The organism is Paenibacillus sp. DMB5, from assembly GCF_001517085.1.
Lineage (GTDB): Bacteria > Bacillota > Bacilli > Paenibacillales > Paenibacillaceae > Paenibacillus_AQ.
The window spans coordinates 1-114856 of record NZ_LRAC01000174.1; the positions used below are offsets into that span (position 1 = coordinate 1).

Below are 114856 nucleotides of genomic sequence, written 5' to 3' on the forward strand. Positions count from 1 at the left end.
GCCCTTGCTTGGAATGAAATCTCCGGTGAGCAATAACGGCAAAGATCTTTCGGTCTTGCAGACCGCGGCAAATCGGCGTTGTTAAATAACCTGAATCTAGTGCAATGGCCTCCACTTCAAATCCAAAACGTTCCTGCTGGCGGTCCAGACGCGACAAATACGGCACGGAATCATGGACATTTCCGGGCGTGACATGGACATCCGTAATGAGATTGTATTTCAGATCTACCGTCCGGTGGTCCAGATAAAAAAAGCCTTCCGGTTTACCGTCGCGGATCATGTATCCGCTGTCGGGGTCGGTCTTGCTCACTTTAATTTCTTTTTCTTCTTTCACTTCCTCTCTAGGTTTTAAGGCTTTTTTCCATGGTTCTTCCGGTCTGCCTCTACGGCAGCGTTGAGCTCATCCACATAATCTTTGGTGTTTTGCAGTACCTGTTGTTTCGTGTACTGGTGTTTATTCGCATTCGCTTTAACGTGAGTAGAATCTGAGACAAGAACCCGTCCCCCCACCATCCTGTGCGAAATGGCCTGAAGCACAATCTCATCGAAAATATCTTGAAAAATGTTCGTATCTTTAAATCGGGTTCGCCGATTCCAACTAATCGTGGAGTGATCTGGAACCTTGTCGGTTAACCCCAGTCCAAGAAACCAACGGTAAGCTAAGTTTGTTTGGACCTCACGTTCTAACTGACGTTCGGAACGAATGCCGTAGAAGTACCCTAGGAAAATCATCTTGAACAGCACGACTGGATCAATTGCAGGGCGCCCGTTATCCGAGCAGTACAGGGGTCTAACCTTCTCATCAATAAACGAAAAATCTATATATTTATCCACCTTGCGAAGCAGTGGTCTTGGGGAACCAAATCTTCAATGGAAACAAATTCGAAAGCTTGTTGTTTTTCTCGATTGGAACGCAGCATCTTTGACACACCATCCGTTCTATAAATAGTTACCTATATTATACAACATTAACGCGGTGTCGTGTGAAACCAAGATCACATAAAGAAGGCTGTCGAGACTTTCTCGACAGCCTGGAAATGCGCTAAGCGCATTTCTTATGCAAGACTCTTCAGTTCTTCAGTCAGATAACGGAACGCCGCTTTATCTCCGGCCGCCAGCGCCGTGTCGATCTCCCGGTACAAGATGTCGGTACGACGCTTTCGCAGCGCTTCATCCCACACCATTTCTGCCGCAAGTCCTAGCATCACTTCATAGGTAGCCTTCATTTTGTCCATTCGATACACCTCCGCTGTTTAGAAGATTCCATATTCTTTTGCTTTGACTACATAACTTTCACTGGTCTGTTTCATCCGGAGCAGATCCTGCTCCGTAAGCTCGCGGACGATTTTTGCAGGAGAACCAAGACACAATGTATACGGCGGGATTTTTTTGTTTTCGGTTACAATTGAACCGGCTCCTATTAAAGCATATTCACCAATTTCAGCTCCGTTCAAAACAATTGCACCCATACCGATTAATGTGCCTTTGCCTATCCTGCAGCCGTGGATGATGGCGGAATGTCCGACCGATATCCCGTCCTCCAGGATCAGCGGCAAGCCATTGCCGACATGTCCTACAGCCCCGTCCTGAATGTTACAGCGTTCCCCGATCACTACCGGAGCAAGATCTCCCCGGAGCACTGCATTGAACCAGATGCTTGAATGCTGCCCTACCGTCACATCGCCTACCAGCTTGGCGCCTTCCGCCACGTATACAGATTCGTCAGTCCGCGGTATGTAATTCCCGTAAGCAATCCGCATATTCCTCCCCCTTACTTAGGCAGCCGCCTTGGAGTGGCCGCTTCCATTCCCCATGGGGTCATCATAATGACCGGGCCGTCCGGAGTCTCCCCCAGCCGGATCATCCCCAGATGAAGCATCATCCTTAGAACACGCTGTTCCAGAATGGAGGCCGCATCGTCATAGTAGAACGGTTTGATCAGCCAGCCTATTCCTTCCGTCAAGGAAGAGATGCTTACCCACTCTCCGGCGCTCTTACTAATCCAGTATACGATTGATGGAAGATTGGGAACAGCACCTTTATAGAGTTTTAACCAAAAGAAGAATATCTGCATCAGCCTTTCGGTTTTTCCTTCGGCGAGCAGTGTCTCTCCGGCAGCTGTCAGCTTCAAACGGAAGCCCTCTTCAGAAATATAACGGCGGTGTCTGGCATAATCATACAAAAGGGCCATTCTGGGCGGATAGTGCTCGCACGCTCTGCCGTAACCGAATCTCCACCCGCCTTTGCCAAGCAGCGGCTCGGGTATCTGGAGCGCATTCATCAGCCCCTGCTGATAACGTTTATAGAGTGCGCCCTCCTGGTTCAGCTCGGGCTCATTCTCTTTCACATAACGCATAAACAGCAGCAGATCGCCAGCCAGTAAATCCCCTTCGGACCGGTACACGCCAGGCTCACTGGCGTACACTACTTTTTCCCTGATATAACTGCCCATTTGTTCCAGGAAACGGCGTTTCAAATCCTCCGGAACCTGAAACAGATACTTGCTCTGCTGTGAGGTACCGCTGAACAGCCAGCCTCCATTTTTGAAACGGCTGACCATTTCACGATATCCGCCGTCTTTGCCGTCCGGAATATCAAAGGTTGCCTGTTTCGCTGCGGCCAGCAGATCCTCGAGACTAAAGTGGCTGCGTTCATCAAAAAGCAGTGTGTTCAGAAACCGCAATTCCTCCGGTTTACAGCTCCGGATATGAGAATCCATGAAATCCCGGCTTCCAAGCAGGATGAGAAGACTCTGGATCAAATCATGTTTCGAGTTTCGTTTGCAATCGCACTGGTAGCGTCCCGCTATCGCGGTAAGCTGGCCAATGTCCGCGTATGTGAGCATATCCGCCAGATTCATCATTCATCGCCTCACTGTTTTACTACCATTATGGGAAATACAGCCCTTTTTATTCCTTTTTTCTCAAAAAAAATAACCCGAAAGCTCGGGTTATCGCTGATTCTGTAAAATATGGCGTGTACAATTATACAAAAGCGCATTCCATTCCTGTTCGCTTTTCTCAATAATGGTCAGGGACAGATTGCCGAGACGTTCTGTGTACTTGTCTTTGTATAACGCTACATAGAGCTGGGCGAGAAATCCGCCATGGGAGATGACCAGTATATTACTGTCAGGGTAGCGGGCGGTAATATCCTCCATAAATGCAAGCCCCCGCAGCTGCAGCTGCTCATCGGTTTCCTGTCCTAGCTCAAGCAGATTCCAGTCCTTGCCCCATTTGGCCTCCCGCTCCAGCGCTGTCATCCCTTCCACCTGTCCGTAAGCACGTTCCCGGATTCGCTCATCCGGCTCGATCAGAGGGATACCCAGCTTCCCGGCAATGATCTTCCCCGTCTCTTCTGCCCGGGACAGACCGCTTGTTATGCAGAAATCCCAGCTGTAGGGTTCATTCAGCAGCCGCTCACCCAGCATTTCAGCCTGCCTCCGGCCTTCATCATTGAGCGGAATATCACTTTGTCCCTGTATTTTGCCTGCTGCATTCCAATCCGTCAGTCCATGGCGTATCAAGCCGACCAGCATCGCCTATCACCCTTCCATCCAGTATGTTTGCTTAATAATGTATCATGAATGCAAACAAATGTCTTCTTTTTGAAGTATTATGAACGTTTTTGAAGGGGTTTCAGTGCCGAAATCAACAAAAAGGTCCGCTTTACCCGGGGTAAAGGGACCTTGTCATTGTCTGCGGTAACGGTTCAGCCTTGTCAGCAGAAAGATCGACAGCGCTACGCCCAGCATGGATAATACCATCCAGTATTGCGGATGCGTCGGCCCCATGCTCACTACAAGCGGCTCAATAATTCCTCCTCCGGATTCCGTAGCAGGATAGGAAGAAGACCATTCCAGCGTAAGTCCGGCTACACCTGAATCAATAATGCCGCTCTGTGCCGAGCTTGTATTGGCGGGTGTTTTGAACATGGTGAAATATAAGAAGCTCGATAAAAACACGGCCAGAAAGCAGGCGATCCACAGGCTCAGCCTGCGGCGGAAAACAGCAGTATTGCCGGCAGTTTTCCCGTCCCCCGGCATCAGCCACGGGCTCTCCAGATAAATCCGTTCCATAACCTTCTGATTGACAGCCTCGGCGCGTTCAGCGCTGATCTCCAGCCTCAGGTCGTGCATAAGCTCGTTGCTCTCCTGCCAAATAGCCCATTCAGCGGCACAGTATGAACAACCCGCGATATGTCTTTCAAGCTCAATCCGCTTAGGATCAGTGGGGGGAGCATCCCACAACAGCGGAATGAAATCCTGCGCTTCCCTGCAGTTCATAGGCCTTACACCCTCTCAGCCTGCTCTTCCAGTTCAGGCTCATAAAAATAGGATTCGAGTTGGAGCTTCACACTGCTCCTTGCACGAAACAACAGTGATTTCACGGAGCTGACACTCTGATCCAAAATGACGGCAATTTCCTGATAGTCCATCTGATCATATTCACGCAGAATCAGCGCGGAGCGCTGCTTCTCCGGGAGATTATTGATTGCTTCACGGACCAGATTCATCCGTTCCTTGCGCAGTGCAGCCTGTTCAGGTGCCACCTCCGCCGGTGCTACAGGTGTATAGCCGCTCTCTTCGAGCGAGACATTTCCCGCGCGGTTCTTGCGCAGCTCACTGAGCACTGTGTTGCGGGCGATCGTGTACAGCCATGTTGAGAACGAAGCATCCACTTCACGGAAGGAATGCAGGCTCCGGAATGCTTTGTAGAATGTCTCCGAGCAGAGATCCTCTGCAATGAGCTCCATATGCGAATTCTTGAGCATATGATATACAAAAGCCAGTATCTTTCGCTGGTATCTCCGCATCAGTTCCGAATATAATTCTGTGTTTCCTTGCTTGATTAACTGGATCAACTGGGAATCCGTCATGGTGAGTTTAGCCCTCCTCGCCCTTGCACGATTAACCCGTCAGGTCCGTAACTGTATATACCGGCCTGGGGTAAAAAAGTTGCGGTGAATCCTCCAAATTTGCAATTCCGTAAATCCTAAAGTTAAAATCGGTAAGTTTAACTAAATAACGCAATACTTCCTATGTATATTCAGCTTTCCGGCAAATAAGAAATGCTGTATGTAAATACAGAAATAAAATTGCACATTCAAATATTTCCAAATGCAATCTATAAACATACTTAACCAGTATAGCATACATTCTATCAGGATGAAATTAGTAGACTTTTGTAAACCTATTCTTTACCATATGGCAGGAAAAGTCGAAATCCGGAGAAGCCGCTGGACTCAAATTAGTTTTAAAGAAAGTGTTGACAAAATGTAAACGGATACATATAATAAAAGTACAGTATGGTTTCTCTCCACTCCTATCCAAACACTGTACGATTCCAATATCCATTGTGAATTGTAGCCGCTTACTTTGTAAGCGGTTCTTTTTTTTGTTAAAAACCTTTTTTCCTCTGCCACCAGGCGGCTTCTGAAGCTCTTCAGGCTACAATCAAAAACAGCGCGTACCGGCTTAACCGGCACGCGCTGTTTCTCGTAGACAGCTTCTGTCTCCTGCACTTAAATGATCCTGGCAGCAGCAGTGCTGCTGTCTATACATATACTGTGTAATCTTTGTGCTGCAGAAGCACCTTGGCCCGCTCCATATCGTTCTCCTGGCGGAACGACAGTCGCATGATCCCGGGCACATCCTCACGGCTCTCAATAATCTGGACGTTGCTGAGGTTAATCCCCTGATCCCCGAGTTCAGTGGCGATGCGGCCGATAATCCCCGGATGATCGGGAACATCAATGTGCAAATCGAACAGCGGGGCAATCATACCCTTGCGTCGTTCCGGCAGCTGGCTGCGGAAGCCTCCCGCTTCATGGAAGGCCTCCTCGATGCCGGCGCCGTCCGAGCGCTCCAGCATCTGAATAAAGGAGGAAACCTCCTCATTCCAGTCCTTCAGAAGCCGCAGCATCACTGAACGGTTATTCAGCAGAATGTCGCGCCAGATAATCGGATCACTGGAGGCAATCCGGGTAATATCCCGGAATCCCCCTGCAGCCAGTGTACTGTAAAGCGAATCCTCTGAATCATAGGCATGAATCTGATTCACAAGAGCAACAGCGATAATATGCGGCAAATGGCTGATGGCCCCGACAATTTCATCATGGCGTTCCGGATCAAGCCGGACGATCTGTGCTCTCGTATGTAATAACAGGGATTTCAGTGCCTCATAGGCTTCCTCCGGCACTCCGGGCGGCGGCGTCAGCACATAGTAGGCATTCTCGAACAGCAGGGAAGAAGCGGCTTCCACACCGGAACGTTCCGAGCCGGCCATCGGATGGCCGCCAATGAAATGGACGCCGGGAATATCGAGGGAAACTGCACAGGCTGCAATGCTGGCCTTGGTGCTGCCGACATCCGTAATGATGCATCCCGGCTTGAGCGGAAGCTTGCTCAGCTGCTGCAGGTACTCCTCCAGCATGCCGACGGGCACGCACAGGAAGATATAATCGGCGTCAAGCGCCGCTTCCTCAACAGACAGAGTAGCATGATCCACTACTCCCCTGCTGACATATTTCACCGCAGATTCAGGACGGTGGGCATGGCCGACGACGGTCAGGCCCTCCTTGCCTTTAAAGCAAAGGGCCAGTGAGCCTCCGATCAGACCGACACCGAAGATTGCTATTTTTGTCGTCATATCTTTGTACTACCTGCCTTCTGTTATTTCGTCTTGTACTGAATCTGTTTAAGCCCGTACTTCCTGTTCAGACAGCGTCTGTTCCAGTGCACTGATAAAAGCCTTGTTCTGTTCCGCTGAACCCACAGTAACACGGATATAAGTCGGGTACAGACGGTGTCCGGCCCGGACAATAATGCCGAGACGCAGCAGGGCCTCAAATACCTCTACAGCAGGCTTGCGTACATCAACCATGATGAAGTTACCGTTAGCCGGGAAGGAATGAAGGCCCAGACGCCGGAATTCCTCCTGCAGCTGTGCAATCCCTTCACTGTTAAGCCGGCGGCATTCAGCCACATAGTCCTGATCAGCCAGAGCTGCCAGGGCTCCAGCCTGAGCCAGTCGGGAAGTGTTGAACGGCTCACGCACCTTATTGATCAGATTGATGATCTGCGGGCTGGCAACACCGTACCCGATACGCAGGGCGGCCAGACCATAAATCTTGGAGAAGGTCCGCAGAACCACCAGATTCGGATACTGCTCCAGCAGCTTGATCCCATCTGTATAGGACTCGTCTGTCACATATTCAAAGTAAGCCTCATCCAGCACCACCATTACTCCAGCCGGTACTGCATCCAGGAATTTAACCAGTGCGTTGTGCGGGACAATTGTTCCGGTAGGGTTATTCGGGTTGCAGATCCAGATGACCTTGGTTTTGTCAGTGACGCGGGCAAGCATGCCGTCAAGATCGTGGGTTCCGTCTGCCAGCGGTACTTCAATGGTAACAGCACCTTCAATGTCCGCATTGCTCTTGTATACAGAGAAGGTCTGATCAGCCATGATGGTCTCATCGCCGGGCAGGAAGAAAGCACGGCAGATTAGAGCAATAATCTCGTCCGAACCGCAGCCAAAAATGATATTATCGCTCTGCACGCCCAGATGTCCGGCCAGCGCAGCAGTCAGGTCAGCTGCTGAGCCGTCGGGATACAGGAACAGATTGTCGAGATCCGCGATAATGGCCGCTTTTGCACTCGGCGAAGCACCATACGGATTTTCATTGGAAGCGAGCTTGATAACCTCTTCCAGGCCAAGCTCTTTTTTAACCTCATCAATAGGTTTTCCCGGCTTGTAGACAGGGAGGTTAACGATATTCGGTTTCGGATTCATCTGTAGTCCTCACTCTCCATGAATAGTAACAGCCTGCTTCAGGCAGGCTTGACTGTTATGGTCTTAATTGTGACACAAATTCACGAATTTGCAACAGCCCGTCACTGCGGGTGGCCGGGTTTTCCAGGAGCGGTATAACCTCTTCCACCTTGCGGACAATCGCGCTGCCCACAACGACACCGTCACATATTTGTGCAAAGCGGGCCACCTGCTCGCCGGTTGAAATTCCGAAGCCTACGGCTACCGGCAGATCCGTTGCTCGGCGGACCGAAGCAATAAAGTCGTCTACACCACTGTGAAAAGATGACCGTTCCCCTGTCACACCCAGCGAGGATACGCAATATACAAAGCCGCTGGCGCCGGAAACGATCCGTTCGATCCGCTCACTGGAGGTCGGGGCAACCAGCGGAATGAGATTCACGCCTGCTTCACGGCTGCGGCGGCGCATCTCCTCCGACTCTTCTACAGGCAGGTCGGGAATGATCAGCCCGCTGATCTCATGTGTATCCAGCTCGGCAAAAAACGTATCCAGGCCCATCTGCAGCACCGGATTATAGTAGGTGAACAGGATGAACGGCAGCTTGCTGCCGTTCTGCCGGGCCTTCAGCGCGGTTTCCATACAGGTGCGGAGGTGAACCTTGCCGCGCAGCGCTCTGGATGAAGCCCGCTGTATGACTGGTCCGTCTGCCAGCGGATCGGAATAGGGAACTCCAAGCTCCAGCACATCCGCTCCCGCAGCCTCGAGCTCGGAGATAATATCCAGCGTAGTTTCAAGATCGGGATCGCCAACGGTAAGAAAAGGGATCAGGGCCGTTCTGCCTTCCTCTTTAAGCTTCCGGAAAGTCAGATCCATCCGGTTAGTCGTTTCAGTGGTCATTATAAATCCGCCCCTTCCGTATAAGCCATGATGGATTCCACGTCTTTGTCCCCGCGCCCGGAGAGGCAAATCACCACAATATCCTCCTTGCTGAGTCCGGGGGCAATTTTGGCCACATGGGCGATGGCATGCGCCGATTCCAGAGCAGGAATAATCCCTTCGGTTACGCATAACAGTTTGAGGGCGTCGAGCGCTTCCTTATCGGTAACGGGAACATACTTGGCCCGTTCGATGTCCTTAAGATAGGAATGCTCCGGGCCAACCCCGGGATAATCCAGACCGGCCGATATGGAATGGGCTTCAGTCACCTGGCCGTATTCATCCTGCAGCAGGTAGCTCATGGAGCCTTGGAATACCCCGTGCGTTCCTTTGCTCATGGTTGCCGCGTGGAAAGGGGTATCGACGCCTTTGCCGGCAGCCTCCACACCGATCATTCCTACACTTTCGTCTTCCATGAACGGGTAGAACATGCCGATGGCATTGCTGCCGCCGCCGACAGCGGCAACCAGCAGATCCGGCAAACGGCCTTCTGCCTCCAGAATCTGGCGCCGTGTCTCGTCGCCGATAATCCGCTGGAAATTGCGGACCATCATCGGGTAAGGATGAGGGCCGACAGCCGAGCCCAGAATATAGAACGTATCCTCAACATTGCTGACCCAGTAGCGCAGCGCTTCATTGCCGGCATCTTTGAGGGTCCGGGAACCGGAAGTCACCGGGATGACCTCGGCGCCAAGCAGCTTCATGCGGAACACATTAAGCGCCTGGCGGCGGGTGTCCTCTTCTCCCATGAACACTTTGCATTCCATGCCCAGCAGCGCCGCTACCGTTGCGGTAGCCACCCCGTGCTGGCCGGCGCCTGTTTCGGCGATAACCTTGGTTTTGCCCATTCTTTTGGCCAGAATCCCTTGCCCGATCGCATTGTTGATCTTATGGGCTCCGGTATGGTTAAGATCCTCACGCTTCAGATAGATCTTGGCCCCGCCAAGCTGTTTGGTGAGCCGCTCTGCATAGTACAGTGGCGTTTCACGCCCGGAATACTGTTTCAGCAGGCACTCTATTTCTTCCTGAAAAGCCGGGTCCGCCGAAAATTTGGCATAGGACTCCTCCAGCTCAATCAGTGCATTCATCAAGGTTTCAGGAACGAAGCGGCCTCCAAAAGAACCAAAACGCCCGTATTTGTCCGGTACTTGTATCATGATTGCTTCACCCTTTCCACGAAAGAAGTCATTTTGGCAATATCCTTTACCCCGCTGCTCTCTACTCCGCTGGAGACATCCACCCCATCAGGACTGTAATCTCTCAGTAATTCACCAACGTTATCCGGATGAAGTCCTCCTGCTACAAATAAAGGCAGTCCATGCCTTGCCGCAGCCTGCCGGAAGAACGGAATCCTGGACCAGTCAAAGGTACGGCCTGAACCGCCGCTGCCCTGCGGATCGTATGTATCCAGCAGCAGTGCGTCTACTGTCCCTGCATAGCTGTCCACCATGCTCTCGCCTTCAGTGCCTTCCGCTTGTCCGCTGCCGGCCACCGAAAGCGCCTTCCACACCTTAGCCTGGGGAAAAGCCAGCTTGACCTCCCTGCAGTAATCAGGACTTTCCTGCCCGTGCAGCTGAATCACATTCAGCGGAACAACGGCCAGAAGCTCCTGCAACTCCTTCAGTTCAGGATTCACAAAGACTCCGGCCGCGCCGGGAGCTTTGCCCGTTTCCCAGTTGGACAGTTCGGCAGCCAGCAGGGCTGCCTGTTCAGCAGTGACTCTGCGGCGGCTGGGCGCAAATACAAAGCCGATATAGTCGAGCGGCAATCGCTTCATAGATTTTAGCACTTCAACGTCCTGAAGTCCACAGATTTTTACCAGCGCTTCAGCCATGCAGGGCACGATCCTTTCCTGCAGAGACCGGTCCGAGCAGCCCGTGTACTGCTTCTTCTACGTTATCCTGACGCATCAGGTACTCTCCGACAAGCACACCGGCGGCACCGCTTGAGCTCAAATAATCAATATCTGCTGGACCGGCGATTCCGCTCTCACTGATTACAGGCACCTCTTGCGGCACAAGAGCCGCCAGCTCGGCTGTTGTCTCCAGCCGGGTCTCAAATGTGCGCAGGTTGCGGTTATTGATGCCGAGCAGCACATGGGGATTATTGATTTTACCGGTACTGATTACCAGCTCCAGCTCGCTTTGGTCATGAACCTCAATCAGTACATCCAGGCCGAGAGAAGCTGCCAGGTCAGTAAAGGAAGCCAATTGTTCTGAAGTGAGAATCGCCGCAATCAGCAGGATGGCATCCGCCCCCAGTATCCGCGCTTCGTAAATCTGCAGCTCGTCAATGATAAAATCCTTGCGCAGCAGCGGCAGACTCACCGCATCTCTTACCTGCTGCAGAAATGTATTGCTGCCCTGGAAATAGTCCCGGTCAGTCAGAACCGAAAGGCAATCGGCGCCCCCTGCCTCGTAGCCACGGGCTATAGCGGAAGGATCGAAATCCGCACGGATCAGCCCTTTTGACGGCGATGCCTTCTTAACCTCTGCAATCAGCCCCATCTCCCTGTTCCGGCGCTTTACCAGTGCATCTCTGAATCCCCTGGTAGCGGGCAGACCCGCTATGACCTCTTCAGCTATTGCTACAGAGAAGCTTGTGCCCAGGGCTTCAACCTCTTTTACTTTGGTGGCAACAATTTTATCAAGATACATAGTCAAGCTCCTTTGTCATGGCTTTCAGCTGCTCCAGCTTGAGCAGTGCTTTGCCGGAATCAATCATCTGACGGGCCTGCGCCACACCTTCATTCAGACTCTCTGCCAGTCCGGCAACATAAATACAGGCACCGGCATTAGCAAGGACAATATCACGGTATGGGGTAATCGCTCCTTGCAGTACATCCGTAATAATGGCGGCGTTCTCGGCTGCATCCCCTCCCAGCACAGCCTCCAGCGGATGGCGGCTCAGGCCGAGTTCTTCCGGCGTAATCTCATAAGTAGTGACAATTCCGTTCTTCAATTCAGACACCTGTGTAGGCGCCGAGATGCTGATTTCATCCAGGCCATCCAGACTGCTCACAATCATGGCCCGCTTGGAGCCCAGCTCCTTCAATACGTTAGCGACGATATCGGTCTTATTCCGGTCATAGATGCCCATCAGCTGCCGGTCGGCTCCCGCCGGATTGGTCAGCGGGCCCAGCATATTGAAGACGGTCCGAACACCAAGCTCACGGCGCGGAGCAGCGGCGTGCTTCATGGACGGGTGATAGATCTGTGCAAACAGGAAGCAGATTCCGATACTGTCCAGGCAGCGGCGGGCCTGCTCAGCATTCAGGTGAATGTTCACACCAAGCGCTTCCAGCACATCTGCACTGCCTGCTCTGCCGGAAGCGGAGCGGTTGCCATGCTTGGCGACGCGTACAGATGCAGCTGAGGAGATGATAGCAGAAGCGGTAGAGATATTAAATTTATGGATGCCTGAGCCTCCGGTACCGCAGGTATCCAGCAGCCTGGTGCGTTCTGTGAGCACCGGGGTTCCGAATCCGCGCATCGCCTCGGCAAAGCCGGTAATCTCTTCGACCGTCTCGCCCTTGATCCGCAGCGCGGTCAACAGGGCACCGATCTGTGCCGCTGAGGCGGTCCCGTTCATGATCGTTCCCATTATTTCACGGGCCTGCGCCCGGCTGAGGTTTTTTCCTTCGATTAATCCCGCAATTCCTGATTGTATTAACTGGCTTGCTTCCATAATGATCTTCCTCCTAAAAGTTTTATGGAGCATTCTCTGCTCGGCTCTTCTATTCTCACTGTTTCTCAGCTTACGGGGTATATTCGTACATGTAATCCTGATTGATTACCTGCGGCTCTCTGATCTCTGCCGGAAACATGGCTTCTGCCATCCGGATCGCCTTAAGCATCGCCTTTGCTTTGTTGAGGGTCTCCTCATATTCCTTCTCCGGCACCGAATCCCAGACGATTCCCGCCCCTGCCTGTACGTAGGCCCGGCCTTTGCGGAAGATAATCGTACGGATCGTAATACAGGAATCCATATTCCCGGAGAAGCCCAGGTACCCGATGGCCCCTGCATATGCTCCTCGGGCTTCCCGCTCCAGCTCGGAAATAATCTCCATCGCCCGCAGCTTGGGTGCACCGGAGACGGTTCCTGCCGGCAGGCAGGACAGGAAAGCATCGAAGAAATCCTTGTTGTCATCCAGCATTCCCGTCACGTTGGATACCATGTGCATCACATGGGAGTATTTCTCTATCTCCATAAAGGAATCGCATTTGACTGTGCCAAACTTCGATACCCGGCCAAGATCATTGCGGCCCAGGTCCACCAGCATCAGATGCTCTGCCCGTTCCTTTTCATCTTCCAGCAGCTCCTGGGCCAGTGCCCGGTCCTCTGCCTCGTCCGCTCCCCGCGGCCGGGTTCCGGCAATCGGCCGGGTTGCCACCCGGCTGCCGTCCACCTTCACCAGCGCCTCCGGAGAGGTGCCGACGATAATCTCCTCATCCATCTTGAGGTAGTACATATACGGCGAAGGGTTCAGCGTACGGAGCATCCGGTACACATGCAGCGGAGATACCTCAGTCTCAATATGCAGCCGCTGCGACAGCACTACCTGAAAAATATCCCCCGCCCGGATGTACTCTTTGGCCTGCTCCACATTGGCAATGTACTGCTCTTTGGTCAGGTTGGAATGAATCTGGCCCAGCTCAATATCCTCGGGTATACTGCGGCGGTTGACGTTTTCCTTGGGTCCTTCCTTCTGCAGCTCTTCAGCAAAGTCTTCCAGCTTGCCGTTCAGGGCTTCGTAGGCAGCCCGGATATCCGAATCCGTATCGCCGTCCTTAATGTGCAGGTTTCCTATAAGCAGGATCTGCTGCTTCACATGGTCAAACACTATGATGCGGTCGCAGAACATAAACCGGATATCATCCGTCCCGAGGTCATCTACCGCATGCGGGGACAGCTTCTCATAATATTGCAGCAGGTCGTATCCGAAGAATCCGATTGCCCCGCCGGTAAAAGGAGGCATCCCGTCCAGCTTGGGGCTGCGGTAGGAGCGGAGCAGCGCTTTAAGCTCTTCAATCGGTTTTCCGGTGAGCCTTCTCTGCTCCTCGCCTACTTTGACGTGGATGACGTTCTTTTTTCCCGAGATGGTCAGAAACGGATCACTGCCGATAAAAGAATGACGGGCCCACTGGATTCCGCCCTCTACACTTTCCAGCAGAAAGGCATGGGATTCACCGGCAAACCGCTGAAACAGCCGGATCGGCGTCTCCATATCAGCCAGCAGTCTTTTTACTACAGGAATCAGGTTATACTCCCGCGACAGCTTCACCACTTCTTCGATGCCAGGGTACGTCATTTGGAATACCTCCTTGGAATGGTCAAATCTATAATCCCGAATACAAAAAACCTCTACCGGAGTAGAGGTTGTGTAGGCAAGTATATGAAAAAGCGCACTGGACCAGGCATCATTTCTCCGAATTAGACAACATCGCCCTGAAAAGGATATACGGGTAGCGCAAATACTGCCACGATACACATCCATGGGGACATATGTAAAATAAACGGAATGCCTCAGATCTAACATCCTGCACTCATCTCAACTATACTCAACTAAGCTCAAACTAAACTCATCTTCTCTCGGCTAACTACACTATACATGATGACGGTGTTCATTGACAACCCGCAGCAGCAAATTATTTACTTGCTCTGTGAGAGATCAGGGCGAAGCTTCTTTGCTTCATTAAGGTAGACGTGGCGGATATCCCGCTGAGATTTGTCCGTATTGACCTGCACCATCAGACGGATACACTTCGGCAGGCCGCCCTTAACCGGGATTTCGACGGAGCACATAAGCGGCACCAGCTCCCAGCCTTCGATCTCGCGGATGGCCCGTGCCGGAAATGTAGCATCCAGATCACCGGTCACAGTAATCCATACGCTGCAGATATCTTCAGCAATAACATCATTGCGCTCAACAATTTCCCGGAGCAGGACTACAGTTTCACGTAAAATTTCATTTTCCTCATTATGGACAACGGTTGTTGCGCCGCGGATTCCCCGGTTTACCATGGGCTCCCCTCCTTCTTAAGCTGTGCGATAACCTCGCGCACGGCACTCTGCTGCACATCATTAACGATGCTCACAGCACCGATTGAATCAGGCACGATAAACGTCATTTTGCCTTCCTTGAACTTCTTGTCATGCATCATCGCTTCCATCAGCGCATCCTCGCTGTATTCCGCCGGCAGTCTTACCGGCAATGACAGCGCGGACAGCATGGATACGGTATCCTCGTAAATGCTGCGGTCCTTGCCCAGCTTAGCCGCCAGCAGCGCTGATCCGGCCATGCCGATTGCAATCGCTTCTCCATGCAGGAACACACCATAGCCGCCTACTGCTTCAATGGCATGGCCGATCGTATGCCCCAGGTTTAGAATGGCTCTCAGGCCATTCTCACGTTCGTCGGTACCGACACCCGGGCCTTGATCGCACATCCGCGCTCCAGCGCATAACCCAGTGCCTCGGCATCCAGAGCCAGCAAATCTGAAGCGTGCTCGCGGCACCAGTAGGCAAAGTCCTTATCGAGAATAAGGCCATGCTTCACCACTTCAGCCAGCCCGGATGACACCTCGCGGGGCGGAAGCGTACGCAGTGTGTCGAGATCATACAGGACCATAGACGGCTGATAAAAAGCTCCGATCATGTTCTTGGCCAGCGGATGGTTAACGGCTACCTTGCCGCCTACGCTGCTGTCATGAGCCAGAATAGTCGTCGGAATCTGGACGAACCCGATTCCCCGCATATAGGTAGCGGCAACATAACCCGCAAGATCGCCGACCACACCCCCACCAAGCGCCAGAACCGCAGAGCTGCGGTCCAGTCCGGCCCGGATGGCCGTTGTAATCACTTCTTCGTATACCGCCAGTGACTTGGATGCTTCACCGGACGGGATTACATGACTGACGACTGTATAGCCCTGTCCGCGCAGTGAGGCTTCGACCACATCCAGATAACGCGGGGCCACCTCACTGTCACTGACCACCAGCAACGGGCTGCGCAGCGGATACCCTGCATCCTGGCAGCGCGCACCGATTGTCTCCAGCAGTCCGCTGCCGATCAGGATCGGATAGGAGCGCTCGCCCAAATCCACCGTAATGCTGCGCATATCAGTAGCTCTCCAGCTGGGCCAGGTAATTGTTGTAGTTGGCTCTGATCTCCTCAAGCGAATCCCCGCCGAACTTGTCGAGGAAGGCTTTGGCAAGCTCCCAGGCTACAACATTCTCCAGCACGACACAGGCCGCTGGAACCGCACATGCATCTGAACGCTCTACCTGAGCCGTGAACGGCTCCTTGGTGTCGATGTCCACGCTTTGCAGCGGTTTGTACAGCGTCGGAATCGGCTTCATTACGCCGCGCACGACAACAGGCATTCCGTTGGTCATGCCGCCTTCAAAGCCGCCCAGCCGGTTGCTGGCCCGGTAGTATCCGCGGGACGGATCGTACATGATCTCATCATGCACCTGCGAGCCGCGCAGAACGCCGCTTCGAAGCCGATGCCGATTTCCACGCCCTTGAACGCGTTGATCGACATAACCGCTCCGGCAATTGCCGCATCCAGCTTGCGGTCATACTGCACATAGCTGCCGAGGCCGATAGGCAGGCCTTCCACGACACATTCCACAATTCCGCCGATGGAGTCGCCTTCCTCCTTGATCTTGTCTATGTACGCTTCCATCTTCAGCTCAGTCTCTTTATCTACAACTCTTACAGAAGATTCTTCCGTCTTGGCAATGAGCTCATCAATAGGCAGATCGTTTGCCGGCGCTTCAATCTCACCGATCCGGATCACCTGTCCGGCAATCTTGACACCGAACTCCGCCAGCAGCTGGCGGGCAACAGCACCTACCGCTACTCTTGCTGCCGTCTCGCGGGCGCTGGAGCGCTCCAGCACATTACGCAGATCTGTATGGTTATACTTGAGTCCGCCGTTTAGGTCTGCATGCCCCGGACGAGGACGGTTCACGCGCCGCTTCTCCTCGTCACTGCCGGGAATCGGCTCAATATTCATAATATTCTTCCAGTGTGTCCAGTCCTTGTTCTCCACTACAAGGGCTACCGGGGCACCTGTTGTATACCCGTGGCGTACTCCGCCGACGATCTGGGCCGTATCCTTCTCGATCTGCATCCGGCGTCCGCGGCCGTAGCCCTTCTGTCTGCGGTGCAGCTGAAAATTAAGCTCTTCGAAATCAAGTGTCAGATTGCTTGGCAATCCCTCGATAATGGCTGTAAGCTGGGGGCCGTGCGTTTCCCCCGCTGTTAAGTAGCGTAAACTCATGACGCGTTCCCCTTTCACACTTTTAAACTGTAAACCGCTAAAATATTAAAACTCTTGCCTCATTATAGTATAGCCTACACGCTTTGACAAGAAAGGATAAGCTCGGTCGGACGGCAGCCTTATACAAAATACCCCCGCAAAGCGGAGCCTGTGCATTGGTGCTGACTCAAGTACTTTGCGGGGGCGCTTTCATTTCAAAGAACAGCGCCGCCCGGCTCTTTCGAGCTCAGGCGGCGCTGCGGCACATCACGGTTCAGAGCTTCCACGTCTAGCTTCCGATCCTTTGCTGCGCCTCGGGAATGCTTTGCTTGCCTTCCTCCTGCCTGAGCAGGCTCTGCAGCTGCAGCTCTTCGACGCCAAGAATTTGCCCGCACTCGCGGACGGTCAGAAACCCGCGTCTGTACGCGGCAATGACCTTGCTTTTGTCCATGTGGATTAACGACCTTTCGCATAGCATACGGTACCTACTTTTCATTATCACTGAAAAGAGAATAAAGTATACCCGCTCCGGGCAGAACACCCTCTGGCGTGCGCAACCTGTTATTTTTTACGGTAAAAGAAGGTCTCCGTCGATTCAAACCCGTATTGGGCCGGGGTGAAAATCTGCTCTGTGCTGCCTACGAACAGATACCCGCCGGGACGCAGGCTAGCCGAGAATTTGTGATACAGCTTGTTCTTTGCCTCTTCTGTGAAATAGATCATCACATTGCGGCAGATTATCAGATCAAAACCGTCATCAAATTTGTCGAGCAGCAGATTCTGCTTGCGGAATTCGATATTTTTCTTGAGCGTTTCACTAACCTTGAACACTGGACCCTCCGGTGTGAAATAGCGGGCTGCAACATCCTTGGGCACATCCTTCAGGGAACGCTCCAGATAGAGGCCCTGCTTTGCTTTGGATAATGCCCCGTCATCAATATCCGTTGCAAGAATGCCGGTCTGGGTCAGCAGATTCTTGTCCGACAGGATCATAGCCAGTGTGTAAGGCTCTTCCCCGGTTGAACAGGCGGCACTCCACAGCTTCAGCCGGCGGCCGGAGCGCTGGAGCTCGGGCAGAATAACATCCCGCAGCACCTCCCAGCGGTTCGGGTTGCGCCAGAATTCAGATACATTGATCGTCATCCGGTCCAGAAATTCATAGAATAAAGCCTTATCCTTCATCATTGCGGCAAAAAAATCAGTAAAGGTATGATATCCGTTCTTCATCCGCAGTGTTGTCAGACGGCGCTTCATCTGCGCTTCCTTGTATTGGGCAAGGTCTATTCCTGTGCTTTGCTTGACGTTATGAATAAAGCCGGTATAATCCGGGTCTTGCGCTGTTGTTGTCTCTTCACGATCAGCCATCATTCATCCCTGCCTCCTACCGAAATTTACATCCAGACCGCGATGTCTTTATTGTAGTCAGCCAGTTCATCAGGAGCGAAGAAATTGGCGATTTCGCGTGCTGCGCTTTCCGGAGAATCCGAACCGTGAATCAGGTTAAGCGGAGTGTGGCTGGCAAAATCACCGCGGATCGTTCCCGGCAATGCTTCGCCTACTTTGGTTTTGCCGATCAGCAGCCGGGACAGAGCAACCACGTCATCGCCTTCCCACACCATTGCGAACACAGGACCGGAAGTAATAAAGCCTACAAGCTCCGGGAAAAAGTCCTTACCCTCGTGTTCTGCATAGTGCTTCTTGGCCTGTTCTTCCGTAACCTTAATCAGCTTGGCGGCAACCAGCTTAAATCCCTTATCCTCCAGACGGGCTACAATACGTCCGATTAATCCGCGCTGAACACCATCCGGTTTGATCATCAGATACGTCTTTTCCATAGAGCCACTCTCCAATTTCGCTTTTTATTTTCTGATATTATCAGAAAGCATGCCATCTGTGAACGCTTAATATTCGGCTCTCCGGCAGTTAATATGCCCGTCCGGTTACAAAATAGGCAATATCGCGCAGATTGCGTCTGGTCTTGTTGACGGGAAGCTGCTCCAGTGCGGCCAGCGCCTTGTCGATATAACGTGACGCCAGCTCCTCTGCCCGGTGAATACCGTCACCGGATAGAATCAGATCAATGGCACGGCCGACTCCGGCCTGTCCGCTGCGGATCAGCGCAAGCTCGTCCAGCAGCGGTGTACGCAGCCGGCTGTCTTCCAGACTGTAAATAACCGGCAGCGTAATATTTCCCTGCCGCATATCACTGCCGGGAGGCTTGCCGATCTGTTTCTCGGTTCCAGACAGATCCAGCAGATCATCCCGGATCTGGAAGGCCATCCCGACATTGTATCCGTAATTATAGAGCAGGCGGGCCGTCTCCGGCTCCGCGTCGGCAGCCAATGCCCCAAGCTCACAGCTGATCGCTATCAGGAGCGCTGTTTTGCGGCGGATGCGCCGCAGATAATGGCGGACACTTTGTCCGCTGTTGAAGAAATCGCGGATCTGCTCCATTTCTCCGATCGACATCTCCACCATCGCCTTGGACAGAATCTGGTGAATCCGCGGATTCTGGAGCTCCGAAGCAATAACCAGCGCCTTGGCATAAATGTAATCACCGGTGTACATGGCGATCTTGTCGCCCCACTTGGCCTTGACGGTAAGCTCTCCGCGGCGCAGCTCGGCATCATCGATTACATCGTCGTGAACCAGCGAAGAGCTATGTATCAGTTCAAGCGGAATCGCCACACGCTTAAGCTTCTCGAGATCATATTGCCCGAACTTGCCGCCCATCAGTACAAAGACAGGGCGCAGCCGTTTGCCGCCGGCCTTCAGCAGATGAAGCGAGGTTTCCGCCAGCAGTTCATCATCGCCCTGTACGCTGCGGTACAGCTCTTTTTCTATCTGGTCCATGTCCTTACTCAGCATTCCGAAAATTTGCATTCGCTTCATTCTTTCACCCGTGTCAGCAGATTGCGGCTCCATAACTCCATCTTCACTTCCTGCGGCAGCAGGCCCATCTCATAGGCATAGCGGAAATAGAGGTTCAGACCTTCCTGCTGCCTTTCCCCAAAATCATAACATAAATTACTGAAATAGCCGTCCCAGTATTCAGCAGTGCCGCCAATACGCGAACAGGCTTCCCGGATAATTGGTGCACGATTGCGCACACCGCGCTGTTTGCTGTCCACAAAAGCTGCGGCAATCTCGGCAATAGCCTCCGGCTTGTCCTTTGCCGCTCCGCGGTTAACGGCCCAGACGGCAAAGGTCATGCTGTGTCCCGTCCAGTCCTTCCATACCTGCCCAAGGTCAGTAACCACATAACCCTGGTCCTGCCAGGCCGCCTTGATCGCATGGTCGCCAATCAGGAGGCAGGCGTCCGCCTGATCCATCATGCTGTCCAGGTCAGGCTCAGCCGTAATGTACTCCGGTTTGCCGCCGATGGCTTTTTCCATCAAAATCTTCAGCAGATTCACTGAGGTGGCAGATGTATTCGTGACGGCAATCCGGCCGTTCCCTATTTGCTCTGCCGGAACTCTGGAGAACAGCAGAATCGACTTGACCGGCCCGTCAGCACTGACCGACAGATCCGGCAGCAGCAGCAGCCGGTCGCTCGCTTCTGCATAGGCGAAGGAGGATAATGCCCCGACTTGGATAGTCCCTCTGGACATCCCCTGATTAAGAATGGCAGGTACTTCACTCACCATCTCTGCCGGATGCTTCAGGGCAGAGGGGTTAAAATTGTGAAATACCGGCCATGAGTTGGTGTAGCTGATTTTACCGATTACCGTATGCTGCTGGTCCTTCATTCATCTTCCCCCCATCTGCGGAATAGGCTGTGTTCAATGCCGAAGCTGTCGAGAACCTTGCCGACCATGAAGTCCACCAGGTCATCCATAGTGCTCGGACCGAAGTAGAATGCCGGCATCGCCGGAATAAGCTTCACTCCTAGCCGGGACAGTTTCAGCATGTTCTCAAGATGAATGGCATGCAGCGGGGTTTCACGCGGCACCAGCACCAGAGGGCGCCCTTCCTTCAGCATCACATCAGCGGCCCGTGTCATCAGATTATCCGAGCTTCCATGTGCTACAGCAGACAGTGTTCCCATGGAGCAAGGCATAATAACCATCCCCTCCGTCCGGAAGGAGCCGCTTGCTATGGAGGCGCCGATATCAGCAATCGGGTGATAAAGCAGAGAACCGGGATGGCCCCTGAACTGTCCGTTCAAAAAGCCTTCCCGGTCTGTGACGTTAAAACCCAGCTCCTCCTTGAACACCCGCCAGCCCGCATTGCTGACCACAAGATGGACAGTGTATCCCAGCGACAACAGGGTTTCTGTCAGACGAACACCGTAAATCCCGCCGCTTGCCCCGGTAATGCCAACTACGAAATGTTTAGGTTTCGGCCGGGTCATCTGAACTGCACCACCAGGTCAATCAGAGTGAAGGAAAATACCACGATGCTGAGCACGCCGTTCATTGTGAAGAAAGCCGTCTGAAGGCGGCTTAAATCGCTTGGCGACACGATATGATGCTCATAGAACAGGATAATATAAGCAATAATCATGCCCGCCACATACCACCAGCTCAGGTCTGCCATAAAGAGCAGCGAAATGAATCCGATTCCGGTTAAAATGTGGAACGCCTTGGCAATAAACAGCGCACGGGCAACTCCAAAGCGGACTGGGATTGAATAAAGGCCTTCCCGCTCATCAAATTCGACATCCTGGCAGGAATAGATAATATCAAAGCCGGCTGTCCAGAAAACAATCGTGAAATAAAAGATCATCGCCGTCCAGTCCACATTCCCTGTAACCGCTACCCAGCCGCCCAGCGGAGCGAGTGCAATCGTCAGCCCGAGAATGAGATGGCAGGCCCAGGTAAACCGTTTGGTGAAGGAGTAGAACACAAGCAGAAAAACGGCTACCGGCAGAAGCTTGGCCGACAGGGGATTCAGCTTGAATGCAGCCCAGAATAATAAGAAGAAGGAAATGAATATAAATACCGATACTTCTCCGACCTTGAGCAGGCCGGCGGGGATGGCTCTCCCGGCTGTCCGGGGATTCTTCGCATCACTGATCCGGTCAATCAGCCGGTTCAGACCCATGGCTGCACTCCGTGCACCGAACATGGCGACGACAATCCAGCCGATCTGCGGCCATGACGGCAATTCGCCGAACATGACAACCGATCCCAGCAGTGCGCCCATAAAGGCGAAAGGCAAAGCAAAAACAGTGTGCTCAAACTTGATCATTTGCAGAAAAACGCCGACTTTTTTAAACATTACAGTTCTCCTTGAACCCAATATGTAGTGCTGCGATGCCTCCGGTCAAGGGGAAGGATTCCACTTTCGTCAGTCCGGTTTCACGGAAAATCACCGCGAGCTGCTCTCTGTCCGGGAAGAGGGCCAGTGATTCGGGTAGCCATTTGTATTGTTCGTACCGCTTGGCAAACAATTTGCCGAGAAGCGGAAGAACCTTTTCGAAATAAAAATAATAAATGCCCTTGAATGGCTGCTTCATCGGCTTGGACAGCTCCAGGCAGACGACCATTCCCCCGGGTTTCACCACACGCTTCATTTCGTTCAGCACTTGAACGAGATCAGGCACATTGCGAAGCCCGAAGCCTATCGTTGCGTAGTCAAAGGAATTGTCCCCGAACGGCAGGTCCATCGCATTGCCCTGTATTAGCGAAATACGGTCCTGAAGGCCCTGTGCCTCAACCTTGCCGCGTCCCACTTCCAGCATACCTGCACTGAAATCCAGGCCCACTACAGAGCCGGTCTGGCTTGCTTCAGCCAGCGCGATGCTCCAGTCACAGGTACCGCAGCACAAATCCACTGCGGAATCCCCGCGTTTCATCGCCATCTTGCGCATTGTGAATTTGCGCCAGGCCTTGTGGCGGCGGAAGCTCAGGATATCATTCATCAGATCATATTTACCGGCAATGCTCTCAAACACTGAATGTACAAATTGCTCTTTCGGCTGTGCCTTTGTTTCTCCCAGAGCGGATGTCTTCTCTATAGTCATTCTTTACCCCTCCACGGCTGCTTGTCCGGAAATTTTCATCTGCAGGAGGAAGCGGTCCAGAGCAGTGTTAAGCCCACTTACCAGATGCTCGTCCTTAATACCCTGTAGAAGTCCTTGAATGGACTGAATCGACTGGTGCAGCTTGTCGGTCAGCAGGGTATCGCATTTATATTTCATTTTGAGCTTTTTCCAGTCCTTCAGGTCCAGCTGCTGCTCCCGGAGCAGTGTTGTTTCTTCCTCGGCAGCACTTTCGAGTATCTTCCAGTAGCAATAACCATCCCGTGCCGCCGCCGGATCATTGCCTCGCCGCAGCTCGGAGCATATGGTTTCAGAGTGGCTGAATTCGGCCAGCAGCTTCTCCCACAGGCCGGCAAGGCTCTCTTCAATATGCGGTGTAAAAGAAAGGAACAGCCGCATATTGAGCTGTACCGAATGCCGCAGGTATTGTTCTGAGGAGAGCAGCCGCTCCTTCATTTTGCTGTACAGCCGGGCTTTCATCACGTTAAAATCGGCGATGGCCGAGCTAAGGCTGCCCACCATTCCGATTTGGCCGCTCTTGGCCAGCAGATGGTAGAACCAGCTGCTGAAATAGTCGCCGGCCAGCACCTTGAGCTGCCGGGAACGCATGACATCCCCGCCCGGGTCATCACTCACGTGCTCAATGCTCTCATGCGTGTCGAGAGCAAGCTGAACCAGACCTGTAACCAGCGTATACAGCTCCTTACTGCGGTCTTCACCCGCATTTCCGTAACTCAGAAAAATATATAACAAATGACTGCGACCATCTGAAAAAGGCGGCAGTTCCGTATGCCGCTGAATCATGTCGTAGTCGGTGTATGGTTTAGCTAATTGCGGTATGCGGTACGGTTTCATTTCAGCCTCCGAAGCCATTGACGTTATTACAATATCTTTGTTCACAATCTTGTCTATTATATCACATGTTTTTTTGTCACGCACATGGCACGTTCTAGTTTCTTTTACCCACATCAGGGATAAATGAACTGCTTGCGCCACAGCTCACTTTCACTAATACGGAAGCCCTCCTTCAGAACATCCGGCAAAGGGCGGTTGCCAGTATTCTGCAGCAGCTCCTGAAGCGGAGTGACCATTCCGTGCGGCGGATATCCCCCGCAAGCAGCAGACGGCGGCTGTCCAGCCATTTATCCTCGGCAACAATCCGCAGCAGCAGCTGATTTACGTTGTCCGTCTCCCGGAATGCAAAAGAAACCGCCAGTGCCATGTTCCGGTACAGCTCCTCCGGCTCGTGATCATTACCGGTTACCTTGAGATCAAGCGATAAAACCCCGTTTTTCCAGCCGGCGCTTCCGATCTCCAGACTGAAGGGCAGGCTGCTTAGCGTATCTACGATATTCTCGTCTGCAAGTATGGTTCCATCCCCGCCAAGCGTCTCCACCGCATGCTGCGGCAGGACAGCTTCAAGGGTAGCCATCTGCGGCAGAATTACAGCAGAGGCAGCGGTCATCAGCAACACCATTCCGATCAGCCAGCCCCGGTTCATAGCCTGCCCCCTTATCCATCGTTTCCGCCAGGCCGTGACAATATACGAACATGCCGGCTTGCCTATATCTAGTTATATTTTGAAAAAAAGCAGGCTATGCCTGCTTTTCAGCTTTCACTTTCCAGTTGTCCGTGCTTGCTCCAGATTTCTGCCTTGCCGCGGATTTTCATCGCTGAGGTATGATCGGTGAACTGGGCGATGAGCACCTCGCCCTTGTCGAGCTTTTCGGTGTGGTGAAAGCGAGTATCATGCCCCCGGGTAAGTCCGATGACCTGAACGCCGTTCTCCTTGGCTTTGACCACAATGTACTCGCTGCCTGCAGGTGCCGGACTTACGCCGTTGTTCTTCTCAGTCATGGTTGATCCCCCTAAAAATGTTGTGAGCCTGCTTCATGAACAGCTTTATACAAAGCTGACGTTGGAAGCATGTGCTTGGTTTAGACTTTGGAAAAACAAATGCCGCCTAAAAGGCGGCATCGTTATGACTCGGAAAGAATATAGGATCGATATGTAGAAATCTCTATTTGATTCCGTCTTTGAGCGCTTTACCTGGTTTGAAAGCAGGTACTTTGCTGGAAGGAATTTCGATTTCTTCACCAGTCTGCGGGTTGCGGCCTTTGCGTGCGGAACGTTCGCGCACTTCAAAGTTTCCGAAGCCAACCAGCTGCACTTTGTCACCGCTCTGCAGAGCATTAGTGATTGCTTCGAAAACGGCGTCTACCGCTTTAGTAGCATCCTTCTTGGGAAGTTCAGTTGCTTCTGTAACCACGTTGATCAAATCTGATTTATTCATGTCTTCTCACCTCCCTGAGTAAATTTCCGGTATCATACACTGTTTCCGTTTCAACGCAAAATATACGTGATAATCCCGTTAATTACTAGATACGGGCGCCTCTCTTCCTAGAAGCGCAACAAACTTATAGTAATACAGCCCACCCATAATTTCAAGGCGTTACTCAAAAAAGGAGCAGAAAGTAGCATTTCAATAGGCCCGTTACACTGAAATGATAGGCTAATAATGTTAGATTCTTCTACGAGAGTACAAAAAAGAGAGCGGAATGTCTCCGCTCTCTTTACTGCCGGCTGTCTTACCAGCCCGGCTGCTTTATAAAATGATGGCAATCAGTCCGCCAGAGCCCTCGTTGATGATCCGTCCAAGCGTTTCCTGCAGCTTGTAGCGGGCATTGTCCGGCATCATGGCGATCTTGCCCTGAATGCCTTCACGGACAATGGAATGCAGCGAGCGGCCGAAAATGTCGGATTCCCATATTTTGATCGGGTCGTTCTCGAAGTCCTGCATCAGGTAGCGCACCAGCTCTTCGCTCTGCTTCTCGGTACCGATGATCGGTGAGAACTCCGACTCCACATCGACACGGATCATATGAATGGACGGCGCTGTCGCTTTCAGCCGGACCCCGAAGCGTGAGCCCTGGCGGATCAGCTCCGGCTCATCAAGGGCCATTTCAGCCAGCGAAGGGGCGGCGATGCCGTATCCGGTCGTTTTGACCATCTCCAGTGCCTCTGAGAAGCGGTCATATTCACGTTTGGCATGTGAGAAATCCTGCATCAGCTGCAGAAGATGATCCTTGCCGCGGATCTCCACGCCAACCACTTCCATGAGCACCTGATCATACAGCTCTTCCGGTGCATAAAGGTCAATTTCCGCCACGCCCTGGCCCATATTCATGCCGCTGAGGCCTGCACGGTCGATAAAGTCATATTCAGTAAACTGGGCTACCAGACGGTCCACATCCCGAAGGCGGCGGATGTCTTTTACCGTATCACGGACAGAGTTTTCATAGGCGCTGCGCAGCCAGTGGTTCTCGCCAAGCACCATTACCCAGCTCGGAAGATTGACGTTGACCTCATGGACCGGGAACTCATAGAGTACTTCCCGCAGCACACCGGTCACATCATCCTCCGACATATTGGCGGCGCTGAGCGTCATTACCGGAATATCATATTTGGCAGCCAGCTCACCGCGGAGCTGCTGGGCCTCTTCACTGCGCGGACGGGTGGAGTTGATCACAAGCACAAACGGCTTGCCGACCTCCTTCAGCTCTGCGATTACACGCTCTTCCGAGTCAATGTACGAGTGCCGCGGGATTTCGGCGATTGTGCCGTCCGTGGTCACGACTACACCCAGTGTGGAATGCTCCTGAATGACCTTGCGTGTGCCGATTTCCGCCGCTTCCTGGAAAGGAATCGGTTCCTCAAACCACGGGGTGGAAATCATGCGCGGCCCGTTTTCATCCTCATAGCCCTTGGCTCCCTCAACAGCGTAGCCTACACAGTCGACCAGCCTTACATTTACTTCAAGGCCTTCCGCAACCTTGATCTGCACCGCGTTGTTCGGTACAAATTTCGGCTCGGTTGTCATGATTGTTTTGCCGGCTGCGCTCTGAGGCAGTTCATCCACAGCTCTTACCCGGTCTGCTTCGCTCGTAATGTTCGGCAGAACAATCGTCTCCATGAAGCGCTTGATGAATGTCGATTTTCCCGTGCGAACCGCGCCGACGACGCCAAGATAAATGTCTCCGCCGGTACGCTCGGCAATGTCCTTGAAAATATCCACTTTTTCCAAAAGAGATCCCCTCCTCATATTACTCCGAAGAAAAAATGCCTGAAGAGCATCGACTTCGCGTTCCGCCGGTAAACGGACCCTTGCAGGACATCCACCGGACTTTGGCATTGCCCGCCAGGGAGCCTAGCCTGCCTAAGCGGAACATTCTTGCCCCGCGCTAAACTCCGAATGCTCGGACATGCATTTGGACTAGTATCATCATATGTATCCGGAACGGATTTATGACCCGCAGCTGCGCATTTTATGCAGGAATTTCACACGCGGCAGCAATTGCGCACAGAAAGGGCGTCACGATGCCCGGAAACCTTCTCATCCAGCATATGAACGTAAAATGGCGGATAGAACCTCTCTGAAGCTTTCTCAGCCCCTTAAAAAATGGAAAGCCCCCTTGGTTAAGGGGGCCTTGCGAGCATTACTATGGAGTACGCGGTGGCTGCGGAACCGGCTTGCCGCCGATCCACAGATAGGGGAGGGATTTCACGGGCACATAGTAGGAAGCTGCCTCAAGCGCAGTCCGCAGGTCCTGATCTGCCTCCGGAGCGTTTCCGGCCTGCCCGATTACAGTCATTATATCGGCCGAGTAATCCACATACACCTTGCCCTCCACGTCCATGATGAATTCCAGCGGCTCGCCCGAATACACGCTGTTTAGTGTGACCGCTGACGTCCCTGCCAGCCTGTGATCGACAGCGTAGACTCCCGGATAATACTCCTCACCTGCCGGAAGACTTCCGCCGTGAGCAGACTTGTAGCGGTTGACCTGGCGCTGGACATCATTTACCTTCTGCACGGTAACCAGATCCATCAGCTTTACAACAGGTGCCGTCTCCTCATCGAGAATCAGAAAATAAGCATTCCCTCCCTGCTCAAATGCAGCCTGTGGGATTTCATCCAAATCCCCCTGCGAGTGCAGCTTCTCCAGATCAACCACAAATTTCTCATAACGCGGTGTGTCCGCATCACTGTTCAGAATCGGCAGCAGCCCTTCCCTCTGCTGATACTCCTCCACAGCTGCCTGTACGCGCCGGACACTCTCTCTGCTGCCGCCTCCAGGCTCCTGCTGTTCTTCGGGATACATGCAGCCTGCCAGGACACACAGCAGCAGCAGCGGCCGCGCCAGCTTCAGGATAGAGGAACCTATACTGCCCAGCCCCATGTTATTATCCATATCCATCGCCTCCCCGCCAGCTCAATAGGTGTGATGACTCGTATATTTAGTGCATAATCTAATCACCGTTAACAGTTGTGTCCTACCACAGCTCGTCCATTTCACCGCGCCGTGCAGCTTCCAGCCGGCGCCGCACTGCGGCCTTGAGCGGATCCTCAGGTACAGTAACACTGAGATCCTGCTGTACAGCAGTCTGGCAGGACAGCCGTACGCCCTGCTCCAGCAGGCTGCCCAGCTTGCGTCTCTCTGCCTCATCCGGAGGCCGTACCGCATCCGTGCTTTCCGGGCCGATTGTTACCTTGCACATCAGGCAGGCTGCCTTGCCGCCGCAGCGTGTCGGCAGTACAACGCCGGCTTTGCGTGCTGCCTCCAGCAGTGTCGTACCTTGCTTGACTACAGACCTGCGTTCATCCGGCTGAAAAGTAACCGTAATTCCTCTTTGCGATTTCATCGTGCAGTTTCCTTCCTGAATTCTGTTTCCGGCGGCTGCCCCAGCAGTCTGTTAAGCTCTGCCCGGCAGACGGGGGCGAGCCCGTTCTGCTCAACCAGCTGCTCAAGCAGCGAAGCATGCTGCTGCAGGCTGCTAAGCATCCTGCCGGCAATATTCCGGCAGCGTTCGGTTCTCCCGCGCAGCATATTGTATAGCAGCTCATGTGCCAGCGGCATCAGCCGGATCAGACTGCTGCCGCAGATCCCGCTGACAGGAGCATGACCTAGCAGCGAATGTAAATCCACGGTGTATCCAAAGGGCGGATTGCCGATCCGGAATCCGCAGACCAGCTCCACCTTCATTTCCCCCACTATATAACGGCTGCGTCTTGAGTAGCAATTGCCGCTGTAATCTTCCACGGGCCCGTTGTCCGCCGAATAGCAGCTGAGTGCCTCGTGAAGCGGTGCTGCATCCTCCAGATCAGCGTACAGATCAATATCGGCAGGCGGTCTGCTTAATGAAACATTATGCAGCATCAGACCACAGCTCCCTCCCAGCAGCCAGACCGGCGGCTTCTCCATCCAGCTTAAATCCAGTGCTTCTGCAACCTTTTTTAATGCTGTCTCCAGTATGTATGACATTCCCGTCCCTGCCATCAGTGCACGCCCCATTCCTGAGAAATCGTAAACGATAATCCAGAAATACATCTGACTGAGCCTGTTTGTAAATGCTTACATAATTGATGCCGCTCCGCTGAGCAGACCGATCAGCATGATGACAAAAGCAATGACCGATAATACCGCTCTGAGCAGACCCTTTGTCCTGCTGCGGGCAAATGTGATCAGAAATACGGATACGCCCATAATCAGTATCGCTATCAGCGACAACCACATCTTAGTCATAGGGTCCATAATTACTCTGCCTCCTGCCAGTTATATTGAATTGCAAATATTATAGCATGAACCATAGGCCGCGAAACCAATAAAGTGTAATCTGCAGCAAAAAAGAGCAAAAAAACCGGAATCTGCTAGATACCGGCTTCTTTGCTCCTTGAGTGACCCAAAGAGGCGAGCTATTTTTTCATCAGCATTTTCATTAAAGACTCCATTGTGCCGGAATTCGTACCGCCTTTTTTGACAGCATTTACGATCTCCTGCACAGTAGCCTCAGTGACCGGCACTTTAGCCATCGCTGACACCTGCTTTATCAACTGGCGGAGCTGGGCTTCATTCTGCGTGGTTCCCGGCTTCACCGTGCTCGCGAGCTTTTTGATTGCGCCTGGTGTGATGTTCTTCCCCGTCTTTTTGTTGATGGCATTCAGGGCATCCTTGGAAAAATCTTTGTTCACTCTTCTTCCCTCCTCCGTCAATCCCCACTACAACATATGAGAATATCCGGCAAAAGGTGAACAGTACTCAGGAATGCCACTGCTCCCAGGTTTCCTGTGAGATAGCTTCCATTTCAGTTTTGCGGTCACGGCCCATCAGGGCCTCCACTGCACTACGCGGGGTTCTGCCTTTAAACAGAACGTGGTAGATCTGGTCGGTAATCGGCATCTGCACGCCTAAACGGACAGAAATCGCATACGCAGCTTCCGTTGTACGAATCCCTTCCACAACCATCCCCATGGAATCCAGTACTTCGGCCAGCGGCTTGCCCTGTCCCAGCATCGACCCGGCACGCCAATTACGGCTGTGCTGGCTTGTTGCCGTAACAACAAGGTCGCCGAGTCCGGCCAGTCCGGAAAAGGTCAGCGGATTGGCGCCAAGCTCGACCCCTACCCGGGCAATCTCAGCAAGTCCGCGGGTAAGCAGCGCAGCCTTGGCATTGTCACCGAAGCCCAGACCATCAGACAGTCCTGCACCGAGAGCGATGATATTCTTCAGCGCTCCAGCCAGCTCGACACCGAGCTGATCGCGGTTGGTATATACGCGGAAATCGTTATTGATGAATAGTCCCTGTGCAGTAACTGCACGTGCTTCATCTGCAGAAGCAACCACCACGGTTGTCGGACAGAGGCGGACGACCTCTTCAGCATGGCTCGGCCCGGAGAGGACAACTATCTCTCCCTCCTTACAGCCCAGCTCCTCGGAAATAACCGTGGACATCCGTTTCATGGTTTCCGTCTCGAAGCCTTTGGTCGCATGGATGCAGAGCATATCATCCTTCCAGAAAGCCCTTAGGCTGCGCGCCACCTGGCGCATGCCGGAGGAAGGCGAGACAATCACCACTGCTTTGGAGCCGGAAACAGCCTGTTCCATATCCGTAGTGGCAATGATATTCTCAGGCAGTCGTATACCCGGCAGAAAGTGCTCGTTTGTATGGTGTTCGTTGATCTCGGCAGCTTGTTCGGGCCTCCGTGTCCATAGATAAACTTCCTTGTGGTTAGCCGCCAGCACAGAGGCCAGCGCAGTTCCCCAGCTGCCTGCGACCAGCACGGTTACTTTATCAGACAACACGATTCCCCTCCTTGGTCTTGGAGCCGATTTTGTTCTCTCTTCCCTGTGTCAGCTTCACGATATTGCTGCGGTGCCGCCAGAAGGCAAAGACTGCGATAATCAGACTGCCCCAAAGCTCCGGTGCCGTAAATTCAGCAAACAGCAGAAATACCGGAGTCAGCGCCACAAAAATAAGGGAGCCGAGTGATACATAACGGGTCAAGACAATAGACACAATGGCAATAACGCCCGCTGCCAGCGCAGGCCAGAAGAACAGTGTCGCCATGACGCCGATCGCCGTAGCAACCCCCTTGCCCCCGCGGAAATGGAAATACACCGGCCAGTTGTGACCGATAATGGCTGCAATTCCGCAGCGACCGCGACCCAGCTTCCCCAGCCGCCGGCCCATGTCCCCAGCCAGACAGCGGCAATGCCCTTCAGCACGTCCAGAATCAGCACCAGAATCGCCGGTCCTTTTCCAAGCACTCGCAGCGTATTTGTCGCCCCGGCGTTACCGCTGCCATATTGGCGGATATCAATCCCTTTAAGCAGCCGGGCAAGCAATACGCTGAAGCTGACAGAGCCAAGCAAATAGCTTACTACGATAACCAGAAGTTCAAACGCCACTACTCTTCTCCCCTAACTTTCGTTATCAGATTTACGCCGCGTAAAGAGGCGGATCGGTGTGCCTTCAAAATTGAACGCTGCGCGGATCTTGTTCTCCAGATAACGCTCGTAGGAGAAGTGCATCAGCGACGGGTCATTTACAAACACCACAATCGTCGGCGGCTTCACGGCAACCTGGGTTACGTAGTTAATGCGCAGACGGCGTCCTTTATCGGTAGGCGGCGGGTTAATGGCCACGGCATCGGATACAACATCGTTAACCAGGTGGGTTGTAATCCGCAGGGCATGCTGCTGCGCAACATGCTGTACTACCGGCAGGAGCTTCTGCAGGCGCTGTTTTGTTAATGCCGACAGGAATACAACCGGAGCATAGGTCATGAACAGGAAGTGATCACGGATTGTATTTTCAAAATGCTGCATGGTCTTGTCGTCCTTTTCCACGACGTCCCACTTGTTTACGACAAAGATAGAGGCTTTGCCTGCATCATGGGCATAACCGGCAATATGCTTATCCTGGTCGATGATGCCTTCCTGGCCGTTAATAACAACCAGAACAACATCAGCCCGCTCTATAGCCCGCATGGCGCGCATAACGCTGTATTTCTCAGTGCTCTCGTAAACCTTTCCGCGCTTGCGCATACCCGCTGTATCAATCAGGACATACTTCTGGCCATCCCGTTCAAAAGGAGTATCTATCGCATCGCGTGTAGTTCCGGCTACATCACTGACAATAACACGTTCTTCACCCAGAATGGCGTTGACCAGCGAGGACTTGCCTACGTTAGGCCGTCCGATCAGCGCAACACGGATGACATCATCGTCGTATTCTTCATCAACCTTATCAGGAAGCTTCTCCACAACCGCATCCAGCAAATCGCCGACACCTGTACCGTGGCTGCCGGAAATACCGATCGGATCGCCGATACCCAGACTATAAAATTCATAGATATCTTCTGCACGCTTCATGTTATCCACTTTATTGATCGCAAGTACGATCGGCTTGCCGGACCGGAACAGAATCTGCGCTACCTCTTCATCCGCATTTGTCAGGCCGCTTTTGGCCTCACACATGAAAATAATGACATCCGCTTCCTCGATAGCCAGCTCCGCCTGGACGCGGATCGATCTCAGGATGAAATCCTCACCGTCCACTTCAATCCCTCCGGTATCAATGACACTGAAGGATTTGCCGTTCCAATCAGAAATACCGTAAATCCGGTCCCGGGTAATTCCCGGTTTATCTTCTACAATGGCCAGTTTATCACCTATCAGCCGGTTAAAAATCGTCGACTTTCCGACGTTAGGCCGGCCTACAATGGCCACAACGGGTCTTGCCATATTCCATTCCTCCTGTCTTCCTTACGTTTCTCATCATAGCAAAAAACATTACAATTGGCTAACTCCATACAAACACAATCGGCGAACCCTCAGGATGAGGGCTCGCCGATTACTTTACCCGGTATGACACCACATATAAGAGCACATAAGTCACCTTATGCAGCATTCTTATACTGCTGTGCAAAGCTTAATTTAAGGGATTAGTTATTGCCCTTGAATTTGTCCAGCTTGTCGCCGAAACGCTCAGCCAGTGTGAAGCTGAGACCTTCGTTGCTGAGCGAAACGTTAGGATTGTTCAGAACTTCTTTTGGAGCTCTGTCCTGTCTCTCTCTGCGTTCAGGTTTAGCCGTAGGAGCCGGAGCTTCTTCGGTTTCCTTGATGCTGAGGCTGACGCGCTTCTCGGATGGATTGAAGTCCAGAACCTTAACCTGAACCTCTTGTCCTTCCTTGAGCACTTCGTGCGGAGTGCCGATGTGCTTGTGGGAAATTTGTGAGATGTGCACAAGGCCTTCTACGCCTGGAAGCAGCTCAACAAATGCGCCGAAGTTAACAAGGCGCTTAACTTCGCCTGTTACTACATCACCAATATTGATTTTGCCTGCAGCGGAATCCCAAGGACCTGGAGCAGCAGCTTTGATACTAAGGCTGATTTTGCCTTTTTCCGGATCAACTTTAAGTACTTTAACAGTAACTTTGTCGCCTTCGGATACAACATCGGACGGCTTCTCAACGTGGTTCCAAGCGATCTCGGATACGTGAACCAGACCGTCAACGCCGCCCACATCAACAAATGCGCCGAACTGGGTCAGACGTTGCACTGTACCTTCGATGATCTGTCCTTCAGTCAGTTCGGACATGATCTTCTGTTTGTTAGCTTCGAATTCTTCTTCCAGCACTTCCTTCGCGGAAAGAATAACCTTGCTGTTCTCACGGTCCAGTTCCTTCACTTTTACGCGGAGGGTACGGCCCTTGTAGTCGCTGAAATCTTCTACGAAGTGGCGTTCAACCATGGAAGCCGGGATAAATCCGCGTGCGCCGACATCAGCTACGAGACCGCCTTTAACAACGTCAGCCACTGTAACTTCGAAGGCTTCTTGGGAAGCAAAGTACTTCTCAAGATCTTCCCAGGATTTTTCGCTGTCAATGGCACGTTTGGAGAGCACAAGGCTTTCCTTATTGTCGTTGACGCTTACTACTTTGCATTCCACTTCCTGTCCAACTTCAACTGCTGCTGCAGCGTTGTCCAGCTGTACGGAAGAAAGTTCGCGAATCGGAATCACACCGTCGTATTTATATCCAATGCTTACATAAGCTTGGTTATCTTCGATTTTGACGATTGTTCCTTTCACGGTATCGCCTTTTTTCACAGAAATGATTTCCAAACCTTCTTGGCTAGTCACTTCTTCTTCGTTGCTGGCAACAGGTGCAGCGGTTTCCACAGCTTCTGTCGCTTCCACGGCTTCGTTGTTCTCAACATTAGCCGCAGCTTCCTGATTTTTAATTTCTTCAGACATGTGATTACCCTCCTCGATTCAAAACCCCATTTATTTAAACCCGCGTAAGAGCAGGGTTCAAAACAATCACTACTTGTATAACATTTACAGTATTACGATAGTATGTTCCAAAAAATAGCGGTTATGCCGTTATTCCTCAGTAACTGTAAACACCTTAAATTCACGGACCTACCTCGCGCTAGGCTTGCCGGTCCGGATCATCTCATGAATCCGTCCCATTATAACATCGGTGACTTCTTCCAGAGAATCACTGCCCGCTCCGTCAAAAGCGCTCAGATCAATGGGCTCCCCGTAAATAACGGTCATCCGGCGGAACGGTTTGTAGGAACCGATGATAGCGGCCGGTACAACTGCTGCCCCGCTGCGGAGCGCAAAGCTTGCTGCGCCCTTCTTCGCCACACCGGTATCAGAGTTGCGCGTTCCTTCCGGAAAGATGCCCATCACATGTCCGCCGCGAAGCGTATTAAGAGCCGTTTTAATGGATTCTTTGCTTACGCCGCCACGTTTGACAGGAAAAGCGCCAAGCTTCCCGATAAGCCAGCCCAGTACGGGAACTGCGAATAGTTCGGCCTTGGCCATATACTTGACCTGACGTTTCAGCTTGATCCCGATCGTCATCGGATCGAGCAGGCTGATGTGGTTCGCGCAGAGCAGTACCCCGCCCTCCTTTGGCACATTTTCTCTTCCCACAATTTTTAGCGGGAACAGTATGGCATAAATCAAGCGAAGCAATCCACGGCAAATTACATAAATCATGAATGATTTCTCTCCCCGTCAACATGAGATCTGCAGTGGGAGACAATGGCTTCCACGGCTTGATTGATATCCATAAAGGTCGTGTCCAGAAGAATAGCATCCTCCGCACGGCGCAGCGGTGATATTTCCCGCCCTTCATCAAGACGGTCACGTGCTGCAATATCGTGTTCAAGCTGCTCTAGAGTCACTGTTTCCGTGTCCTTCAGCTCTTTGTAACGCCGGAGAGCCCGCTCCTCCACGCTTGCCGTCATGAAAATCTTCACTTCGGCATCCGGCAGTACGGTCGTACCAATGTCGCGGCCGTCCATGACCACTCCCTTGCGGAGCGCCATCTGACGCTGCAGATGACTAAGCCTGTCACGTACCTCTTCAAGCTTAGAGTACTGCGACACCTGGCCGCTGACCTGCAGACTGCGGATGTGCGGGGTTACGTCTTCCCCATTGATCAGCACCTTCTGTACATCTTCCTCCGGAATGAGCTCAATGATCATATCCCGGACAATCCGGTTTACTTGGTGCTCATCTTCAGGCGGAATGCCTTCACGGAGCATATACCAGGTAATTGCACGGTACATGGCACCCGTATCAACATAAATGTAAGAAAGCTTGCGTGCTACCAATCGGGCAACAGTGCTCTTGCCTGCCCCGGCAGGTCCGTCGATGGCGACGTTAATTCTGTCGTAAGTATGTGTACCCTGCCTGTCCAACGGGGCATTCCTCCTCAAACACTCTTTCAGCCGAGAATCCGGCTGGCTGCAAATTCCCGAGGAACCTGCTGATCTTATCAAGAAAAAAGCAGGCATTGCCTGCGACTTATAAAATTATACCACAGTTTGGAACACAGTGCAAAACCGCATAAGGGGCTAAACGTGTAAAATTATACGAAAAAATGGTCAGCGGTTGCGGAAATCGAACTGCCGTTCGAAGCAAAAGCGGATAATTTTTTGCCGCTCAGCATCGGAAATCGACGAGAACTTCAGCATGACGAGATTACGTTTGTTGTCCAGCTGCTTCATCCGCACAATCTCTCCTTCAAAATAGGCATGCTCAATACTGCCGTTCCGGTAAGGCAGCAGCATCCAGCAGTTAAGCTTGTCCGCAACTGCAAATTTGACCTTGCCGTCGCTGAGAAAAGAAGTCCCCCCTCCGCCGACATCATCGGTACGGACAAGAATCCGGCTGCCAAGCGCGTCCTTGACGGCCAGTTCAAGCTCTGCGGTAACCCGCAGGAAGCTGCGGCGCTGGATTTTGAAGATATGTTCTGCTTCCGGCTTGCGGATTCTGATCATCCGGATCACATCCTCTTTAAAGCCGATTACATGGGTATTGAAATAGTTTTTGATCCCGCCCTCAGTCAGAAAATAAACGGAAAGCTCATCTCCCATAAACAGTTTTTTAAGCCGGGCTTTGCCGATCTGCATGGGAATTTCAATCAGAATCGCATCATCCTCGATGTCCGCAATCCTGGACCTGTATTCAATCTCAGCCTCAGCCGCATCGCTCGAAGCTACCTGTATGTAAAGATGTTCATTAATTTTGGGATACAATCCGGTCACCGCCACAGAGTTAGTAATTAATCACATTACCGATTATAGCATGGCCTTTTGACACCGGGTTAGTAAAAGTTGCTGAGAACCCGGCCAAATTTGTAACCGCAAAAAAAGAGGAGCGCTCCCGGCGGAAGCCTCCTCCTTCAGATTATATTAGCTTTGTTTATCCTGGGCCCCTGAGGAGGTTCTTACCTCCTCCACCGCTTCTTCATTTCCGTCAGCGGCATTGAGGTAAATCCGGTACTGTGAACCGTTGATTTTGCCTCCGAACTCATAGGTCAGCAGTTCGGTTGCATCCTCATTCTCAATCCAGGCCAGCCGGTGATACAGCTCCTTGAATTCCGGATTAAGATGCGTCCTGGCCTGTTCGAGGGATAAGCCCGGTTTGGGAATATCCCTCTTCTCTTGATGCTCCTTCGCATAATCGCTGGCCTGAAAGCCTGTAGGCTCCCCTGTATCCAGCCCGGTACGGACTGTGATTTTTTCCGGATAAATGAGCACCCCGTCCTGGCTGCTTACAAAGGTCAGATTTCCCAGATTATCATACCGGTCCGCGCTGACCGCCGTCATGCCGGGAAATCCTTTTTTCTCAAGGAATTCCGCTCCTTTAACCGCCGCCTGCTCCAGTGAGACCCTCGCCTCCCCAACCTCACGGTTGTCGTTGTAGCTTACCAGCAACCCGCCTTCTTTGGTGAAATTCATGGTGACCGGCTGCTGGTGATCCTGGCTGGTCACCGTTGCAGTATACGAAGCCCATTCAGTATCCTTCCCGTTTTCTCGGATGTCCACCTTTGCGTTAGCTCCGGCTCCGGCGAGTTTCACCGCCTTGGCTCTGATATCCTCGGCAGTGACCGGCTTGCCGCCGATCTTTTTCACAGACCGTTTATCATAGATACTCGCAACAGATGGCCCCCAATCCAGCTCAGGGTATGCCGCGACCCGCTTATCCACAGTCTTGAACCCGTCGATAATCGTGTTGTCCTCGGCTTTCTCCTCGGTAGCCAGCGCAGTTTCCACATCCATCCACCGCAGCTTTTTACCGATAACCTTCTCCTGCACCTCCTGAAGATCCTTAGAGATCTCACCGGAGTTTTTGTAGAGTGCCATCAGATTCGCCATTTCCCCTTCGGTTAACGGCTCCTTGGTAAAATCACGTACGGCAGCCTTATAGGAAAAATTGGAGATTTTGGACAGGAACTCCTCGGTTTCACTGAACGGCAGCAGTGTAAGCGGCAGCTGGTTGATTTCATTCTGCGCTTCACTGGTCAGCCGCCATACATTAACCAGGCCTTTGCGGTGCATCCCGTTAGATGCAGAATTCACGGCAAGGGTATTCCCGAGCTCACCATGAAGACGTTCCACGTGATAGGACAAATCATGAAAAGCACGCTGGTACTGGTTCTCCGCTTTAATCAGAATCGAGTTTTTCTCCTGGTTCTCCTGATACCCCCAGACCAGCGCTCCAACCAGCAGCAGCGCGGTAAGCGGGAACATTATGGCACTTAATCTTTTGTACATTGGGCTGCAAGACTCCTTTCAGTAGCTTATTGCCGTTAGTTTGACAATAACTGAGAAGAGTTATGCACCGATGCAGTAAGCAAAAAAAGAGATTACTTCCAGAGCAGCGCCCGGGTCAGGTACGCTCTTCAATATCAAAGCCGCTGCTGCTGCTGCACAGGCATTGCTTGAAACCGGTCTGGACGATCCCCTGCTCTTTGCTGCCTCTCAATATGTAAGATTCGCCACACTGTCTGCATACAATCCGTACTTTTACACGCAAAAAAAGACACCTCTCTCCTCTCTGGAATCCCTTAATACGGAACTTTCCTGTAGATTTAAGTGTGTCCATCTCTTTTAAAGGTTAACCTCTTCCTCACGCTTCAGAAAACGGAACGGTGAACGGCTGTTGGCCAGCGCCACCTTCCCCATGCCTCCATACCACAATACGGCCATCAAAGGCACAATGAACCAGATCCAGTAGTTGGACATAGTGGCGAGGATAAAATCGTATATTCCGTGCCATAGCCAGGGCAGCAGTAAGGACACCAGCAGTATCCCTCTTGGCTTCTTTCCCTTGGTGAACTTAGCCCGGCCCATATGATAGCCCATAATGACTCCGAACATCGCATGACCCGAGACCGGAAGCAGTGCCCTGATAAACATGGAGCCGAGCGTAGCATGGCTGTACCAGGCATACATTACATTCTCAATTGTTGCAAAGCCGAGCGAAATCGCTACAGCATATAGTATTCCATCATAAGGCTCGTCAAATTCGGTATGATTGTAAATCATATGGTACAGCACAAACCACTTCAGGCACTCTTCGACTCCGGCAGATATCAGAAAAGAATCCACATACGCTCCGCCTCCAAGCCCGAGCACCATGCCCCGCTGAATAATCATGACCGGGAAAACAATCAGCAGTCCCAGCAAAAATACCTTTATGACCATATGGAGCGGTTCCTGGTCGTACTTGTCTTTCAGATAGAAAAAAGTCAGCAGCGCAAGTCCTGGTGCAACTGCCGACGTAATGACCGATAACAAGAGCACCAAACTTCCTCCCCCGAAACTTTCTCTACCGTAAAACTTTTTACAAAAGGGGCCCGGCTGATGCCAAGGCCCGCTCTCCTCTTATTCCTGGCGTTTAAAATGTGTGCACAACAGCTCAATAGCGTTCTCAGCCATTACTGTCTTTCCATATTCGTCCAGCACAGCTTCTGTCACCGGGGATGAATCACCGAACTCGGACAATACGGCAACCAGTCCCGTGAGCACAGATTCTTCATATTCCTTCGGATCGAAGTAGAGGTACCATTTATCATTATAAGAATACAGTTTTCCCTGGGAAGTAATATTGCCGATGAGTACATGAGCCGCTTCGACCAGAATCTCAAAATCGCGGAATGCATACACAATGGAGTCGCTTTGTTCTAATGTAACTTCCATTTCGTAAATCTCTTCAGGCATTTCTTCTTCCCCGGCTCCACCGTATTGATGGTGATCATATTTTCCCCGGGTCACAATAACGACCATACCTTGCGCGGGCAATGCGAACACTTCAACGGCAAGCGGACCGGTAGCGTCAAAGCCAAGCTCACTGTACGCCTGGTCCATCATTTCCGTAAAAAGGTCATGCACCTTGGGAACTTCCTGCCACATATCTTCCTTCTGGATGCCCCGCTCGCTCAGGTCGTCAAAAGTGAGGAAAATCCGTATCTTATCTTGACCTAATCGCTCTATTCTCATGACAGGATCCTCCTTTTGCAAGCTCATTTAATATTAATGTATGATGAGTCCCGAGTAATGAGCCAAAAATGGTTACTATGTAAGTATGTTATCATTTTGGCGCACTAAATGCACGTAAATAAATATATTTAATCATTCATTACCACTATGCCCCCATTTTGAACAAAAAAAGAATCATTCTGCGGATGGAATCATCCCCAAAATGATTCTGTACTGCTGCCTTGCGGTTACAAACCGGGTATGACTGTATGCGTGTCCTTCAGAATCTGCTCCACTTCATGTTTTACATCGGGATTTGTACGGATGAAATCCTTCAGCATGTTCAGGTTGGACTCCCTCGACTTCAGCGATGTATCGTCTTTGTGTCCGGCCTGAGAAGAAGTCTTGTGTTCCGTTTTGTCTGCTTTGTCATGTGAGCCGTCAGCAGCCGTGCTGCCGAACCCGGTCAACGCCATGCCCACAATTTTGTCACGCGCTTTTTCCCCTGCACCCTGAAGCTGGCCGCCGGACTGCATGAGCGAGGACATCATGGCGCTGCGTTTTCTGGACATAATCATACTTGCGGCTGCTCCAAGCACAACTCCGCACAGAAATGACGAAGTATTCATATCTCTAACCTCCTTGTATGGTAAAATCATGCTTAGTGTTCGCGGAAAGATTCCCGCTCATACAGCCAAACAACAAGAAAGCGAGATGAAAAAAGTGGGTAAAGCAATCTCAGCCCTGCTGCTGGCAACCCTTTTGCTGTCGGCCTGCAGCGGCAACAACAACGAAGACCTTGCACAGGGCAGTACTGCGACAGCTCCGGCTGCAACTGCAGAAGTCTCAGCCGCACCGCCGGAAGATGCCGCAGGCACCATAGCTCCAAGCGCATCCTCCAGTCCGGCACCAGGTAATGGCACGGAAGCAACCATAGCCCCGGCAGCTTCAGCTGCTCCGGGAACCAGTACAGCCACTTCCCCAAGCAGTGAGCCGGCGGCTGCCGAAATTCCGCTGCTGTACCATATGAACAAAAATTACGATATTGTCCCCAATGAGGAAGGTACGGACAAAAAGGTAGTCCTGCTTACGTTTGATGACGGCCCTAAGGAAGCGGAGATGATCAATGCCCTCATGGATACACTGGACAAGCATCAGGCCAAGGCGATCTTTTTTGTTAACGGCTATAGGGTAAAAGAGCATCCCGAGCTGCTGAAGCTGCTGCATGAACGCGGAGGTATTATCGGTAATCACAGCTGGGATCATATCGTGCTGAAGGATAAAAGTTACGCAGAAGTGAAAAAGCAGATCGGGGATGTCCAGACCATCGTCAAGGAAATAACCGGAGAAGCTCCGGCTTTCTTCCGTCCGCCGCATGGTGCCGGCGGAGATGTCGGCAAGCAGGTAGCCGCCGAGAACGGAATGCTGTACATGACCTGGTCTGTCGGATCACTCGACTGGGAGATGAAGGAGAAGGATGCGGCAAAGACCGAAACACTGGTCAAAAACGTTACGGATCAGCTGCATTCCGGCAGCAATATCCTTATGCACGAGCTCCCCTGGACAACCCAGGCGCTCGACACACTTCTGACTACGCTTGAAGGCAAAGGCTACAGCTTTGTTGATCCGCGCAGCATCGAGCTCAAGCAGCGCTAAGCACAAAGCACTTACCCGATTCCAAAAAAAGGGACCCCAGGCACTATTGCCGGGGGCCCCTTTTTTGCGTTTACAATAATACCATACATAAAAAAACAAAAACGACGCCAACAGGCTGTCAGGTTCAGGCCTTCCCCCTGTCCTCACCTTGGCGCAATGTTAGCACATGAATCTCCGCCGGACTCCGCCAGCGCAAGGGAAGATGCGCAGTGCCGAAGCCCCGGCTGATCAGCAGCTTGGCTTGGGCTCCGCTGCCGTCTTTTCTTGGAATGCTGAACTTGCCGGCATTGTATGTACGGTAGAACGGATCGGCATGCATCTGCAGGCCGAACGGAAGCACAACCTGGCCTCCATGGGTATGGCCGGCAAGAATCAGGTCTGCCGGAACGGAATCCTGACTGGACAGCCACAGCGGGTCATGCACGAGAATGATCCGGAAGTAAGCAGCTTCCCGGGAAGGTACCGCCGGTAAAGGGGCATACCCCTTTTTGCCCCCCTGCCGCGGGAAGTCGACTCCGGTCAGCAGCAGCTTGCCGCCTTGATGCTCAATTAAGACATTCTCGTCCATGAGCAGCCTTGCTCCGCTGGCCCGGATGATATTATCAGCAAGATTAGTCTTTGCCTTGTAATCATGGTTACCATGAACCGCATATACCGGAGCAAGCGATGCGGCAAGCTTCATATTATCTGCAAGCCTGGTCAGCGGATTGCCCTTCTCCGTTATATCACCGCCTAGAAAGACGGCTTCCACCTTTCCGGCCAGCGGTGCAAGAAGGGCTTCGGGAAGCCGCCGGCGATGGATATCGGTAATAAACAGAATCCGGTAGCCATCAAATTCCGGCGGCAGGCCGGCAAGGAATATTTCCTCGGCAATAATGTTCCGCCCGAAAGCCGAAAAAACCATAATGGCGCCTATAATGCCCAGTCCAAGCAGAAGGGCAGCGGCGGCACCAATAATCCATGCGGCTACCATAAGGTTCTCAGCTCTGGTGCGCCCTCGACTCCCCACCAGACAAGGAATGCGAGCAGCAGGATGAACAGGGCACTCAGCGTGTTGACAAATATTTTGCTCCACCGGACACGCTGTGAAGGATAGCTCTGAGAGCGGGAGGGGGTCTCCGCTTCTTCCTCGGCGGCTGTCCTATGCTGCTTTTCCTCCTTCTCAGCGCCTCTTGCCGCATATCTTGCTTTTCTGGAGAGTCCTGCCGACGGCTTAGTTACCTGTCCGGAGTGTGCTTCAGTCGATGTCTGGACTGCTTTTGTTTTACTGTTAACACCGGCTGGAGGCCGGCTTTTGCGCTCAGCGGACTTGCGGCGGGATTTAACCCGGCTTAATTCCTCGTTCATGACTCCCTCCTGTAGCGGATGACCAGGCCCGAAAACAAGTCGATCAGAAAATGGCAAAGAATCGGCGCCCACAATGTTCCTGTGTGAATGTAAATATAACCAAGCCCGTAGCTGCTGAGGAATACCCACCCGGTCGGAATCCAGTGGCGGAGATAGCGGACGTGAATAACCGCAAATAAAATGCTGGTCCAGTAAGGGCCGAAAGCGTGCTGAATGGCACCGCGGAACAGCAGCTCCTCGCACACCGCAACCATCGCCGCAATGATAATAATATGCCAGAACGGGCGACGGCCGAACAGGAGCTCATTTATGCCTCCGTCATCCATGCTGTCCTGAGGTACAATATGTGTTAACAAAAAATCCACAACCAGCATAATGCCAGCCAGACCAAGGCCCCAAAGCAAAAATTGTGCGCTGTCAGGAAAATTTAATATGTCAATGGGATTTCTTTTCTGCAATAATATCCATATCAGACCGATAAATAAAGTAAGGCCCTGTGTTATATAGAGATTTAGCAGAAGCAGCTTGTCTGTCAGCTGCTGCGGGTCAGCCTTTTTGATCTTGATGTTGCCTAATTTGAATTTTTTCATCGTAACCTGCCTGTTCTAATTTGTTTTTACATAAGATAATTTCCCCAGAAGAAGGAGCACTAAATTATGAATAGCCGTAACTCCCGCACTCAAATGTTATACACACTGGGCTTTCTATTTTTCCTGATCTGCGCATTTGCCGCATTTTTTACGGGAGTGAAGGTTGGGGCTGACAAGACTGAGGCGAAATATGCCCACCTGACCGATGCTGAAGGGGCTTTGGAGGAATTCTCCGGGTCGTACCAGCAGCAGGATCTTGTTGCTTTCTATCATAACGTATTTTTGCCTTACCGGGAATTCAAGCGGAATTGGAATAACGAAGTGGATAATCTGGCACGCAGCACAGATGCCCGCACGAACGCGGCAACGCTGAAGAATCTAAGCCTCCTGGCTGACAAGCAATACGACAAGGTCAGTAAGGATTCCCTGTTTACCAGTTCACCGCTGCTGTCACAATCCCAGCTCAATATTCTTAAAAGCCTGACGCTCTTCTCACAGGCTTCGAGCAAGGTGACCGCAGGCACCTCCGGTTCTGAAACCGCCAAGGCGCTGAAGAATGATAATTTTACGGCAAGTGCCATCAAATTCGGGCTGCTGGGGCAAAAGGACTTCTATGATTCCATGCTTAAATGGGGTTCCAAAACCAGCAGCAGCATACCTGCAGAGACAGGGACGATTAAGACGCTCTCCTTTGTGGCCTGGAAAAAGATGCCACTGTTGCTCAAGAATTCGACTGTCGCGAATATCATGCTGAACCGCAAAATCTACGGTGCCTACGATCCGCAGGATATTACAGCCAAGATTGATGATATGATCTATTCCGGCACTGCCAGCTCACTCAGCCTGAAGGATGTCCAGTCCTCCATCACGCTGCTTATCTCTACTGGAGCTGTGCAGGAGCAGGACTTCATGAAGTGGCGCGAGCAGTATTACGGGAAAGAAGTTATGCCGCAGCTTCCGTTCTTTTATGAGTAGAGCCAGCTATTGCATCATAACGAAAAATAATGCTTACTTCAAGGCAGTCCAGGCAGAATAAGCCTATTGACACAGCTGGCATCACCATGTTACATTATGAAAAATTAATCAAGCAAAACCGATGAAGGAACAAAGATTCTGAATGTCTACAGAGAGCCGGTGGGTGGTGCAAACCGGTGGCGGACAGTGTTCTTTAGCGCTCCCGAGATATTGTATCGAACGAATAGTAGATGCAATCGGATCATCTCCGTTATCAGTGTGGCCTTTTCGGCCAATGAGGCTGCTTCCTTAACAGTTGCAGTGAATTAGGGTGGTACCACGACAACTCTCGTCCCTTACTACGGCAGTAGTATGGGGTTGGGAGTTTTTTTGTTACCCGGATTCATTACAATTGGTCTAAAAGGCCCATATCCTGCATTACACGTACAGCTGTATCCTTTCTCTTTTATGCGACAGCGCGTTGCCCCGTTATTTCGGCAATGTTTGCCAGTCTGTTTGACCGCTTCCGGTACTGCGGGTGCCTTTCGAGGGCATCCTTAGGCATATTAAGCTTTTTAACTTTTAAGGGGGATAAGAAACCATGTTTAAAGTATTAGTGTCGGATCCGATCAGCGATTTGGGTATTCAGCAATTGATGGACGCAAGCGATGTAGTTGTGGATAAGAAAACAGGACTGAGCGAAGACGAACTGATTGCCATCATCGGCGAATATGACGGCCTGCTTGTCCGCAGCCAGACAACGGTTACTGAGAAAATAATCGCTGCCGGCACCAACCTGAAAGTTATAGGCCGTGCCGGAGTCGGAGTTGACAACATCAAGCTGGAGGCGGCTACGCAGCGCGGTGTCGTAGTTATTAATGCTCCGGACGGAAACACCATCACTACCTGTGAGCATGCCTTTGCCATGATGATGGCGCTGGCCCGCCACATTCCGCAGGCTTACGCCAAAACCATCAACGGTGTGTGGGACCGTAAAACGTTCCTTGGCGTTGAGCTGCGCGGCAAGACACTCGGTGTACTCGGCATGGGCCGGATCGGCAGCGAGGTAGCCAAGCGCGCCAAAGCATTCGGTATGAGCATTCTTGCCTATGACCCGTTCCTGACAGCTGACCGTGCTGAGAAGCTGGAAGTGAAGCTGGCTTCGGTGGATGACATCGTGCGAGGAGCCGACTTCATTACTGTACACACACCGTTGACACCTGAAACACGCCACATGATCTCCCGCCCGCAGTTCGAAGTTATGAAAAAGGGCATGCGCATCGTTAACTGTGCCCGCGGCGGTGTTATTGATGAAATGGCGCTGGTTGAAGCGATCGACAGCGGCATCGTTGCCGGAGCAGCCTTTGACGTATTCGAGAAGGAGCCGCCGCAGGCTGACCACCCGTTCCTGTCGCATCCGAAGATCATTGTCACTCCGCATCTCGGTGCCTCGACCGTTGAAGCCCAGGAGAACGTCGCAATTGACGTATCGGAGCAGGTTCTTCATATCCTACGCAACGAGCCGTTCATCAACGCCGTCAACATCCCGCCGGTTGCTCCAAGCGTAATGAACAAGCTTCAGCCGTACTTCACGCTCGGCGAGAAGCTGGGAAGCTTCGCAACACAGCTTACCCACGGTGCAATCAGTGAAATCAACGTTGAGTATGCCGGAGACCTCTCCGATGTGGATACTCAGCCGCTGACCCGCTATATCGTCAAAGGTGTGCTGTCCCGCCACTTCGCAGGCGATGTAAATATCGTCAACTCGATGCACCTGGCCAAAACCCGTGACGTGAACGTTGTCGTGACGAAATCACCTAAGACCAAGGGCTTCACGAACCTGATTACCGTTACACTGAAGGCAGATCCGGATGAAGTGCGTCTGGTAGCCGGTACGCTGCTGCAGGGCTACGGTGAACGTATCGTCCAGGTGAACAACTTCCCGGTTGATATTGCGCCGGAAGGTAACCAGATTCTCATCTCCCACAACGATAAGCCGGGGATCATCGGTCTCGTCGGAACCTTGCTCGGTGAAAATGACGTCAACATCGCGTCCATGCAGGTAGGCCGTAAAATTGTCGGCGGAGCAGCGATCATGCTGCTTACTGTGGATAAAGCGGTGCCTCAGGATGTGCTGGTGAAGCTTGCCGGACTTCCGGAAATCAATACTGCGGAAGAAGTTATTCTGCTGTAGAAACAGCTCCTGTAAATAAATAATGCCCGTCCGGAACGCGCTCATGGCAGCGCTGCTCCGGACGGGCATTTTCCATTCAATTGGGTGCTTCCGATGTTAAACCATCCGGAAGACAGGTACTTTGCGCCCGTCCGAATCTGTGAAGCCGTACTTCTCTGCAAGCGCCCCGACCTGCTGCGGGATTCCCGATAGGGCCAGCTTCCCGCCATCCTGCGCCAGCGCAGCTGCCGCCCGGCCGATATACGCCGTAGATTCAGTATCCTTAAGCGCCTCCACCTCCTGCCAGTGCTCTTCATCCGTACCGAACTCTGCCAATACAAGCTCGGTCCGCATCCATCCCGGTGACAGCGGTATAACCGCAATCCCGTCTGCAGCAAGCTCTACGGACAAACCGTAAGCCATACGGTTCAGCGCATTTTTGGCCAGGTCATAATAGAAATTCCCCGTATATTTATCCCTGTCCCAGAATGTCGTATGGATAATCAGCCCGCCGCTGTCCTTAGTCTTGCGCATCAGCGGAACCGCATAATAATTTGTCATCAGCTGCGCCCTGACTCCTGCTTCAAACATATTGTCCCAGTGCGCCGGCGGCTGCTCCCAGAACGGTTCCAGGCCAATCGGCAGTGTATTTCCGCCCCAGACATTATTAACCAGGATATCAAGTCTGCCTTTTTCCTCGGCAATCTGCCGGATTGCCTTCTCCGTCTCCTGATCATTTGTATGGTCGCAGCGGATTGCGGCGGCTTCACCGCCGGTCTCCAGAATCTCTTGGCAGACCGTATCTAATGTCCCCTTAACTTGTCCGGCCTGCTGTGGTCCCGTGCTTCTGCCGGTGATATAAACAAATGCTCCCGCGCGGCCAGCTCGATGGCAATCCCCCTCCCCGCCCCTCTGCTGCCTCCGGTAACCAGTGCCACTTTTCCTTGCAGTGTCATCTTGAATCCTGCTCCTCTCCGGTTATCGTTCATAATATGCACTTCCCTGCTGTCTTTAATCATTATAACCGGTATATATGACACCAATTGACATATATAAATGATACACTTGTAATAAACTATACAATATGTATCAAAGTTAAGGAGAGGAGAACAAAATGAGGGCAGACCGTTTATTATCCATACTGCTTCTGATGCAGGCCCGCGGCAAGATAAGCACACGAGAGCTGGCCGAGCTGCTTGAGGTTTCCGAAAGGACTGTTATGCGTGACATGGAGGCGCTTAGTGCATCAGGTATTCCAGTCATAGCTGAAAGAGGCCGGGACGGCGGCTGGATGCTGCCCCAAGGCTACAGAACCACGCTAACAGGCATGAAGCCCCGGGAGATCGGCTCGCTGCTTCTGACGGCGGACACCGCTGTCCTGGAGGCGCTGGGGATTCAGGAGGACTTTTCTTCTGCAGTCCGTAAGCTGGAAGCAGCTGCAGCAGCCAAGCCGCAGGATTCTCCGCTCCAGCTTCTGACTCAGCGCATCCATATTGACGGTGCAGGCTGGCACCCTTCCGGCGAAGCTTACCCTTACCTCCCCCTGCTGCAGGAAGCGGTATGGACAGACCACAAGGTATTAATGGTCTACAGTAATAACGCCGAGCACAAAGAGCGGCTGATCGCCCCCCTTGGACTGGTAGCCAAGCGGGGCGTCTGGTATGTCGCTGCAGAATCCGGCGGTGAAATGCGAACCTACAGAGTCTCGCGGATCATGAGGGCCGAAATAACCAATGAAACCTTTACCCGCCCGCCGGGGTTTGATTTGGCAAGCTATTGGGAGCATTCCACAGCTTCATTTAAGGCAGCACTGCCCCGTTATCCTGTCTCCCTGCTGCTCAGCAGCTCGGGACTGCATTCGCTTCAACAGGAGCGGTACACAACCATTCTATCCACCCGGCAATCGGCCAGAGAAGACTGGCTGGAGGCTCAGGCGGAGTTCCATACCCTAGAATCTGCCTGTAAAATCATATTGTCTTTGGGACAGGAGGCTGTGGTAACCGAGCCGCAGGAGCTGGTAATCAGCCTGAGGACCGCTTTGCGGGAAACTTCTGCTTTATATGAAGAAATGGCCCGTTATTCCACTTCTGCCGGAAACGGGATTTGATGTTTTATGTCAGTTTTTACAATAGACTGTTCCCCCGTCAATCACCTATACTATACCAATACACACCATTTTTTTTAGGGGGAACATTATTATGGATTGGATGACCAAGCTTCCGTTAAAACAGAGAATTGTAGCCGGCTGTTATCTTGTCGCCGCATTGTTCGCTGTTCCGGTATTGATTACGATGGTAGTTATGGGCAAACTCATTCTCGGCATCATTCTCATTGCAGCGCTTGCAGGTCTGACTTATCCCCTTGCGCGCTTCATCGAGAGAACGCTTACATCTTCTTTTGACGAGTTCTCCAATGTCACCCACACCATTGCCAAAGGCGATTTTACAAGCCGGGCTGATGAGAGCGGATCAATGGGTGAGGTCAGCCGCTCCTTCAACATCATGATCGACAAGCTCAAGAAAATTTTGACCGAAGCCTCACAAATTACCCGGCACGTTATGGATGCCAGCAGAGGGATCGAAGACAAAAACCACAGCCTCAAAATAGTAATGGCCCAGGTTGCCTCCTCCTCAAATGAACTTGCTGTCGGTGCCAATGAAATCTCTGCAGATATCGCGGACATGACAGAATCGATTAAAGATATTGAGACAAAGGTAGCCAATTATACACATTCCACCAAAGAAATGAATAAACGCTCTATACATACGCTTGAACTGGTAGAACAAGGACGGCTGTCGGTAGATACCCAGGCTGAAGGCATGCGCAAAAATATCGAGGCTACGGGCAAGGTTGCCGGTACCATTGAGGCCCTCTCACAGAACGCCCGCGGGATTTCCTTGATTGCCAAGTCCATTACTGAGATCGCCGAGCAGACTAACCTTCTGTCGCTGAATGCTTCAATTGAGGCAGCACGCGCTGGTGAGCACGGCCGCGGTTTTGCCGTTGTGGCCCAGGAGGTTCGTAAGCTTGCCGAAGAATCCACCGCTTCTACCAAAGAAGTATTCAGCCTGATCCGCAGCATTGAATCCGATATCAAGCAGGCCGTAGAGAATATCGCCATCAATGAAGAGGTTGTACAGGTTCAGAATGAGCTGATCGTAGAGACAGCCCACATTTTCTCGCAGATTGTACAGAGCGTGCAATACATAACTGAGCAGATTGCTTCCTTCTCCCAGGAAAGTGACCTGATGCTGGAAAGCGCACTTAAAATATCCAGCGCCATCGAAAACATATCCGCAATTACCCAGCAGACCGCAGCCGGCACCGAGGAAGTATCTGCTGCAATGAATGAACAGATCAACGCCCTGCAATCCGTCGCCGATGAAACCGACAAAATGACGCAAGCTGTATTCCAGCTGCAAAAAACCATTCATATTTTCAAATTCTAAATATTTGGTTCTCAGGCCCTAAGGCTGCCGCTCACACAGAGCGGCAGTTTTTTTGGGATGTGCTCTCAGGTTTCACCAAATCGTTCTGCAATTCGTCAAATTTCGAATCTTTCTGCATTATTGTATTGACAATGATAGAGTTAAAAATATATTGTAAAAGTAAAATTAACCAATGAAATATTATCCATTGGACCTAACTTTATATGGCAAAATTCTCCGAAAGGAAATGACGCAAAGCCATGGATCTACAGTCTCAGTTTCTGGGACCAGGATAGCCAGGTTGCAGCCGGGACGTAAGCACCATTACGTTCTGATCGGCTATACTTGCAACTGGCCTGTGCTCATTTGAGTACAGGTATTCTATTGTCACTAGAGTCGCTAGAAAAATACACAACGGATAGGGTGGAGCATTTGAAAACAGTCGCAGATTATATGGCGGAGGCACTTCGCAGCCTCGGCGTAACACATTCCTTTGGTATTATCGGCAAATCTATTTGTCCTATAGCTCTTAAGATGGTTGATTACGGTATCGAATTTATTCCGGGCAGACATGAGTCCAGCTCCGGCTTTGAAGCCGCCGGCTATGCACTCAAAACCGGAGGTCTCGGAGTCGCCTTCGGAACCTCGGGTCCCGGAGGAACGAATCTGCTTACTGCTGCAGCACATGCCAAGGCTAACAATCTTCCTGTCCTCTTTATTACAGGGCATCAGTCAATTAAAGAGCTCGGAATTCCGCAGTGCCAGGATTCCTCTTCTTATCTGGCTGATCTGGCAGATATGTTCAGACCCGCTACTCTGTTTAGCAAGCTGGTAGAGCGCGGTGATCATTTCAGCACGATTTTCAATCATGCTATTTCTATTGCCCTCAGCGGCAAACGCGGTCCGGTGCATCTGTGCATTCCTTTTGATGTCCAGACAGAAATGCTGGAAGAATGCCGTATTGTTATACCTGAACGCGAGCCGCTAGTCAGCATCGGCAATTTTGAGCGCGTAATTGCCGCAATCAACGAATCATCGCGTCCGCTCATTATTGCCGGCAAAGGCGTCAACCGTTCCGGCACCCACCAGGAGCTGGTGCAGCTGGCTGAAACCTTCAACATCCCTGTCGTTACCTCACCGGGAGGCAAAGGAGCCATCGCCTGGGATCATCCGCTGTATCACGGTCCGGTCGGTGTGGGCGGCTGCAAGCACGGGGATGATCTGTTGAACAGCAGCGATCTGTATATCGTGCTCGGCTCACGCCTGAGTGATATGACAATCTGCAATCTCAAGGCGGAGAATCACCCTGCAATGCTGATCCAGTTTGATTCCGACCCTACCTTCGTCGGCAAAATCCTGAATTCACCAACCATTTCTGTCAGCGGGGATCTTCGTGACAACCTCAGCTACTATCTGGAGAATATCGACAGGGATACTGTGGTCAGACACGAGATTACTGTTGATGCCAATTACCGCGACGAATTGCCTGATCTGCCTAAACTTTCGATCGCTTCGGTCTTGAGCACTTTAAGCGATCAGATTCCTTATAACAGCTCGGTCTTTGTAGATGACGGCAGCCACGGCTTCCATGCCGTAAAATGGTATAACGTCAAGAAGCCGGGAAGCTTTATCTTTGATGCCTACTTCGCCTGCATGGGCAATTCCATCGGCATGTCGATCGGAGCCAAGGCTGCCGCTCCCGACGAAACCGTGTTCTGCATCACCGGGGACGGCTGCTTCATGATGCTAGGAGCAGAGATTAACACTGCTGTGTGCAAGGAACTCCCGGTTATTTTTATTGTAGTTAATAACATGCAGCTGGATATGGCCCTCAAAGGTATGGAAAAGACGACCGGCAGAATTGACGGCACTCTCTTCGAGGTTCCGATGGATGCGGCGAAATTCGGTGAATCTCTCGGAGCTGTAGGCTATAAGTGCGAAACGGCTGAACAATTTGCTGCGGCTATAGATGCAGCGGTAGCTTCCAACAAGGTAGCAGTGATTGAACTGCTCACCGACCGTGACGAAATGCCTCCGACAGCGCACCGTGTATTGAATCTTTAATTAACATCATTCAGGGGGTTTTTACGTGGAAAGTTCAGTGAACAGCGGACTTAAGCATTTTACGAATTTGTCCGGAGATTATGGCAATAAGCAGCTGGCGCCGATTAAAGAGCATTTTCCGGAGCTGGCTGAGTATATTATGGGCAACGCATATGGCGATATTTTTCAGCGGACCACGATCGGTGCCGACTGGAAAGAAATTGCTGTCATCTCTGCCCTGATCACGATGGGCCAGTATGAACAGCTGGGCGTACATTATGTAATGGCACTGCGTGTCGGCATGACAGTCGATCAGATCAAAGGCATCCTGCTGCATCTGGTACCGGCAATCGGCGCTCCGCGGGTAATATCCGCCTTCAACGTGCTGCTCGCAACCTTGGAAGAAATCAAGTAACTTTAGAACCGGCAGTCTGAATGTATATCTTTTGATTTGGGGGCTGGAAGGAATGGGCAGGTTTGTTCTGAAAGCAGATTCCGTGAGTAAGATTGTTCATATGCAACTGGAAGGCACCTTCTCCAATGAGGATGGCCTCAAAACAATGCAGGCTTACCAGCAGACAGTCAATCCCATCACAGCTTCAGAATATTCCCTGCAAATTGACTGCCGCAAGCTGAATGTCACAGCACCGGATGTGGTGCCTCTGCTGGAAAGCTGCTTCATTATGTATAAATCGGATGGCTTTCAGCAGGTGACTTTGGCGCTCGAAAACAACCCGCTGCTCAAGATGCAGCTCTCCCGGCTTGGCCGTAAAGCGGGTCTTGAGAATATGCTGATTGTTCCTTCTTTTCAAGAATAACAATTACTGTTCAATCCAAAAAAGCAACCTGCGGACAAGGTTTTCCTTGCTGCAGGTTGCTTTTTTCCTGTTGTATTTATGCGGTATTGAAGCCCGGTCCTGTGTTAATGCCGTGACTCATGCTTCTCCCAGCCCATACTCCGCTCTACGGCGTCCTGCCATACACTATAACGGCGTTCCCGCTCTTCTCTGTCCATTTGGGGCATGAAATCCCGTTCCGCTTTATTAAAGCTCTCGAGCTGCTCTCTAGACCAGACTCCTGAGGTCAATCCGGCCAGTAAAGCAGCGCCAAGCGCCGTTGTCTCCGCGTAAGTTGTACGGGTCACTGTGCTGCCGAGAATATCTGCCTGGAACTGCATCAGCAGATTGTTGCGGACGGCTCCGCCATCCACACGCAGACCGGTCAGCGGCATGCCGGCATCCTTCTCCATAGCACCAATGACATCACGGGACTGGAACGCCAGCGCTTCCAGTGTTGCCCGGACCAGGTGCCCCGCCGTTGTCCCCCGGGTCAGTCCGAAGACGGCTCCGCGCGCATACATATCCCAGTACGGAGCGCCCAGCCCGGTGAATGCCGGCACGACAACCACCCCTTCACTGTCCTCTACTTCAGCTGCCCGCTGCTCAGAGTCAGCCGGACCTTCGATCAGGCCAAGCCCTTCGTGCAGCCACTGCACCGCTGCCCCGGCCACAAACACACTGCCTTCAAGTGCATAATACAGCTCGTCCCCCATTCCCCAGGCTACCGTTGTCAGGAGTCCGTGGTTGGAGACAACAGCTTCCGTCCCTGTGTTCATAAGGATGAAGCAGCCTGTCCCGTACGTATTTTTGGCACTGCCTGCCTCAAGGCAAGTGTGTCCGAACAGCGCCGCCTGCTGGTCGCCGAGTACCGAGCGGATCGGAATCTCTGCACCGAACCACCCCGCATCCGCTATACCGAATTCACCGCCGGACATTCGGATCTCCGGGAGGATGGAGCGCGGAATACGCAGCTCTTGTAAAAGCTGGTCGTCCCATCTTCGTTCATGCAGGTTGAACAGCATCGTCCGGGAGGCGTTGGTCACGTCTGTAGCGTGCACAGCGCCGCCTGTGAGCTTCCAGATGAGCCAGCTGTCAATCGTCCCTGCCAGCAGTTCCCCGCGCTCTGCACGCTCTCTTGCGCCCTGCACATGATCAAGAATCCAGGCCAGCTTGGTTGCAGAGAAGTAGGCATCCACAACCAGCCCCGTTTTGTCTGCAATCTCCCGGTCCAGCCCCTGCCGCTTGATCTCCTCACATTGCTGTGCAGTCCGCCGGTCCTGCCAGACAATTGCCGGATATATCGGCTCGCCTGTAGTCCGGTCCCAGATCAGTGCTGTTTCACGCTGGTTGGTAATGCCGATAGCTGTAATGTCCGCCGCAGCTATCCCGCTGGCCTGAATCGCATCTCTTGCTGCAGCCAGCTGGCTCTCCCAGATTTGCTCCGGATCATGCTCTACCCAACCGGGCCGGGGAAAGGACTGCTTAATTTCATATTGCCCTTGGGCAACCATGCCGGCCTCCAGATTAAATAGTATAGCCCGGGAGCTCGTAGTCCCTTGATCCAATGATAAAATCATGAATAATGCCTCCTAAAGTGACGGGTATATGGTGTTCCACGATGAACAAGATTAAAGGAGTCCTTTCAACAAAAAGCACCTCTGCAATCAGAGGCGCTGTCAGTCTAAGTCCGGATTTACTGTTTTTCGACAGGAAGCCGTAGCGTAAAAGTCGTGCCTTCGCCAAGCTTACTGGCGGCAAAAATCTGTCCGTGGTGTGATTCGACGATATTTTTGACAATGGCAAGCCCAAGTCCGGTACCGCCCGATTCCCCGCGCACACGGGCCTTGTCTGCCTTGTAGAAACGTTCAAAGATAAACGGAAGGTCATCCGGATGAATCCCGGCGCCCTGATCACGGATCGCAATCTCAATATAACGGCGGCCTTCAAGCACAACAGAGGCGGTCAGAATCGAGATTTGTTTGTCGGCAGGCGTATGCCGGAAAGCATTGTCCAGAAGATTTGTGAGAACCTGCTCCAGCTTATCCATGTCAGCAGACTTCAGCACCAGCGGTCCTTCGGGTCTATGCAGATCCAGAATAATATCGCGTTCCTTGGCCCGTACCGAGAATTTACGGTAGATCCGGTCAAGCAGCTCACCCATATCAACCTGTCCCATCATCATGTCCGTATGTCCTGCTTCCATCCGTGCCAGATCAAGCAGATCCTTAACCAGCCGGCCCATCCGCAGAGATTCATCATGAATCACCTGCACCAGCTCATTTCTCTCCTCCGGGGAGGAAGCCATGCCATCAAGCAGAGCTTCACTGTAGCCCTGCATCATGGAGAGCGGCGTACGGATCTCATGCGATACATTAGCCACAAAGTCACGGCGCATCTTCTCCAGCCGCACTTCCTCAGTCACATCCCGCAGCACGGCTACCGCACCCCGGATATGATCTTCCGAATAGAGCGGAGCCATATGAACGGACCATACGCCCTGGCGGACATGCACATTGGCACGCTGATCTCCGCCCTGGCTGAGCGTATCCTTAAATAAAGGACGCAGCGGAAGCGGAACTGCGCTGAAAGCCGCAAGTTTCGACTCCTGCCCGGCATCGCTCTCCTCCTGATGCTCCAGGTTCAAATCGCTCCAGGTTTCCAGCAGCTTCTGACCATGGGGGTTGGTAAGGATGACGTGCCCCTCATTATCAAAGGTAATCACAGGGTCAGTCATGCTGCGAAGCACACTGGACAAGTGCCCTTTCTCATGATTCAGGCTGCGGATATTCTCTTCCAGCTCTGCAGCCATATGATTAAACGAGGTCGCCAGCTGGCCGATCTCATCACTGGTACGGAGATTCAGCCTGGTGCCGTATTGCCCGCGGCGGATATTATTAGCCGCTTCAATGACCTGCTGCATCGGCTGTGTAATTTTGGTGAACAGGAACAACGCAAAAAACGTTGTCAATGAAAACCCGATCATGCAGGCATACATAAATAAACGTTTGATCGCCCCGGAATTGGCGAAGTTGCTGTCGATGTAAGGGAGCAGAAACAGCCCTACTGTAATGAGTACAACAGCAACAAGGCAGATGATCGTAGCCCACAGCTTGCCGACCAAGCTTCTCCAGAAGCTCACCTATTTGGGTACCTCAAGCTTATAGCCAACTCCCCATACTGTGGTGATCATAGCTGCCGATTCCGGTGATACCTTATTCAGTTTCTCGCGGAGTCTTTTCACATGCGTATCCACGGTACGTAAATCTCCGAAAAATTCATAATTCCACACATCCTTGAGCAGTTCCTCACGGGAGAATACCTTGTCCGGTGATATCGCCAGATAATGAAGCAGTTCATATTCCTTGGGGGTCAGACTGACTTCCTGGCCGCCTGCCGTAACACGGTGGGCATCATGCTCAATAATCAGATGAGGAAACACAATATTGTTGCTGGAGTTACTCTCTTTGGATAAAAAGGCCGTTGCCGAAGAACGGCGCATAATCGCCTTGACCCGGTAAATGACCTCGCGCGGGCTGAACGGCTTAACCACATAGTCATCAGCTCCCATTTCGAAGCCCTGTACACGGTTGATTTCTTCACCCTTGGCGGTCAGCATCAGAACGGGAGTAGATTTGACGCCTCTGAGCCTTGTCAGTACCTCGATCCCGTCGATTCCCGGCAGCATCACATCCAGCAGGATCAGACCGTAATCATTGGCTGTAGCTTTGCGCAGAGCCATTTCGCCGTCTTCCGCTTCGTCGATTTCATAGCCTTCTTTTTCAAGATACATTTTCAGCAGGCGGCGAATGCGCTCCTCGTCATCCACCACCAGAATTCTATTCAGATGCTCAGCCATTAACAACAACCCCTCCATCAAATACAGTTGAACATTACCCTAGTACACATCACGCCCGAGGCATGGAATTTACATTCATGGGATTTACATTACTATAACGCAAAATAACACCGGATAAACGAATAATCAAAACATGCAGTTGTCTCAGATTCCTGTGACGAGGCTGCAGTTGTCCTGCTCCTAGCCCGTCTTAGTCCGTTCCCGCATAGGAATGAAGTCCGGCAATAATCAGATTTACACCTACCAGGGTGAACATCACAACCAGAAACCCGAGCACGGCCAGCCACGCAGATCTGCGCCCCTGCCAGCCGCGGGCCAGCCGCAAATGCAGATAAGCACTGTAGAACAGCCAGGTTACCAGCGCCCAGACCTCCTTAGGGTCCCAGCCCCAGAACCGGCCCCAGGCAATCTGTGCCCAGATCATGGCAAAGATCAGCGCCCCCAGCGTAAAAATCGGAAAGCCGATAGCAATGGCCCTGTACGTAATCTCATCGAGGTCATTCTCGTCAATTCCGTCCATCACCGGATGAATTGCCTTACCCAGCGGCTTGCGGATAATCAGCCGGAGAATGCCATAAAGGATCAGGCCGGATAAAAGCGACCAGATTACGGTATTGAATTTGCGCCCGGCATTTACACCATTCATCCAGGAAGGAGCTTCAAACAACGGCTCCTTGATGCCAAGAAAAGGCTGGAAATGCTCTGTTCCGCTCTGGTATGGTGCCACAATCGGCGGCATTTTATAGCTCACTTTCTCTATTGTACTATCTCCCTGCCCGGCGCTGTCAATCGTTACATCGCTGCGGACAAAAACAGATTCGTACCCGGCTCCGCGGAAGGCGAAGACACTCCCGAGAAATCCAATTATAACAATGATTGAGAAGAGAGTAAATTCAACCAGCCGCTGCTGCTTGCGGTCACTGCGTTCAGTACTGTCAAAATTCACGGTGCGCAGCAAATACATCAGACCTGCCGCAAAGCCGACAGCGAAGAAGGATTCCCCCAACGCCGCAAGTGTAACATGGATATTCAGGTAAATCGATTTCAATGAAGGAATCAGCGGCTGCACTTCCTGCGGAAAGACCGCTGCATAAGCCATCACTATTATAGAGACCGGAACCGCAAACACCCCGAGGATGATTTTGCGGTAGATGGCAAAAATGACAGTGAACGCTACCATAATCATCATCGATAAAAAAGTCATGAATTCATACATATTGCTGACCGGAATGTGGCCTGAGCCCATCCAGCGGGTGATGAAATAAGCGAGATGGCAAATAAGTCCGAGAGATGAGGCGATAAAAGCGATTTTGCCAAAGCGGGCGGTATGCTCCTCCGGCTTGCGGCCCGACCAGCGGCGGCCCATAATGGCGATCGTATACAGCATAAACGCACCGCTGTATAAAAAGAAGGCAACAATAAACACATCACTGCTGAAATCGAGCAGGCTCATGCCAGACCTCCCCCGTTGTCCAATGATTTTTCATCGACTATCAGGTCTCCCTTATGCAGAATGGCAACGATCTCACGGCGGAAGCCGAACCAGTTCTTGTTGGTATGCCCGCCAAGCACCAGTTCCCCGTCCTCTACACGCAGCCAGATGCGTCTGTGCTGCCAGTAAAAACCGAGTATAAGCCCCAGCATAACAATCCCTGCCCCGACCCATACAAACGGCATTGCCCGGTCTATCCGGATATTGAGATAAGAGGTCGATGCCGCAAAGTCAACATCGCTCATGTCCTGCACCTCAAGCTCCAGAAAACGCCCGCTGCCGCCCAGCCTGTCATTGATCGCCTGCTGCTGGAACTGCTCCTTATCTACCTGTTTGGGAAAATAAAAATACTGCTGGCCTTCTTCCGGCAGCCCCGGACCCGTAATCAGAAACAGGAATGCAGGCGCGTTCGGATAAGGCGATTTGGATACCGGCCGGCCCTCATCATTAAGGCCGAAATCCATATACTTCTCTTTCAGGGAGAGGGTGTACGGCCCTGACTGGAACGTACGTTCCGGATTCTTCATATCAAGCTTGAGTTTGCTGTAGCCTTCTCCGGTGGCTGTATTTACCAGCACCGGCTGCACCGAGCGCAGCACAGGAGTTAGGTCGTAATCAAACTGATACGCTTTCAATCCTTTGTAGCTTAATGGAGAATTTACTCTGATATCGTGGCTGGCGACCTCCGAAAGCTGAGGTTCCCTGGACGGGTCCGTGCAGTCAGCTGTACACTCATAGAGCACCGCCTTGGTCTCATAGAGCTTGGGCAGCACCTTTTTGCCGCGGAACTCCTCGGGCATTTCCTCATCACTGTAAAACTCCACTGTAAACTGCTCATTCTTCAGATAATACGTTGTATCCGGAATCCGCGTGGCCTCACCCTGCTGAAAAGCAAGATGCTGATCCATATTGAGTCCCGGCAATCCACGCGCCAGCACGGCAAGCAAAAATATAATCAGGCCAATATGTATTACATAAGGTCCCCAGCGGCTGAAACGGTGCTTCTCGGCCAGCAAAGCCGCCCCGTCCGTCTTGACACGGTAGCCCTTCTTCTTCAGCGGCTCTATCAGTCCTGCTACCCAGGCTTCGGGTTCAGCCGTCAGCGGTGTTACCAGAACAGCTTTCTGGCGGGTCAGAAACTGACGGTGCTTGCGAACCTTTTGGCGGGTAAGCGCCTTATATAGCGGAAGCACACGGTCCAGGCTGCAAATCACGAGCGAAGCGCCGATCATCACAAGCAGGGTCACAAACCACCAGGATTCATAGGTGTGCGAAAGGCCGAGTCTATAATATATATTCCCGGCTCTTCCGTACGTTTCTTTGTAGTAGGTAGAAGCATCAATGTTAAGAAAAGTGCTCTCCTGCGGGAAAATGGTCCCCAGCATGGAGCCAAGCAGTGTCAGTACAATCAGATAGATTGCTATTTTGACAGATGAAAAAAAGTTCCATACCCGGTCAATCAGACCCGGATTGACGCGCTGCGAGCGGCGGGCAACACCGTCGTAGCGCATCTCCAGATTACCCTCAGCTCCCAGCTCCTTCTCATCCAAAGGCTTGCCGCAGGCCTCGCACAGCACAGTTCCAACCGGGTTCTGATGGCCGCATTCACATTTGGTATTGCTGACCAGAGGTTCCTTTGAGGTCATGGGTCCACCAGCTTCCCGATTTGCGCCTCAAGCGAGTCCAGATCCAGCTGCCCGATGTGAATGCTGTCTACTTTTCCCTTTCCGTCAATGAAAAAGGTGGTCGGCAGAGGGGAAACGCCATAGCTGCGTACCGCATCACGTCCGGTATCCATAATAACAGGGAAATTGATGTCAACCAGCTTAACGAAATTCTCCACAGTCATTTGATCTTCCCCGACATTGACGCCGACAACAACTACCCCTTCATCCTTCCACTTCTCATACTGGGCCTGAAGAGCGGGCATTTCCTTCACGCAGGGACCGCACCAGGAGCCCCAGAAGTTCAGCACGACCGGCTGCCCCTTGTACTCGTCCAGCGTATGGGTCAGGCCGTCAAGCCCCAGCAGCTCAAAGGAGGGTGCTTTACTGCCTTCATGCGGTTTTCCGTCTCCGCCGAACACCGAAGTGCCGATTGCATAGCCTCCAAGCAAAAGTATCAGAACCAGAATTACGATTTGAATCGGCTTTCTCGCTTTGCCCACACGCGAAGCCCCCTTCTGTGACGCAATTCATACTTTAGTTGTCAGGTGTGAACATCCTATGAACATTATACCGAATATTGTCACAGTTTTAGGAGAGGAAATTGTGAACGTTATGTGTCTTTACGGGTCTGGTTCGTTTTGAGTGCCCCGGCCTTGGCAATCTGCTGCAGATGGTTAATTTCATCCTTGGTCAGATGGCGGTAGGAGCCGCGTTTGAGATTCTGCAGCAGAATGTCCCCGAAGGAAATCCGCTTGAGCCGGATAACCGGATGCGAGATCGCTTCAAACATCCGGCGGACCTGACGGTTACGGCCTTCATGGATGGTAATGCTGATCACCGATTCCTTGTTCTCCTCATCGACATCCTTATATTCCACTTCAGCCGGTGCGGTCATGCCGTCCTCCAGCTTGATGCCGGCCTTCAGCTTGTCCAGCGCCGTGCCGTGCGGTACACCCTTGACCGTGGCCAGATACGTCTTAGGGACATGGTGCTTCGGATGGGTCAGCAGATTCGCAAACTCCCCATCATTCGTCAGCAGCAGAAGCCCTTCTGTGTCATAGTCCAAGCGGCCCACCGGGTATACCCGCTCCTTGATCCCCTTCAAATAATCCGTTACTACCTTGCGGCCCTTGTCATCGGATGCGCTTGTAATGACACCCTTGGGCTTGTTGAACATAATGTAGATTTTATTTTCGCCCCGGATCAGTTTTCCGGCCACCTTAATAATATCCTGTTCGGGGTCCACTTTCGTGCCAAGCGTAGTTACGAGCTCCCCGTTGACCTCCACTTTACCGGCCAAAATCAATTCTTCACACTTGCGTCTGGACGCAACACCTGCTTGCGCCAAAATTTTCTGTAATCTTTCCATTTTCGACTACTCACCTCAGGTTAATGATAACCATCAGCGGGATAAATCACAAGTTCATTCCATGGAAAAAATGCTCCCGGACATGAATTATTATGAGGCTCGATTATGAGCGGCGAAATATGATAGCGTGAAGCCAGCTCCAGAATGAGCCTGCCTGCGGCAAACAGCTGCTCCCGGCGGCCCGGAAGCTGCGGAATTCCCTTTTCCTTCCCGTAATCCCCTTCCAGACAAATGTGGATATAATCCGGGTCCGTCAACAGCGGAGCGGCGTAAATTCCGCCGTCCGTCCCTACCCAAAAATCAAACCCCTTGCCGTTTATCGACGGACAGCGGGAATGATGCAGAATAAATCCTTTATATTCCAACGCATGCCGGCCTCCCTCCGTATTGCTGAAATAGCATATGATTGGGGGGAGGGCGGGGTGACGGGTTGGTTTCCTTAAAATCTTGCTGATGGGGGGGCGGATGGGCTGCAGCCGTAACTGCGGGAAGTTTTGGACTTCCGGCCGCTGTTGTCTGCAGATTTCCTGATTTAAACCGCTGTTCGCGGTAGAAATCTGCAGACTGACTATGCTTCCGTAGCGAGCTTTTCTCCGAAAAGCTTTCAGGCGGACGCTACGCTCCTACAGTTCCAAAATTCCCTCCGTTACTCCCGCCCATCCGCTGCGCTTGAAGGCAAAAACAAACCCTCACCCCGCTGAGGGTGAGGGTAGCATGAGGGCAAGCGGCTTGGCAGCGCTTGCCGGAACCGCGCCGGCAGGGTTAAAGCGCCTCTGCCTGTGAATTTACAAGATATAACAATAGCAAATTCCAAAGATTCGGCAGAGTGGCCTGCAAGTCCATGCGGTGATCACTACCTAATCCGCACGAATTGATAGAAGAAAGCATTTCCCATACCTAAGTGCAGATAAGACAACTAATTTACTCTTTTTTAGACAAATCCAGCATTTAGGTGTAAAAAGCACACTTAGATCATCGCAAAAGCATCATTTTAGCCAAAACAGGGGGAATTAGATGTCTTTTTTCCAACTAGGTCTGGCAACTGGGTGAGAACGCATAATGTAAGTGGTTTAATTCCAACTAATTGACGAGGACTGCCGGTGCCACCGTTTATGCAAGCACTCACTAATTACTAAACTCCAAGTTACAATAACTCACTCTCCGGCGCCTCACGGCTGCTATTTCCCCGTGATTTCCGCAGTAAAGCAGCTCACACCAAAAACTGGTGCCCGATTACCCGCAAATGCAGGTATCGGAACACCAGTATTTCATCCGACTGTGACAAGGTAAGCGGGATGAGCCGGCGGCATTCAGCCAGCCCTACTCCTGAACCTCTCCCAGCCCTTCCTTAACCATAACATCCTGCAGCGCGCTCAGTGCTTCCTCAGCCTGGCCGCCTTCGGCAATCAGGCTCAGCGTATCGCCGGGCTCCAGGCCGAGCGACAACACGCCGAGAATGGATTTGAGGGTAACCTTCTTTCCGCCGCTTTCGGCGAACACCTCGGTATCTTTAAACTTGGTAGCTGTGTTGACCAGCGCGGTGGCCGGGCGGGCGTGGATGCCGTCTTCGTCTACGATTTTGAATGTCTTTTGCATAACAGCTTCACTCACTTTCTTCTATTGGAATAGTTTAGGCCTGCACAGTGTAGAGCAGCTCCTGCTCCTTCACTGTGGAACGGCCTGCAGGCTTGATAGAGCTGTACTCGGCAATATTGGTAATGATTACCGGTGTAATGGTGCTGTAGCCCGCTTTTTCAATTTCGGCACGGTCGAATTCCATCAGCAGATCACCAACGGATACTTTAGTGCCGGCTGTCACTTTTGGCGAGAAATGCAGGCCTTTCAGCTTCACGTATCGATACCGATGTGAATCAGCATTTCAGCGCCGTTGTCGCTGACCAGACCAATTGCATGTCCGCTCTTCGACAGTGAGAACACAGTGCCGTTTACAGGAGATACTACCCGTCCTTCGGACGGCTGAATCGCAAAGCCCTTACCCATGATTTCTTCGGAGAACGCCGGATCATTCACTTCGCTGAGCGGTTTAACTTCACCGGTAATCGGACTGTAGATGTCTTCGGTAACCTTTGTAGCAGCTTCAGCTTCCAGCGCATCAGCAATCACAGCTGAGTTCGAAGAAGCATTTGCATCAGCCGTTGCAGCCGGAACCGCTGCTGCTGCAGCTTCAGGCTCATCTTCAAAGCCCAGAATATAAGTTACAATTGCAGCAACAGCAATACCGATGGCAAACCCGATGATGGAGTAGACAAAGGTCTCGCCGATAACCATCGGAATCCCGGACAAACCAGCCAGACCGCCGATCACATAAGCTTTTACTTTGAACAGACTCAGGAACGCTCCACCCACTGCTCCGCCGATCAAAGCGCCGATAAACGGCTTTTTGAACCGCATGTTAACCCCGTACATTGCAGGCTCCGTAATACCCATCAGTGCGGTTACACTTGTCGAGAGGGCCAAAGGTTTCAGCTTGCTGTTTTTCGTTTTCAGGAACACACCGAAGGTTGCACCGGCCTGGGCAAAGTTGGCAACCATCATAATCGGAATGATGTAGTCATAACCAAGGCTGGCAATGGAAGCAATCATGATCGGAATAAGCGCATAGTGCATACCTGTAATAATCAGCAGGGACATTGTACCGCCCAGCAGGAGACCGGCGAACAATCCGGTATTGTTAAACAGCCAGGAAATTCCGTCGGTAAGGCCGTTACCGATGATTACGCCAATCGGGCCAACAGCAATCAGGGTCAGAGGTACAATTACGAGCAGTGTAACGGTTGGAACAATAATCAGCTTGAGTGAAGCGTGTGTAACTTTATCTACTGCTTTTTCAACATAGGAAGCCAGCCATACCGCTATGATGATCGGGATAACCGATGAGGAATAAGTTGCTGCAACAACAGGCAGGCTGGCAAAAGTAACCGGCTCACCTGAGCCCAGCAGCGTCGTTATCGTCGGATGCAGGATAGCAGCACCGATTGCTGCGCCAATATACATATTGCTGCCCAGCTTGCGGGCGGCACTTACCGCCAGAATGATCGGCAGGAAGTAGAAGGCGCCGTCACCGATCGCCGAAAGAATGACATAGGTAGAACTGGTGGTACCCATCCATCCCGCCGCTACCAGCAGGGCAATGATCCCTTTGATCATACCTGCGCCGGTAATTGCCGGCAGGATCGGAGTGAAGCTTCCGGAGATGAAATCGAGAATGCTGCTCAGCACATTCTTTTTCTTCTTGGGTCCCGCATCAGCTGCGGCCGCACCGGACCGCCCTTCCGGGGCTCCCTTCATGTTCTTGACAAGCTCGTTATATACGACCGGCACATCGTTACCGATGATAACCTGGAACTGCCCCCCGTTAATCATTACACCCATAACACCAGGTGTTTTCTGCAGGGCGGCTTTATCCGCTTTATTGTTGTCATTAAGGTTAAAGCGCAGGCGGGTCATGCAGTGTGTAACCTGTTCAATATTCTCTTCTCCGCCCACCAGCTTCAATATGTCTTTAGAAAGTGCTGTTTTATCCATATCTATGTGCTCCTTCAATTCCGAGTTTTTTGGAACAAAAAAACCTAAACACCCATAGTATCGCGATTAGGCCGCACATACTATTCAGCGTTTAGGTTTTGCCTGCTTAGAGTAACAATCCCGTCTTGCTCTTATTCGGTTGTTTCATCGTTTCTGACAATCCGCTCAATGTGAATCGTCATGTACAAAATTTCTTCCTTGGACAAATTCCGCTTATAAATCTTGCGGGTGTAATCCGCAATCTTCTCTGCACAGGCGTAGGCTTCCGGATATTGAACGCGGACCAGATCGTGCAGTGTATGATCCCTGTCCCGGTCGTCAACTGGTGAGCCCTGAACCACCCGCTGGGCAAAAAACTTCAGATGCGTCAGAAAGCGGTAATAGCTGAGCGACTCCTCGTCGAGCTCGATCAAAAAGCTGCGTCTCACGATATTCGAGATGTCCTTCACGATATTCGTGATGCTGACCGTTTCACGCATTTCTCCGTTCAGCTGGGCGTTGACCAGATGCATTGCGATGAAAGCGCACTCGTCTTCAGGCAGCAATACGCCAAGCCGGTCTTCGATAATCTGCAGCGCCTTGAGGCCGATCGAGAATTCCTTGCGGTACATCCTCTTGATCTCCCACAGCAGCGCATTCTTCAGCTGAAGCCCCTGACGGTGCCGGTCGATGGCGAAATGGATATGGTCCGTAAGCGAGATGTACACACTATCGTGCAGCTTCTCACCCAGCACCGTCTCCGCATAGCGGATCACTTCATCAGAGCATTCAACATATTCAATCGGAATGTCCGACAGCAGCGTCATAAGCTTTTGTGAGACCTCTTTGTTATCCAGTGAGAATACCTTTTCAATCTTGTCCTCATCAATAGCGTCGCCGGTATGCTTCTTAAAGGCAATTCCCCGGCCCATGATAACCAGCTCATTCTGGCTGGCATCAAGTACGGTCACGACATTATTGTTGAGCACCTTCTCAATTTTCATTCCATCACCTTACGCCGTCAGAGTAGTAAAAAGGCAAAACCAAAACAGGCACTTAATACTCAATGCCAGCTTCTGGTTTTGCTGAAAGTTCAGTAACAATCCAGTTTTAGTTTTCCCGTAAATGCATATTATCACATTGCCGGCAGATTGACAACATTATTATGAAAACGTTTTATAACACTTCACCATTCGATTCAATCACCTGTTTGTACCAGTCAAAAGAATCCTTTTTGCTGCGTGCGAGTGTCCCCTTGCCCTCATCATCCAGATCGACATAAATGAAGCCGTAACGCTTGGACATTTCCGAAGTGGACATGCTCACCAGGTCAATCGGACCCCAGGCTGTATAGCCCATCAGCTCAACGCCGTCCTTGACAGCTTCTTTCATCTGGATAATGTGCTGCTTCAGGTAGTCGATCCGGTAACTATCATGAATAGAGCCGTCAGCTTCAACATGGTCGATAGCGCCCAGCCCGTTCTCAACAATGAAGAGCGGTTTCCGGTAACGGTCATACAGCGTGTTGAGTGTGATGCGCAATCCTACAGGATCAATTTGCCAGCCCCAGTCGGAAGCTTCGAGATAAGGGTTTTTGACGCCGCCGACCAGGTTGCCTCCGGTCACATCACCTTCCGGTCCGGCTGTTACAGTAAGTGTCATGTAATAGCTGAAGGAGATGAAATCAACAGTGTGCGCTGCAATGATCTCGTCATCCCCAGGCTTACGAGCGATCACGATATTATTTTCGGCAAAATAACGGTTCATGTAGTTCGGATATTCACCGCGGGCATGCACATCGGTAAAGAACAGGTTCATCTGGCTTTCGAGCTGGCTCTTACGGACATCTTCAGGGTTACAGGTATGCGGGTAGGATTCAAGACGGGCCAGCATGCAGCCGATCTGTGCACCCGGAATGATCTCATGACCCAGCTTTGTCACCCGCGCACTTGCCACAAATTGATGATGCAGCGCCTGATAGATGGTCTGCAGCTTGTGCTCAACCTTGTCGGACAGGATGCCGCCGCCGGTGTAAGGGCTCATTGTCATCACATTAATTTCGTTAAACGTCAGCCAGTATTTCACCTTGTTCCGGTAGCGGGTGAACACGGTCTCGGCGTATTTTACATAATGTCCAATCACTTCACGGCTTGCCCATCCGTTATATTTCAGGGTCAGACCAAGCGGAGTCTCATAATGGGACAGCGTTACCAGCGGCTCAATACCATATTTAAGCAGTTCATCAAACACATTGTCGTAGAACTGCAAGCCAGCTTCGTTCGGCTCGGCATCATCACCGTTCGGGAAAATCCGCGCCCAGTTGATCGACATGCGGAATACTTTGAAGCCCATTTCGGCGAACAGGGCAATATCCTCTTTATAACGGTGGTAGAAGTCCACTCCTTCACGTTTAGGGAAACGCTCGCTGAGGTCACCGGCCAGAATTTCGGCAATGCGCTCAGAGGAAATCTCCATCGAGTGGTCGCCTTTGCGTAGCGCCTTCGGCACATGGGCAATCATATCGGCGGTGGACAAGCCTTTGCCGTCCAAGTCAAAACCGCCCTCAAGCTGGTTGGCTGCCGTAGCGCCGCCCCACAAAAAATTGTCCGGGAATCCTGTCTTTGCTGTAGCCATGAACATAACCTCTTTCTGTTATTTTATAGGTATGATGCCCGGAAACAAGAAAAACCTAAACCGTTAGTAAAGAAATTGCCACCTCCAAATAGAGAAGACAAATGCTTTACCATCAGTTTAGGTTTTGCCTGGCCCGGCCAGTAACAATCCATTAAACGATGAATTTAAGGATTATATAATTACGTTAATCCTAACACAGCAATTCCTGAATTTCAAATCCTCATTTTCAACAAGCCCAGCTCCGGCTTAGCCGAAGACCAATAAACATACGGCAATGGCGGCAATGAAGCCGACGAGGTCGGAGAACAGGCCTACCTTGAGCGCATAACGTCCGTTACGGATTCCCACAGCGCCAAAATAGACTGTCAGCACATACAGTGTGGTGTCTGTGCTCCCCTGAATCGTCGATGCAATCATACCGATCAGGGAATCGGGCCCGTGGACACGGATCAGATCGGTTGTATAGGCCAGCGAGCCGGTGCCGGTCAGTGGACGCAGCAGGCCCAGCGGCAGCACCTCCGGCGGGACGCCGAGGCCTTCCAGCGCCGGGGCAATGAAGCCCATAAGGAAATCCAGCGCCCCGGAGGCACGGAACACGCTGATGGCAACAAGCATGCCAACCAGATGTGGAATGATGGCGATTGCCGTGCCGAAGCCGTCTTTGGCTCCTTCTACAAAGGATTCGTACACCGGTACCTTGCGTGTAAAAGCATATAGCGGGATAAAGGTGATCATGACCGGAATCGCCCAGGCCGAGATGAGGCTGATTAGGTGTAACAAGCTAGGCTCACCCTTTCATCGAGGTATGCGGGACAGCGGGACCTCCGGCGGCGTGATCCCCTGGCCTGACTGCCGGGGGCTTTGGCGGCCTGCGCAGCAGGGTTAGCCGGCGGAACAGCCTGTCCGCGCCAATCGCAGCAAGAGTGGCTACAGCAGTTGCCGCCAGCGTCGTGCCGACAATGCCGGCCGGGTCGGCTGAGCCGTAATTAAGCCGGATCGCAATCAGCGTAGCCGGAATGAGCGTAATGCTCGCGGTGTTCAGCGCAAGCAGTGTGCACATGGCCGGAGTCGCTGTCTCCTTGTCAGGATTCAGCGTCTGCAGCTCCTGCATCGCCTTGATGCCCATTGGCGTTGCCGCATTGCCCAAGCCAAGCAGATTTGCGCTCATATTGGACAGAATATAGCCGATCGCCGGATGGCCCTTGGGCACATCCGGGAACAGGAAGCCGACTACCGGGCCGAGCAGCCGGGCTATTTTGCGAAGCAGGCCCGCATCCTCGGCCACCCGCATCATCCCCATCCAGAATACCAGTACGCTAATCAGGCCAAAGCTTACAGTGACCCCGTTTTTGGCTCCGTCAAAGACGGCGGCAGTAAAAGCATCCATCCGGCCGTTCACGGCTGCAAACACAAAGCCGATCACGATCATCCCCAGCCAGATCCCGTTAATCATCCCGGTCCCTCCTCCTACCCGGCTCTCTTCCCCGGTGCTCTTATTATCTTCCCATCTGCAGCAGCGCCCGCAGAGCGCTTCCCAGCGCCTGAAGCCAGTTGTCTGCCGGATATGCGGCAGTTCCCGCCGGACTGTAACGTTTCATATACATGGATTCCTCCGGAGGGAGCGGTCCGGCTCATAGACCGGTACCCGGCCAATCTCCTTGCCTCCGAGCTGCAGCACCACAGCGCCCTTCAGGCCGAAGCTGCTGCCCCGGACTATCTTCTCCCCTGCGGCGGCCGGCTCCTCGTTCAGAACCAGCTTGGTCGTTATTCTGGCCTCCTCGCCCTGACCAAGCGGGTAGGCAAATTTGCGGGACGTAACAAAGCTGTACCCGCTGATGCCCTCCCCTCGTTCAATTAAGGTTTTGAGCGGATAATGATTGAATCCGAAATTAAGCAGCGCGGCATGATCATTCCAGTCATTGCCGTCATTCAGCGTCACCGCTACCAGCTGCTGGCCGCCGCGGGTAGCGGAGCTGACCAGGCAGCGCAGCGCTTTTTTGGTATATCCGGTCTTAACCCCGTCCGCACCTTCGTACAGGCGTAGCATTTTATTTTTATTGGCCCATTTGTAGTCCCACTTCTCATACGGATTATCAGCCGTCTTCTCCTGTGTCCCCACAATTTCCTTGAATACAGGATTATGCAGCGCATAGGCGGTCAGTACAGCCAGATCGTTGGCACTGGAATAATGCCCTTCTGCATCCAGCCCGTGCGGATTGGCGAAATGGGTATTCTTCAGCCCCAGCTCTTCCGCTTTGGCATTCATCAGATAGACGAACCCCTGCTCAGACCCGCCGACATGCTCGGCGATTGCTGTTGCCGCATCATTTCCCGAGCGCAGCATCAGCCCGTACAGCATATCCTCCAGCAGCATCTCTTCGCCCTGCTTTAAATACAGTGAGGAGCCTTCCTTGGCAAAGGCGTTTTTGCCCACCTTCACTTTGGAAGCCAGATCCCCGCTTTCTATCGCCACGATCGCCGTCATGATTTTGGTCAGACTGGCAATCAGCATCGGCTCATCCCCCCGGCTGCTGTACAGGAGCCTTCCGGATTCCACATCAATGAGTGCCGCCGCCCTGGCATGGGTTGAAACAGAAGCGTTTTCCGCAGATACCGGATTCACCGGGACAAGCACTGCGAGCAGCAGGCACATTATCAGAATTAACGACGGCTTCACAGTAATTACAGTTAATGGTTTCATGTTCATCCTCCGGTTTTGATCAGTTCACCTGTCCTTATCCTCCTGCCTGTACAAGTGTATGCTGAACGCCGGGCAGGTATGTCCTCCCCGGGAAAGCAAAATAACCCCGAAAAGCGGGGTGCGCTGTCTTGACCTGCAGGCTGGCTCAGGTTCTTACCAGGGCCTCCGTAACACAACAATTTTCTTACTCCAAAAAAGGACACCGCCCTAAACAGGCGGTGTCCCTGATATGCAGCTTCTCATTCCATACGGGCACATTCCGTTATAAGCCTCTAATGGGCCGATGAACTCGGATGCGTGGTTTCTGTTTTAACAGTTGTCGTTTTTACTTCCGGTGTCCCTACAATTTCTGCTCCGACCGGCGTCCCGTTGTTGTTCTGGAACATATTCTGGATTTTGTCGATCAGGTTGGGAGCGGAGTCAATAATCTTCTCGAACAGGTGAGTCTGGTTATCCAGCGGCACAATATGTACCCCTTCTCTGCCTACCACGAGAAAAGCGATCGGACGGATCGATACCCCGCCCCCGCTGCCTCCCCCGAAAGGAAGCATTTTTACGCTGCTGCCGCTAGCGTTGACGCCCGGACCGTCATCCTCTACCCGGAAATCGCTGCCCCCTGCGGCAAACCCGAAGGCCACTTTACTGATCGGCAGAATGACACTGCCATCCGGGGTCTCCACCGGATCTCCGACAATCGTATTTACATCCACCATGCCCTTGATATTTTCCATTGCCGTCTGCATTAGTCCTTGGATCGGATGGTCGCTCATGTTGATATCCTCCTTTGGCTTATAAAGACTTCTCAAGTCTTTCACAGGTGATATCATCCCCCATGTGCAGCATTTGTATGTAAGATGTTTCTTAGAATAGGCTTGTCCAGCCGGTATTAGCCCCCGCGTTTAAGCAGACGTATCCAGCGGGACAGCCCGCCCTCCACCTTGGCAATACGCCGCAGCAGCTGCAATCCTGAATAGAGGACATAGGCAACATTTAATTTTCCGGTGCAGACAGCCTCTGTAGCAAAACACATCTCATCCCGGAACACCGGGACAACGAACATCCGCGGACTGCGCTGCAGTCTTACCATCTGCGACAGCCAGCCGACAAGGCCCCATTTCAGTCCGGACAGTACGCCCGTTGCTGTGGCAGTATAGGCGGCATCGCCCAGCGAGAAATCTGTCGACCAGTCGAACCGGGTGATGCGGACATGGGATAATAGCGCCTTCATCCATGTTTTTAGCCCCTGAGTCGCCTTAAGCACTTCTTTCAGCTCCTCTTTCCAGACCCGCAGCTTCTCTTTGTCGATTTGCTCTTCGGAATCCGATTCCTGACGCACTGGCTTGATTCCGCTCTCCTCGAGCTTTACCTTCACGCCGCGCGCAATTCCCTCATAGACCAGTTTAGGCAGCTCAAAATGGAACTTAACCAGTCCGAACAGCGCTTTGATATCGAATTCCACACGGTCATCCTTGCCGATTCTGTTTAAACGGAAGTGAAAATGAATAGAGGAAGACAGCACCAGTACAATTGCCAGCAGCAGCAGGGCTAAGGGTATAACAAGCCATAAAGTCACGGTTTTACCTCCAAGCAGCCTTTTTGTAGAATCCTTGGGTTAGTATGGCAAAGTGGACTGGAAAACATTCGGACAGACGCAAATAGCGAAAAAAATAAGCGGGCGGGCCTTAAAATTCACTTAATCGTAGCCCTGCACGCAGCACAAACATAAAAAACCGCTGCCCCATAAGGGACAACGGCTGTGAGAACTGAAGTATAGGAGCCTTATTGTTCAACATCCACATCATCAAATGACATCTGGCTGTCCAGCTTGTTGAACAAAAGCTGGGTTTCCTCTTCCAGACTGTCGGAAGTATCAAAACTCGACGGCTCCGGCAGCTCCTTCAGGCTGGCCAGCCCGAAGCTGTCCAGGAATGATTTGGTCGTTCCGTACAGAATAGGCCGGCCTACGGCCTCAGCCCGTCCAACCTCATGAATCAGATCCTTGTTGTTCAGCGTATGAATCGCCCGCTCCGACTTTACGCCGCGGATCTCTTCGATTTCCACCCGGGTAATCGGCTGGCGGTAGGCCACAATCGCCAGTGTCTCAAGTGCGGCCTGTGACAGGGAGGACCGTGCCGGCGAGTAAGCCAGGCGCTCGAAATACGGGGCGTGATCCGGCAGGGTAGCCAGCCGGTAATTTCCGGCAATCTGCACAACCTGCAGTCCCCGCTCCTGGGATACATACTCCTCTTTCAGTTCCTCCAGTGCCCGGGTCGCGAGATCCGGACGCTGCTCGGTAATTTCGGCAATTTGCCGGACGGACAGCCCCTCATCCCCGGACAGAAATAGCAGGCCCTCAATAATTGATTTCAGCGTTTTGTAATCCACTGAAGTCCTCTCCTCCTCTCCACTCCATTACAATGTCATCAAACAGCTTCTCCTGATAGCAGAAGATCGCCTTCATCTTCATCAGCTCAAGAATCGCCAGGAAGGTAGTAACAATCTCATGCCGGTCCATGCTCTCATGCAAAAGCGCCGAAAACCGCAGTCGGCCGCCCATTCCCTTGCGCATCAGCGCCTCCGAAACATCACGGATCCGGTCCTTCACTGAAATTTCATCACGGGTAATCCGCTGATAAGACGTTCTTCTCGCCGCTTTGCTGAGCGCCTTGCGGAAAGCGGCGATCAGATCAGAGGTATGCAGTCCCTTGAGCGTATGATCAAGCTGGGCCGGCACAAAGGGACCCAGATCCTCCGGCTCCTTCGTAAAGATGAGGCTGCGTTCGCTTTCCATATCCATGAGCTGCACGGCAATGCTTTTGATTTTGCGGTATTCGATCAGCCGCTCCACCAGCTCTGCACGCGGGTCATACCCGTCGTCCTCGTAATATTCGAAATCTTCAATCTCGATCACCGGCGGCTTGGGCAGCAGCAGCTTGCTCTTGATCGACAGCAGCGTTGCCGCCATGACGAGGAATTCGCTCGTAATATCCAGCTCAAGCTCCTGCATGCTGTGCAGGTATTCCATATACTGCTCGGTGATCTCGCTGACCGGAATGTCCTGGATGTCGATTTCCGCCTTGTCAATTAAGTGTAAGAGCAGATCGAGCGGACCTTCGAACGTCTCCAGCTTGTACAATACAGTCACGCGATTTCCCCCTGCAAAAAAAGTAAAGTGCAGCGCCGCTAAAAGGACGCTACACAAGTAGAAAGATTTCTTATAGTCCATGCTTTCTTCTTATACATATAAATAAGCACGAATCCGGTTAATCCGTCAAGAGGGGAGAGCTTATTCCGCTTACTTAAACAGCTTGTTGAGGTTGGCCATCTCGATTGCGGAGGTAGCTGCGTCCCAGCCTTTGTTGCCCGCTTTGGTTCCGGAGCGCTCAATTGCCTGTTCGATATTCTCGGTAGTCACCACGCCGAAGATCGTCGGAACGCCTGTCTTGAGGTTAATGGCTGCCACACCCTTGGCAACCTCGTTGCACACATAGTCATAATGTGTCGTGGAACCGCGGATCACTGTACCCAGAGCGATTACCGCATCGTATTTGCCGCTTTCGGCCATTTTCTGGCAGATGAGCGGAATTTCAAATACGCCGGGAACCCAGGCCACATCTACCTCATCATCAGCAACCCCGTGGCGTTTGAATGCATCAAGTGCGCCGGACAGCAGCTTGCTCGTAATAAATTCATTGAAACGTCCTACCACTACACCGTAACGCAATCCTTCAGATACTAAATGTCCTTCAAAATAATTCGGCATTGTTCTTCATCAACCCTTCATTTGTAAGTTGGTTTTTTATGGTATTGTTAAGCTTTGGAATCTTCATTCTGTTCAATATTGTCAAAAGACAGCAGATGGCCGAGCTTAGCCTGTTTGGTATGCAGATAGCCTGTATTGTCTTTGTTCTCCGGCATCTGGATCGGCACACGTTCTACGACCTCAAGGCCGTAGCCCTCAAGCCCCTTGATCTTGCGCGGATTGTTGGTCAACAGCCGGATCTGGCGGACTCCAAGATCCTTGAGGATCTGCGCGCCAATGCCGTAATCCCGCAGATCGGCCGGGAAGCCCAGCTTAAGGTTGGCATCAACGGTATCCAGTCCTTCTTCCTGCAGCTTATAGGCACGAAGCTTGTTGATCAGCCCGATGCCTCTGCCCTCCTGGCGCATATAGAGCAGCACGCCACGTCCCGCTTCTTCAATCTGGCGCAGCGCCGCTTCAAATTGAGGGCCGCAGTCGCAGCGGTGCGAATGGAAGACATCGCCCGTCAGACATTCGGAGTGTACGCGCACCAGCACAGGCTCATCACCGGAAATATCACCTTTGACCAGAGCGACATGCTCCTTGTCATCCACTTCGTTCGTATAGGCAATGGTCTGGAACGTGCCGAAATCCGTCGGCAGGTTTACGGACACTTCACGGGTGACCAGCTGTTCCTTCTCATTGCGGTAATGGATCAGATCCTGGATGCTGATCAGCTTGAGATCATGCTTCTTCGCAATGTCCACAAGATCGGGCAGACGGGCCATCGTTCCGTCCGCCTTGACCACTTCACAGATAACGCCCGCCGGGTAAGATCCGCACATGCGGGCCAGATCAACAGCAGCCTCGGTATGGCCTGAACGGCGCAGTACACCGCCCTTTTTGGCAATCAGCGGGAACATATGGCCGGGTTTGCGGAAATCTGCCGGCTTCGCATCCGGATCCATCAGGGCTTTAATTGTCAGGGAACGCTCGCCCGCGGAAATTCCGGTGGTCGTACTGACATGGTCAACCGATACGGTGAAGGCAGTGCCGTGGTTATCTGTGTTGTGGGTAACCATCGGCTGCAGATCTAGCTCCTCCGCACGCTCCGCCGTGATCGGTACACAGACGAGACCGCGGCCTTCCGTAATCATAAAATTAATAACCTCGGGCGTGGCCCGTTCAGCCAGGGCAACGAAATCCCCCTCATTCTCACGGTCCTCGTCATCGACCACGATGATAACCTTTCCGCGCATCAGATCATAGATGGCGTCTTCAATCCGGTTCAAAACACTGTCTTGCATGCCGTTCTCGCTCATAGTCCTGTCCTCCTGTCAGCTCTACGCAGCAATACCTGCCGCTGTAAAGCAGAATAGTCTGAAGATAAGAAAGTAAATACTTTGCTTATCCTTATCATTCCGCAGAGCCGGACACCGCCCGGTTTAGGACGGCGCAGCCGCTTCTGCTTGTTATACAAACCCGTTCGCCGCCAGAAAATCACGGCTGATCCGGGAGCTGCTCTCTTCTTCCCCACTGCCGGCTCCTCTATAATGCAGAAGATGATCGACATATTTGCCCAGCACATCACACTCGATATTGATGCTGTCGCCCGGGCGCTTATGGTTCAGCACTGTTTCACCGAGCGTATGGGGAATGATTGATACGGTGAAGGCCGAGGATGAGGTGCTTACTACAGTCAGACTGATACCGTCAAGCGTAATGGAGCCTTTGGGGATGATGTATTTAAACAACGATCCCTTGTCCGGCGTAATTTCGAACACGACTGCGTTCTGGTCACGCTTGACGCTGCGGATTTCACCTGTACCATCCACATGCCCCTGGACGATATGCCCGCCGAAACGGCCGCCGGCCGCCATCGCCCGCTCCAGATTCATCCGGCTCCCGCTGCGCAGCTCCCTGAGGTTACTGTTGCGGTAGGTTTGAGGCATGACATCCACGGTAAAAGAATGCTCGCTAATCGATGTCGCCGTCAGGCAGACGCCATTCACAGCCACACTGTCGCCGATTTTCAGATCACTCATGATCTGCGAGGCGCCGATATTAAGCACCATCATCTCCCCGCCGCTGCTGACACCGCGCAGTATGCCGATCTCCTCAATCAATCCGGTGAACATGTGATCCCCTCCTGAAAGATTACTTCTGTAACACTAGATTTATCTGTAATACTTCCTGCCAAAACATCCGCCTGTACTAGCGGACCGGTGTACCGCTGATACAGACATTATCCCCGAGGACCTCAACTTCCAATCCCTCAAGTGTGATTGCTTCTTTCATCAGTGCCACACCCGGAAAATCAAAGGTTCCCGGAGCTTCGGCTCCGCCGCCGACAATCTTCGGTGCATAGAACAGAACCACCCGGTCAACCAGCCCGCTCTGCAGCATCGAGCCGTTCAGCGTTCCTCCGCCTTCGAGCAGAATGGAGCCGATCTCCATCTCGCCAAGCGTGATCATCGCCGCCTTGAGGTCCACCCGCGGCCCGTCGCCGCAGGTTATTACCGATATGCCCGCTGCTTCCAGCGCCGCTTTTTTAGCGGGATCGGCTGCCGTTGTCGTCACGATAATCGTCGGCGCCTGGCCGTCCGTGACGACGTTAGCGTCCAGCGGAGTCCGCAGGCCGGAGTCAATGACGATGCGCACCGGATGAAGCCCGGGAACCTCAAGCCGTGTAGTCAGCGAAGGATTGTCTGCAATTACCGTGCCCACACCCACCATAATCCCCTGATGGCGGTGCCGCAGCGTATGTACAATTTCCCGTGCCTGTCCGTTCGATATCCATTTGCTGTCACCGGTCCTTGTAGCAAGTTTACCGTCCAGCGTGCTTGCGCTCTTCAGGGTTACAAACGGCTGCTTCGTCAAAATATACTTGATGAACCGTTCATTGAGCCTCAGGGCGCGGCTTCTCAGCAGTCCGACCTCGACATCGATTCCCGCTTCACGCAGCATCTCAAAGCCCCGTCCCGCCACCTGCGGATTAGGGTCTTCACAGGCAACGACGACCCGCGCAACCCCTTCGTCGATCAGCCGCTGGCTGCAGGGCGGCGTCTTGCCGTAATGGCTGCACGGCTCCAGCGTGACATAGGCGGTGCTCCCCTGCGCCTTTCCCGCAGCCATGTTAAGCGCATGCACCTCAGCATGGCCTGTGCCGCGCTGCAGATGTGTACCCAGGCCGATCACAGCACCGTCCTTTACGACAACACAGCCGACAACCGGGTTAATGCCGGTCTGTCCCTGCGCTCTTTCCGCCATATCAAGCGCAAGCGACATATAAAACTCGTCATTCATAATATTCATGATCTGCCTCCAATCTCTGCTAATGGCCTTCAGGCCTGAATAAACAAAAAACCCGTCCTCAATCTCCAGGTGGAGTTCAAGACGGGATATACGAGAGTTTACCGGCAATTCAAATAAAATGATGCGTAAATAAGCCCCTTCACCAGTGATTGTGAAAGTTCGCACATATTATTAGGGAATACACCAGTGCGCCTGCCCGTTCAGTGGCAGTACGCTATTCTCTCCTTCTTCCATCCAGACTATACTGTCGGTCCCGGATTTGCACCGGGTCCACCGTCCGTACCAAAGGATACGACGCGGGTAGCGGACTAAGCACGCGCAGGCTGTAACAGCCAATACACAGTGACATCACCGCCGGTAGGGAATTACACCCTGCCCTGAAGGATCAAACCAGTATGAAATTAGTATCATCGAATACTGCACGTCATTAACAATGACTAAAATAAAGTTAGCACTATACGGTCAAAAAAGCAAGCAGATCGTGCATACCTACAGCCAGGCAATGCTGCCCGGCATAGCCTAAAACCATAGCTTGTACGCCATCTAAAAGTCTATGCTTCCCCTTGCTTGTTAGCTTTCAGCAAATCGCGGATTTCTGTCAGCAGGGCAATTTCCGGATCAGGTGCAGGGGTCTCTACAACCTCAACTTTTACAGTTTCCTTCTGCTTGAACCGGTTGGCCACCTTGACTACCATGAAAATTGAGAACGAAATAATAAAGAAATCCACCACGCTCTGCAGGAATATCCCGTATTTCACCTCGGCATCAAGGTAGGTAAAAGTGAGCTTTTCAAGGTCAATACCGCCGCTGAGCAAGCCTGCAAGGGGCATAATAATGTCGGCTACCAGCGAGGATACAATTTTGCCGAAGGCGCCCCGATGACTACCGCAACTGCCAAATCCAGCACATTTCCCTTGATCGCAAAGCTTTTAAATTCCTTCCACATTCCATTTCCCCCGATAATTTGATTTTAGTTATTATAGCATTAAAAAAGCAAAGCCGGGAACTTCCGGTTCTGCTTCTTTTGCGCTGCAGCCATAACTGGGCCTATACTACTGCCGGTGCAGCTCATGGTAAGTCTCCCGGATGAACGTGCAAAATACGGAAGAAGGATAGTTCTGTACACGCTCATAAGCAATCTCTGACTGCTGGCGTGCTTCCTCCAGCTTCCCGGCTCTGGCATAGATTCTGGCTTTATAGGCATAGGAAGTGAATACGGCCGCGCGGTCCAGCGGATGGTGGACATCATCGGTAAGGGTAACTTTGGATAACAGCTCCAGCGCCTCCTCATCCCGCCCCAGATAATACAGGGCTGTTCCCGCTGCCAGGCTGCGGCTGGATAAATACCTGTCCCCTTCTGCCTGAAACTGTTCTCCAATCCTCAGAGCATCCTCGTACCGCTGCTCCGCATTCGCCTGCCTCATCTGGGCCAGCTTCAGCAGCTGTACGGACAATCTGTCCTCTGACAGCTCAACATACAGCCGCGATTTCTCCAGGTAATGTCCCGCTTCCTCCAGGCTTCCGGCCATGAGGGCAAGATTGGATAACACACGGTAAAAATGGTCTGTCAAATAATATACGCCTTCTTCACGTGACAGTGCAATGGCATCCAGTGCCGCTTTCCGGCTCCCGCTGTAATCTCCCAGGGCGGATAGAGTAACGCTCTCTGCGTAATGGAGGTCCAGCTCGAACAGAAAATTGTTGCCGACTTTTTTGCTCATATATTCTTTCCTGACACGCAAAATAAGCGCAAGACTCTCTTGATACCTGCCTTGTGTAAACAGCAGCGCGTAGGTCAGATACTGGACTTTAGCGCTCTCCACAAATAATCCGAACCGTTCGTAGATCTCAGTAGCCCTTGCGACCGCCTCTTCCCCTCCTGCACTCCCTGTATAATAGCAGGCAGCCACATAGAACTCCATCAGCCGGGCGGCATCGACCGTCACCGGGAGCTTTGCATCCAGCAGCGGCTTTACTCTGGAGACAACCGCTTTATAGTTTTTCTGCTTGAACTGGACTTCAATATCGCGTACCAGCCGGGCCAGCTCAGCACCCTGATCATCCTCCAGGAAGTAACCGGCGTCTACTCCAAGACGCTCAGCCAGAATCTGCAGGCTGCGCATAGAGGGCATGGCACGGCCGTTCTCGATCTGGCTGAGCATGCTTTTGGTCATCGCTTCTCCGGCCAGCTCGCTCTGTGTAAGCCCTTTGGATTGGCGTAATGCTTTTATTTTATCCCCGATTGTCTGTTTAGTTGTCATCTGTTTAGCCATCCTTATGTCTGTCTTTCTACCAGTATAACTTAATTTCCCGGTAAGAAAAAATAAAGTTTAATAAAATTTAACTTTATATTGCAATTACATGCTAGCACACATACAATATGTTTAATATAATTTAACTTTCGTTTTTAAGGAGTGCTGTTTATGGTAAAGGAAAAAAGCTTTTGGGCTGCTCCAGGCAACCGGAATATGCTGCTGTTCTTTACAGCCAAGCTCGCTTCAATTCTCGGCTCCGGTATGTACACTTTTGTAGTGGGGCTGTATATCCTGAAGCTCACAGGCTCCGGGAGCAGCTTCGCCGTTACGATGGTCTGCGGAATGCTGCCGCGGATTGTACTCGCCCCCTTTGCCGGCGTGATGGCGGACCGGATGAACCGCCGCCGGCTGCTGATTTACTCAGACCTCGGCGCCGTATTAACGCTGCTGCTGGCTTATCTGACAGTCTCGCTGAACGGAGTCACACTGCCGCCTGTTTACGTGACCCTCGTTCTGCTCTCAGTCTGTTCTACCTTTTACGGCATTGCCGTCTCCTCTTCCCTGCTCCAGCTTGTAGAGGCAGATTCTCTCCAGCGTGCCGGATCGCTCAATCAGATCGCCGGCTCCATTGGCGGCCTGCTCGCACCTGTTCTGGGCGGCATGCTGTATGCCACCGTTCAGCTGGAGCTGTTCCTGCTGCTTAATGCTGCAGGCTTTGCGGTCTCTACCCTCATGAGCTTCGGCCTCAAGTTCAAACCGGCGGCAAACTCAGATGCTTCCGCTCACGCGCACAAGCCATTGCCGGATAAGTCTGCCGGCCGCACTGTGCTGACTGAGTTCCGCAGCAGTCTGGCCGGCGGAATATCCTACGTCTTTAAAAAGCCCGTCATCCGCTCCGTTATGATTATCGTCTTCTGGGTCAATTTCTTCGTCGTTTCCCTGAATGTAGTCCTGCCTTATGCCGTTGTTCAGACGCTATCCCTCAGCTCCGGACAATATGGCACCATTAATGCGATGCTCGCCGCAGGCATGCTGGCGATGTCGCTGCTGCTGACCGTCCGCCGCCAGAGCAGCAGTCCGACCAGTTCATTGATCCGCGGCCTGCTTATGCTCGGACTGCTGTTCCTTGCGCTGGCCTTGCCGCTGATCGTTGATTTAAGCCGTACCGGGACTTTTATCTATCTGATGGCCATGCTGTTTATGGTCGGCTCCACCGTAATGAATATCAATATACCGGTGCAGGTGTATCTTCAGAAGACGGTTGAGTCTGCCTATCTCGGAAGAGTATTTGCCGTCGTGGAGACAGCCTCCGGGGCGATCGCTCCGGCAGGAATGATCCTCTACGGGGTGCTTGTAGACTCGGTTCCTCCCTCCATCCTGCTCGGAGTTTCCGGCTTGTCAATCCTGCTGGTCACTTGGCTCGGCTCCAGAAGCCTGAAACGCGGCATCGGACAGGAAGTAACGCAGCAGCGGGAAAGCGCGGTGCAGCTTCCTACCTGAGGCTACATCATGAATGCCGCCGGAAACAATAAAAAAGCCTGCGGCATATATCGCCGCAGGCTTTCTGCTGTAGCTGACCATGGGATCAGCACATTTGAATTACTCCTGATTACGTCTGCCTCTGAACACCCGGTTCAGCACAATACCTGCCGCAATCAAGCCAAGCCCTGCCAGATAGATCGGGAGCGGACTGCTCTCGCCGGTCTGCGGCAGCTGGCCGTCAACCCCGGAATCCGTTACAGTCCCTTTTGGAATATTGTCATCATCGATATCGATATCCGGAGTATCCGTATCAGGACTGCCGCTGTCAGGGTCACCCCCGCCAAGCGGAATCTCATCGTCAACCGGAATTTCTACGGTTCCTCCACCAGGGGATTCCGGTGAAACTGACGGCCCCGGTGTTGCTGCCGGAGGAGTAATTGCCGGACCGCCCGGAATCTCATCATCTACAATAATTACACCCGGAACTTCAGTACCCGGCGGCGGCGTACCCGGTGTTCCTCCAGGAATTGCCGGTGAAGGAGCAGGAGAAGGTGTTACTCCTGGTCCAGGTGATGTCGTAGCGGTAGGTGCCGCTGACTCTGTAGGTACCGGTGATACCGTTGGTACCGGTGATGCTGTCGGCGCCGGTGATCCGGTTGCAGCCGGGGTTTCCGTTGGTACAGCCGTCGGTGATGGCGTTACCGTCGGAGTTGGTGTAGCTGTCGGCTGTACGGCAGTATTGTATACGGTCAGGTTAATCCCTGCCACCGAGCTTATGCTCACCGGATATTCTCTTGTATCCAGCACATAGCCGCTCGGCGCCGCTGTCTCAATCAGAATATAGCTGCCCAGCCAGATGTTATTGAACACTGCGCTGCCTGCCGCGTCCGTAGTGCGTGTGTTAACCAATACGCGCTCAGTCCCGTTAAGACGGTAGAGTTCAAAGGTCGCGCCTGCCAGCACTTTACCGGTGTTCTGGGCGTCCAGCTTGCTGACGGTCAGTGTTCCCCGCTCCCCGCTGCCTGTGCCCGAGCCGCTGGATACACCGACAATGACCTCTGTCGTTGTATTCTTTTCAACATTAACAACATTATTTCCGGTAAATTTCGCGGTGTTGGTCAGCTTATCGCCTGTCTTCGCTGCAATCAGCGACTGGTACTCCAGGATATAAGCCCTGTCAATGTCACGGGCAAAGCTTAGTTCAAAGCTCTGTCTGCCATTGTCATCGGCCAGTACCTGCAGGGTGTAGTCCACACCTTTTACCAATGCCGTGCTGCTCTTCGTAATATCGCCGTTTGCAGCAGCTATTCCTTCATAAAGACGGAAAGAATCCGGCAGTAAAATCTGATTAATACTTGGCGTATCAATAATCTTGGCATCCTTAACATGGGACTGGCTGCGGTTCACCGCAAGGGTCCAGTCGATCTTTTCCCCGTTCTGGAGCCCGCTCTTCAGGACATATTCCCCGCCGTGCGGAATTGATACCGATGCGGTCAGATCCCTGGATACCTTTTTCTCACCGTCCAGCAGATTCGCCGTGTTGACTACAGTGCTGCCGATAAGCTGGCCGGCCAGAGTAGTCTTAAAGACAACGGCATACGCTTCGCTGATGCTTTTAGCGAAAATGATTCTAAGCTTACCATCGTTACCTGCGTAGTAGGTGTAGGCGCTGCTGCCCAGTTCGGCACCCAGCGTATAATCTCCCTTGGCATCCACATTCAGCTTATAAACCTTCAGTGAATCCGGGATCAGTCTCTGCCCGGCGGTCAGCACATCGGATACAACAGGAAGCTTTACCTCTTTGGCGGTATAATTGACGCCTACCGTCCAGGTCAGCTCCTTGCTGGAAGCATTATACACTCCGGTTTTGAAACCGTTGTTCTTCCACTCACTGCGGGGAATAAACCTACCGTCCGCACTTGTACTCTGCTTAATACCTTCAATATCTGTCCAATCAATCTTGGCTGTGTTAATAAAATCGTCGGTGTTTCCGTTCAGCCAGTCATTGCTGAAATAGGTAGTGTAGCTGATGGTGTAGGACCCGTTAATCGGGCTTTTGAATTTAATTTTGAAGCCGGCATTAGGCAATACCGGTGTAGCGTATTCCAGCGTATATGCTGATTGATCAAGTACTGTATTGCTGCTGTTCCGTACAACGATTGTTTCCGGGATCAGCTTTTGGCCGCCCTGAGGAAAGAGGTCTGTAACCACAACATCCTTCATCGGATGGTTATCGCCGTTCAGTGTAATTTTCCAGTTCGCAGTATGTTCTGCATAATTTGCCCCGGAGAATGTTTTGTAGACGATAATAGGCCTTACAAGCTGCGTTGCCGATTGGCTGTACGTGCTGTCTGAAACGGTATTGGTAACGGTATGGTCCTTGAATACCCGCCCAACCGCTTCGGTTTTGTATTCAATCCGGTATGCAGAATTGATGCCGGCATTGAATTGCAGTTTGAAGCCCTGCTTGTTCTCCACTCCTGCAATGGCAGTTACTGTGTAATCCGTATTCTCAGTTAACGCAGTCCCCTTGGTCGCTTTTCCTGAAGAATCCAGCGTCACCGGATACACTTTAAGCGAAAAAGGCACAAGCTGCTGGGTGTCGTCGAACAAATCCCTGAGTACGGCACTCTGCTGCGGAATGCTCTTCAGGTTGTAATTGTATTCGATGGCCCAGGTAATGACCTGGATGCCCCAGTCGTAATGAACCGCTTGTTTCTTCAAGCTGCCGCCGCGCTCTACATTGACTGTCGCCGAAGCACTGGCCGGATCACGCCCGTCTCCTGTAAAGGTGGCGGTATTCGTGTAGCTCGCCTCATCCCCGGTAATTCCCGTTGTATACGTGATGCGGTAAGCTCCGTTAATAACAGGATCGGCAAAACGTACTGTAAGCACACCGCCTGCAACTTCGGCAGAATACTTGCTGCCATCCACCACAGCACCCTGCTGCACTGTGCCGTCAAGCTGCACATTCAGCTGGTAAACAGCCAGCGTCACAGTGCTGTCCAGCGTCAGGCCGGCCGGGATCGGGTCAGTGAGCAGGGCATTGGTTACCGGCTCGAGCCTTTTATTCACATCCACCGTCCAGTCAATCCTGTCGGCATTGAAGCCGCTGGCCCTGCCTGTCTTGGCAATCGTTGAGCCAACCTCAGGCTTGAACGTAACCGTTATGGTCTGGGCGCCTCCGTTAACCGGGAATATAATCTGCTCGGTCGTGCTTCCGCTGACCTTGGTGCGGTCAAACTTTGTGTTCACCCGTAGCGTTCCGTGCACATTGCCATGATTCTCAATGTAACTGCTGAAGGTCATCGCTACTTCATGTGTGGCTTGGCTGACAGTAAAATCGCCCGCCTGCCCGTCATCTGTAACAAGTGTTCCGCTGATGTCATTGAACAGCTGGAACTGTTCAGGCAGCTTGAAGGTAAAGGTGTCTCCGGCGCTGTAGCTATGTCCGTCGGGAAGCGCCCACGTATAGTCCAGCGTCACATTCGAGTTCACATCATAGACACTGTCCGTAACGGTGCTTCCGTCAGGTCCGTAAACGGCCATGGACACACTGGTAATGATGTCCGTCTCATGTTCGATCGCTTCTGCCTTAACCTGTGAAATAAACCCGATTCCATAAGCGTATTGCACAAACAGCATAAGAACCGCAATAGCCAGACTGAACCTCTTTTTTATCATTCCCCGGTATCCCCCATTCCTAAAATTCATTTCAGCTCTCACCAAGGCTTCTGTTTAAGATGGCGCCGAATCCGCTGGTAATGGCACACTCCGCCCAAAGGCCAGTTATGTATATCGGTCAAAAACCGTCCATCTTATGTAAACAAGCAGAATTCCTTCCTTTTCTGGTCAGCTTGAGCGTTATATACTTATATCACCTAAGTATAGAAGCTTAGAATCAAAAAATGTTTAAAACAGGAATATTTATTTTTTGAAAAGCAAGCTTTAGAATAAGGGAGCGAAATTTGTGGATCTGACTAGCTTTTTGGGACGAAAACACGAGAGCGATTTCATTATGTTCACGGCTCCGCATTTCCTGGCCCTGGCTGCAGCAGCTGCACTTTGTGTGCTGCTGTTCGCAGCAAGGTTTGCACTGCGCACCCGCCCGCTTCTGCGGAACCAGGTCCGCTGGCTGCTGATTATCGTACTGCTGGCTTCAGAAGGCGGGCTGCATGCATGGTATCTGTCCCATGGCATCTGGAGCAGCCGCCAGTCACTGCCGCTGGAGCTGTGCGGAATTACATTGCTGCTGTCAGCGGTTATGCTGCTAACCCGCAGCCGGCTGCTCTACTCTTTTCTGTATTTTGCCGGGATCGGCGGGGCCTGTATCGCTCTCCTCACGCCTAATCTGGTCTATCCTTTTCCGCATATCCGTTTTCTCCTGTTCTTTACGGCGCATGCGGCAATCGTGCTGTCCTCCCTGTTCATGACCTGGGCTTACGGATTCCGGCCGACCTGGCGGTCGCTAATGTTTACCATGCTCTGCCTTAACCTGATCGCTGTCATTGTTTTTGCGCTGGATAAGCTGCTTGGCGCCAATTACATGTTCCTGGCTCATAAGCCCGGCACCTTCTCCGTTCTCGACTACTTTGGCCCTTATCCTTATTACCTGCTGGTGGAGGAGGTATTTGCTCTCGTCATTTTCCTCTTGATGTTCCTGATATTCTTCAAGCTGCCGGAGATGGTCAGAAGCCGGAAGGCTTCCCGGAGCAGAAATTTATAAACACGGTTGTACAAAAAAACAGCACCGCCCTGGAAAAACCAGTGCGGTGCTGTTTCATCATCCGAAAAAGGGCGTTGCCCCGGAAGAATTAAGCTTCGATAATTTCGACCGAAGTCATTTTGTCGCGTCCCTGGAAGCTGTCAACCAACTCCATGCCTTGTACAACTTTACCGAATACAGTGTGTACTCCGTCAAGGTGCGGCTGCGGTGCATAGCAGATGTAGAACTGGCTTCCGCCAGTGTTTTTGCCGGCATGCGCCATAGCCAGCGTTCCGCGCTCATGCTTGTTAGGGTTGATCTCGCAGTTGATTGTGTATCCAGGACCGCCTGTGCCGGTACCGTTAGGACAGCCGCCCTGAGCCACAAAACCCGGGATAACGCGGTGGAATACCAGACCGTTGTAGAAGCCGTCGTTAGCCAGCTTCTCGAAGTTTGCCACAGTATTAGGAGCATCGTTTTCAAACAGATCGATCAGCACTACGCCGCCGTTTTCGAGTGTAATTTTCGCTTGCTTTGCCATATGTAAATGACCCCTTTCAAATGTTCAGATGTACAACACGTTTATTAGTTTACTATGAAACTGCGCACAAAGCAAAGCAAGCGGGAAGGGTTCCCGCTTGCTTTGCAAACGCGCTCAGCCGGAAGGGCTGCTGCCAGAGCCCGAAACCTACTTCGTTACAGCCTTCTTGGCAATGCGTTCAGGTACAATATCGTTCACAACGATGTCACCATGACTCTCACGGCGTACAACCAGATCGCTCTGGCCATTCTGTACGAAGACCACAGCCGGACGGCGGATCCGGTTGTAATTGCTGGCCATCGAATAGTTGTACGCGCCGGTGCAGGCAACCGCGAGCAAATCTCCGCTCTTAACAGCAGGAAGCTCAACATCCCAGATCAGCATGTCGCCGCTCTCGCAGCATTTGCCGGCGATGGATACTGTTTCTTCGCTCTCTTCAGTGGCCCGGTTAGCCAGGAGCGCCTCATATTTGGATTCATAGAGCGCCGGACGCGGATTGTCTGTCATGCCGCCGTCAACGGCCACATATTTGCGCACACCCGGAATCTCCTTGTTCGTGCCCACTGTGTACAGCGTAGTTCCGGCATCGCCTACGATGCTGCGGCCCGGCTCTACCCAGATCTGCGGCAGCGAGCTGCCGATTCCGGCGAAATGTGTCTTCACAGCATCTGTAATGGCTGCGACATATTCCGATACCAGAAGCGGTGTATCACCGTCTACATAACGGATGCCGAAGCCTCCGCCAAGGTTGACGACAGGGAAATCAATGTTCAGCTCTTCCTTCACCTTACGGGTGAAATCAGCGATCCGTTCAACAGCAAGCTGGAAGCCCTCGGTTTCAAAAATCTGTGAGCCGATATGCGAATGAACGCCAAGCAGCTGCAGATTGGCTTTGTCAGAAGCCTGCTGTACAGCAGCATAGGCAGAGCCGTTGCCGATGTCAAAGCCGAACTTGGAATCGGTCTGGCCGGTCGAAGCATAGGCATGGTGAGCATGAGCTTCAACGCCTGGGGTTACGCGCAGCAGCACATTCACGGTTACTTCCTTGCTGGCCGCAATGGCCTGCAAAAGGCTCAGTTCCACGAGGTTATCAACTACAAAGCAGCCGATGCCCGCTTCAATCGCCATTTCAATCTCATCCGGCGTCTTGTTGTTTCCGTGGAAATGAATACGCTCAGCCGGGAAGCCTGCCTGCAGCGCAGTGTACAGTTCCCCGTCCGATACTACGTCCAATGACAGCCCCTCTTCGTCAACAAGGCGGCACATAGCCATGATTGAGAACGCCTTACTGGCATACGCTACCTGGAACCCCAATCCGGATGCTCGGAAGGCATCCATATACTCGCGGCAGCGCTGGCGGATTAATTGCTCGTCCATTATATATAGCGGGGTACCATATTCCGCCTTGAGTTCGGTCACATCACATCCGCCGATTTCCAGATGTCCGGCATCATTAATCCGGCTCGTCCCGTGTAAAAACATTGTCCAGTCCTCCAATTTCCGTGGAACGTTTTGATTCCACCCTGTCTATTGTATGAAATTTAATCCCCGGTGTTCCAAAAACGGGCTCCAGGCTCTATCCCGGACTTCACAGGGGCTATTTAGTGTATTCAGTATAACAGACAGAGGGAACGTCATAGAATGGACTAATTTGCAGTTGATTTGTATTTTTTGTACGCCTATTTTTCGTTCTCCTGAACAGGCGGCATTCTGGTATTATCCCGTGTTTTGTTGAACGACGGCCTTGATTTGGAGCTGAGCACCGGCTGACGTACCAGAATAGCCCCCATAGCTTTTGCATTAAATGGTATAAACGGCCACAAATATGAGGAGTTATAGGACCGGTGAGTGGTCAGCAGAATAACCAGCAGCGTTGAGCCGATCATAAAGCCCTGTACCTGAAATGCAGCCACGGCCAGCAGCAGCGCAAGCCTGACAATCCGGTTAGCCAGACCAAGCTCATAGCTCGGAGTCGCGAACATCCCGATTGAGGCGACAGCCATATACAGTACAACCTCATTGACAAAAAGCCCGGTCTGTACAGCAATGTCGCCGACCAGTATAGCAGCGATCAGCCCCATTGCCGAGCCCAGCGGTGTCGGCGTATGCACAGCGGCCATGCGCAGCAGATCGACCCCCAGCTCAACGATCAGGAACTGGGCCAGGATCGGAATCTTCGCCATTTTCTGCGGGCCGATGAAATCCAGCATGGCCGGCTTGAGCTCCGGATGGATGACCATCAGCATCCACAGCGGAAGCAGGAACATGGAGGCGAACACGCCGATGAACCGTACCCAGCGCAGATAAGTTCCCATGAACGGGGTCTGGCGGTTCTCCTCGGCATGCTGGCAGAGATCAAAGAAGGTTGTCGGCAGGACGATAACGCTCGGCGAGGTATCCACAAAGATCACAACCCGACCTTCCAGCAGATGCGAAGCCACGGTATCGGGGCGTTCCGAATATCTTACGAGCGGATACGGATTCCAGCCTCTCCCGACGATCGCCTCCTCCAGCTGCTTGTCAGCCAGCGGAATGCCGTCAATGTCTATGCTCTTGATTTTATCGGTGACAGCCTGTACCTGAGCCTTGTCCACGATATCGTCGATATAGGCTACGCATACATCCGTCCTTGTACGCCGGCCCACCTGGTGCATCTCATATTTCAGTCCGGGATCACGGAGCCTTCTGCGCACCAGTGCCACATTGCTCAGCAACGTTTCGGTAAAACCGTCGCGTGCCCCGCGTACAACACGCTCAATTGAAGGCTCATCCGGGCCGCGTGCCGGATAGGCACGGGTATCCATGATGATGACCTGTTTTTCTCCCTCAATGAAGAATACGCTCATGCCCGAAAGCACCTTGTTGATGCTCTCGCTTAATAGCTCGCCCTTTTCCACCTGAATGTGAGGGATATACTCGGTCATAAAGCTGCTGAGCGCACCGGTGGATACCTCGTCAGGCGTCAGATAGGTCAGCCGCTTCAATATTTCGTCAATGATCGTGTCCTTGGCGAAGCCGCTGATGCAGAGCAGCGCTACCTTGCGGCCCCCGAAGGCCATTTCCCGGAAGACAATGTCAAAAGAAGAACCAAGGCCCAGCACCTCTGTCAGCGTCTTTTTGGTGTCCTCCAGATGTTCCGGAATATCATCATTTCCCTGCCAGTAGATAATGGACTGCTCGAGTGAGTCCGAGCGCTCAGAATCCCGCTTCTTCTGCATGGGATCTTCTTTTTTCTCCTGCGGCTCCGCAGCCTGCTTTCGCTGCTTCTTCCCGGTCTCCCGGGCCTGCCGGCTGTTATTCTCCTGCTTACCCTGCTCTGCTTCCGGCTCCTCATCCTCCTCATCCGGCTCCTCGCCGAACAGTCTGGCGAAAAAGCCCTTTTTGCCGCTTTCCGGCTCTTCGGTACCAAGCTCACCGGATATCTCGGCATCCTGATTACCTGTTGCTCCGGGGTCCTGAACACCGGAGGTTTCGGCCCCTTGTGTGCCTGCCCCCCCCGTACCGGAGGCTTCTGCCGGATCACTTTCATCGCCAAACAAGGTGGACAAGAAGCCTTTCAGGCCGCCGCCCGTCCCTTCCTCAGCCTCCTGCCCCTCATCGCCTTCTTGCCGGCTGTCCGTCTGGCCCTCTTGCCCACTGCTGCGCTGCTCTGCACTCCCTGTACTCTCAGACTCTTGTTTATCCGCGGATGAAGCACCCTGAGACGCAGCGGAGTCTTCCTCCTGCCGGGCATCATCCGGTTGGGTATCCTCTGGTTGGGTATCCTCCGGTTGAGTATTTTCCTGCAGGACATCCTCCTGTGGAGCACTCCCCTGCGCTGCAACCTCCGCGGAATCAGATATGCCGGAAACCTCCGGCTCCTCCTCCCCTTCTGTCTTATCCCCCTCCTGGTCCGGAGTACCGGCTCCAACAGAAGCCTGCAGATCATGATCCCCGTAGCCGGTTGCCCCTTCATCTACGCCGATATCAGTACTGCCGTCCGCCTCCCCTGTATGCTCCGGCTGCTCTGTGTGCGTCTGTTTTTCCTCCTCCGCACCGTTTCCCTGCAGATCCGCATGCACAGGAGCAGAAGCTTTTTTGCGGTCCGTCTCCACCTGATCCCCGCTGTGTATATACCTCATCACTTCATAACCTCCTAAAAGTTCAATATGCCGCTGATGCCTCGAAGCTGTACCTTACAACAGCCGGGTTAACGCTGGTAGACAAACCAATCGAACAATGACCCCGCAACCTTGCCGCAGACCATTGCCATCAGCAGGCCGAACAGATAATGCGTCATATGCAGCCGTTTGGCCAGAATGGGCAGCACGTTCAGTACCTCCGTCAGGGCAGCGGCCAGCATACCGACAAAAACCCCGTCAAGCAGGCCTACTCCCAGCTCAGCCAGCGGACCGGCCGCTATCCTCCAGTTCCAGAAATCACTTACCGTTCCGAGCAGCGAGCCTCCAACCATCGCTCCCTCATACCAGTGCACCTTGTTGTAGGAGGAAGTCAGCTGAGCCAGGCGCGGAACCATATCCAGTACAATAAAAAGGGCAATTACACCCCCGCCGACGGCGATTCCGGCCGCTACCCCCAGCAGCAGATGGAGCCCGAGGGAGAGTGGAGCAGTCATGGGGCTCCCCTCCTTTTTGCGGAAGAGCGTTGACGTTGCTCCAGCTTGCTGTATTCCTCATGCACTACGTAATGATCAATATTTTTTTGGTACAGGAACATTTCCACTTCAAGCGGTGTCGGCTCCTCGTTCCATTTTTTTTTGAACAGGTGATTGAAAAAAACCACCATCCCGAACCCGATTCCCAGGGAATAGGCCACCTGAAAGACATATGGATGCTCGTCACGCCGCCCGGTCAGCATTTCCACAATTCGCACATGCACCTCCTGCATGCTGACATCGGCATGGAAATTCATGATTGTCAGCGCCGAGCCGAAGAACAGCAGCAGCCAGACGAGCATAAACAGGGCAATGGACGGCTTGCGTGCCTCGAGCGGGCCTTCAATCTGTACAATGGTCCGCCCCTCCCCGATCGGCTGGATGTCGGCCCCCGGAACAAGCTCATGAATCCGCGGGATAATGGTCAGCAGATCTATTAGAATCAGATTCCCGTCGCTTTGCTCCGGCTGAAGCAGCAGTATCGGGTCCAACTGCTCCCTAATATCCGCAGCAGCAATCAGGTAAGCCACATCCCGCAGCATAACACCCCGGCCTTTGGGCACCGTGACCCTGTTCTTCAGCTGTATGTAAATCGCAGGTGCCGGCTTATCCTTCATCTTCATGCACCTCCTCAAAGGATGACAGCAGAATAACGGTAGTATGGGAGAAACGCCTTATTTTTACTCCAGAGAAGCAGATTTCATCTTTGAAAAAACAAAAAAAAAAGATGCCTTCCCAGCCATTACGGCTGCATGAAGACATCCTCATATTGCAGAAAGCCCTGGAGTTACTCTCCTCAGGCGTATTTGTATTTGGTTAAGCAGCCTGCTTCAGTTCTGTCTGCTGCTGTTTGGCCTGCTGGCTGGAAATGTAGAACAGTGCCGTCCAGATCAGGGCAAACCCCACAACCTGCGCCATCGTAACAAGCTGGTGATAGACAACCCAATTGATCAGAATCCCGGTCATCGGGAAGCTTAGCTCGGCCAGTGTGGCAAAAGAAGCTTTGGTCGTGTTCAGTCCTTTGTAGTAGAGCAGCATACTGAGCAGTCCCGGCAGCAGCGCCTGCAGCAGCAGGTTAATAGCTACTAGCGAAGTAGCTCCCAGTCCGCCGTTTACCTGCCATGGAGCCCCTTCCAGTGTAGTCAGGGTGAACAGCAAAGGAAGTGCAAGAATGAAACGCAGGGAGGTTACGGTCTCATAGCTCATGGAGCCAAGCAGATAACGGCCCATAACGGTCGATCCGCCCCACAGGGCAGCAGCGCCCATGGCCATCAGGCTGCCTACGCTGACAAAGTTGTTAACATGGCCGAAAGGAATCGTCCAGCCGAAGGTCAGCAGATAAGTGCCGGCCAGTGCAAGAACAATCAGCAGTCCGAAGTTGCGTGGAAGACGCTCTTTCAGAATAACGGCTGCCAGTCCGATGGCGAACACGGGCTGGAGCTTCTGCAATAGCAGTACGGCATTCAGATCACCGCTGGACAATGCCTTGGTGAACAGGATCGTTGCCACGGCGGAACCGCCCCAGGACACAACGAGCAGCGCGCCTGCCTGACGGAGCCCGATGGACTTCAGCTCGGCACGATGGCGCCAAAGGACCGGTGCGGCTGCGAGAAAAGTACAACATGCTCCAGCAGAACGATCTGCGAAGAGGTCAATGATTTCAATAAAATAATCCGGAACAGCGGATCAACGCCCCAGAGCGCCGCCCCGAGCACAACCAGCCAGAAGCCGCTGCGGATTGGCGATGTGCGCATACCTGATGATGAAGCTGATACGTTACTCATAATTCATTCTCCTTGTCGATACAAACCCTCGATAAGAGACCAAAAAGCCCCCGAACTACCCTGTTACAGCAATTATCGGGGGCATTTTCAATAAAGACATCAGGAATATACCTGTTGCCTTCATCTATGATCCTCTCCCATCCGGACTTTACCGTCGGCTCTGGATTGTCACCAGATCAGTCAATCCCGCAGTATATGCAGTGATTGAGTCGCGGGCTTAGTTCGCTTTGAACATCACCGCCGGTCAGGAATTTCACCTTACCCCGAGAATCTTGTATTCCGTTATTTTTTTCACAATCTCAGAATAACTCTGTTCTGCCATTTCGTCCAGTCTTTTTATGAAAATTTTTGCTTTGTTTCATATCAGCATAGCAGGGCTTGTTCAGAAGATTGAGATATTTGGAAGAATATACTGAATTATTAAGGTATAATAAATCTATCTGTTTTTTCCATACTCCAGTATATAGAAAGAGGGTAACTGTGAAAAGATCAATCTGGTTAAATTTGCTGTTTTCTATAGTAGCCGTAGTTCCTATTGCCTTGCTGGCATTTGTCGGCTATTTCATTGTTGCACTGCTGGGCGGGTTCCGCTTCTATGCTCCGCTCACTGCCGTGGTCGCTGCTGTACTGTGCGCCTATATCGTGTGCTCTATCTTCGGCTGGTTCACATCCCGAACCCGGGGCATTGCTTTTGCATCGTTCCTGGGGCTCTGCCTGCTGGCAACCGGCGGGTATGAGCTGAACAAGGCTTATGTGAACAGCCTGGCTGAGGTAAACGAGCAGGAGGTCTCCCTGCAGCAATATCAGCCTTTTCATCCCGGGTCCAAAGTTGCCCTGCTGGAACAGCCGGCTTCCTATAAGATTACAGACAATCCGCCGCGGCTAGACGGAGCTACTGCGCTGTATCCGCTCTACTCCGCATTTGTGCAGGCCGTATACCCGGAGGATGAGTATGACCCGTACGATTTTGCAGATAATCCGGTCGTGTGTTCTTCCACATCTTACGCGTATCAGCGGCTGCTCTCCGGTGAAACGGACATTATCTTTACCGCGGCTCCCTCGCTTGCCCAGGAGAAGGATGCCAAGCTGGCCGGCCGCGAGCTGGTGCTTACACCGATCGGCCGTGAAGCCTTTGTCTTTTTTGTCAACAAACGCAATCCTGTCAGCAGCCTGACCACAGAGCAGATTATGGACATCTACTCCGGGGAGCTTACGAACTGGAAGCAGGCCGGCGGCCGGAATGACCGGATCAGAGCCTTTCAGCGCGATGAAGGGAGCGGCAGCCAATCGATGCTGCAAAAAATCATGAAGGACCGCACCCTGATGCAGGCGCCGTCTGATGATGTGATGGATCTCATGAGCGGGATTATCTCCCGGACTTCCAGTTACCGCAACTATAAAAATGCCATCGGCTTCAGTTTCCTTTACTACGCCTCTCAGATGAACCGGAGCGACGAACTCAAGCTGCTTGCCATTGACGGTGTTGAGCCGGACAAGGAAAGCATCCGCAGCGGTGCATATCCTTATACTGTTAACTTTTATGCTGTAACAGCGGGTCCTCCTTCCGCCAAAATGCAGGCCTTTCTGGACTGGATCGTGTCTCCGGAGGGACAGGAGCTGGTGGCCAAGACCGGCTATGTACCTGTTAACTGACCGATGATTGTCCCATTCTAAACAGTGGTATGAAAAGGGAGTGCTCCGGCTGTCCGGAAACACTCCCTTTTTGCGCCGGGTAGCCGGGCTGCGCGGATAATGGTAGATTCGCGCTCGGGATGGCTATTTCAAGGGGATTTTTCCCTTTGATTAAGCTCGCGAGCGCGCTGTCCGGCTCATTCAAAGGGATTTTTCCCTTTGATTTGGCTCACTGGCGCTCTGTCCGGCTCATTCAAGGGGATTTTTCCCTTTGACCTTCCTTCCTTCCTTCCTTCCTCCTCCTACCCACTTGGGAAAAATTCCTTTACGTTGGAGATACTAGCTAGACGAAGCGAAGAGGATTCCCCCATCCACTCATCTGCCCAAAAATCACATTGGTCATGGGCACCTGGCCAGAGAAAGAAAATGAAATTTTTTACAAATCGTGAAAGTATAGCTTCCATTCTCTCAATTTGAATCTATCTGTTTGAAACATATAAAAAAAATCGGGTAACACCTTTAATTTGGTAATTAGAAATGATAGCGCTGTTATTCTATAATCATCTCGTATTCAAGCAAATATGCTCATAGATCCACCATAATGAAAGGAGGCGGCAGCGGGGAAGTTTGAACGCCAGGGATTCATTAAAGCATGTACTCCAGGAGACATTGCAGATGTGATAGCAAGGAATACTGCGCAATACCGCATTCCGGAAGCACATTATCAAGCATTGAAAAAAATTAAACTCTAGGAGGTAATACCCATGTTCAAATTTAAAAAAGTAGTGACAACACTTCTTACCGCTTCAATGGCTTTTGGCATGTTTGCAGCAACCGCAGGTGCCGCAGCGACTGATTACTGGCAGAACTGGACTGATGGCGGAGGAACTGTAAACGCTACCAATGGTTCTGGAGGAAATTACAGTGTTAATTGGTCTAATACAGGTAATTTTGTAGTGGGTAAAGGCTGGAATACCGGATCGGCTTCCCGGACAATCAACTACAATGCCGGTGTATGGTCGCCCTCTGGCAATGCCTATTTAACCCTTTACGGGTGGACCCGGAACACACTGATCGAATACTACGTTGTAGACAGCTGGGGCACCTACCGGCCTACAGGCAATTACAAAGGTACCGTAACCAGTGACGGGGGCACCTATGATATCTATACAACAACCCGGACTAATGCGCCTTCCATCGACGGCACTGCGACGTTCACCCAGTTCTGGAGTGTCCGTCAGTCGAAACGGGCAACCGGCAACAACGTCGCAATTACTTTCGCCAACCATGTGAACGCCTGGAAAAGCAAAGGCATGAATCTGGGCAGCAGCTGGTCCTACCAGGTGCTGGCAACGGAAGGCTACCAGAGCAGCGGCAGCTCCAATGTAACGGTATGGTAAGCGGATAATCACAGTTGACCGAGAACCGTCCGGTTTAACCGCCGGACGGCTTGCTGCCGGTGAAGAGCACGGCAGTCTGCGGCAGAATAAAGGAGAATTGTTCATGAGCAAACTGTGGCTTATCCCTGCAATCGCCTTATTGGCCCTGCTCTGCGCCTGTTCGCAGCAGCAGTCCGCTCCTTCTGAGCCCAAGGAGGATCCTCTCGGGGAGGACAGCTTTGTATTCATTCAAGGCGGATCCTTTATCAGCACCAAGACCAACTACGCTGGTCATGGCCCCTCTCTCTCTGATTTCTATATCGGCAAGTATGAGGTTACACAGCAAGAATGGATGGAGGTCATGGGCGGCAATCCGTCCTTATTCAAAGGCAGCCGTCTGCCGGTTGAAATGGTAAGCTGGTATGATGCTGTGGAGTATTGCAATAAACGGAGCATTCAAGAGGGCTTTGAACCCTATTATCTTATAGACAAGGAGACCCGGGACCCGGCCAACAAAAGCGTCAACGATCCACTGAAATGGACGGTAAAGCCAAATGCGGGAGCTGACGGTTACCGGCTGCCGACAGAGGCAGAATGGGAATATGCCGCAACCGGCGGCGGTTTAAGCCAAAGCTATACGTACAGCGGCAGCAACACCGCGGATGATGTGGCCTGGTACTGGCGGAATGCCGGCGACCGTTATTTGACAGGGGACTGGCTTTGGCCGGTTATTGAACAAAATAACAATAAAACCAAACCCGGCGGCGGCAAAAAACCGAATGAACTGGGGCTCTACGATATGTCCGGGAATGTACGGGAGTGGTGCTGGGACTGGTACAGCGAAGGAGACGCCGGCGGCGGCACCTACCGGATCGTAAAGGGCGGCGGCTGGATCGGTGATGTAAGCAACAATGCGGTTTCGTTCCGCGGCAAGTTTGAGGCCAGCGGATACGGGCCGGATCAGGGGTTTCGGGTGGTGCATGCGGTCCGTGAGGAACAGCAAATTCCTAAAATTGTAAAAGAACCGCCAAGCATAGGCCTGGCGGTTATCATCTTCACTCTACTTCGGCTCTTCCGATTTACAGTCTCTTCCCTCACCGGAAACGCGGGGCCTTCTCTCTGGTTAAGCCGTTTACTCCGGGTCCGAGGCCTGCCGGGAAGCAGGCAGGGCTGACAGCAGCCGCTTGCGCTTTTCCCGGTCGGGGTCGGTCTGCACATGGATGTCCTGCCCGAAGATCATCGTGGCCCGCTCGCCTTTAACGTAGGCAGGCCAGTCCAAGCCGGCCGTTTCCGGGTTGCTGCGGTGCGCAAAGGCAGTCCAGGCCGCCTGCATCTGTCCAGCCAGCGCAGCCATCTCAGGGCTGACGGACACCCCATACTGATGCAGCAGGTCTATCGTATTAAAGACATAATAAATCTCCGCCCCATGGATAGCCTTGTCCAGCAGCGGATGGCCGGGAATGGTCCAGTCGAATCTGTACATCCAGACAGAAGCATGAGGCAGCTGCCGTTCGGCAAACGCGATGGAGCTGTCCCAGAAGTACAGGTCCGTCATTAACGCGGCCTGCCCTTCCCAGTTCTTGGGATAATGGCTGGCCAGCTCCGCCAGGTTACCGACACCCAGCATCAGCTCCAGTGCCTTCAGCGACTGGTCAAAGCCCGCCCCTTCCCGGTCGCCCCGGAAGAAAAGATGGCCCTCGTGCAGATTCGTTCCGATCATCAGCGGAATCCCGCTGGCTGCGCCGCCGGCCACCGCTTCAGCAGGCTCCACTGGCAGGGTCGCCGGATCAATGAGCGGCTGGAACAGCATGCTGAGCGAATCGCCGGAGAGCTTGTAGGCCATCTTGGCGGCTGCGGTCAGAATGTCTTGCGCAGGTACCGCCTGCAGCAGGTTCACGTCACCGCCAAGCTCGGCCAGGAAGGCCTCAGCAATTTGCGCGCCCAGTTGCGGCTTCAGTGTCTGTGCCGCCCCGCTCTGCATGATTGCGCCGGAGAACAGCCCCTTCGCGGCAGGCATCGCCAGCAGTGCCGCTATGCTCATACTGCCGGCTGACTCACCAAATACTGTCACCCGCTTGGGATCGCCTGCGAAGCCGGCGATATTATCCTGCACCCATTGAAGGGCCGCGATCTGATCAAGAAGCCCGAGATTGGACTCAAAAGGGCCAAACGGGGACAGGTGCAGGAAGCCGAACGGCCCCAGCCGGTAATTGACAGTAACCACAATGACGTTTCCCGCTTCTGCCATACTTGCGCCGTTGAACATCGGCTGGCTGCCCGCTCCCGTCAGGAAGGTGCCGCCGTGAATCCAGACCATTACCGGCAGCAGCTCCTGCCCGCCCGCCGGCGCCCAGACGTTCAGATACAGGCAATCCTCCGAGAAGACCGGCTGTGTCCCGCCGAAACGGATGCTGCTGGAGCTTGGCGGCTGATGTGCAGCCGGCCCGAATTCCACAGCCTCCCTTAAGGTATCCCAGGGCTCCGGCGGCTGGGGAGCACGGAATCGCAGCTCCCCGACAGGCGGTGCAGCAAACGGAATGCCGCGCCAGACGTTCACTCCGCCGCTTTGAGCCCCCTGTACTTTTCCGTATATCGTATCCGCAACGGGTCTTGTCATTTGCTTATCATCCTTTCAGACCTACTCCTTGGCTTCTTCTTTTTCTGCCTCTACACTATATAGTCCCGAACGGAACCGGAACCATTGAAAGATATGGGTAACGATAACCTTGAGCACGGCATATCCCGGAACCGCAAGAATAATGCCGAGTACACCGAACATTTTTCCGGCAAAAATAATGACAAAAATAATCGTAATCGGATGGATCTTCAGCGATTTGCCCATGATCTGCGGTGAGATGAATTTGCCTTCAATAAGCTGGACAGCCGTCCAGACGAATATCATCTTCAGCAGCATAAAAGGCGACGTAACCAGCGCTACAATCAACGCCGGTGTAATTGCGATGGCCGGACCCAGATAAGGGACCACTGCTGTACAGGCAGCCACAATCGCCAGCACCAGCGAATACTCCAGCCCGATAATCAGATAGCCTATGTACAGCAGCGCACCAATACAGCAGCTGACGATGATCTGTCCCCGGATATAAGACGCCACCTGGCTGTTCATTTCCTTCATGACAAGGCGGGTCTGCGGCTGCAGGGCATTCGGGATGAAACGCATCAGATAATCAGGTAGACGTTTGCCGTCACGCAGCAGATAGAACAGGATGAACGGTGTAGTAACCACGGCCAGAACAATCTCCGTCAGCGCACCGACGAAATTGCCGACCCCGTTCACTGCATTATTCAGAAACGAGGTGGCCCATGTGGTCGCCCGGTTTGTCAGATCCCCAAAATCAAGGCTGGTACCTACCCCTACGTTTTCCTGAATCCGCCCGAACAGCTCACTGCCGGTCAGATTAATGAACTCATCTTGAATCTGGGTGCTGTATTTCGGGAAATTATCGATCAGCCCGATCAGTTGGGTGCGGATAATCGGAATTACCGTCAACAGGATAAGCGTGACAATCCCTGCAATAGCCAGGTACAGGATGACAATCCCGTAGGCCCGTTTAATCTTGCTTCTTGTCTCCATGCGGTCTACCAGCGGATTCAGCAGATAATAGGCAATCCCCGACAACAGCAGCGGGGCAGCCACCGTGTGCAGAAGCGCGGACACCGGCTTGAAAATAAACGGAACCTTGGAAAATACAAGAATGTTAATGCCGATCAGCAGAATAACCAATAAAGACACAACAAATCTGTTATTCAGAAAAAATCTTTTAAACCGCTCAGGCCATACGTGCAGCCTCTCCATTAATACACTCCCCCCGGCAACGAACCTTCAACTTATATTGTGATAAAATGCACTGATATAAGCATAGTCAACGCATGGCCTGCAAGTCAAATTTCAAGGGTGAAAATTGTTCTTGTTAATCAGCCCCGGATTCCTGTCCGGGCTGTGCTATGTACGCCATTGATTGCTCTGTTCCGGTTATAGTGCTGGTACTCCGTTACTTTTTCTTCTTGCCCTTGGTGCCTTTGGATGAAGCCGCGATAAGCTGCCCGTCATACGTATAAACGATATTCTCCTCAAGCCGTTCCCCTTCCAGCAGTCTGCGCACAAGGGCCTTGCCCGATTTCGGGGTCATTTCACGGTACCACACGCCGTCCGGGTAGGAAATGACTACACACGCATCGGAGCATCTTCCGTTGCAGCGGGTAACGGTCGTATGGATGATTCCTCCGGCACCCTGTTTATCAATTTCTGCTTCGATTGCTTCGGCTACCTCCTCACCCTTGTTCTTTTTGCAGCTGCTGCCGTTACAGATCAGCAGGTGGTTCACTGTCCCTTGCAGATTCCATGTCGTCACAGGCAATCCCTCCTTATACTACTCCCTTTTACCCTGATCGCAGATTAGATTAAACTGCTCTGAGTACCTTTCTCTAACGATGGGGATAATACCTTTAGTTTCCGCCCCGGCGGAAGCCCGAATCTCAGGAACAGGAGGAATCAGAGGTATGAAAATCATCGGAATCTATATGGTACTCGCCCTGCTGACACTGGGAATGATTGTTAGTGTAGATATGATTGCGGGGACCAGTATGACCCGGTCTCTGCAATCGATTATCTCCGTGTTTGCCACGACAACCTTGCAGGAAGCCTGCTGTATGATTGTGTTCGCAGGCCTCCCCGTCTTTTTTGCCGCTGCAGATCTGTTCAAACCCCGCAAGTCCACCCGCAATTAACCCTAACGGTACCAGCCGAACCTGCGCCGGACCCGGTGCACAACGAACAGCAGAATGGGAATGACGGCGCACAGGAAGGGCAGGATATTCTCCAGAAATACTTTTCCGTCATTCATATGGGCAGGGTAATTCTCCGCACTGACAAACGAGCTATACAGCACCACCGAGCACACGGGAATAACCAGCTTGCGGGGTTCTTTGACATGAAATAAATCCGCTGTAATGGATACAGCCGCATAGCAGTAGATGGACATTTTGAAAAAGACCCCGATGATCAGCGTCAGAATTACAAGCGCATCGAGCCTCTGCAAAAAATTAGCTACATTGACCAGTGTAATTGTCGTGAACATCGGGAAGGTAGTGCGGCTGTAAATATCCGGGCCCAGCACCGACATTTCAATCGCATGTGTAAAACTGAGCAGCAGCGCACTCAGGGTAATGGCACCCGCACCGGTTCTGCCGGCCTTATTCCTCGCTTTGAAATGGGGCAGAACAGCTGTAAAGCACACCAGCTCCCCGTAAGGGAAAATCCAGATATTAGGATATGCCGACTTGTACACCTCAATCCATTCGCCAGGATGCACCGGAAACAGGTTTTTAAACTGGACCAGACCGGCAATAATTACAACGAAATTCGAAATCATTCCCATAATCACAATCAGCCAGAAGTAAATTTCCGAGGTTCTCGAGAATACCTCAATGCCCTGGTACAGGATATACATTACAGCAATGATCATGATGGAGTTGATAATAAAGATCGGTGTCCGGTCATACGAAGAGGAGATCAGCAGATCGCCTGCCTCCCGCAAATTTCTGCCGCCGTTGTAAGTCAGAACCGGCAGGTACAGCAGGCTGAGCGGCCAGCCGATCCATTTTCCGAGAATCTTCCGGGTATACCCGCTAATGACGAGATCCGGGAACTGCCGGTACAGGTAAGTGTAGAGCATGAACAGCAGGATACCGCCCGGAAGCGCCGCCAGGATGGAGATCCATACCGCATGACCGCTCTCCAGGCCAATCGGGACAACTACCGCCGTCCCCAGTTCAAACAGAACGATCATGGCAAACAATTGAAACGGACCAATGACTTCCTTTCGCATATAATGGACCCCCGTTCCTAGACAGACGTTTATTTTTTGGTTGGAATATACGGCTTGAGCCGCATTCCTGTACTGCGGATGAATGCCTCCACCTGAAGATCAAGCTCCCCCTCGGCAAAAACAGAACTCCAGTCCTGCTTCACCTTCTCCCATTGCTCAGGATGGATACGCTTCAGCTCGTTACCAAAATTGAAAATATCCGATTTCATATTCTGTGCAGCCTCGAACGCCAGCCTCACTTCGGCTGCAGTCTTCTCCTCAACACTTTGTTCAAGTGCCTCCATCTCCTCCTCCTTGCTCAGATCCACAAATCCTCCGGTCTCATTAATAATCCCTTCTTCCCGTATACGGACATGGAACACCGGCTTGCCGTCCTTAAGCTCCACTTTTACCCCGGTCTTGGAATAGAAAATATTAACGGCAATATCCTCCTCCGTGTCCGGAGAGTCCACATTGATATTGGTCTCATTGATCTTATCGAGCACCCACTGCGTGCCCCTGGATTCCGGTCCGTTCAGCCAGCCAATCAGTTTCTCTTCCTTAAAAACGCCTAATCCGCTCATCAGCGATCCAACCATAGGATCAGACTGCTCAAGACTACTCTTTTTCTCCCCTTCCACAGCATTTCCGACAATTTGTACCCCGTTAATGGTAAAATCGCTTGCGCCGGTTATCCCGTTGATCACTTCGAACACAGTAACCCTGCGGTTCTCGCCCCATACCCTGGACGTGTTTTGCATTTTCTTCAGCAGACCCATGGATGGCATCGTTTCAAGCGTTGTCAGCAGTTTAAGAACAGAAGCAGCATCCGCATCCTTGGACACCAGCACCGCTGAGTTCAGCCGCAGCTCATGCGACCGTTCGAAAATATCAAAGATACTGGTAACTCCTTTCCTGGCCAGCGATTCCCCGATGATCACCAGCTGGGTATGGGCAAAAAAAAGCTGGCGGGTGGCCCGTCTTGACGCTTTGCGGAGTGCTCCAAAGATCGTGCGGTCCGTTGACGAAACAATGACGATCGGCGGCTGATTACTGGTGGAGCCCATTGTCTGCGAGGATGAAGACGGGTTAATAATCTGGAAGGTCACCCGGTATCCCGGCTTGCCGTCCAGGCTGTCAATGCCGATTCCGCTGACGATGGCCAGCTCATTCAGCTCACGGCTGTTCCAGCAGCCGCTCAGCAACATAGAACAGCCTAGGCAAACAGCGAGCAGCAGTGCAAGCTTACTTTTCATGGCGGCTGTCCTGGCCAAGCTGAGCGGTGGTTCCCGGCACCTTACTGTTCTTGCTGATCAGACGGCGGCGGGTCTTCATGAAATGCAGCGGTGTCCGCAGGAAAATATCCTTCTGATCCCCCGGTGCAAAGGGAGCTACCGGAGACATATAGGGCACACCTATGGAACGGAGGCTGCACAGATGGGCAACCAGGATAAGCCCGATAATGGCAATTCCGTACAGTCCCATATAAGCTGCAACAAAGGTGATCACAAAGCGGAGAATGCGGATGGACAGGGCCATGTTGAAGGCCGGAGTCGCAAAGCTGGAAATTCCCGTAAGGGAGACGACAATGACCATCGCAGGAGAGACGATCCCTGCTTGGACTGCCGCCTGTCCCAGGACAAGACCGCCGATAATCGAGACAGTCTGGCCGATCTGGGAAGGCATCCGGATACCGGCTTCACGGATGATTTCAAAAGTGACCTCCAGCAGCAGGACCTCAATAACGACCGGGAACGGCACCCCTTCCCGCTGCGACGCAAAATTAATCAGCAGCGGTGTCGGTATCATCTCCTGATGAAAGTTAAGCGCAGCAACAAAAATCGCCGGCCCGAACAGGGACACCAGCAGGCATATGAACCGGAGCACCCGGATAACAGAGGTAATATCATAGCGCTGGTAATAGTCCTCAACCGTGTGAAAAAACATAAAAAAAGTAGCCGGAAGAATCAGCACAAACGGAGTACCGTCCACAAAAATGGCAATTCTCCCCTCCAGCAGATTTCCGGCTACACTATCCGGGCGTTCGGTATTGTAAAGTGTAGGGAAAGGCGAGTAATTATTCTCTTCTATCAGCTGCTCAATATATCCGGATTCCAGGATGGAATCGACATGGATGTCAGCAAGCTTTTTGCGGATCTTCTGCAGCGTCTCTTCCTTGGCCAGGCCATGAATATGGGCAATGGACACATCCGTTTTGGTTACCGATCCCATCGTCATCGTCTCAATCCAGAGATTCGGGTTTTTAATCCGTTTACGCACCAGCGCTATGTTCGTCCCCAGCGACTCGGTGAAGCTGTCTTTGGGCCCGCGGATATTGACCTGTGTTGTCGCTTCAGTAACCGACCGGCCTTCGCCGCCGCTTGTGGTTACGCTGATGCCCTTATCCAGCTTGTCAAAAAGAATGATGGTATCTCCGGACAGCAACGCTTCCAGCAAGCTGTTCTGGTCTTCTACCACCTTTTCTTTACCGATGCTCAGCGCTTTTTCCTTGGCAAAAAGAAAGAGGTCCTCGGCAGAAGGAGCCTTCTCCCTAATTTCTGCAAAAGACAGGGCATGAGTGACATATTCATCTACAAGCACTTTATCTACAAGCCCATTTATAAACATAACAGCCACATGGTTCTCATGATCGAGGGTCTCATACTTACGTATATTCAAATCCGGGCTGTTGCCGAGCCTTTCATGGATTTGCTTGAGAGTGTCCTCAAGATCCATTGAAATAGGCGGACCCTCATGCCCGCTGTTCGAGATCTCCCCGGGATTGGATTGTGTTTGTTGTTTAGGCATGTTCAAGCACCTCCCCGCTTACTATTCGCCTGCTAAACTCTTTTTATGCAGCTTATGGAATGAACGGGAGGGTATGGAGACCCTGAAAAGATCAAAAAGCTGCCTGCCCGCAGAATACCTGCAGGCTGACAGCCAGGATGATTCTCTATTCTGTTATTGTCTGCTAGTGGTCATCAATTACGCCCAGCGCTTTATTTTTCTCTTTGAACCGGTCATTATGGGAAGACACATAAGCGTATTTGGGAGCATCCGGATCCATATACAGCTTGGCGCTGTTCAGAGCCAGCACCGCATCCGTAAATGTCCCGGCGATCAGGCGGACTTTACTGTCATAATCAACGAAATCTCCGGCGGCAAAAATACCGGGCAGATTCGTCTCCAGCCTGGGACTGACCTTGGCCCACCATTCACCCATCTCCAGACCCCAGTCGCGAAGCGGGCCGAAGTCGGCTTTTAGCCCGTGGTTCACAATGACCGCATCTACAGCGAACTGCTCGCTCTCGCCGGATTCGACATGGGTGATTGTGACCTGATCAATAGTTTCGCCGCTATTGCTGTGCAGCTGGCTCACTGTATAAGGTGTGCGTACCTTGACCGATGACGCCTTCATGCGGGAGATGTTCTTCTCATGTCCGCCAAACTGGTCTCTTCTATGAACAATTGTGACGCTGGCTGCGATGCTCTCCAGCTCATTCGCCCAGTCCACCGCCGAGTCACCGCCCCCGGAGATCAGCACATGCTTGCCGCGGAACGGCTCCAGCTCCTGCACAGTATAATGGAGATTGGTTACCTCGTAACGGTCAGCTCCCTCAATCTCCAGCTTGGCCATCTGCAGAATGCCGTAGCCGATGGCCAGAATGACTGTCCGTGTCCAGTGCTGCTCGCCTGTAGCCGAGGTCAGTATAAACGTACCATCCTCCTGGCGCACCTGCTTAATAATCTGCTGCCCAAGCACAATAGTCGGTTCGAACGTGCGGGCCTGCTCCTCCAGCCGCTTGATCAGATCACCGCAGAGGGTCGGGGTGACACCGCCTACATCCCAGATCATTTTCTCGGGATAGATCCGCATACGTCCGCCCAGCTCTTCCTTGGCTTCGATCAGCTTCGTCTTGAGATCTCTCATCCCGCTGTAAAAAGCTGTATACATCCCGGCAGGTCCCCCGCCGATTATTGTCACGTCGTATAATTCCAGTTCCTGATCAATCATGTTATCCCCTCCGGTTGAATGGTGGCCGAGCAGCCTATGACTTCGTACGTGCCAGCAGATACAAAAAATAAGGTGCGCCGATGACGGCGACTACGATGCCGGTCGGAATCTCCGACGGCTGCAGGATCCAGCGGCCGATCGTATCGGCCGTAATCACCAGCAGAGCGCCCAGCAAAGCTGAGGCCGGCAGCATCAGCTGATGCTTGGGTCCGACCAGCCGCCGCGCCAGATGCGGCCCGACAAGGCCGACGAAGCCGATTCCGCCGCTGACGGCCACGCTCGCGGCAGCCAGACCCACGGCGGCGGCCAGCAGCTTGAACTGCTCTTTATTGACGTTAGCTCCCAGGCCGACCGCTGTCTGTTCACCCAGGTTGAGCACATTCATTACCCGCGCCTTGTAGATGACGTAAGGTACCAGGATGACAATCCAGGGCAGCAGAGATAATACAAACTTCCAGCTGGTTCCCCAGATGCTGCCCGCCAGCCAGGTCGCGACAAACTGATATTTGTCGGGATCAAGGCGCAGCGTGAGTACAATCATCGCGGCGCTGATCCCGGCAGCAACGGCAACACCGGTCAGCAGCAGACGGATCGGCTTGATGCCTTCATGCCGCTTGTAGGCCAGCGCATAGATCAGGGCGGCAGTCAGGCCGGCCCCGGCAAACGCAATGACCGGGAGAAAATAAACCGGAGCCGCATTGGTCGTCGGATAAAAGGAGACCATCAGCATGACCATCAGCCCGGCCCCGGCATTGATGCCGAGAATACCGGGATCCGCCAGGTCATTGCGGAAGACGCCCTGCATAACCGCACCGGAAACAGCCAGTCCGGCTCCGATCAGCAGCGAGATGACGATACGCGGCAGCCGGAAATCAAACAGAATCAGCTCCTGCTTGTCCGTTCCTTTCCCCAGCATCGTATTCAGCAGCTCCAGAGGCGTTAATCGTATGTATCCCGTGTTCACACTAATTATAAAAGCAATTACAATAAGTACAGCTATCGCTGCCAGAATCGTCAGCCCGCGTCTGCGTCTGGCGGATTCATAGGATAGTACGGTTGTTTTCTGCATGGCTACAGCTCCCTTCTTTCCTTACGGGCCAGATACAGGAAGAAAGGCACGCCGATCAGGGCGATGATGGCACCGAATGGAGTCTCATGCTTGGGTATAATCATTCTTGCCGTCAGATCGGCGAAGATTGCCAGCAGACTGCCGAGCACAGCCGAACAGGGAATAATCCACTTGTAATCCACCCCGACCAGATAACGCGTCAGATGGGGGATAATCAGACCGATGAAGCCCACTGCCCCAACCACTGATACAGATGCTCCAGCCAGAATCAGCACGATTAATGCCCCGGCCAGCTTGACCAGCCCTGTACGCTGTCCAAGCCCTCTGGCGACATCTTCACCGAGACTGAGCATAGAGATGGATCTGGACAGGACGATTGCTCCGATAATCGCTCCGCCGATCCACGGGAACATGATCTTGAGCTGGAACCATTTCGTTCCGGCCACCCCTCCCGCATACCAGAAGGCCAGGTCTTGTCCGATGTTAAAATATAACGCGATCCCTTCACTGAGCGCCGAGAGCAGCGCACTGAAGGCCGCGCCGGCCAGCACCAGCCTGGCTGGAGTCAGCCCGCCCCGGGACAGGGAGCCAATCCCGTAGACAATTCCCGCCCCCATGCCTGCGCCAATAAAGGAATACAGAATCAGATACATAAACGGAAGCTGCGGGAAAAAGGCAAAACATACAGCCAGCGCGAATCCGGCACCGGAGTTAATCCCCATAAGCCCCGAGTCCGCAAGCGGATTACGGGTCATTCCCTGCATGATAGCGCCCGCAACGGCAAAGCTTGCACCGACCATCGCCGCGCCGAGCACCCGGGGCATCCGCAGCTCGCGGATAATCTGATGATCCGTCAGATCCGGATTAAAATGAAATACAGCGGTCCATACCACGGACAGCCTGATATCGGCCGCTCCAAACGACACTGAAACTGCAATGCCGAATACCAGGGCAATCAGACCGCATATCAAAATCAGCGTTGCCGCCCACGGGCGTGAACGAAACTTCACAGGATCCGCAGTCCGGGTCTGCCCTTCGCCGGCAGTTGCCTGATGATTCATGAATCTCTCACCCATTCTTTTGAAATTGATTCTCATTATCACTATAGTATAGTATTGTAAGATAGATTGCCATGGTTTGGCAATGGACAAACCCAAAGGTCCTTCCAAAAAAATCTATTGCCAGCCTTTTCTTCTGCCGCTATGCCTGCGAAAAAGCCCCGTTGTCCTCTGCCGCAGCAGACAATAACGGGGCACTGTAAAGCGCTTACGTTTACACATTTTGCAAGGCACCGCCGAATATTTTGCGGATCATCCCCTGCAGTTTGCCGATATGCGGGACAAACGGGCTTTTATCATACACATAATTGGACTGGGTTACCAGCTGCGAATAGACCAGAAACAACTGCGCTGCCAGCTGCCTGTCAATCTGCTGCTCCTGCCTGATTACGAGCTCTATTTCCTCAAGCGCGGCATACAGCCTGGCAAAGGCGGACTCATTGATCATTTTCCGGCGCAGCGGCTCCATGATATCGGTTACAAGTGCATCGACGGACTTCATAAGCGCCTGAATCTTCTCATCCATACGCAAGCCTCCTGCTGCAGTAGAGTAGATGATGACTTCTACCATTCTATGTACGCTGTAGGCCGGGCAGACCTTCTGCCTGCCCCTGCTCCGTCTGCCATGAACTGTCCGTTACCGTGTATATTCTTCGTACTCCTCCCTGTCGCTGCGTCTGCTGCCTGTGTGTCCGTAATACATATATTCGTCATTCTTCAATTTATAAATGGCCCCCATGCCGCCAAACACAAACAGCAGCAGGATCATAAGCCTGAAGGCATAAGTAAATGCACCGATATAAAAACAGACCCCGATGGAAACGATGAGCAGAACCAGCAGCCCGAGCCCGATGCGGGAAAGTACTTTTTTCATCAACTAGACCTCCGTTTATTGGTTACAAGCTTATTTAATAATGAACCGCACGAGCCTGCGGCAGTTTTTCTTTGCCAGAAGTAGAAAGCACCATAAGATAACCGCTCAACAGAGTAAGTACAGCCGAATACAAATCTTCTATTTTTGCCATTACCAGCAGCTGAAGATAAGCTTCAAGGCTAAGGAAATAGGCACCATAGCTTAGAATATCAAGAAATCCCGTTGCGAATAAATACACTCCGTAAAGCCTGTAGCAGATTTTGAGCACACTGAAATATGTAATATTGCCCGTTGCCTGGTTGTCCATGTTCATCTCCTTGTCCTCTCAAGCCGCACACTGTAGCTCTTATACCCTTCCTCACCAATTTCCAGGCAGTTCATCTGCTCGCCATAAGCGCAGCCGCCGTCTATACCGATTTTGTCGCCGTGCGGGCTGAACCAGATGCCGGGTTCTTCCTGGAACTCGGAGGTTGGGGTGTGGCCGAATACAACGGTTTTGTCTGTACTCGTTACCGGATGATTATAGAACGGCTCCCTGATCCAGATAAAATCATCATCCTTCTGCGTTCTCCAGTCCGCCAGCGCCGGATCGATCCCCGCATGCACGAACAGATGGTCCTCAGTCTCATGATACAGCGGCAGCGAGCCCAAAAAATCCAGATGATGCTTGTACGCCTTCCTGATCCAGTGCTTGATCCGGATATACTCCGCCCAGCCCAGATCCTGCTGCACAAAATCCGCATCCGCCCCTACGTAGCTGGCGAGCGTATAAAACCCGCCGTTGTTCAGCCAGTGCAGATCGAGCTTGTCCTCATCATCGCTGAGCAGCGCGTCACAGGCCATTTTGTCGTGGTTACCCTTCAGGACAACCGCCCCAAATTCCGTATGGAGGGACATCACCTGATCCACTATGGCCTTGCTGTTCGGCCCCCGGTCCACATAATCGCCGATAAGCGCCAGCTTGTCCCGCTCCGGGACATAGCCCGCTTTTCGCAAAAGCGCGTTAAATTCCCGGTAGCAGCCATGAATATCGCTGATCACTAAGGTTCTGATGATCTTCCACTCCTTCCCAGTCATTATCAGAACCTTATTATAGCATCAAAAGCTACATGCGCATGGGTCTTTGCGCCAGACTGTCCCACCGCCAAGGTACCGAATGGCCATGCAGATGCATTCCGCCGTACCACACATCAATCCCCTGTGCAGCCACCCGGTCCTCTATACCGTCCAGCACCTGTTCGCCCAGCGCTGTAGCTGTTACTTTGCGGTTCAGAAAATCAGGCACCTGCCGGAAATCCCAGTTGTCTGCAGCCTCCGCACCATCAATTTGGATTAGCGGGTTCGCTCCTTGTACCATCCCCCGCAGATAGAGCCAGTATTCCAGATCGCCCATCCCGAGCACATGCAGCTCATCCGTCACCTGCCGGAACAGCTTCATTGGAGTGTCAGCTCCGCCGCGCACCTTGAGCAAGGTTGTCTGCTCCACTATGCCCAGTCCGTTCTCCACAGAGGGCAGACGCGACAGATGGGCCTGAAATGCAGTATAGGCAAAAGGAAGAGCAGATGCCTGCAGCTCTGCTTTTCTCAGCTCGAGCAGATCGGCCATCGGCTCAGGGGAAGAGGCGGTATAGGCCTGCCACAGCTCGCTGCCCAGCTCCAGTTCCTTAGACCCGATGCTCCGCCATGTTCCGTTAAGCGTACTGAGCTGCTCCGGTGTCAGCTGGCCCAGCCCGTGAAACAGCTCTATTCCGGGAAATTCCCCGATGCAGAGCAGGCTGAGTCTGGTGCGGCCTAGTCTCTGGCCCTTGAACCAGTGCAGCAGATAGGCCAGCATACTCTGGTCGAACAGGTCATGCTCAAACCAGAGCACCACTTCCTCATAGCGGCTGTAACCGCGCAGCTGCTCCTCCTGCTCAGCACAGCCGGCTGTATATTCCGATGACGGAATGCCCATCGACTGTTCGAGTATTTTGGCGCGGAAAGCCCGCTCCTGTTCACCTGCAGGATTTACAAAATTCGGTCCTGCCGAATACACCTCTCTCCAGACCAGCACATCCCCCTGCACGATGCCCTGCTTCAGCATATTCCCCACACTATCACCGTTCACAATATGCAGCATGTTCCTGCCTCCTTCATATAAACTGTTGAACACCGAAGCCAGGTCGATGACAGGAAGTGCTCCGCGGAGCTTGCGCCGCGCATCGAAGAGCCGCTTTTTGAGTGCGGACAGCGGAATGTCCAGATAAGCGGAGATTTCCTGCAGGGAGTAGCCGTAGAAATAGAACAGCTGCAGCGGCACCCGCAGCCGGTCGCTCAGCTCCGCCACCGATTGCTGCAGAATGCGTGCGCCCTCTTTTTGCTCGGCAAGCTCAGCTACTGTCTGTGACCCATCCGTCAGACGGGATGCCTCTTCCAGTGGAAGACTGGCATGCCGTTTACGCCGCAGCGCCCGCTGGCACTGTCTGACGACAATCGTCTTGAACCATCCCGGAAAAGCAGCCGGTTGTTCAAGCCTGCCGATATACGTATAGGCTTCCAGAAACGCCTCCTGCACGGCATCCTCCGCCAGATGCACATCTCTCAGCCTGTCATACGCCACCGCAAACGCCATCCCGCGAAAATGCGCCACCAGCCGCCCGAACGCTTCCGTATCCCCTTGCTGTGCTTCCTCAATCCACCGCGATTCCATGCCTGCCGGACCTCTTTTCACATGTTCTTATCTATAAGTGCCGTTTAGGGGCTAAAAGGTTACCTTGTGTTGAATAAATGTAGCATATGGAATGGGATGGGTAAAAGGGCGTGGGAGTGGACTCGGAGGCGGCGTCAACCGGGGTAAGGTTTTGAGGCGTGTGGAGTGGAGGTAGTGTTAATCTTCCTGCATCTGAAAGCATCTGCTTCTTTGCGAAATGTTTTTCCGGAAAAGAGGGTCTCTAACCTGGCTACATGCTCCGGATCAATCCGGTCAGCCTTCAAACAGCCAATAACGATGCTCTCCAGTGCCAAAAAATTATCCTGCCGGTAGCTGGCAGAAAGCTCTTCAAGCAGTTGTTCGCTCAGGTATGAAGATTTCCGACATTCGTCGTTGACTCTATCATTGATGTACTTCCATGTCATATGTTCCTTAGCGGAGGGATGAATCTCCAGTGCGGGCAGCAGGTTATAGAATTGAACTGTTTGCTTTTTGCTTAGGTGGCCGTGCAAATCTGCTTGTTCCCCTATTTCTAGTATAGAAATGAGTCTGTTAAGTTGGTTTGTCAGTTGGTCTTCTTTTATAGAATGATCCTCTAAAGCATGCTCAATTTGTGTTAGAATCGTTTCGTTCATTCGCGCCTCCCTTACTTCTCCTCTTCAAAAATCTCCCTAACCTGCCGCTCCAGCTCTGATTCCTCTTCCCCTAAATCTTTAGCTGTGACCATGTACACATTATTATGTACGATCTCCACAACCTCTGCGTCAAAATAAGCTTCTTCAAACCTTTCAAGCAAAGCCTCCTGCTCATCGGCCAAATCCTGTGCATTCTCAAACTCGTACACATGCAGGGTCTGGTAGGTAAGAGGAAAAATAAAGGTTACTTGTGCGTTCGCAGTTTGGCTGATGATTGTGGCGGGGTTCGCAGCACTTGCTTCTTTAAAAACCATTTTATTATCATCCAGCAGCTTGTTGACATCGCTCAGTCTCATACGCACATCTTCGGTCGGTTGTGGATTGGATTGACAGGCAGTTAGCAAGAAAAGAGTCAGAACAATCGCGCTGAAGGTGTTGAATGCTTTTTTCACAGTGGTATTTCTTCCTCCCTCTCTACTAGATCTGGTCCTTCAAAATATAGTGTATGCCAGTATCAAACACCGATTAATGGAGATATATCAATTGAATAGGTCAGCAGAAGCTGATAAAACAAAGCAAAAATGAACAAAAGCAGCATTGAGATAAATATGTATTTTAAGATAAGGAGCTTAACAGCATATAGAGGCATTTTTTTAACAGAGATATTATATAAGCTGTTTCCTGCAATCATCATAAAGCATAACGGGATCAGTTTAACCGGAAGCAGGTAATACCATTGAGGAACGCCTGTGACCCATATAGATATGCAAAATCCGCATAAATACACCGGAACGTAATATTTAAGTCTCTCCTTAATTCCCTCCACCTCCGACATTCTTAACTATGTGTAAACTGTACCTCATGATATTACCGCTCCACATCGAAATAAAGAACATTCTGCTTCTGGTCAAAATAAAAATGGCCCGTGTAGCTGGAACTCTTAATATAGGCATCAAAATCATCGCTGCTGCTCCAATGCTGAAGCCTGCCTTTAAAATCATATTGAAGTTCAGGAATGATCAGCTCGTTCTCCCAGGCATAGTCCTGTTTAAGCGCTGCAGCGGCAGCTTGGCTCAAAAACACATAGCCCCGCAACACATAATTAGTCGGCCCAAAATCACCGCCGATGGTGCTACCGCTCCAATAGACTTTTTCAATGCCTGTCAGATTGGGGAAACGATCGCTGATCGGTTTAATATCGGTCCGATAGCTAATCTCGGCTTGACCTGAGGAATACCCGGAGTACAGTGAAATACCGATAAGCAGAACCAGTATGACACTTAATGAGAGCAGCTTTTGCATCGTGTGAACTTTTATATTCACTTTCTCTGCCTCCTTTTATTGCTTAGCTTGCCTTGAAGCCCAATACAATTTCCCCGTCATGGAAAAATTCAATAACAAATGAAAAGTCAGGGCAGATGACCCATGTATCGCTTCCGACTGCCAGGATATCATCCAAATACTTTTCTACTTGTCTAAGATTTACTTGAATACTCGGAGATTCTGTATAGTTCCAAAGTACATTTACTTTCAATTCATGAGCACTCTCTATCTTTGAGCTTAGTATTTGTATAGCTTCTTTAATGGAGTCTACAGGATAATGTTCATTAACAAGTTTCCGGTCAATTCTCCCCCACTGTGTAACTGGGTACACCCCCACCAAGCGCTGAAGTAATGACTCTGTCTGACTATCCGTTTCAATAACAACGTTTCCAGCCAATACCTCTATAAGCTCTTCGAATAAAGTCATTGCATTGCCTCCAGCATTTTCATCGTATAAATTGGAATGTCACAAGTTGAAATAGGCTGTAATTCGGGATCATCTAAATGCAATTCATGATCTGTCAGGAAAAAATCATATTTTTTCACATTAGAAATCCTGCTCGCCTTGCCCTCTTCCAAAAGCATTTGCCTATAGACCACGCCTTCGTCATCTGCTTCGAAATACCATTTTTGCCCGTCTGAATACAGCAGCAAGTAGATCATGCCAGCCCCGCCTCAACGTCTATTTCAAGTAACTCTCCAAACATCTGCTCAAAAAGTTCTCTACGCTCTTCTAATTTAAGTGCCCCTGGATCAAAGTTGACCCGCACCACCGCTTCTTCACAGTCCAAAGCTTCAACAGCTTCTTCGTCCAGAGAAATTTCGATTGAGTCAGGTTTTAGCAGCACCTTTTCGATTCCGCCGTATTGCGACTGGGATTCATCGTTGTAAGTAATATGGATTTTATCAAAGCCCAGCGCCAGGTCCTGTTCATCGGGATGCAATGTTTTTTGGAGGAGAATATACTCTTGCGGCTCATATTGGTCGTCAGCGAAGCCTATCATTAGAACATCATTCTCATCATCAGCCTGTGCATATATAAAACTTGCAGTAAATGTGCTCATCCTCTCCGCCTCCGTGGTTCCTAATTTATTCAAATAAAAGATTCATTGTAAATAATTTCAACATCCATACAGGGTAACCCTTCTCTTGTACGGATTTGTAGTCAGAATATGGTGAATCAACGTAGAAGTAGACGAAAAAAGAGCAGCGTTCCTCCAATTAAGGAAAACACTGCTCTGTTGTAACAATATTTAATTAATTCCTTCGCTCTGCTTCCAGCCTCTCTCTGATAAAGTCAGCACATTCTTACCAGCTCGTGCAGATGCTCTGGCGCATTAGAGGTTCTTTTTATAAATAGCACCTTGCTGCAACGGGTTAAATCCCTCAGGCCAAATAGTCGATTCATCGAAAAAAGCCTCTAGCAGTTTCGCACGATCTAACCCGCCACATCTGAGTACAGCGCCAAACAGCACCGCTCCCTGAAAATCAGCATCTCTGACATTTGC

112 protein-coding genes, 8 pseudogenes and 3 riboswitches (1 of these 123 cut by a window edge) are annotated in these 114856 nt (G+C 52.1%); of the genes and pseudogenes, 14 read left to right on the plus strand and 106 right to left on the minus strand.

The genetic code is table 11. The features are described from left to right. The 48 genes and pseudogenes from AWJ19_RS34495 to AWJ19_RS33275 all read right to left on the minus strand — a co-directional run. A pseudogene (locus AWJ19_RS34495) lies at nucleotides 1-920 on the minus strand (IS1182 family transposase); the annotation flags it as partial. A 135-nt stretch (nucleotides 921-1055) separates the two neighbouring features. Beyond that, the gene (locus tag AWJ19_RS33055; RefSeq protein ID WP_038594463.1) at nucleotides 1056-1235 is read right to left on the minus strand and encodes an IDEAL domain-containing protein; all 180 of its coding nucleotides are present in this window, start codon (nucleotides 1233-1235) and stop codon (nucleotides 1056-1058) included. An 18-nt stretch (nucleotides 1236-1253) separates the two neighbouring features. Then, nucleotides 1254-1760 (minus strand): gamma carbonic anhydrase family protein, encoded by a 507-nt coding sequence (locus AWJ19_RS33060; protein WP_068729908.1) that lies wholly within the window; start codon nucleotides 1758-1760, stop codon nucleotides 1254-1256. 11 nt (nucleotides 1761-1771) lie between these two features. Beyond that, nucleotides 1772-2863, minus strand: coding sequence for a hypothetical protein (locus tag AWJ19_RS33065; protein ID WP_241781975.1), 1092 nt, complete (start codon nucleotides 2861-2863; stop codon nucleotides 1772-1774). A gap of 87 nt (nucleotides 2864-2950) precedes the next feature. Beyond that, complete coding sequence (locus AWJ19_RS33070; RefSeq protein WP_068729911.1) at nucleotides 2951-3538, minus strand: histidine phosphatase family protein; 588 nt, start codon at nucleotides 3536-3538, stop codon at nucleotides 2951-2953. Nucleotides 3539-3691: 153 nt separating this feature from the next. Continuing rightward, complete coding sequence (locus tag AWJ19_RS33075; RefSeq protein ID WP_068729913.1) at nucleotides 3692-4285, minus strand: zf-HC2 domain-containing protein; 594 nt, start codon at nucleotides 4283-4285, stop codon at nucleotides 3692-3694. 5 nt (nucleotides 4286-4290) lie between these two features. Further along, entirely contained in the window at nucleotides 4291-4878 is a 588-nt protein-coding gene (locus AWJ19_RS33080; protein WP_068729915.1) for a sigma-70 family RNA polymerase sigma factor, read from the minus strand. Between the two features lie 677 nt (nucleotides 4879-5555). Next, the gene (locus AWJ19_RS33085) at nucleotides 5556-6650 is read right to left on the minus strand and encodes a prephenate dehydrogenase (protein WP_068729917.1); all 1095 of its coding nucleotides are present in this window, start codon (nucleotides 6648-6650) and stop codon (nucleotides 5556-5558) included. A 48-nt stretch (nucleotides 6651-6698) separates the two neighbouring features. Continuing rightward, on the minus strand, nucleotides 6699-7796 hold the full coding sequence (gene hisC, locus AWJ19_RS33090) for a histidinol-phosphate transaminase (RefSeq protein ID WP_068729919.1): 1098 nt from the start codon (nucleotides 7794-7796) through the stop codon (nucleotides 6699-6701). Between the two features lie 55 nt (nucleotides 7797-7851). Further along, nucleotides 7852-8673 (minus strand): tryptophan synthase subunit alpha, encoded by an 822-nt coding sequence (trpA, locus tag AWJ19_RS33095; protein WP_068729921.1) that lies wholly within the window; start codon nucleotides 8671-8673, stop codon nucleotides 7852-7854. Continuing rightward, nucleotides 8673-9869, minus strand: coding sequence for a tryptophan synthase subunit beta (gene trpB, locus AWJ19_RS33100; protein ID WP_068729923.1), 1197 nt, complete (start codon nucleotides 9867-9869; stop codon nucleotides 8673-8675). Before trpB ends, trpA begins: the two co-directional genes overlap by 1 nt. Beyond that, the gene (locus AWJ19_RS33105) at nucleotides 9866-10546 is read right to left on the minus strand and encodes a phosphoribosylanthranilate isomerase (protein ID WP_068729925.1); all 681 of its coding nucleotides are present in this window, start codon (nucleotides 10544-10546) and stop codon (nucleotides 9866-9868) included. Before AWJ19_RS33105 ends, trpB begins: the two co-directional genes overlap by 4 nt. Continuing rightward, a complete protein-coding gene (gene trpC / locus AWJ19_RS33110) occupies nucleotides 10539-11369 on the minus strand; it encodes an indole-3-glycerol phosphate synthase TrpC (RefSeq protein ID WP_068729927.1) in 831 nt (276 codons plus the stop codon). Before trpC ends, AWJ19_RS33105 begins: the two co-directional genes overlap by 8 nt. Further along, nucleotides 11359-12399: an anthranilate phosphoribosyltransferase gene (trpD, locus tag AWJ19_RS33115; protein ID WP_068729929.1), complete on the minus strand. Its 1041-nt coding sequence runs from the start codon at nucleotides 12397-12399 to the stop codon at nucleotides 11359-11361. Before trpD ends, trpC begins: the two co-directional genes overlap by 11 nt. A 70-nt stretch (nucleotides 12400-12469) precedes the next feature. Continuing rightward, nucleotides 12470-14023, minus strand: a complete 1554-nt coding sequence (trpE, locus tag AWJ19_RS33120) for an anthranilate synthase component I (protein ID WP_068729931.1) — start codon at nucleotides 14021-14023, stop codon at nucleotides 12470-12472. A gap of 341 nt (nucleotides 14024-14364) precedes the next feature. Then, the gene (aroH, locus tag AWJ19_RS33125; RefSeq protein WP_068729933.1) at nucleotides 14365-14736 is read right to left on the minus strand and encodes a chorismate mutase; all 372 of its coding nucleotides are present in this window, start codon (nucleotides 14734-14736) and stop codon (nucleotides 14365-14367) included. Continuing rightward, nucleotides 14730-15832: pseudogene (gene aroB, locus AWJ19_RS33130) on the minus strand (3-dehydroquinate synthase). The gene aroH and the pseudogene aroB overlap by 7 nt, the downstream one beginning before the upstream one ends. A gap of 1 nt (nucleotide 15833) precedes the next feature. Beyond that, nucleotides 15834-17002: pseudogene (gene aroC, locus AWJ19_RS33135) on the minus strand (chorismate synthase). 268 nt (nucleotides 17003-17270) lie between these two features. Then, nucleotides 17271-17432: a hypothetical protein gene (locus AWJ19_RS36085; protein WP_167360800.1), complete on the minus strand. Its 162-nt coding sequence runs from the start codon at nucleotides 17430-17432 to the stop codon at nucleotides 17271-17273. 110 nt (nucleotides 17433-17542) lie between these two features. After that, nucleotides 17543-18346 carry a protein-glutamate O-methyltransferase CheR gene (locus AWJ19_RS33140; protein WP_068730145.1) on the minus strand — a complete coding sequence of 268 codons (804 nt, stop codon included), beginning with the start codon at nucleotides 18344-18346 and terminating at the stop codon, nucleotides 17543-17545. A gap of 26 nt (nucleotides 18347-18372) precedes the next feature. Then, nucleotides 18373-18816, minus strand: coding sequence for a nucleoside-diphosphate kinase (ndk, locus tag AWJ19_RS33145; RefSeq protein WP_068729935.1), 444 nt, complete (start codon nucleotides 18814-18816; stop codon nucleotides 18373-18375). An 88-nt stretch (nucleotides 18817-18904) separates the two neighbouring features. Then, complete coding sequence (locus AWJ19_RS33150) at nucleotides 18905-19873, minus strand: polyprenyl synthetase family protein (protein WP_068730147.1); 969 nt, start codon at nucleotides 19871-19873, stop codon at nucleotides 18905-18907. Next, complete coding sequence (locus AWJ19_RS33155) at nucleotides 19870-20730, minus strand: menaquinone biosynthesis protein (RefSeq protein ID WP_068729937.1); 861 nt, start codon at nucleotides 20728-20730, stop codon at nucleotides 19870-19872. Before AWJ19_RS33155 ends, AWJ19_RS33150 begins: the two co-directional genes overlap by 4 nt. After that, nucleotides 20727-21335: a flavin prenyltransferase UbiX gene (locus AWJ19_RS33160; RefSeq protein ID WP_068729939.1), complete on the minus strand. Its 609-nt coding sequence runs from the start codon at nucleotides 21333-21335 to the stop codon at nucleotides 20727-20729. The genes AWJ19_RS33155 and AWJ19_RS33160 overlap by 4 nt, the downstream gene beginning before the upstream one ends. Then, nucleotides 21332-22204: a UbiA-like polyprenyltransferase gene (locus tag AWJ19_RS33165; RefSeq protein ID WP_068729941.1), complete on the minus strand. Its 873-nt coding sequence runs from the start codon at nucleotides 22202-22204 to the stop codon at nucleotides 21332-21334. Before AWJ19_RS33165 ends, AWJ19_RS33160 begins: the two co-directional genes overlap by 4 nt. Then, a complete protein-coding gene (locus AWJ19_RS33170; RefSeq protein WP_068729943.1) occupies nucleotides 22197-22949 on the minus strand; it encodes a demethylmenaquinone methyltransferase in 753 nt (250 codons plus the stop codon). Before AWJ19_RS33170 ends, AWJ19_RS33165 begins: the two co-directional genes overlap by 8 nt. A gap of 3 nt (nucleotides 22950-22952) precedes the next feature. Continuing rightward, the gene (locus tag AWJ19_RS33175; protein ID WP_068729945.1) at nucleotides 22953-23822 is read right to left on the minus strand and encodes a heptaprenyl diphosphate synthase component 1; all 870 of its coding nucleotides are present in this window, start codon (nucleotides 23820-23822) and stop codon (nucleotides 22953-22955) included. 172 nt (nucleotides 23823-23994) lie between these two features. Beyond that, nucleotides 23995-24468 carry a hypothetical protein gene (locus tag AWJ19_RS33180; RefSeq protein WP_082708246.1) on the minus strand — a complete coding sequence of 158 codons (474 nt, stop codon included), beginning with the start codon at nucleotides 24466-24468 and terminating at the stop codon, nucleotides 23995-23997. Between the two features lie 107 nt (nucleotides 24469-24575). Beyond that, nucleotides 24576-24824: a trp RNA-binding attenuation protein MtrB gene (gene mtrB / locus AWJ19_RS33185; protein ID WP_068729947.1), complete on the minus strand. Its 249-nt coding sequence runs from the start codon at nucleotides 24822-24824 to the stop codon at nucleotides 24576-24578. Nucleotides 24825-24987: 163 nt separating this feature from the next. Next, the gene (locus tag AWJ19_RS33190) at nucleotides 24988-25260 is read right to left on the minus strand and encodes an HU family DNA-binding protein (RefSeq protein ID WP_042178229.1); all 273 of its coding nucleotides are present in this window, start codon (nucleotides 25258-25260) and stop codon (nucleotides 24988-24990) included. A gap of 312 nt (nucleotides 25261-25572) precedes the next feature. Further along, entirely contained in the window at nucleotides 25573-27051 is a 1479-nt protein-coding gene (gene spoIVA / locus AWJ19_RS33195) for a stage IV sporulation protein A (RefSeq protein ID WP_068729949.1), read from the minus strand. Between the two features lie 415 nt (nucleotides 27052-27466). Next, complete coding sequence (locus AWJ19_RS33200) at nucleotides 27467-28219, minus strand: hypothetical protein (RefSeq protein WP_068729951.1); 753 nt, start codon at nucleotides 28217-28219, stop codon at nucleotides 27467-27469. A gap of 82 nt (nucleotides 28220-28301) precedes the next feature. Continuing rightward, nucleotides 28302-28670 (minus strand): 2Fe-2S iron-sulfur cluster-binding protein, encoded by a 369-nt coding sequence (locus AWJ19_RS33205; protein ID WP_068729953.1) that lies wholly within the window; start codon nucleotides 28668-28670, stop codon nucleotides 28302-28304. Beyond that, complete coding sequence (locus tag AWJ19_RS33210) at nucleotides 28667-29290, minus strand: hypothetical protein (RefSeq protein ID WP_128083754.1); 624 nt, start codon at nucleotides 29288-29290, stop codon at nucleotides 28667-28669. Before AWJ19_RS33210 ends, AWJ19_RS33205 begins: the two co-directional genes overlap by 4 nt. A 90-nt stretch (nucleotides 29291-29380) precedes the next feature. After that, nucleotides 29381-29560: a DUF2768 family protein gene (locus AWJ19_RS33215; protein WP_068729955.1), complete on the minus strand. Its 180-nt coding sequence runs from the start codon at nucleotides 29558-29560 to the stop codon at nucleotides 29381-29383. Between the two features lie 161 nt (nucleotides 29561-29721). Further along, nucleotides 29722-29997, minus strand: a complete 276-nt coding sequence (locus tag AWJ19_RS33220; RefSeq protein ID WP_068729957.1) for a stage VI sporulation protein F — start codon at nucleotides 29995-29997, stop codon at nucleotides 29722-29724. A gap of 67 nt (nucleotides 29998-30064) precedes the next feature. Further along, nucleotides 30065-31105 carry an NAD(P)H-dependent glycerol-3-phosphate dehydrogenase gene (locus tag AWJ19_RS33225; protein WP_068729959.1) on the minus strand — a complete coding sequence of 347 codons (1041 nt, stop codon included), beginning with the start codon at nucleotides 31103-31105 and terminating at the stop codon, nucleotides 30065-30067. Next, nucleotides 31098-31424: a glycerol-3-phosphate acyltransferase gene (locus AWJ19_RS37140; RefSeq protein WP_241781976.1), complete on the minus strand. Its 327-nt coding sequence runs from the start codon at nucleotides 31422-31424 to the stop codon at nucleotides 31098-31100. Before AWJ19_RS37140 ends, AWJ19_RS33225 begins: the two co-directional genes overlap by 8 nt. Next, complete coding sequence (locus AWJ19_RS33230) at nucleotides 31307-31714, minus strand: glycerol-3-phosphate acyltransferase (protein WP_241781977.1); 408 nt, start codon at nucleotides 31712-31714, stop codon at nucleotides 31307-31309. The genes AWJ19_RS37140 and AWJ19_RS33230 overlap by 118 nt, the downstream gene beginning before the upstream one ends. A 12-nt stretch (nucleotides 31715-31726) precedes the next feature. Continuing rightward, nucleotides 31727-33052 (minus strand): ribosome biogenesis GTPase Der, encoded by a 1326-nt coding sequence (gene der / locus AWJ19_RS33235; RefSeq protein ID WP_068729962.1) that lies wholly within the window; start codon nucleotides 33050-33052, stop codon nucleotides 31727-31729. Nucleotides 33053-33252: 200 nt separating this feature from the next. Further along, nucleotides 33253-34566 carry a 30S ribosomal protein S1 gene (rpsA, locus tag AWJ19_RS33240; protein WP_068729964.1) on the minus strand — a complete coding sequence of 438 codons (1314 nt, stop codon included), beginning with the start codon at nucleotides 34564-34566 and terminating at the stop codon, nucleotides 33253-33255. A 168-nt stretch (nucleotides 34567-34734) separates the two neighbouring features. Further along, nucleotides 34735-35322: a lysophospholipid acyltransferase family protein gene (locus AWJ19_RS33245; protein WP_068729966.1), complete on the minus strand. Its 588-nt coding sequence runs from the start codon at nucleotides 35320-35322 to the stop codon at nucleotides 34735-34737. After that, entirely contained in the window at nucleotides 35319-36029 is a 711-nt protein-coding gene (cmk, locus tag AWJ19_RS33250; protein ID WP_068729968.1) for a (d)CMP kinase, read from the minus strand. The genes AWJ19_RS33245 and cmk overlap by 4 nt, the downstream gene beginning before the upstream one ends. A gap of 186 nt (nucleotides 36030-36215) precedes the next feature. Beyond that, nucleotides 36216-36869 (minus strand): flagellar brake domain-containing protein, encoded by a 654-nt coding sequence (locus tag AWJ19_RS33255; RefSeq protein WP_198536688.1) that lies wholly within the window; start codon nucleotides 36867-36869, stop codon nucleotides 36216-36218. A 156-nt stretch (nucleotides 36870-37025) separates the two neighbouring features. After that, nucleotides 37026-38390, minus strand: coding sequence for a germination protein YpeB (gene ypeB / locus AWJ19_RS33260; protein ID WP_068729970.1), 1365 nt, complete (start codon nucleotides 38388-38390; stop codon nucleotides 37026-37028). A gap of 336 nt (nucleotides 38391-38726) precedes the next feature. Then, a complete protein-coding gene (prsW, locus tag AWJ19_RS33265; RefSeq protein WP_068729972.1) occupies nucleotides 38727-39422 on the minus strand; it encodes a glutamic-type intramembrane protease PrsW in 696 nt (231 codons plus the stop codon). A gap of 81 nt (nucleotides 39423-39503) precedes the next feature. Further along, nucleotides 39504-40118: a genetic competence negative regulator gene (locus AWJ19_RS33270; RefSeq protein ID WP_068729974.1), complete on the minus strand. Its 615-nt coding sequence runs from the start codon at nucleotides 40116-40118 to the stop codon at nucleotides 39504-39506. Nucleotides 40119-40345: 227 nt separating this feature from the next. Further along, on the minus strand, nucleotides 40346-40726 hold the full coding sequence (locus AWJ19_RS33275; protein WP_068729976.1) for a hypothetical protein: 381 nt from the start codon (nucleotides 40724-40726) through the stop codon (nucleotides 40346-40348). Between the two features lie 94 nt (nucleotides 40727-40820). Between AWJ19_RS33275 and AWJ19_RS33280 the strand changes: the two genes are divergently transcribed. Beyond that, nucleotides 40821-41753 (plus strand): polysaccharide deacetylase family protein, encoded by a 933-nt coding sequence (locus AWJ19_RS33280; RefSeq protein WP_068730151.1) that lies wholly within the window; start codon nucleotides 40821-40823, stop codon nucleotides 41751-41753. A 124-nt stretch (nucleotides 41754-41877) separates the two neighbouring features. Here AWJ19_RS33280 and AWJ19_RS33285 read toward each other — a convergent pair whose 3' ends face one another. From AWJ19_RS33285 to AWJ19_RS33295, 3 genes are read right to left on the minus strand one after another with little or no spacing between them, the layout of a single operon-like run. Then, nucleotides 41878-42726, minus strand: coding sequence for a metallophosphoesterase (locus tag AWJ19_RS33285; RefSeq protein WP_068729978.1), 849 nt, complete (start codon nucleotides 42724-42726; stop codon nucleotides 41878-41880). Further along, the gene (locus AWJ19_RS33290; RefSeq protein WP_068729980.1) at nucleotides 42720-43100 is read right to left on the minus strand and encodes a hypothetical protein; all 381 of its coding nucleotides are present in this window, start codon (nucleotides 43098-43100) and stop codon (nucleotides 42720-42722) included. The genes AWJ19_RS33285 and AWJ19_RS33290 overlap by 7 nt, the downstream gene beginning before the upstream one ends. Then, nucleotides 43097-43690 (minus strand): CPBP family intramembrane glutamic endopeptidase, encoded by a 594-nt coding sequence (locus AWJ19_RS33295; protein ID WP_068729982.1) that lies wholly within the window; start codon nucleotides 43688-43690, stop codon nucleotides 43097-43099. The genes AWJ19_RS33290 and AWJ19_RS33295 overlap by 4 nt, the downstream gene beginning before the upstream one ends. A 66-nt stretch (nucleotides 43691-43756) precedes the next feature. Here AWJ19_RS33295 and AWJ19_RS33300 point away from each other — a divergent pair, with 66 nt between their 5' ends. Together AWJ19_RS33300 and serA are read left to right on the plus strand one after the other, a co-directional pair. Then, nucleotides 43757-44665, plus strand: a complete 909-nt coding sequence (locus tag AWJ19_RS33300) for a hypothetical protein (RefSeq protein ID WP_068729984.1) — start codon at nucleotides 43757-43759, stop codon at nucleotides 44663-44665. Nucleotides 44666-45245: 580 nt separating this feature from the next. Next, nucleotides 45246-46838, plus strand: coding sequence for a phosphoglycerate dehydrogenase (gene serA, locus AWJ19_RS33305; protein WP_068729986.1), 1593 nt, complete (start codon nucleotides 45246-45248; stop codon nucleotides 46836-46838). Between the two features lie 96 nt (nucleotides 46839-46934). Here the strand turns inward: serA and AWJ19_RS33310 are convergent, their stop codons facing one another. Both AWJ19_RS33310 and AWJ19_RS37490 read right to left on the minus strand, forming a co-directional pair. Beyond that, nucleotides 46935-47675, minus strand: coding sequence for an SDR family oxidoreductase (locus AWJ19_RS33310; RefSeq protein ID WP_347231186.1), 741 nt, complete (start codon nucleotides 47673-47675; stop codon nucleotides 46935-46937). Next, nucleotides 47621-47806, minus strand: coding sequence for a hypothetical protein (locus AWJ19_RS37490; RefSeq protein ID WP_277815856.1), 186 nt, complete (start codon nucleotides 47804-47806; stop codon nucleotides 47621-47623). Before AWJ19_RS37490 ends, AWJ19_RS33310 begins: the two co-directional genes overlap by 55 nt. Nucleotides 47807-47931: 125 nt before the next feature. Between AWJ19_RS37490 and AWJ19_RS33315 the strand changes: the two genes are divergently transcribed. The 5 genes from AWJ19_RS33315 to AWJ19_RS33335 all read left to right on the plus strand — a co-directional run bounded on the left by AWJ19_RS33315 (nucleotide 47932) and on the right by AWJ19_RS33335 (nucleotide 53106). Further along, nucleotides 47932-48924 (plus strand): YafY family protein, encoded by a 993-nt coding sequence (locus AWJ19_RS33315; protein WP_068729988.1) that lies wholly within the window; start codon nucleotides 47932-47934, stop codon nucleotides 48922-48924. Between the two features lie 91 nt (nucleotides 48925-49015). Then, the gene (locus AWJ19_RS33320) at nucleotides 49016-50266 is read left to right on the plus strand and encodes a methyl-accepting chemotaxis protein (protein ID WP_068729990.1); all 1251 of its coding nucleotides are present in this window, start codon (nucleotides 49016-49018) and stop codon (nucleotides 50264-50266) included. 195 nt (nucleotides 50267-50461) lie between these two features. After that, nucleotides 50462-50554, plus strand: a riboswitch (cyclic di-GMP riboswitch). A 114-nt stretch (nucleotides 50555-50668) separates the two neighbouring features. Then, nucleotides 50669-52309 (plus strand): thiamine pyrophosphate-binding protein, encoded by a 1641-nt coding sequence (locus AWJ19_RS33325; protein ID WP_082708248.1) that lies wholly within the window; start codon nucleotides 50669-50671, stop codon nucleotides 52307-52309. Nucleotides 52310-52334: 25 nt separating this feature from the next. Continuing rightward, complete coding sequence (locus tag AWJ19_RS33330; protein ID WP_068729994.1) at nucleotides 52335-52703, plus strand: carboxymuconolactone decarboxylase family protein; 369 nt, start codon at nucleotides 52335-52337, stop codon at nucleotides 52701-52703. 52 nt (nucleotides 52704-52755) lie between these two features. Next, nucleotides 52756-53106, plus strand: a complete 351-nt coding sequence (locus AWJ19_RS33335; protein ID WP_068729996.1) for a hypothetical protein — start codon at nucleotides 52756-52758, stop codon at nucleotides 53104-53106. A 104-nt stretch (nucleotides 53107-53210) separates the two neighbouring features. Here the strand turns inward: AWJ19_RS33335 and glpK are convergent, their stop codons facing one another. The 25 genes and pseudogenes from glpK to AWJ19_RS33460 all read right to left on the minus strand — a co-directional run bounded on the left by glpK (nucleotide 53211) and on the right by AWJ19_RS33460 (nucleotide 79689). Next, entirely contained in the window at nucleotides 53211-54704 is a 1494-nt protein-coding gene (gene glpK, locus AWJ19_RS33340) for a glycerol kinase GlpK (RefSeq protein WP_068729998.1), read from the minus strand. A gap of 116 nt (nucleotides 54705-54820) precedes the next feature. Beyond that, on the minus strand, nucleotides 54821-56266 hold the full coding sequence (locus AWJ19_RS33345) for an ATP-binding protein (RefSeq protein ID WP_068730000.1): 1446 nt from the start codon (nucleotides 56264-56266) through the stop codon (nucleotides 54821-54823). Continuing rightward, nucleotides 56267-56983, minus strand: a complete 717-nt coding sequence (locus AWJ19_RS33350; protein ID WP_068730002.1) for a response regulator transcription factor — start codon at nucleotides 56981-56983, stop codon at nucleotides 56267-56269. A gap of 190 nt (nucleotides 56984-57173) precedes the next feature. Further along, a complete protein-coding gene (gene ccsA, locus AWJ19_RS33355) occupies nucleotides 57174-58436 on the minus strand; it encodes a cytochrome c biogenesis protein CcsA (protein WP_068730004.1) in 1263 nt (420 codons plus the stop codon). After that, entirely contained in the window at nucleotides 58433-60121 is a 1689-nt protein-coding gene (locus AWJ19_RS33360) for a cytochrome c biogenesis protein ResB (RefSeq protein WP_068730006.1), read from the minus strand. Before AWJ19_RS33360 ends, ccsA begins: the two co-directional genes overlap by 4 nt. Next, nucleotides 60118-60642 (minus strand): redoxin domain-containing protein, encoded by a 525-nt coding sequence (locus AWJ19_RS33365; protein WP_068730008.1) that lies wholly within the window; start codon nucleotides 60640-60642, stop codon nucleotides 60118-60120. The genes AWJ19_RS33360 and AWJ19_RS33365 overlap by 4 nt, the downstream gene beginning before the upstream one ends. Before the next feature lie 110 nt (nucleotides 60643-60752). Then, nucleotides 60753-61511 carry a pseudouridine synthase gene (locus AWJ19_RS33370; RefSeq protein WP_068730010.1) on the minus strand — a complete coding sequence of 253 codons (759 nt, stop codon included), beginning with the start codon at nucleotides 61509-61511 and terminating at the stop codon, nucleotides 60753-60755. A gap of 20 nt (nucleotides 61512-61531) precedes the next feature. Further along, entirely contained in the window at nucleotides 61532-61876 is a 345-nt protein-coding gene (locus AWJ19_RS33375) for a hypothetical protein (RefSeq protein ID WP_068730012.1), read from the minus strand. 955 nt (nucleotides 61877-62831) lie between these two features. Next, entirely contained in the window at nucleotides 62832-63107 is a 276-nt protein-coding gene (locus tag AWJ19_RS33380; protein WP_068730014.1) for an HPr family phosphocarrier protein, read from the minus strand. Nucleotides 63108-63141: 34 nt separating this feature from the next. Beyond that, nucleotides 63142-65057: pseudogene (locus AWJ19_RS33385) on the minus strand (beta-glucoside-specific PTS transporter subunit IIABC). A gap of 131 nt (nucleotides 65058-65188) precedes the next feature. Then, nucleotides 65189-66040 (minus strand): PRD domain-containing protein, encoded by an 852-nt coding sequence (locus tag AWJ19_RS33390; protein ID WP_068730016.1) that lies wholly within the window; start codon nucleotides 66038-66040, stop codon nucleotides 65189-65191. Nucleotides 66041-66212: 172 nt separating this feature from the next. Further along, nucleotides 66213-67670 (minus strand): glycoside hydrolase family 1 protein, encoded by a 1458-nt coding sequence (locus AWJ19_RS33395; RefSeq protein ID WP_068730018.1) that lies wholly within the window; start codon nucleotides 67668-67670, stop codon nucleotides 66213-66215. A gap of 246 nt (nucleotides 67671-67916) precedes the next feature. Further along, nucleotides 67917-68450: a spore maturation protein gene (locus AWJ19_RS33400; protein WP_068730021.1), complete on the minus strand. Its 534-nt coding sequence runs from the start codon at nucleotides 68448-68450 to the stop codon at nucleotides 67917-67919. Nucleotides 68451-68457: 7 nt separating this feature from the next. After that, the gene (locus AWJ19_RS33405; protein ID WP_068730023.1) at nucleotides 68458-69123 is read right to left on the minus strand and encodes a nucleoside recognition domain-containing protein; all 666 of its coding nucleotides are present in this window, start codon (nucleotides 69121-69123) and stop codon (nucleotides 68458-68460) included. Between the two features lie 141 nt (nucleotides 69124-69264). Continuing rightward, nucleotides 69265-70371 (minus strand): D-alanyl-D-alanine carboxypeptidase family protein, encoded by a 1107-nt coding sequence (locus AWJ19_RS33410; protein ID WP_241781978.1) that lies wholly within the window; start codon nucleotides 70369-70371, stop codon nucleotides 69265-69267. 272 nt (nucleotides 70372-70643) lie between these two features. Beyond that, complete coding sequence (ytfJ, locus tag AWJ19_RS33415) at nucleotides 70644-71141, minus strand: GerW family sporulation protein (RefSeq protein ID WP_068730027.1); 498 nt, start codon at nucleotides 71139-71141, stop codon at nucleotides 70644-70646. A gap of 116 nt (nucleotides 71142-71257) precedes the next feature. After that, the gene (locus AWJ19_RS33420) at nucleotides 71258-71944 is read right to left on the minus strand and encodes a DUF2953 domain-containing protein (RefSeq protein ID WP_068730029.1); all 687 of its coding nucleotides are present in this window, start codon (nucleotides 71942-71944) and stop codon (nucleotides 71258-71260) included. A 206-nt stretch (nucleotides 71945-72150) separates the two neighbouring features. Beyond that, nucleotides 72151-72756, minus strand: coding sequence for an SMC-Scp complex subunit ScpB (scpB, locus tag AWJ19_RS33425; protein ID WP_068730030.1), 606 nt, complete (start codon nucleotides 72754-72756; stop codon nucleotides 72151-72153). Continuing rightward, entirely contained in the window at nucleotides 72725-73516 is a 792-nt protein-coding gene (locus AWJ19_RS33430) for a segregation/condensation protein A (RefSeq protein WP_068730032.1), read from the minus strand. Before AWJ19_RS33430 ends, scpB begins: the two co-directional genes overlap by 32 nt. A 150-nt stretch (nucleotides 73517-73666) precedes the next feature. Then, entirely contained in the window at nucleotides 73667-74134 is a 468-nt protein-coding gene (gene ribE, locus AWJ19_RS33435; RefSeq protein ID WP_039879072.1) for a 6,7-dimethyl-8-ribityllumazine synthase, read from the minus strand. 47 nt (nucleotides 74135-74181) lie between these two features. Next, on the minus strand, nucleotides 74182-75435 hold the full coding sequence (locus tag AWJ19_RS33440) for a bifunctional 3,4-dihydroxy-2-butanone-4-phosphate synthase/GTP cyclohydrolase II (RefSeq protein WP_241781979.1): 1254 nt from the start codon (nucleotides 75433-75435) through the stop codon (nucleotides 74182-74184). Nucleotides 75436-75585: 150 nt separating this feature from the next. Continuing rightward, on the minus strand, nucleotides 75586-76251 hold the full coding sequence (locus AWJ19_RS33445; RefSeq protein ID WP_068730035.1) for a riboflavin synthase: 666 nt from the start codon (nucleotides 76249-76251) through the stop codon (nucleotides 75586-75588). Between the two features lie 76 nt (nucleotides 76252-76327). Then, on the minus strand, nucleotides 76328-77428 hold the full coding sequence (gene ribD, locus AWJ19_RS33450; protein WP_068730037.1) for a bifunctional diaminohydroxyphosphoribosylaminopyrimidine deaminase/5-amino-6-(5-phosphoribosylamino)uracil reductase RibD: 1101 nt from the start codon (nucleotides 77426-77428) through the stop codon (nucleotides 76328-76330). 218 nt (nucleotides 77429-77646) lie between these two features. Then, nucleotides 77647-77817: riboswitch (FMN riboswitch) on the minus strand. Nucleotides 77818-77979: 162 nt separating this feature from the next. Then, nucleotides 77980-78374, minus strand: a pseudogene (gene mscL, locus AWJ19_RS33455) (large conductance mechanosensitive channel protein MscL). 106 nt (nucleotides 78375-78480) lie between these two features. Continuing rightward, nucleotides 78481-79689, minus strand: a complete 1209-nt coding sequence (locus tag AWJ19_RS33460) for a helix-turn-helix transcriptional regulator (RefSeq protein WP_068730039.1) — start codon at nucleotides 79687-79689, stop codon at nucleotides 78481-78483. Between the two features lie 162 nt (nucleotides 79690-79851). Here AWJ19_RS33460 and AWJ19_RS33465 point away from each other — a divergent pair, with 162 nt between their 5' ends. Continuing rightward, a complete protein-coding gene (locus tag AWJ19_RS33465; protein ID WP_068730041.1) occupies nucleotides 79852-81183 on the plus strand; it encodes an MFS transporter in 1332 nt (443 codons plus the stop codon). A 99-nt stretch (nucleotides 81184-81282) separates the two neighbouring features. Here the strand turns inward: AWJ19_RS33465 and AWJ19_RS33470 are convergent, their stop codons facing one another. Continuing rightward, entirely contained in the window at nucleotides 81283-84849 is a 3567-nt protein-coding gene (locus AWJ19_RS33470; protein ID WP_068730043.1) for a collagen binding domain-containing protein, read from the minus strand. Nucleotides 84850-85135: 286 nt separating this feature from the next. Here AWJ19_RS33470 and AWJ19_RS33475 point away from each other — a divergent pair, with 286 nt between their 5' ends. Further along, nucleotides 85136-85891, plus strand: coding sequence for a TIGR02206 family membrane protein (locus tag AWJ19_RS33475; RefSeq protein WP_068730044.1), 756 nt, complete (start codon nucleotides 85136-85138; stop codon nucleotides 85889-85891). A gap of 88 nt (nucleotides 85892-85979) precedes the next feature. Here AWJ19_RS33475 and AWJ19_RS33480 read toward each other — a convergent pair whose 3' ends face one another. The 6 genes and pseudogenes from AWJ19_RS33480 to AWJ19_RS33505 all read right to left on the minus strand — a co-directional run bounded on the left by AWJ19_RS33480 (nucleotide 85980) and on the right by AWJ19_RS33505 (nucleotide 92849). Next, complete coding sequence (locus AWJ19_RS33480) at nucleotides 85980-86411, minus strand: peptidylprolyl isomerase (RefSeq protein ID WP_068730046.1); 432 nt, start codon at nucleotides 86409-86411, stop codon at nucleotides 85980-85982. A 147-nt stretch (nucleotides 86412-86558) separates the two neighbouring features. After that, nucleotides 86559-87893 carry a diaminopimelate decarboxylase gene (gene lysA, locus AWJ19_RS33485; protein WP_068730048.1) on the minus strand — a complete coding sequence of 445 codons (1335 nt, stop codon included), beginning with the start codon at nucleotides 87891-87893 and terminating at the stop codon, nucleotides 86559-86561. A gap of 197 nt (nucleotides 87894-88090) precedes the next feature. Then, a pseudogene (locus tag AWJ19_RS34995) lies at nucleotides 88091-89656 on the minus strand (spore germination protein); the annotation flags it as partial. Nucleotides 89657-90600: 944 nt separating this feature from the next. Further along, nucleotides 90601-91026: a stage V sporulation protein AB gene (locus tag AWJ19_RS33495; RefSeq protein ID WP_068730050.1), complete on the minus strand. Its 426-nt coding sequence runs from the start codon at nucleotides 91024-91026 to the stop codon at nucleotides 90601-90603. After that, the gene (locus AWJ19_RS33500; protein WP_068730052.1) at nucleotides 91023-91682 is read right to left on the minus strand and encodes a stage V sporulation protein AA; all 660 of its coding nucleotides are present in this window, start codon (nucleotides 91680-91682) and stop codon (nucleotides 91023-91025) included. The genes AWJ19_RS33495 and AWJ19_RS33500 overlap by 4 nt, the downstream gene beginning before the upstream one ends. A 199-nt stretch (nucleotides 91683-91881) precedes the next feature. Further along, nucleotides 91882-92849: pseudogene (locus tag AWJ19_RS33505) on the minus strand (DMT family transporter). Nucleotides 92850-92974: 125 nt separating this feature from the next. Then, nucleotides 92975-93124, minus strand: a riboswitch (FMN riboswitch). Between the two features lie 205 nt (nucleotides 93125-93329). Between AWJ19_RS33505 and AWJ19_RS33510 the strand changes: the two are divergent. From AWJ19_RS33510 to AWJ19_RS33520, 3 genes and pseudogenes are all read left to right on the plus strand, one after another. Beyond that, nucleotides 93330-94502, plus strand: coding sequence for a substrate-binding domain-containing protein (locus AWJ19_RS33510; protein WP_068730054.1), 1173 nt, complete (start codon nucleotides 93330-93332; stop codon nucleotides 94500-94502). A gap of 743 nt (nucleotides 94503-95245) precedes the next feature. Next, nucleotides 95246-95881 (plus strand): glycoside hydrolase family 11 protein, encoded by a 636-nt coding sequence (locus AWJ19_RS33515; RefSeq protein ID WP_068730056.1) that lies wholly within the window; start codon nucleotides 95246-95248, stop codon nucleotides 95879-95881. Nucleotides 95882-95984: 103 nt separating this feature from the next. After that, nucleotides 95985-96836 (plus strand): annotated as a pseudogene (locus tag AWJ19_RS33520) (SUMF1/EgtB/PvdO family nonheme iron enzyme); the annotation flags it as partial. Nucleotides 96837-96992: 156 nt separating this feature from the next. Here the strand turns inward: AWJ19_RS33520 and AWJ19_RS33525 are convergent. The 3 genes from AWJ19_RS33525 to AWJ19_RS33535 form a co-directional block, all read right to left on the minus strand. Then, entirely contained in the window at nucleotides 96993-98477 is a 1485-nt protein-coding gene (locus tag AWJ19_RS33525; protein WP_068730061.1) for a carboxylesterase/lipase family protein, read from the minus strand. Between the two features lie 21 nt (nucleotides 98478-98498). Further along, a complete protein-coding gene (locus AWJ19_RS33530) occupies nucleotides 98499-99674 on the minus strand; it encodes an AI-2E family transporter (protein ID WP_068730063.1) in 1176 nt (391 codons plus the stop codon). Between the two features lie 196 nt (nucleotides 99675-99870). After that, entirely contained in the window at nucleotides 99871-100230 is a 360-nt protein-coding gene (locus AWJ19_RS33535; protein ID WP_068730065.1) for a cobalamin biosynthesis protein CobW, read from the minus strand. Nucleotides 100231-100378: 148 nt separating this feature from the next. On the opposite strand from AWJ19_RS33535, the gene AWJ19_RS33540 reads away from it, so the two are divergent. Next, the gene (locus AWJ19_RS33540) at nucleotides 100379-100606 is read left to right on the plus strand and encodes a hypothetical protein (protein ID WP_068730068.1); all 228 of its coding nucleotides are present in this window, start codon (nucleotides 100379-100381) and stop codon (nucleotides 100604-100606) included. 2 nt (nucleotides 100607-100608) lie between these two features. Here the strand turns inward: AWJ19_RS33540 and AWJ19_RS33545 are convergent, their stop codons facing one another. From AWJ19_RS33545 to AWJ19_RS33635, 18 genes are all read right to left on the minus strand, one after another. Beyond that, nucleotides 100609-101706 (minus strand): GerAB/ArcD/ProY family transporter, encoded by a 1098-nt coding sequence (locus AWJ19_RS33545; protein ID WP_068730070.1) that lies wholly within the window; start codon nucleotides 101704-101706, stop codon nucleotides 100609-100611. Nucleotides 101707-101735: 29 nt separating this feature from the next. Continuing rightward, complete coding sequence (locus tag AWJ19_RS33550; protein WP_068730072.1) at nucleotides 101736-102941, minus strand: Ger(x)C family spore germination protein; 1206 nt, start codon at nucleotides 102939-102941, stop codon at nucleotides 101736-101738. Continuing rightward, complete coding sequence (locus tag AWJ19_RS33555) at nucleotides 102931-104493, minus strand: spore germination protein (protein ID WP_068730074.1); 1563 nt, start codon at nucleotides 104491-104493, stop codon at nucleotides 102931-102933. The genes AWJ19_RS33550 and AWJ19_RS33555 overlap by 11 nt, the downstream gene beginning before the upstream one ends. A gap of 163 nt (nucleotides 104494-104656) precedes the next feature. After that, a complete protein-coding gene (locus AWJ19_RS33560) occupies nucleotides 104657-105697 on the minus strand; it encodes an NAD(P)/FAD-dependent oxidoreductase (protein WP_068730157.1) in 1041 nt (346 codons plus the stop codon). Between the two features lie 37 nt (nucleotides 105698-105734). Further along, on the minus strand, nucleotides 105735-106769 hold the full coding sequence (locus tag AWJ19_RS33565; protein ID WP_068730076.1) for an iron ABC transporter permease: 1035 nt from the start codon (nucleotides 106767-106769) through the stop codon (nucleotides 105735-105737). Nucleotides 106770-106771: 2 nt separating this feature from the next. Next, entirely contained in the window at nucleotides 106772-107830 is a 1059-nt protein-coding gene (locus AWJ19_RS33570) for an iron ABC transporter permease (RefSeq protein WP_068730078.1), read from the minus strand. A 211-nt stretch (nucleotides 107831-108041) separates the two neighbouring features. Then, nucleotides 108042-108353, minus strand: a complete 312-nt coding sequence (locus tag AWJ19_RS33575; protein ID WP_068730080.1) for a hypothetical protein — start codon at nucleotides 108351-108353, stop codon at nucleotides 108042-108044. A 111-nt stretch (nucleotides 108354-108464) separates the two neighbouring features. Next, nucleotides 108465-108701, minus strand: coding sequence for a hypothetical protein (locus AWJ19_RS33580; protein WP_068730082.1), 237 nt, complete (start codon nucleotides 108699-108701; stop codon nucleotides 108465-108467). A gap of 34 nt (nucleotides 108702-108735) precedes the next feature. Continuing rightward, on the minus strand, nucleotides 108736-109008 hold the full coding sequence (locus AWJ19_RS33585) for a hypothetical protein (RefSeq protein ID WP_068730084.1): 273 nt from the start codon (nucleotides 109006-109008) through the stop codon (nucleotides 108736-108738). Nucleotides 109009-109010: 2 nt separating this feature from the next. Further along, entirely contained in the window at nucleotides 109011-109778 is a 768-nt protein-coding gene (locus AWJ19_RS33590; protein WP_068730086.1) for a metallophosphoesterase family protein, read from the minus strand. A 28-nt stretch (nucleotides 109779-109806) separates the two neighbouring features. Further along, a complete protein-coding gene (locus tag AWJ19_RS33595) occupies nucleotides 109807-111390 on the minus strand; it encodes a sigma-70 family RNA polymerase sigma factor (RefSeq protein WP_068730088.1) in 1584 nt (527 codons plus the stop codon). Nucleotides 111391-111524: 134 nt separating this feature from the next. Continuing rightward, nucleotides 111525-112025, minus strand: a complete 501-nt coding sequence (locus AWJ19_RS33600; protein WP_068730090.1) for a hypothetical protein — start codon at nucleotides 112023-112025, stop codon at nucleotides 111525-111527. A gap of 11 nt (nucleotides 112026-112036) precedes the next feature. After that, nucleotides 112037-112477 carry a hypothetical protein gene (locus AWJ19_RS33605; RefSeq protein WP_068730095.1) on the minus strand — a complete coding sequence of 147 codons (441 nt, stop codon included), beginning with the start codon at nucleotides 112475-112477 and terminating at the stop codon, nucleotides 112037-112039. 415 nt (nucleotides 112478-112892) lie between these two features. After that, nucleotides 112893-113348, minus strand: a complete 456-nt coding sequence (locus AWJ19_RS33615; RefSeq protein ID WP_068730099.1) for a hypothetical protein — start codon at nucleotides 113346-113348, stop codon at nucleotides 112893-112895. A 22-nt stretch (nucleotides 113349-113370) separates the two neighbouring features. Then, complete coding sequence (locus tag AWJ19_RS33620) at nucleotides 113371-113775, minus strand: hypothetical protein (protein WP_068730101.1); 405 nt, start codon at nucleotides 113773-113775, stop codon at nucleotides 113371-113373. After that, nucleotides 113772-114011, minus strand: coding sequence for a hypothetical protein (locus AWJ19_RS33625; RefSeq protein ID WP_068730103.1), 240 nt, complete (start codon nucleotides 114009-114011; stop codon nucleotides 113772-113774). The genes AWJ19_RS33620 and AWJ19_RS33625 overlap by 4 nt, the downstream gene beginning before the upstream one ends. Next, a complete protein-coding gene (locus AWJ19_RS33630) occupies nucleotides 114008-114412 on the minus strand; it encodes an Imm10 family immunity protein (protein WP_068730105.1) in 405 nt (134 codons plus the stop codon). The genes AWJ19_RS33625 and AWJ19_RS33630 overlap by 4 nt, the downstream gene beginning before the upstream one ends. A 273-nt stretch (nucleotides 114413-114685) precedes the next feature. Beyond that, on the minus strand, nucleotides 114686-114856 hold the 3' portion of the coding sequence (locus tag AWJ19_RS33635) for a pentapeptide repeat-containing protein (protein WP_068730107.1). The gene runs 279 nt beyond the window's last position; only the last 171 of its 450 coding nucleotides appear in the window; its start codon lies beyond the right edge, outside the window; it ends in the stop codon at nucleotides 114686-114688.

What these genes read in the sequence shown, in the direction of transcription:
- AWJ19_RS33055 (WP_038594463.1), bottom strand. Translation starts at nt 1,235, where the DNA reads ATGGACAAAATGAAGGCTACCTATGAAGTGATGCTAGGACTTGCGGCA.
- AWJ19_RS33060 (WP_068729908.1), bottom strand. Translation starts at nt 1,760, where the DNA reads ATGCGGATTGCTTACGGGAATTACATACCGCGGACTGACGAATCTGTA.
- AWJ19_RS33065 (WP_241781975.1), bottom strand. Translation starts at nt 2,863, where the DNA reads ATGATGAATCTGGCGGATATGCTCACATACGCGGACATTGGCCAGCTT.
- AWJ19_RS33070 (WP_068729911.1), bottom strand. Translation starts at nt 3,538, where the DNA reads ATGCTGGTCGGCTTGATACGCCATGGACTGACGGATTGGAATGCAGCA.
- AWJ19_RS33075 (WP_068729913.1), bottom strand. Translation starts at nt 4,285, where the DNA reads ATGAACTGCAGGGAAGCGCAGGATTTCATTCCGCTGTTGTGGGATGCT.
- AWJ19_RS33080 (WP_068729915.1), bottom strand. Translation starts at nt 4,878, where the DNA reads ATGACGGATTCCCAGTTGATCCAGTTAATCAAGCAAGGAAACACAGAA.
- AWJ19_RS33085 (WP_068729917.1), bottom strand. Translation starts at nt 6,650, where the DNA reads ATGACGACAAAAATAGCAATCTTCGGTGTCGGTCTGATCGGAGGCTCA.
- hisC (WP_068729919.1), bottom strand. Translation starts at nt 7,796, where the DNA reads ATGAATCCGAAACCGAATATCGTTAACCTCCCTGTCTACAAGCCGGGA.
- trpA (WP_068729921.1), bottom strand. Translation starts at nt 8,673, where the DNA reads ATGACCACTGAAACGACTAACCGGATGGATCTGACTTTCCGGAAGCTT.
- trpB (WP_068729923.1), bottom strand. Translation starts at nt 9,869, where the DNA reads ATGATACAAGTACCGGACAAATACGGGCGTTTTGGTTCTTTTGGAGGC.
- AWJ19_RS33105 (WP_068729925.1), bottom strand. Translation starts at nt 10,546, where the DNA reads ATGGCTGAAGCGCTGGTAAAAATCTGTGGACTTCAGGACGTTGAAGTG.
- trpC (WP_068729927.1), bottom strand. Translation starts at nt 11,369, where the DNA reads ATGTATCTTGATAAAATTGTTGCCACCAAAGTAAAAGAGGTTGAAGCC.
- trpD (WP_068729929.1), bottom strand. Translation starts at nt 12,399, where the DNA reads ATGGAAGCAAGCCAGTTAATACAATCAGGAATTGCGGGATTAATCGAA.
- trpE (WP_068729931.1), bottom strand. Translation starts at nt 14,023, where the DNA reads ATGACGTACCCTGGCATCGAAGAAGTGGTGAAGCTGTCGCGGGAGTAT.
- aroH (WP_068729933.1), bottom strand. Translation starts at nt 14,736, where the DNA reads ATGGTAAACCGGGGAATCCGCGGCGCAACAACCGTTGTCCATAATGAG.
- AWJ19_RS36085 (WP_167360800.1), bottom strand. Translation starts at nt 17,432, where the DNA reads ATGGACAAAAGCAAGGTCATTGCCGCGTACAGACGCGGGTTTCTGACC.
- AWJ19_RS33140 (WP_068730145.1), bottom strand. Translation starts at nt 18,346, where the DNA reads ATGGCTGATCGTGAAGAGACAACAACAGCGCAAGACCCGGATTATACC.
- ndk (WP_068729935.1), bottom strand. Translation starts at nt 18,816, where the DNA reads ATGGAAAAGACGTATCTGATGATCAAACCGGATGGTGTTCAGCGCGGA.
- AWJ19_RS33150 (WP_068730147.1), bottom strand. Translation starts at nt 19,873, where the DNA reads ATGAAGCGAATGCAAATTTTCGGAATGCTGAGTAAGGACATGGACCAG.
- AWJ19_RS33155 (WP_068729937.1), bottom strand. Translation starts at nt 20,730, where the DNA reads ATGAAGGACCAGCAGCATACGGTAATCGGTAAAATCAGCTACACCAAC.
- AWJ19_RS33160 (WP_068729939.1), bottom strand. Translation starts at nt 21,335, where the DNA reads ATGACCCGGCCGAAACCTAAACATTTCGTAGTTGGCATTACCGGGGCA.
- AWJ19_RS33165 (WP_068729941.1), bottom strand. Translation starts at nt 22,204, where the DNA reads ATGTTTAAAAAAGTCGGCGTTTTTCTGCAAATGATCAAGTTTGAGCAC.
- AWJ19_RS33170 (WP_068729943.1), bottom strand. Translation starts at nt 22,949, where the DNA reads ATGACTATAGAGAAGACATCCGCTCTGGGAGAAACAAAGGCACAGCCG.
- AWJ19_RS33175 (WP_068729945.1), bottom strand. Translation starts at nt 23,822, where the DNA reads ATGAAACCGTACCGCATACCGCAATTAGCTAAACCATACACCGACTAC.
- AWJ19_RS33180 (WP_082708246.1), bottom strand. Translation starts at nt 24,468, where the DNA reads ATGAACCGGGGCTGGCTGATCGGAATGGTGTTGCTGATGACCGCTGCC.
- mtrB (WP_068729947.1), bottom strand. Translation starts at nt 24,824, where the DNA reads ATGACTGAGAAGAACAACGGCGTAAGTCCGGCACCTGCAGGCAGCGAG.
- AWJ19_RS33190 (WP_042178229.1), bottom strand. Translation starts at nt 25,260, where the DNA reads ATGAATAAATCAGATTTGATCAACGTGGTTACAGAAGCAACTGAACTT.
- AWJ19_RS33200 (WP_068729951.1), bottom strand. Translation starts at nt 28,219, where the DNA reads ATGGATAATAACATGGGGCTGGGCAGTATAGGTTCCTCTATCCTGAAG.
- AWJ19_RS33205 (WP_068729953.1), bottom strand. Translation starts at nt 28,670, where the DNA reads ATGAAATCGCAAAGAGGAATTACGGTTACTTTTCAGCCGGATGAACGC.
- AWJ19_RS33210 (WP_128083754.1), bottom strand. Translation starts at nt 29,290, where the DNA reads ATGTCATACATACTGGAGACAGCATTAAAAAAGGTTGCAGAAGCACTG.
- AWJ19_RS33215 (WP_068729955.1), bottom strand. Translation starts at nt 29,560, where the DNA reads ATGGACCCTATGACTAAGATGTGGTTGTCGCTGATAGCGATACTGATT.
- der (WP_068729962.1), bottom strand. Translation starts at nt 33,052, where the DNA reads ATGGCAAGACCCGTTGTGGCCATTGTAGGCCGGCCTAACGTCGGAAAG.
- rpsA (WP_068729964.1), bottom strand. Translation starts at nt 34,566, where the DNA reads ATGTCTGAAGAAATTAAAAATCAGGAAGCTGCGGCTAATGTTGAGAAC.
- AWJ19_RS33245 (WP_068729966.1), bottom strand. Translation starts at nt 35,322, where the DNA reads ATGATTTATGTAATTTGCCGTGGATTGCTTCGCTTGATTTATGCCATA.
- ypeB (WP_068729970.1), bottom strand. Translation starts at nt 38,390, where the DNA reads ATGTACAAAAGATTAAGTGCCATAATGTTCCCGCTTACCGCGCTGCTG.
- AWJ19_RS33270 (WP_068729974.1), bottom strand. Translation starts at nt 40,118, where the DNA reads ATGAGAATAGAGCGATTAGGTCAAGATAAGATACGGATTTTCCTCACT.
- AWJ19_RS33275 (WP_068729976.1), bottom strand. Translation starts at nt 40,726, where the DNA reads ATGAATACTTCGTCATTTCTGTGCGGAGTTGTGCTTGGAGCAGCCGCA.
- AWJ19_RS33285 (WP_068729978.1), bottom strand. Translation starts at nt 42,726, where the DNA reads ATGGTAGCCGCATGGATTATTGGTGCCGCCGCTGCCCTTCTGCTTGGA.
- AWJ19_RS33290 (WP_068729980.1), bottom strand. Translation starts at nt 43,100, where the DNA reads ATGAACGAGGAATTAAGCCGGGTTAAATCCCGCCGCAAGTCCGCTGAG.
- AWJ19_RS33295 (WP_068729982.1), bottom strand. Translation starts at nt 43,690, where the DNA reads ATGAAAAAATTCAAATTAGGCAACATCAAGATCAAAAAGGCTGACCCG.
- AWJ19_RS33300 (WP_068729984.1), top strand. Translation starts at nt 43,757, where the DNA reads ATGAATAGCCGTAACTCCCGCACTCAAATGTTATACACACTGGGCTTT.
- serA (WP_068729986.1), top strand. Translation starts at nt 45,246, where the DNA reads ATGTTTAAAGTATTAGTGTCGGATCCGATCAGCGATTTGGGTATTCAG.
- AWJ19_RS37490 (WP_277815856.1), bottom strand. Translation starts at nt 47,806, where the DNA reads ATGAACGATAACCGGAGAGGAGCAGGATTCAAGATGACACTGCAAGGA.
- AWJ19_RS33315 (WP_068729988.1), top strand. Translation starts at nt 47,932, where the DNA reads ATGAGGGCAGACCGTTTATTATCCATACTGCTTCTGATGCAGGCCCGC.
- AWJ19_RS33320 (WP_068729990.1), top strand. Translation starts at nt 49,016, where the DNA reads ATGGATTGGATGACCAAGCTTCCGTTAAAACAGAGAATTGTAGCCGGC.
- AWJ19_RS33335 (WP_068729996.1), top strand. Translation starts at nt 52,756, where the DNA reads ATGGGCAGGTTTGTTCTGAAAGCAGATTCCGTGAGTAAGATTGTTCAT.
- glpK (WP_068729998.1), bottom strand. Translation starts at nt 54,704, where the DNA reads ATGATTTTATCATTGGATCAAGGGACTACGAGCTCCCGGGCTATACTA.
- AWJ19_RS33350 (WP_068730002.1), bottom strand. Translation starts at nt 56,983, where the DNA reads ATGGCTGAGCATCTGAATAGAATTCTGGTGGTGGATGACGAGGAGCGC.
- ccsA (WP_068730004.1), bottom strand. Translation starts at nt 58,436, where the DNA reads ATGAGCCTGCTCGATTTCAGCAGTGATGTGTTTATTGTTGCCTTCTTT.
- AWJ19_RS33360 (WP_068730006.1), bottom strand. Translation starts at nt 60,121, where the DNA reads ATGACCTCAAAGGAACCTCTGGTCAGCAATACCAAATGTGAATGCGGC.
- AWJ19_RS33370 (WP_068730010.1), bottom strand. Translation starts at nt 61,511, where the DNA reads ATGGAAAGATTACAGAAAATTTTGGCGCAAGCAGGTGTTGCGTCCAGA.
- AWJ19_RS33380 (WP_068730014.1), bottom strand. Translation starts at nt 63,107, where the DNA reads ATGCAAAAGACATTCAAAATCGTAGACGAAGACGGCATCCACGCCCGC.
- AWJ19_RS33390 (WP_068730016.1), bottom strand. Translation starts at nt 66,040, where the DNA reads ATGAAAATTGAGAAGGTGCTCAACAATAATGTCGTGACCGTACTTGAT.
- AWJ19_RS33395 (WP_068730018.1), bottom strand. Translation starts at nt 67,670, where the DNA reads ATGGCTACAGCAAAGACAGGATTCCCGGACAATTTTTTGTGGGGCGGC.
- AWJ19_RS33405 (WP_068730023.1), bottom strand. Translation starts at nt 69,123, where the DNA reads ATGATTAACGGGATCTGGCTGGGGATGATCGTGATCGGCTTTGTGTTT.
- AWJ19_RS33410 (WP_241781978.1), bottom strand. Translation starts at nt 70,371, where the DNA reads ATGAAACCATTAACTGTAATTACTGTGAAGCCGTCGTTAATTCTGATA.
- ytfJ (WP_068730027.1), bottom strand. Translation starts at nt 71,141, where the DNA reads ATGAGCGACCATCCGATCCAAGGACTAATGCAGACGGCAATGGAAAAT.
- ribE (WP_039879072.1), bottom strand. Translation starts at nt 74,134, where the DNA reads ATGCCGAATTATTTTGAAGGACATTTAGTATCTGAAGGATTGCGTTAC.
- AWJ19_RS33440 (WP_241781979.1), bottom strand. Translation starts at nt 75,435, where the DNA reads ATGAGCGAGAACGGCATGCAAGACAGTGTTTTGAACCGGATTGAAGAC.
- AWJ19_RS33445 (WP_068730035.1), bottom strand. Translation starts at nt 76,251, where the DNA reads ATGTTCACCGGATTGATTGAGGAGATCGGCATACTGCGCGGTGTCAGC.
- ribD (WP_068730037.1), bottom strand. Translation starts at nt 77,428, where the DNA reads ATGAATATTATGAATGACGAGTTTTATATGTCGCTTGCGCTTGATATG.
- AWJ19_RS33460 (WP_068730039.1), bottom strand. Translation starts at nt 79,689, where the DNA reads ATGACAACTAAACAGACAATCGGGGATAAAATAAAAGCATTACGCCAA.
- AWJ19_RS33465 (WP_068730041.1), top strand. Translation starts at nt 79,852, where the DNA reads ATGGTAAAGGAAAAAAGCTTTTGGGCTGCTCCAGGCAACCGGAATATG.
- AWJ19_RS33470 (WP_068730043.1), bottom strand. Translation starts at nt 84,849, where the DNA reads ATGATAAAAAAGAGGTTCAGTCTGGCTATTGCGGTTCTTATGCTGTTT.
- AWJ19_RS33480 (WP_068730046.1), bottom strand. Translation starts at nt 86,411, where the DNA reads ATGGCAAAGCAAGCGAAAATTACACTCGAAAACGGCGGCGTAGTGCTG.
- lysA (WP_068730048.1), bottom strand. Translation starts at nt 87,893, where the DNA reads ATGTTTTTACACGGGACGAGCCGGATTAATGATGCCGGACATCTGGAA.
- AWJ19_RS33495 (WP_068730050.1), bottom strand. Translation starts at nt 91,026, where the DNA reads ATGACTGCTCCACTCTCCCTCGGGCTCCATCTGCTGCTGGGGGTAGCG.
- AWJ19_RS33500 (WP_068730052.1), bottom strand. Translation starts at nt 91,682, where the DNA reads ATGAAGGATAAGCCGGCACCTGCGATTTACATACAGCTGAAGAACAGG.
- AWJ19_RS33515 (WP_068730056.1), top strand. Translation starts at nt 95,246, where the DNA reads ATGTTCAAATTTAAAAAAGTAGTGACAACACTTCTTACCGCTTCAATG.
- AWJ19_RS33525 (WP_068730061.1), bottom strand. Translation starts at nt 98,477, where the DNA reads ATGACAAGACCCGTTGCGGATACGATATACGGAAAAGTACAGGGGGCT.
- AWJ19_RS33530 (WP_068730063.1), bottom strand. Translation starts at nt 99,674, where the DNA reads ATGGAGAGGCTGCACGTATGGCCTGAGCGGTTTAAAAGATTTTTTCTG.
- AWJ19_RS33540 (WP_068730068.1), top strand. Translation starts at nt 100,379, where the DNA reads ATGAAAATCATCGGAATCTATATGGTACTCGCCCTGCTGACACTGGGA.
- AWJ19_RS33545 (WP_068730070.1), bottom strand. Translation starts at nt 101,706, where the DNA reads ATGCGAAAGGAAGTCATTGGTCCGTTTCAATTGTTTGCCATGATCGTT.
- AWJ19_RS33550 (WP_068730072.1), bottom strand. Translation starts at nt 102,941, where the DNA reads ATGAAAAGTAAGCTTGCACTGCTGCTCGCTGTTTGCCTAGGCTGTTCT.
- AWJ19_RS33555 (WP_068730074.1), bottom strand. Translation starts at nt 104,493, where the DNA reads ATGCCTAAACAACAAACACAATCCAATCCCGGGGAGATCTCGAACAGC.
- AWJ19_RS33565 (WP_068730076.1), bottom strand. Translation starts at nt 106,769, where the DNA reads ATGCAGAAAACAACCGTACTATCCTATGAATCCGCCAGACGCAGACGC.
- AWJ19_RS33570 (WP_068730078.1), bottom strand. Translation starts at nt 107,830, where the DNA reads ATGAATCATCAGGCAACTGCCGGCGAAGGGCAGACCCGGACTGCGGAT.
- AWJ19_RS33575 (WP_068730080.1), bottom strand. Translation starts at nt 108,353, where the DNA reads ATGGATGAGAAGATTCAGGCGCTTATGAAGTCCGTCGATGCACTTGTA.
- AWJ19_RS33580 (WP_068730082.1), bottom strand. Translation starts at nt 108,701, where the DNA reads ATGAAAAAAGTACTTTCCCGCATCGGGCTCGGGCTGCTGGTTCTGCTC.
- AWJ19_RS33585 (WP_068730084.1), bottom strand. Translation starts at nt 109,008, where the DNA reads ATGGACAACCAGGCAACGGGCAATATTACATATTTCAGTGTGCTCAAA.
- AWJ19_RS33590 (WP_068730086.1), bottom strand. Translation starts at nt 109,778, where the DNA reads ATGACTGGGAAGGAGTGGAAGATCATCAGAACCTTAGTGATCAGCGAT.
- AWJ19_RS33595 (WP_068730088.1), bottom strand. Translation starts at nt 111,390, where the DNA reads ATGGAATCGCGGTGGATTGAGGAAGCACAGCAAGGGGATACGGAAGCG.
- AWJ19_RS33600 (WP_068730090.1), bottom strand. Translation starts at nt 112,025, where the DNA reads ATGAACGAAACGATTCTAACACAAATTGAGCATGCTTTAGAGGATCAT.
- AWJ19_RS33620 (WP_068730101.1), bottom strand. Translation starts at nt 113,775, where the DNA reads ATGACTTTATTCGAAGAGCTTATAGAGGTATTGGCTGGAAACGTTGTT.
- AWJ19_RS33625 (WP_068730103.1), bottom strand. Translation starts at nt 114,011, where the DNA reads ATGATCTACTTGCTGCTGTATTCAGACGGGCAAAAATGGTATTTCGAA.
- AWJ19_RS33630 (WP_068730105.1), bottom strand. Translation starts at nt 114,412, where the DNA reads ATGAGCACATTTACTGCAAGTTTTATATATGCACAGGCTGATGATGAG.